The organism is Acetobacter vaccinii, assembly GCF_008365315.1.
GTDB classification, from domain to species: Bacteria; Pseudomonadota; Alphaproteobacteria; order Acetobacterales; family Acetobacteraceae; genus Acetobacter; species Acetobacter vaccinii.
The window spans coordinates 344573-459915 of sequence record NZ_CP043506.1; the positions used below are offsets into that span (position 1 = coordinate 344573).

Annotated in this window: 108 protein-coding genes, 2 tRNA genes and 1 pseudogene (2 of these 111 running past the window's edge); 40 read left to right on the plus strand and 71 right to left on the minus strand. The window is 60.9% G+C overall.

Going from position 1 to position 115343, the window contains the following annotated elements; translation table 11 throughout:
* From hrpB to FLP30_RS01505, 3 genes are all read left to right on the plus strand, one after another.
* Positions 1-1965 carry the 3' portion of an ATP-dependent helicase HrpB gene (gene hrpB / locus FLP30_RS01495; protein ID WP_149278033.1) on the plus strand. Its footprint begins 600 nt before the window's first position, so the window shows 1965 of its 2565 coding nt (coding positions 601-2565); its start codon lies beyond the left edge, outside the window; it ends in the stop codon at positions 1963-1965.
* Positions 1966-2124: 159 nt separating this feature from the next.
* Positions 2125-3240 carry a S1C family serine protease gene (locus FLP30_RS01500; protein WP_149278034.1) on the plus strand — a complete coding sequence of 372 codons (1116 nt, stop codon included), beginning with the start codon at positions 2125-2127 and terminating at the stop codon, positions 3238-3240.
* Between the two features lie 216 nt (positions 3241-3456).
* Positions 3457-3903, plus strand: a complete 447-nt coding sequence (locus FLP30_RS01505; RefSeq protein ID WP_149278035.1) for a DNA polymerase III subunit chi — start codon at positions 3457-3459, stop codon at positions 3901-3903.
* A 51-nt stretch (positions 3904-3954) separates the two neighbouring features.
* Here FLP30_RS01505 and FLP30_RS01510 read toward each other — a convergent pair whose 3' ends face one another.
* Positions 3955-5427, minus strand: coding sequence for a leucyl aminopeptidase (locus FLP30_RS01510; RefSeq protein ID WP_149280149.1), 1473 nt, complete (start codon positions 5425-5427; stop codon positions 3955-3957).
* A gap of 117 nt (positions 5428-5544) precedes the next feature.
* On the opposite strand from FLP30_RS01510, the gene cysQ reads away from it, so the two are divergent.
* From cysQ to FLP30_RS01530, 4 genes are all read left to right on the plus strand, one after another.
* Positions 5545-6315, plus strand: coding sequence for a 3'(2'),5'-bisphosphate nucleotidase CysQ (gene cysQ, locus FLP30_RS01515; RefSeq protein ID WP_149278036.1), 771 nt, complete (start codon positions 5545-5547; stop codon positions 6313-6315).
* Positions 6316-6399: 84 nt separating this feature from the next.
* Complete coding sequence (locus FLP30_RS01520) at positions 6400-7407, plus strand: L-threonylcarbamoyladenylate synthase (RefSeq protein ID WP_149278037.1); 1008 nt, start codon at positions 6400-6402, stop codon at positions 7405-7407.
* A complete protein-coding gene (locus tag FLP30_RS01525) occupies positions 7404-7955 on the plus strand; it encodes a hypothetical protein (protein WP_149278038.1) in 552 nt (183 codons plus the stop codon). Before FLP30_RS01520 ends, FLP30_RS01525 begins: the two co-directional genes overlap by 4 nt.
* 58 nt (positions 7956-8013) lie before the next feature.
* Positions 8014-9447 carry an FAD-binding oxidoreductase gene (locus tag FLP30_RS01530; RefSeq protein WP_149278039.1) on the plus strand — a complete coding sequence of 478 codons (1434 nt, stop codon included), beginning with the start codon at positions 8014-8016 and terminating at the stop codon, positions 9445-9447.
* A 252-nt stretch (positions 9448-9699) separates the two neighbouring features.
* On the opposite strand, the gene FLP30_RS01535 is transcribed toward FLP30_RS01530, so the two are convergent.
* The 3 genes from FLP30_RS01535 to FLP30_RS01545 form a co-directional block, all read right to left on the minus strand.
* Entirely contained in the window at positions 9700-10167 is a 468-nt protein-coding gene (locus FLP30_RS01535; RefSeq protein WP_149278040.1) for a hypothetical protein, read from the minus strand.
* Between the two features lie 34 nt (positions 10168-10201).
* Positions 10202-10858 (minus strand): coiled-coil domain-containing protein, encoded by a 657-nt coding sequence (locus FLP30_RS01540; RefSeq protein WP_149278041.1) that lies wholly within the window; start codon positions 10856-10858, stop codon positions 10202-10204.
* A gap of 253 nt (positions 10859-11111) precedes the next feature.
* On the minus strand, positions 11112-11693 hold the full coding sequence (locus tag FLP30_RS01545) for a cob(I)yrinic acid a,c-diamide adenosyltransferase (protein WP_149278042.1): 582 nt from the start codon (positions 11691-11693) through the stop codon (positions 11112-11114).
* A gap of 226 nt (positions 11694-11919) precedes the next feature.
* Here FLP30_RS01545 and FLP30_RS01550 point away from each other — a divergent pair, with 226 nt between their 5' ends.
* Both FLP30_RS01550 and FLP30_RS01555 read left to right on the plus strand, forming a co-directional pair.
* Positions 11920-12306 (plus strand): DUF423 domain-containing protein, encoded by a 387-nt coding sequence (locus FLP30_RS01550; RefSeq protein WP_149278043.1) that lies wholly within the window; start codon positions 11920-11922, stop codon positions 12304-12306.
* Positions 12303-13265 (plus strand): SAM-dependent methyltransferase, encoded by a 963-nt coding sequence (locus FLP30_RS01555; RefSeq protein WP_149278044.1) that lies wholly within the window; start codon positions 12303-12305, stop codon positions 13263-13265. Before FLP30_RS01550 ends, FLP30_RS01555 begins: the two co-directional genes overlap by 4 nt.
* Before the next feature lie 139 nt (positions 13266-13404).
* On the opposite strand, the gene FLP30_RS01560 is transcribed toward FLP30_RS01555, so the two are convergent.
* The 3 genes from FLP30_RS01560 to FLP30_RS01570 form a co-directional block, all read right to left on the minus strand.
* Positions 13405-13971, minus strand: coding sequence for a hypothetical protein (locus FLP30_RS01560; protein WP_408834572.1), 567 nt, complete (start codon positions 13969-13971; stop codon positions 13405-13407).
* A gap of 144 nt (positions 13972-14115) precedes the next feature.
* A complete protein-coding gene (acs, locus tag FLP30_RS01565; protein ID WP_149278045.1) occupies positions 14116-16041 on the minus strand; it encodes an acetate--CoA ligase in 1926 nt (641 codons plus the stop codon).
* 226 nt (positions 16042-16267) lie between these two features.
* A complete protein-coding gene (locus tag FLP30_RS01570; RefSeq protein ID WP_149278046.1) occupies positions 16268-16699 on the minus strand; it encodes a DUF2501 domain-containing protein in 432 nt (143 codons plus the stop codon).
* A 552-nt stretch (positions 16700-17251) separates the two neighbouring features.
* On the opposite strand from FLP30_RS01570, the gene FLP30_RS01575 reads away from it, so the two are divergent.
* Positions 17252-17935 (plus strand): YoaK family protein, encoded by a 684-nt coding sequence (locus tag FLP30_RS01575; protein WP_149278047.1) that lies wholly within the window; start codon positions 17252-17254, stop codon positions 17933-17935.
* Positions 17936-18101: 166 nt separating this feature from the next.
* Here FLP30_RS01575 and FLP30_RS01580 read toward each other — a convergent pair whose 3' ends face one another.
* Entirely contained in the window at positions 18102-19178 is a 1077-nt protein-coding gene (locus FLP30_RS01580) for a YeiH family protein (RefSeq protein WP_149278048.1), read from the minus strand.
* 110 nt (positions 19179-19288) lie between these two features.
* Between FLP30_RS01580 and FLP30_RS01585 the strand changes: the two genes are divergently transcribed.
* A complete protein-coding gene (locus tag FLP30_RS01585) occupies positions 19289-20188 on the plus strand; it encodes a LysR family transcriptional regulator (protein WP_149278049.1) in 900 nt (299 codons plus the stop codon).
* 88 nt (positions 20189-20276) lie between these two features.
* Here the strand turns inward: FLP30_RS01585 and FLP30_RS01590 are convergent, their stop codons facing one another.
* The 7 genes from FLP30_RS01590 to radA all read right to left on the minus strand — a co-directional run bounded on the left by FLP30_RS01590 (position 20277) and on the right by radA (position 29584).
* On the minus strand, positions 20277-21335 hold the full coding sequence (locus FLP30_RS01590; protein WP_149278050.1) for a cache domain-containing protein: 1059 nt from the start codon (positions 21333-21335) through the stop codon (positions 20277-20279).
* A 210-nt stretch (positions 21336-21545) separates the two neighbouring features.
* A complete protein-coding gene (locus FLP30_RS01595; protein WP_149278051.1) occupies positions 21546-22994 on the minus strand; it encodes an efflux transporter outer membrane subunit in 1449 nt (482 codons plus the stop codon).
* Positions 22994-24121, minus strand: a complete 1128-nt coding sequence (locus FLP30_RS01600) for an ABC transporter permease (protein WP_149278052.1) — start codon at positions 24119-24121, stop codon at positions 22994-22996. Before FLP30_RS01600 ends, FLP30_RS01595 begins: the two co-directional genes overlap by 1 nt.
* Entirely contained in the window at positions 24118-26847 is a 2730-nt protein-coding gene (gene rbbA, locus FLP30_RS01605; protein WP_149278053.1) for a ribosome-associated ATPase/putative transporter RbbA, read from the minus strand. The genes FLP30_RS01600 and rbbA overlap by 4 nt, the downstream gene beginning before the upstream one ends.
* Positions 26844-27845: an HlyD family secretion protein gene (locus FLP30_RS01610; protein ID WP_210419293.1), complete on the minus strand. Its 1002-nt coding sequence runs from the start codon at positions 27843-27845 to the stop codon at positions 26844-26846. Before FLP30_RS01610 ends, rbbA begins: the two co-directional genes overlap by 4 nt.
* 187 nt (positions 27846-28032) lie before the next feature.
* A tRNA-Gly gene (locus FLP30_RS01615) sits at positions 28033-28106 on the minus strand.
* Between the two features lie 86 nt (positions 28107-28192).
* A complete protein-coding gene (gene radA, locus FLP30_RS01620; RefSeq protein ID WP_149278054.1) occupies positions 28193-29584 on the minus strand; it encodes a DNA repair protein RadA in 1392 nt (463 codons plus the stop codon).
* Positions 29585-29789: 205 nt separating this feature from the next.
* Here radA and FLP30_RS01625 point away from each other — a divergent pair, with 205 nt between their 5' ends.
* From FLP30_RS01625 to FLP30_RS01635, 4 genes are all read left to right on the plus strand, one after another.
* The gene (locus tag FLP30_RS01625) at positions 29790-30575 is read left to right on the plus strand and encodes an MlaE family ABC transporter permease (RefSeq protein ID WP_149278055.1); all 786 of its coding nucleotides are present in this window, start codon (positions 29790-29792) and stop codon (positions 30573-30575) included.
* 18 nt (positions 30576-30593) lie between these two features.
* A complete protein-coding gene (locus FLP30_RS01630; protein ID WP_149278056.1) occupies positions 30594-31370 on the plus strand; it encodes an ABC transporter ATP-binding protein in 777 nt (258 codons plus the stop codon).
* Positions 31371-31539: 169 nt separating this feature from the next.
* Positions 31540-31689 carry a hypothetical protein gene (locus FLP30_RS14050; protein WP_168200030.1) on the plus strand — a complete coding sequence of 50 codons (150 nt, stop codon included), beginning with the start codon at positions 31540-31542 and terminating at the stop codon, positions 31687-31689.
* Between the two features lie 154 nt (positions 31690-31843).
* On the plus strand, positions 31844-34249 hold the full coding sequence (locus tag FLP30_RS01635) for a mechanosensitive ion channel domain-containing protein (protein WP_149278057.1): 2406 nt from the start codon (positions 31844-31846) through the stop codon (positions 34247-34249).
* A gap of 335 nt (positions 34250-34584) precedes the next feature.
* Here FLP30_RS01635 and aspT read toward each other — a convergent pair whose 3' ends face one another.
* A complete protein-coding gene (gene aspT, locus FLP30_RS01640; RefSeq protein ID WP_149278058.1) occupies positions 34585-36273 on the minus strand; it encodes an aspartate-alanine antiporter in 1689 nt (562 codons plus the stop codon).
* A gap of 108 nt (positions 36274-36381) precedes the next feature.
* Positions 36382-37812 (minus strand): glutamate decarboxylase, encoded by a 1431-nt coding sequence (locus FLP30_RS01645; RefSeq protein WP_149278059.1) that lies wholly within the window; start codon positions 37810-37812, stop codon positions 36382-36384.
* An 895-nt stretch (positions 37813-38707) separates the two neighbouring features.
* Between FLP30_RS01645 and FLP30_RS01650 the strand changes: the two are divergent.
* Positions 38708-38803 (plus strand): annotated as a pseudogene (locus FLP30_RS01650) (IS5/IS1182 family transposase); the annotation flags it as partial.
* A 16-nt stretch (positions 38804-38819) separates the two neighbouring features.
* On the opposite strand, the gene FLP30_RS01655 reads toward FLP30_RS01650, so the two are convergent.
* Genes FLP30_RS01655 through gmk form a run of 4 tightly spaced genes read right to left on the minus strand, consistent with a single transcriptional unit; the run spans position 38820 to position 43620 of the window.
* Positions 38820-40316: a replicative DNA helicase gene (locus tag FLP30_RS01655; protein WP_149278060.1), complete on the minus strand. Its 1497-nt coding sequence runs from the start codon at positions 40314-40316 to the stop codon at positions 38820-38822.
* Between the two features lie 42 nt (positions 40317-40358).
* Complete coding sequence (locus FLP30_RS01660) at positions 40359-41531, minus strand: AGE family epimerase/isomerase (RefSeq protein WP_149278061.1); 1173 nt, start codon at positions 41529-41531, stop codon at positions 40359-40361.
* Positions 41528-42961 carry a D-glycero-beta-D-manno-heptose-7-phosphate kinase gene (rfaE1, locus tag FLP30_RS01665; RefSeq protein WP_149278062.1) on the minus strand — a complete coding sequence of 478 codons (1434 nt, stop codon included), beginning with the start codon at positions 42959-42961 and terminating at the stop codon, positions 41528-41530. Before rfaE1 ends, FLP30_RS01660 begins: the two co-directional genes overlap by 4 nt.
* Positions 42962-42969: 8 nt before the next feature.
* Positions 42970-43620 (minus strand): guanylate kinase, encoded by a 651-nt coding sequence (gene gmk, locus FLP30_RS01670; protein WP_149280151.1) that lies wholly within the window; start codon positions 43618-43620, stop codon positions 42970-42972.
* Between the two features lie 101 nt (positions 43621-43721).
* On the opposite strand from gmk, the gene FLP30_RS01675 reads away from it, so the two are divergent.
* Together FLP30_RS01675 and FLP30_RS01680 are read left to right on the plus strand one after the other, a co-directional pair.
* Entirely contained in the window at positions 43722-44540 is an 819-nt protein-coding gene (locus FLP30_RS01675) for an SDR family NAD(P)-dependent oxidoreductase (protein ID WP_149278063.1), read from the plus strand.
* Between the two features lie 51 nt (positions 44541-44591).
* On the plus strand, positions 44592-45935 hold the full coding sequence (locus FLP30_RS01680) for a purine-cytosine permease family protein (protein WP_149278064.1): 1344 nt from the start codon (positions 44592-44594) through the stop codon (positions 45933-45935).
* Here FLP30_RS01680 and rlmB read toward each other — a convergent pair.
* Positions 45899-46717: a 23S rRNA (guanosine(2251)-2'-O)-methyltransferase RlmB gene (rlmB, locus tag FLP30_RS01685; protein ID WP_149278065.1), complete on the minus strand. Its 819-nt coding sequence runs from the start codon at positions 46715-46717 to the stop codon at positions 45899-45901. The two genes, FLP30_RS01680 and rlmB, sit on opposite strands and share 37 nt — an antisense overlap.
* Before the next feature lie 192 nt (positions 46718-46909).
* On the opposite strand from rlmB, the gene FLP30_RS01690 reads away from it, so the two are divergent.
* The 5 genes from FLP30_RS01690 to lptB all read left to right on the plus strand — a co-directional run bounded on the left by FLP30_RS01690 (position 46910) and on the right by lptB (position 51181).
* A complete protein-coding gene (locus tag FLP30_RS01690; protein ID WP_149280152.1) occupies positions 46910-47569 on the plus strand; it encodes a ribonuclease D in 660 nt (219 codons plus the stop codon).
* A gap of 99 nt (positions 47570-47668) precedes the next feature.
* On the plus strand, positions 47669-48673 hold the full coding sequence (locus tag FLP30_RS01695; protein WP_149280153.1) for a KpsF/GutQ family sugar-phosphate isomerase: 1005 nt from the start codon (positions 47669-47671) through the stop codon (positions 48671-48673).
* Positions 48670-49407 (plus strand): LPS export ABC transporter periplasmic protein LptC, encoded by a 738-nt coding sequence (gene lptC, locus FLP30_RS01700; protein ID WP_149278066.1) that lies wholly within the window; start codon positions 48670-48672, stop codon positions 49405-49407. The genes FLP30_RS01695 and lptC overlap by 4 nt, the downstream gene beginning before the upstream one ends.
* A 2-nt stretch (positions 49408-49409) precedes the next feature.
* Complete coding sequence (locus tag FLP30_RS01705) at positions 49410-50366, plus strand: LptA/OstA family protein (RefSeq protein WP_149278067.1); 957 nt, start codon at positions 49410-49412, stop codon at positions 50364-50366.
* Between the two features lie 2 nt (positions 50367-50368).
* Positions 50369-51181, plus strand: a complete 813-nt coding sequence (lptB, locus tag FLP30_RS01710) for an LPS export ABC transporter ATP-binding protein (RefSeq protein WP_246856554.1) — start codon at positions 50369-50371, stop codon at positions 51179-51181.
* Between the two features lie 197 nt (positions 51182-51378).
* On the opposite strand, the gene FLP30_RS01715 is transcribed toward lptB, so the two are convergent.
* Positions 51379-52146, minus strand: a complete 768-nt coding sequence (locus FLP30_RS01715; RefSeq protein WP_149278068.1) for an MOSC N-terminal beta barrel domain-containing protein — start codon at positions 52144-52146, stop codon at positions 51379-51381.
* Positions 52139-52423, minus strand: a complete 285-nt coding sequence (locus tag FLP30_RS01720; protein ID WP_149278069.1) for a hypothetical protein — start codon at positions 52421-52423, stop codon at positions 52139-52141. The genes FLP30_RS01715 and FLP30_RS01720 overlap by 8 nt, the downstream gene beginning before the upstream one ends.
* 380 nt (positions 52424-52803) lie before the next feature.
* Here FLP30_RS01720 and hpf point away from each other — a divergent pair, with 380 nt between their 5' ends.
* Positions 52804-53412 carry a ribosome hibernation-promoting factor, HPF/YfiA family gene (gene hpf, locus FLP30_RS01725; RefSeq protein ID WP_149278070.1) on the plus strand — a complete coding sequence of 203 codons (609 nt, stop codon included), beginning with the start codon at positions 52804-52806 and terminating at the stop codon, positions 53410-53412.
* A 63-nt stretch (positions 53413-53475) separates the two neighbouring features.
* On the opposite strand, the gene FLP30_RS01730 is transcribed toward hpf, so the two are convergent.
* Positions 53476-53748 carry a DUF1150 domain-containing protein gene (locus tag FLP30_RS01730; protein WP_246856555.1) on the minus strand — a complete coding sequence of 91 codons (273 nt, stop codon included), beginning with the start codon at positions 53746-53748 and terminating at the stop codon, positions 53476-53478.
* A gap of 19 nt (positions 53749-53767) precedes the next feature.
* Positions 53768-54265 carry an Hsp20 family protein gene (locus FLP30_RS01735; protein ID WP_246856556.1) on the minus strand — a complete coding sequence of 166 codons (498 nt, stop codon included), beginning with the start codon at positions 54263-54265 and terminating at the stop codon, positions 53768-53770.
* A gap of 239 nt (positions 54266-54504) precedes the next feature.
* Here FLP30_RS01735 and def point away from each other — a divergent pair, with 239 nt between their 5' ends.
* From def to truA, 3 genes are all read left to right on the plus strand, one after another.
* A complete protein-coding gene (def, locus tag FLP30_RS01740; protein ID WP_149278071.1) occupies positions 54505-55065 on the plus strand; it encodes a peptide deformylase in 561 nt (186 codons plus the stop codon).
* Positions 55066-55176: 111 nt separating this feature from the next.
* Entirely contained in the window at positions 55177-56118 is a 942-nt protein-coding gene (gene fmt, locus FLP30_RS01745) for a methionyl-tRNA formyltransferase (protein WP_149280157.1), read from the plus strand.
* Entirely contained in the window at positions 56111-56923 is an 813-nt protein-coding gene (gene truA / locus FLP30_RS01750) for a tRNA pseudouridine(38-40) synthase TruA (protein ID WP_149278072.1), read from the plus strand. The genes fmt and truA overlap by 8 nt, the downstream gene beginning before the upstream one ends.
* Before the next feature lie 223 nt (positions 56924-57146).
* On the opposite strand, the gene FLP30_RS01755 is transcribed toward truA, so the two are convergent.
* The 8 genes from FLP30_RS01755 to rpmH form a co-directional block, all read right to left on the minus strand.
* Positions 57147-57770, minus strand: coding sequence for a hypothetical protein (locus FLP30_RS01755; protein ID WP_149278073.1), 624 nt, complete (start codon positions 57768-57770; stop codon positions 57147-57149).
* Positions 57767-58942: a succinyl-diaminopimelate desuccinylase gene (gene dapE, locus FLP30_RS01760; protein ID WP_210419294.1), complete on the minus strand. Its 1176-nt coding sequence runs from the start codon at positions 58940-58942 to the stop codon at positions 57767-57769. Before dapE ends, FLP30_RS01755 begins: the two co-directional genes overlap by 4 nt.
* A 31-nt stretch (positions 58943-58973) precedes the next feature.
* A complete protein-coding gene (gene dapD, locus FLP30_RS01765) occupies positions 58974-59822 on the minus strand; it encodes a 2,3,4,5-tetrahydropyridine-2,6-dicarboxylate N-succinyltransferase (protein WP_149278074.1) in 849 nt (282 codons plus the stop codon).
* A gap of 138 nt (positions 59823-59960) precedes the next feature.
* Positions 59961-60878 (minus strand): acetylglutamate kinase, encoded by a 918-nt coding sequence (gene argB / locus FLP30_RS01770; protein WP_149278075.1) that lies wholly within the window; start codon positions 60876-60878, stop codon positions 59961-59963.
* A 30-nt stretch (positions 60879-60908) separates the two neighbouring features.
* Positions 60909-61577 carry a ribosome biogenesis GTP-binding protein YihA/YsxC gene (gene yihA / locus FLP30_RS01775; RefSeq protein ID WP_149280159.1) on the minus strand — a complete coding sequence of 223 codons (669 nt, stop codon included), beginning with the start codon at positions 61575-61577 and terminating at the stop codon, positions 60909-60911.
* An 11-nt stretch (positions 61578-61588) separates the two neighbouring features.
* The gene (gene yidC, locus FLP30_RS01780) at positions 61589-63328 is read right to left on the minus strand and encodes a membrane protein insertase YidC (RefSeq protein ID WP_149278076.1); all 1740 of its coding nucleotides are present in this window, start codon (positions 63326-63328) and stop codon (positions 61589-61591) included.
* A gap of 118 nt (positions 63329-63446) precedes the next feature.
* Positions 63447-63836, minus strand: coding sequence for a ribonuclease P protein component (gene rnpA / locus FLP30_RS01785; RefSeq protein WP_149278077.1), 390 nt, complete (start codon positions 63834-63836; stop codon positions 63447-63449).
* A gap of 11 nt (positions 63837-63847) precedes the next feature.
* Positions 63848-63982 (minus strand): 50S ribosomal protein L34, encoded by a 135-nt coding sequence (rpmH, locus tag FLP30_RS01790; RefSeq protein ID WP_149278078.1) that lies wholly within the window; start codon positions 63980-63982, stop codon positions 63848-63850.
* A gap of 170 nt (positions 63983-64152) precedes the next feature.
* Between rpmH and FLP30_RS01795 the strand changes: the two genes are divergently transcribed.
* Positions 64153-64530 (plus strand): SoxR reducing system RseC family protein, encoded by a 378-nt coding sequence (locus FLP30_RS01795; protein WP_149278079.1) that lies wholly within the window; start codon positions 64153-64155, stop codon positions 64528-64530.
* 18 nt (positions 64531-64548) lie between these two features.
* Here FLP30_RS01795 and gloA read toward each other — a convergent pair whose 3' ends face one another.
* From gloA to folK, 20 genes are all read right to left on the minus strand, one after another.
* On the minus strand, positions 64549-64941 hold the full coding sequence (gloA, locus tag FLP30_RS01800; protein ID WP_149278080.1) for a lactoylglutathione lyase: 393 nt from the start codon (positions 64939-64941) through the stop codon (positions 64549-64551).
* A 68-nt stretch (positions 64942-65009) separates the two neighbouring features.
* On the minus strand, positions 65010-65840 hold the full coding sequence (locus FLP30_RS01805) for an LpxI family protein (RefSeq protein ID WP_149280160.1): 831 nt from the start codon (positions 65838-65840) through the stop codon (positions 65010-65012).
* Complete coding sequence (lpxA, locus tag FLP30_RS01810) at positions 65840-66691, minus strand: acyl-ACP--UDP-N-acetylglucosamine O-acyltransferase (protein ID WP_149280161.1); 852 nt, start codon at positions 66689-66691, stop codon at positions 65840-65842. The genes FLP30_RS01805 and lpxA overlap by 1 nt, the downstream gene beginning before the upstream one ends.
* Positions 66692-66815: 124 nt before the next feature.
* The gene (gene fabZ, locus FLP30_RS01815; protein WP_338028491.1) at positions 66816-67253 is read right to left on the minus strand and encodes a 3-hydroxyacyl-ACP dehydratase FabZ; all 438 of its coding nucleotides are present in this window, start codon (positions 67251-67253) and stop codon (positions 66816-66818) included.
* A gap of 84 nt (positions 67254-67337) precedes the next feature.
* Positions 67338-68426, minus strand: a complete 1089-nt coding sequence (gene lpxD / locus FLP30_RS01820; RefSeq protein WP_149278082.1) for a UDP-3-O-(3-hydroxymyristoyl)glucosamine N-acyltransferase — start codon at positions 68424-68426, stop codon at positions 67338-67340.
* A gap of 2 nt (positions 68427-68428) precedes the next feature.
* Positions 68429-69316, minus strand: a complete 888-nt coding sequence (locus tag FLP30_RS01825; RefSeq protein ID WP_149278083.1) for an OmpH family outer membrane protein — start codon at positions 69314-69316, stop codon at positions 68429-68431.
* Positions 69317-69320: 4 nt separating this feature from the next.
* On the minus strand, positions 69321-71789 hold the full coding sequence (gene bamA, locus FLP30_RS01830) for an outer membrane protein assembly factor BamA (RefSeq protein ID WP_210419333.1): 2469 nt from the start codon (positions 71787-71789) through the stop codon (positions 69321-69323).
* An 84-nt stretch (positions 71790-71873) separates the two neighbouring features.
* Complete coding sequence (locus tag FLP30_RS01835) at positions 71874-72986, minus strand: M50 family metallopeptidase (protein WP_149278085.1); 1113 nt, start codon at positions 72984-72986, stop codon at positions 71874-71876.
* 31 nt (positions 72987-73017) lie between these two features.
* Positions 73018-74175, minus strand: a complete 1158-nt coding sequence (dxr, locus tag FLP30_RS01840) for a 1-deoxy-D-xylulose-5-phosphate reductoisomerase (RefSeq protein ID WP_149278086.1) — start codon at positions 74173-74175, stop codon at positions 73018-73020.
* Positions 74176-74245: 70 nt separating this feature from the next.
* Positions 74246-75076 (minus strand): phosphatidate cytidylyltransferase, encoded by an 831-nt coding sequence (locus FLP30_RS01845; RefSeq protein WP_149278087.1) that lies wholly within the window; start codon positions 75074-75076, stop codon positions 74246-74248.
* Positions 75073-75813: a polyprenyl diphosphate synthase gene (gene uppS, locus FLP30_RS01850; protein ID WP_149278088.1), complete on the minus strand. Its 741-nt coding sequence runs from the start codon at positions 75811-75813 to the stop codon at positions 75073-75075. The genes FLP30_RS01845 and uppS overlap by 4 nt, the downstream gene beginning before the upstream one ends.
* A gap of 50 nt (positions 75814-75863) precedes the next feature.
* A complete protein-coding gene (gene frr / locus FLP30_RS01855; RefSeq protein ID WP_149278089.1) occupies positions 75864-76427 on the minus strand; it encodes a ribosome recycling factor in 564 nt (187 codons plus the stop codon).
* Between the two features lie 90 nt (positions 76428-76517).
* Positions 76518-77255 carry a UMP kinase gene (pyrH, locus tag FLP30_RS01860; protein WP_149278090.1) on the minus strand — a complete coding sequence of 246 codons (738 nt, stop codon included), beginning with the start codon at positions 77253-77255 and terminating at the stop codon, positions 76518-76520.
* A 121-nt stretch (positions 77256-77376) separates the two neighbouring features.
* Positions 77377-78267, minus strand: a complete 891-nt coding sequence (gene era, locus FLP30_RS01865; RefSeq protein WP_149278091.1) for a GTPase Era — start codon at positions 78265-78267, stop codon at positions 77377-77379.
* A gap of 26 nt (positions 78268-78293) precedes the next feature.
* Positions 78294-79019, minus strand: a complete 726-nt coding sequence (rnc, locus tag FLP30_RS01870; protein WP_149278092.1) for a ribonuclease III — start codon at positions 79017-79019, stop codon at positions 78294-78296.
* 2 nt (positions 79020-79021) lie between these two features.
* A complete protein-coding gene (gene lepB / locus FLP30_RS01875; protein ID WP_149278093.1) occupies positions 79022-79825 on the minus strand; it encodes a signal peptidase I in 804 nt (267 codons plus the stop codon).
* Positions 79826-79896: 71 nt separating this feature from the next.
* The gene (acpS, locus tag FLP30_RS01880; RefSeq protein ID WP_149278094.1) at positions 79897-80304 is read right to left on the minus strand and encodes a holo-ACP synthase; all 408 of its coding nucleotides are present in this window, start codon (positions 80302-80304) and stop codon (positions 79897-79899) included.
* Positions 80301-82574: a RelA/SpoT family protein gene (locus FLP30_RS01885; RefSeq protein ID WP_149278095.1), complete on the minus strand. Its 2274-nt coding sequence runs from the start codon at positions 82572-82574 to the stop codon at positions 80301-80303. Before FLP30_RS01885 ends, acpS begins: the two co-directional genes overlap by 4 nt.
* Before the next feature lie 76 nt (positions 82575-82650).
* Entirely contained in the window at positions 82651-83022 is a 372-nt protein-coding gene (gene rpoZ / locus FLP30_RS01890; RefSeq protein WP_149278096.1) for a DNA-directed RNA polymerase subunit omega, read from the minus strand.
* A 90-nt stretch (positions 83023-83112) separates the two neighbouring features.
* Positions 83113-83634: a 2-amino-4-hydroxy-6-hydroxymethyldihydropteridine diphosphokinase gene (gene folK / locus FLP30_RS01895; RefSeq protein WP_246856557.1), complete on the minus strand. Its 522-nt coding sequence runs from the start codon at positions 83632-83634 to the stop codon at positions 83113-83115.
* Positions 83635-83828: 194 nt separating this feature from the next.
* Between folK and FLP30_RS01900 the strand changes: the two genes are divergently transcribed.
* From FLP30_RS01900 to FLP30_RS01910, 3 genes are all read left to right on the plus strand, one after another.
* A complete protein-coding gene (locus FLP30_RS01900) occupies positions 83829-84446 on the plus strand; it encodes a LabA-like NYN domain-containing protein (RefSeq protein WP_149278097.1) in 618 nt (205 codons plus the stop codon).
* 129 nt (positions 84447-84575) lie between these two features.
* Positions 84576-85262, plus strand: coding sequence for a carbonic anhydrase (locus FLP30_RS01905; protein WP_149280163.1), 687 nt, complete (start codon positions 84576-84578; stop codon positions 85260-85262).
* A 37-nt stretch (positions 85263-85299) separates the two neighbouring features.
* The gene (locus FLP30_RS01910; protein WP_246856558.1) at positions 85300-86154 is read left to right on the plus strand and encodes an endonuclease/exonuclease/phosphatase family protein; all 855 of its coding nucleotides are present in this window, start codon (positions 85300-85302) and stop codon (positions 86152-86154) included.
* Between the two features lie 51 nt (positions 86155-86205).
* On the opposite strand, the gene FLP30_RS01915 is transcribed toward FLP30_RS01910, so the two are convergent.
* The 8 genes from FLP30_RS01915 to FLP30_RS01950 all read right to left on the minus strand — a co-directional run bounded on the left by FLP30_RS01915 (position 86206) and on the right by FLP30_RS01950 (position 94696).
* Entirely contained in the window at positions 86206-87507 is a 1302-nt protein-coding gene (locus FLP30_RS01915) for a DEAD/DEAH box helicase (protein WP_149278099.1), read from the minus strand.
* A 440-nt stretch (positions 87508-87947) separates the two neighbouring features.
* Complete coding sequence (metW, locus tag FLP30_RS01920) at positions 87948-88553, minus strand: methionine biosynthesis protein MetW (RefSeq protein ID WP_149278100.1); 606 nt, start codon at positions 88551-88553, stop codon at positions 87948-87950.
* Positions 88553-89728 carry a homoserine O-acetyltransferase MetX gene (gene metX, locus FLP30_RS01925; RefSeq protein ID WP_149278101.1) on the minus strand — a complete coding sequence of 392 codons (1176 nt, stop codon included), beginning with the start codon at positions 89726-89728 and terminating at the stop codon, positions 88553-88555. Before metX ends, metW begins: the two co-directional genes overlap by 1 nt.
* A gap of 111 nt (positions 89729-89839) precedes the next feature.
* Entirely contained in the window at positions 89840-91645 is a 1806-nt protein-coding gene (gene lepA / locus FLP30_RS01930) for a translation elongation factor 4 (protein WP_149278102.1), read from the minus strand.
* 120 nt (positions 91646-91765) lie between these two features.
* Entirely contained in the window at positions 91766-92422 is a 657-nt protein-coding gene (locus tag FLP30_RS01935) for a helix-turn-helix transcriptional regulator (RefSeq protein WP_149278103.1), read from the minus strand.
* On the minus strand, positions 92419-92655 hold the full coding sequence (locus FLP30_RS01940; protein ID WP_149280164.1) for a hypothetical protein: 237 nt from the start codon (positions 92653-92655) through the stop codon (positions 92419-92421). The genes FLP30_RS01935 and FLP30_RS01940 overlap by 4 nt, the downstream gene beginning before the upstream one ends.
* 155 nt (positions 92656-92810) lie before the next feature.
* Positions 92811-94256, minus strand: coding sequence for a type I glutamate--ammonia ligase (glnA, locus tag FLP30_RS01945; protein ID WP_149278104.1), 1446 nt, complete (start codon positions 94254-94256; stop codon positions 92811-92813).
* Positions 94257-94357: 101 nt separating this feature from the next.
* Positions 94358-94696 (minus strand): P-II family nitrogen regulator, encoded by a 339-nt coding sequence (locus tag FLP30_RS01950; protein ID WP_149278105.1) that lies wholly within the window; start codon positions 94694-94696, stop codon positions 94358-94360.
* A gap of 243 nt (positions 94697-94939) precedes the next feature.
* Here FLP30_RS01950 and FLP30_RS01955 point away from each other — a divergent pair, with 243 nt between their 5' ends.
* The 4 genes from FLP30_RS01955 to FLP30_RS01970 all read left to right on the plus strand — a co-directional run bounded on the left by FLP30_RS01955 (position 94940) and on the right by FLP30_RS01970 (position 98934).
* Complete coding sequence (locus FLP30_RS01955) at positions 94940-96115, plus strand: aminotransferase (RefSeq protein ID WP_149278106.1); 1176 nt, start codon at positions 94940-94942, stop codon at positions 96113-96115.
* 75 nt (positions 96116-96190) lie between these two features.
* Positions 96191-96266, plus strand: a tRNA-His gene (locus tag FLP30_RS01960).
* Positions 96267-96540: 274 nt separating this feature from the next.
* A complete protein-coding gene (locus tag FLP30_RS01965; protein ID WP_149278107.1) occupies positions 96541-97761 on the plus strand; it encodes an NADP-dependent isocitrate dehydrogenase in 1221 nt (406 codons plus the stop codon).
* 153 nt (positions 97762-97914) lie between these two features.
* Positions 97915-98934 carry an NAD(P)/FAD-dependent oxidoreductase gene (locus FLP30_RS01970; protein ID WP_149278108.1) on the plus strand — a complete coding sequence of 340 codons (1020 nt, stop codon included), beginning with the start codon at positions 97915-97917 and terminating at the stop codon, positions 98932-98934.
* Positions 98935-99088: 154 nt separating this feature from the next.
* On the opposite strand, the gene FLP30_RS01975 is transcribed toward FLP30_RS01970, so the two are convergent.
* The 3 genes from FLP30_RS01975 to FLP30_RS01985 are packed head-to-tail and all read right to left on the minus strand — an operon-like array spanning position 99089 to position 101456.
* A complete protein-coding gene (locus tag FLP30_RS01975) occupies positions 99089-99316 on the minus strand; it encodes a DUF6587 family protein (RefSeq protein WP_149278109.1) in 228 nt (75 codons plus the stop codon).
* A gap of 14 nt (positions 99317-99330) precedes the next feature.
* Positions 99331-101196: a ferrous iron transport protein B gene (feoB, locus tag FLP30_RS01980; RefSeq protein WP_149278110.1), complete on the minus strand. Its 1866-nt coding sequence runs from the start codon at positions 101194-101196 to the stop codon at positions 99331-99333.
* The gene (locus FLP30_RS01985; protein ID WP_149278111.1) at positions 101193-101456 is read right to left on the minus strand and encodes a FeoA family protein; all 264 of its coding nucleotides are present in this window, start codon (positions 101454-101456) and stop codon (positions 101193-101195) included. The genes feoB and FLP30_RS01985 overlap by 4 nt, the downstream gene beginning before the upstream one ends.
* Positions 101457-101775: 319 nt before the next feature.
* Between FLP30_RS01985 and typA the strand changes: the two genes are divergently transcribed.
* Together typA and FLP30_RS01995 are read left to right on the plus strand one after the other, a co-directional pair.
* Positions 101776-103593, plus strand: coding sequence for a translational GTPase TypA (gene typA / locus FLP30_RS01990; protein WP_149278112.1), 1818 nt, complete (start codon positions 101776-101778; stop codon positions 103591-103593).
* 386 nt (positions 103594-103979) lie between these two features.
* A complete protein-coding gene (locus tag FLP30_RS01995) occupies positions 103980-104243 on the plus strand; it encodes a hypothetical protein (RefSeq protein ID WP_168200032.1) in 264 nt (87 codons plus the stop codon).
* A gap of 110 nt (positions 104244-104353) precedes the next feature.
* Here FLP30_RS01995 and FLP30_RS02000 read toward each other — a convergent pair whose 3' ends face one another.
* The 4 genes from FLP30_RS02000 to FLP30_RS02015 form a co-directional block, all read right to left on the minus strand.
* Positions 104354-105571 (minus strand): SMP-30/gluconolactonase/LRE family protein, encoded by a 1218-nt coding sequence (locus FLP30_RS02000; protein ID WP_149278114.1) that lies wholly within the window; start codon positions 105569-105571, stop codon positions 104354-104356.
* 127 nt (positions 105572-105698) lie between these two features.
* The gene (locus FLP30_RS02005) at positions 105699-106700 is read right to left on the minus strand and encodes an SH3 domain-containing protein (RefSeq protein WP_149278115.1); all 1002 of its coding nucleotides are present in this window, start codon (positions 106698-106700) and stop codon (positions 105699-105701) included.
* Positions 106701-106833: 133 nt separating this feature from the next.
* Positions 106834-107235, minus strand: coding sequence for a DsrE family protein (locus FLP30_RS02010; protein WP_149278116.1), 402 nt, complete (start codon positions 107233-107235; stop codon positions 106834-106836).
* A complete protein-coding gene (locus tag FLP30_RS02015) occupies positions 107228-108013 on the minus strand; it encodes a HesA/MoeB/ThiF family protein (protein ID WP_149278117.1) in 786 nt (261 codons plus the stop codon). The genes FLP30_RS02010 and FLP30_RS02015 overlap by 8 nt, the downstream gene beginning before the upstream one ends.
* A 199-nt stretch (positions 108014-108212) precedes the next feature.
* Here FLP30_RS02015 and FLP30_RS02020 point away from each other — a divergent pair, with 199 nt between their 5' ends.
* On the plus strand, positions 108213-108836 hold the full coding sequence (locus FLP30_RS02020; RefSeq protein ID WP_149278118.1) for a DUF2939 domain-containing protein: 624 nt from the start codon (positions 108213-108215) through the stop codon (positions 108834-108836).
* A 59-nt stretch (positions 108837-108895) separates the two neighbouring features.
* Here the strand turns inward: FLP30_RS02020 and FLP30_RS02025 are convergent, their stop codons facing one another.
* On the minus strand, positions 108896-109126 hold the full coding sequence (locus FLP30_RS02025; protein WP_149278119.1) for a DUF3126 family protein: 231 nt from the start codon (positions 109124-109126) through the stop codon (positions 108896-108898).
* A 651-nt stretch (positions 109127-109777) separates the two neighbouring features.
* Between FLP30_RS02025 and FLP30_RS02030 the strand changes: the two genes are divergently transcribed.
* Both FLP30_RS02030 and FLP30_RS02035 read left to right on the plus strand, forming a co-directional pair.
* A complete protein-coding gene (locus FLP30_RS02030) occupies positions 109778-111619 on the plus strand; it encodes an alginate export family protein (protein ID WP_246856559.1) in 1842 nt (613 codons plus the stop codon).
* Positions 111620-111731: 112 nt separating this feature from the next.
* A complete protein-coding gene (locus tag FLP30_RS02035; protein ID WP_149278121.1) occupies positions 111732-113672 on the plus strand; it encodes an OPT family oligopeptide transporter in 1941 nt (646 codons plus the stop codon).
* Here FLP30_RS02035 and FLP30_RS02040 read toward each other — a convergent pair.
* On the minus strand, positions 113638-115343 hold the 3' portion of the coding sequence (locus FLP30_RS02040; RefSeq protein ID WP_246856560.1) for a hypothetical protein. It continues 634 nt past the right edge of the window; the window shows 1706 of its 2340 coding nt (coding positions 635-2340); the start codon falls outside the window, past its right edge — the gene reads right to left on this strand; it ends in the stop codon at positions 113638-113640. The two genes, FLP30_RS02035 and FLP30_RS02040, sit on opposite strands and share 35 nt — an antisense overlap.

The following is a 115343-nucleotide window of genomic DNA, read 5'->3' on the forward strand; positions in this document are numbered from 1 at the left end:
GACCTGCAGGTTCACCACGCCAAAAAAGATATTCCCTCCGTGCGCGACATCCCCGCCGCCACGGCCGCAGGAGTGCGGCAGGCACTGGCGGAAACTCAGGGTGACATCCTCGTCTTTGTGCCGGGCACGGGAGAAATCCGCCGCACAGCACAGTTGCTGGAGGGTATTCCCGCCACGGTCCTGCCGCTGCATGGAGAACTGCACCCCGCCGAGCAGGCACGTGTTCTGCGCCCCGGTGCGGCAGGGGAGCGCAGGGTTATTCTGGCCACCTCCATTGCCGAAACATCGCTAACCGTGCCCGGTGTGCGGGTTGTGGTGGATTGTGGCTTCCGCCGCGCACCCCGTTTTGATGCCGGGGCCGGACTGTCCCGGCTGGAAACACTGCGCATTTCCAAAGCTGCCGCCCGCCAGCGGGCAGGCCGCGCCGGGCGCGAGGCACCGGGCACAGCCTATTGCCTGTGGTCCCCCCATACCGAACGTGCCATGCCCCAGCATGACAGGCCCGAAATTCTGGAAGCGGACCTGTCCGACTTTGTGCTGGCAACAGCCGCCTGGGCCGAGGTACTGGGCGGCGGGGACACTCCTTTGCCCCTGCCTGACCAGCCCCCCGGCAGCGCAGTCGCCGCAGCGCGGGAACTGCTGGGCCTGCTTGGCGCGCTGGATGAGGCTGGCCGACTGACCAAGCTGGGCCGTGCCATGGCGGGCCTTGGCACCCACCCCCGCCTTGCCGCCATGCTACTGGCCGCACGCACGCGGGAGGAGGCATCGCTGGCAGCAGACCTTGCCGCCCTGTTGGAGGAGCGCGACCCCCTGCGCCCCCGCGCTACCGGTGGCGGGCCACCACCCGTGCCCCCGGCAGATATCAGCCTGCGGCTGGACCTGATTGCGGGGGAGGATCATCCACAGGCCGACAGGGCCGCACTTGCCCGTATCCGGCAGGCTGCCAGCCGGTTCCGTATCCGCCTCGGCCTGCCCGCGCGCCTGCCCGCCAAGGGCGATGCCGCAGCCCTGCTGGCCGCAGGCTTTCCCGACCGTATTGCCCTGTGCCGGGGCGAGGCAGGCAGTTTCCGCCTGGCCAACGGAGGCAACGCCCGGCTGAGGCGGGATGACGGGCTGAGCAAACACCGCCTGCTGGCCGTTGCCAGCCTGCACCTCCGCACCGCAGCAGAAATCCGGCTGGCGGCCCCGCTAGACCCCGACGCCCTGCCGTCCACCGTGCTGGAACGCACACGCGAACAGGTGGAAACCACACTGGACCCCAGCAGCGGCAATATTCTTGCCCGCAGGCGCACCCGTATTGGCTGCCTTGTGCTGCGCGACCGCACGGAAAAAGTGAAGGCGGAGGATGCAGCCTCACTCCTCGTCGCCCATGCCCGCGACAGCCTGGAAACCACGCTGGACTGGTCAGAGACAGTCCGTCAGTTGCAAGCCCGAGTGGAACTGGCACGCGCCCTGGCCGCCAGCACGCAGGATACAACGCTCGACTGGCCTGATTTTTCAACGCCCGCCCTGGCCAGACAGATCGACCTGTGGCTGACCTCCGCCTTGCAGGACTGCGGCTCCATCACCGCGGCAAAAACGCTCGATACCACGGGCCTGCTACGCTCATACCTTGGCTATGCCCAATGCCAGTGGCTGGACAAGGAACTGCCAACAGCCCTGACCTTTCCGGGTGGCCGCGCACAGGTGGACTATACCCAGCCCGTGCCCGTGGCCTCGGCCAGGGCGCAAGTTTTTTATGGCACGGCCGAAACACCACGGCTGGCCGGGGGGCGTATCCCCTTACGCCTTGCCCTGCTGTCCCCCGCAGGCAGGCCGCAGGCCATTACCGCCAATCTGGCCGATTTCTGGCAAGGCGGCTGGGCGGACATGCGCCGGGACATGCGCGGGCGCTACCCTCGCCATGACTGGCCCGAAAACCCGGCCCTTGCCCCAGCCAAACCAACACCCCGCCGCAGTAGCTGAAAAAACGGGCCGCCTTTGCCTCCGGAAATACCACCGCTCCAAGGCGGGCTGGGCGGCCATTCTGCGATGAAATTGGCACTCCATAGCGGGATCGTGGTTGCATAATCCGTACAAACATGCCCAAAAAGCCTGTATGTGCGGACATGGCCCCAGCTCTGTATGATCCCCCCCCGGCGGAACCTCCACACCCTGGCCGCGACCAGCCTTGCCTGCATGGTCGGTAGCAGTACGGCACATGCACAGGTGGCCAGCCTGCCTATCTTTGCCCCTGCGGTGCCCCTTGTGGGCGGTGGCCCCTCCAGCTTTGCGCCACTTGTCCGCAAGGTTGTGCCTGCTGTGGTCAATATTGCCGTCACGCGTGATTCTGAAGCTGGCACACGCCGCCGACTGCCCTCCTCCGTGCGGGATACGCCACTGGAACGCCGCTACCGCGAGCGCATGCGCCGCCACCGCAACGAACTGCTGGAGGCCGGGTCGGGCTTTATTATTGATGCCTCTGGCCTGATCGTCACCAACGGACATGTGGTGGCCGATGCTGATAAAATTACCGTCTCACTCGCCAACGGGCAGGAATATACAGCCGCTCTTGTGGGGCTGGACCCGCTGACGGACATTGCCGTTATCCGCATTACCAGCCATGACCCCCTGCCCCATGTGGAATGGGGCGACAGCCGCCTTGTGCAGGTGGGGGACTGGATTATGGCCGCAGGCAACCCGTTTGGCCTTGGCTCTTCTGTCACCGCGGGTATTGTCTCGGCCCGTGGGCGGGATATCGGGGCCGGGCCGTTTGATGACTTCCTGCAACTTGATGCCCCGATCAACCCCGGCAATTCCGGCGGACCGACTTTTAATCTGGCCGGGCAGGTTGTGGCCGTTAATACTGCCATCGTCTCCCCCACAGGCGGGTCGGTCGGCCTTGGCTTTTCCATCCCCTCCGAACTGGTGATCCCGATTGTCGAAACCCTGAGCCAGACGGGCCATATTGACCGGGGCTGGCTGGGGGCCACGCTGGAAGACATCAGCAGCCGCACCGGTGCGCGCGTGACAGAGGTTGACCAGAACAGCCCCGCCAACCACGGTGGCCTGCAACATGGCGATATTGTCACCACCCTGAATGGGGAGCGCGTGGACACTGCCCGCTTTATGATCCGCGCCATTGCCGCGACAAAACCGGGCAGTGATGTGCAACTGACAGTGCTGCGGAACGCCCGTAGCCTGCCGCTGGTTGTCCATGTCGGCCACCGCCCCCTGTCCGAGGACAGCGATCTGCACTGACCCGGCTTGGGCACTGGTTTCAAAAAATACAAAGTTTTCAGGTGTTCTCTTTTCCAGTGGGGCAATAGTCTTTGGTTCGTCTTGAAAGACAGCGTCACCTAGAACTTTTACTATTGTGCAGACTTATGGGCACCACCCTCAAAGGGAGTTTGCAAAAACAGCCCTATGCCCACAGACGCAGGCTTCTGCCCCCCGGCAGGGCTGCTATAAGAAGGCATGACCCAGATCGGCTTTTACCACCTGACACGGACAAGCGTGCCCGATGCCCTACCCCCGCTGCTGTCCCGCACGCTGGCCGCAGGGCAGAAAGCCGCCGTATGGTGTAGCAGCACACCGCTTGTGGAAACGCTCGACAAAGCCTTGTGGCAGGTGTCCTCCCCCACATGGCTGCCGCATGGGCGGGCGGGTATTCTCTGCCCCGATCTGCAACCGATCTGGCTGACAACAGAGGAAGACTGCCCTAACGAGGCGCGTTTTCTCTTTCTGCTCGAAGGGCGGCAATGCCCCGATCCAGCACGGTTTGAACGTGTTTTTGATCTGTTTGACGGTCATGATGACACCGCCGTTGCCGCAGCGCGGGAGCGCTGGACGGCCGCAAAGACAGCAGGCCATGCGCTGACCTACTGGCGGCAGGAAGAACAGGGCTGGAAGCGCGCCCGCTGACCTGCCGCCATCTGCCTGCCCCATAGTCCATGAGGCAGGCAGGATCGGGTATTAGTCCTGTTCGAAACCAGTCCGCACAAAGCGATCCAGCAGGCGGACGCCAAAGCCCGTGGCCCCCTTGGGCTGGCCATGGCGTGCCTTGGTGGCCCATGTCACACCGGCAATATCCAGATGTGCCCAGGGCGTTTCCCCCACAAACCGCTGGAGGAACTGCGCCGCCGTAATGGAACCAGCCCCACGACCACCGCTGATGTTCTTCATATCCGCGATGTCGGACTTCAGCAGGGCGTCGTATTCCTTGCCCAGCGGCATGCGCCACAGCTTTTCACCCGTAAATGCACCCGCATCGGCCAGACCGCTGGCCAGAGCTTCATCATTGGAGAAAAGCCCTGCGTATTCATTACCAAGCCCGATAATGATCGCGCCGGTCAGGGTCGCCAGATCAACCATCAGCTTGGGTGCAAAACGCTCACGCGCGTACCACAGCACATCGGCCAGAACCAGACGGCCCTCGGCGTCGGTGTTCAGCACCTCAATGGTCTTGCCCGAGGCGCTGCGCACAACATCGCCGGGCCGCTGGGCTGTGCCGGACACCATGTTTTCCACCAGCCCGACAAGGCCAACGGCATTAACCTGCGCCTTACGCAAGGCCAGCGTGGTCATGAGCCCGGCCACAATGCCTGCGCCTGCCATGTCCCACTTCATGTCTTCCATGCCTGCGGCGGGCTTGATGGAAATGCCGCCCGAATCAAACGTGACACCCTTGCCCACAAAGGCCAGCGGAGCCTCGCCTTCCTTGCCGCCGTTCCAGCGCAGGACCACCATGCGGGGCTCGTTCGCGCTCCCCTGGGCAACACCCAGCAGCGCACCAAAGCCCAGGGCTTCCAGCGCATCGCGGTCAAACACGTCCACATCCAGCCCATGGGCCCGCAGGGTGGCCGCCCGCTCGGCAAACTCAACCGGGGTCAGGACATTGGCAGGCTCGCTCACCAGATCGCGCGTCAGCACAACACCCTGCGCGACGGCAGAGAGCGAGGGCCACAATGCCTCAGCTTCCGCCACACCGTCAGTCAGGACCGACAGGGCTGCCAGCTTGTGGTTTTTAAGAGCTTCGGGCGCGCCATGATACAGGCTGAAATGATACGCACCCAGCACCGCGCCAAGAGCAACATGGGCTGCCAGAGCGCCCGATAGCTCCCCGGTGGCGACGGAGGCTGCCTCTTCCCGGCCCAGCAGTGCCGCGGCATAGCCACCGGCTTTTTCTGCGGCCCAGGCATCCAGCGCCGCGGCCTTGCCAAGCCCGACCAGCACAATGCGCGACACATCCGGCAAAGGGGCCAGGATCACACAGCTGGTACCGTCCTTGCCGCTAAACCCCTCGGCCACAGCCGCACGGGTCAGGGCGCCGCCTGTGGCCTCGTCCAGCGTTTTAAAAACTGCGGGGCGGGCATCGCCTTCGGGCAGCAGAATGGCAAGAGCACCCTTGTCGGGGCGGGTTTGTGCGGAAAATGAAATCTGAAGCATGTTTTTCACCGTTCATCCTGTGGCACAACTAATCCTTCATGGGTACGTCCCACCCAACAGCTTGGCAATAGGCGACAGGGACATGACGGCCAGTGCAAGCTGGCGTATGCTGGGTGCATGACCCATCACACCGACACAGACCTGCTTGCCCTGGCCGCCCGACTGGCGGAAGAAGCGGCAGAAATTATCCGCACCATCCGCGCCCGTGGTTTTGAAACTCTGACCAAGACCGACTCCTCCCCCGTGACGGAAGCGGACCAGAAGGCCGAAGCCCATATCCTGCGCGGGCTGCGCGCTGCTGTGCCCGACATCCCCGTCATCGCGGAGGAAGAAGTGGCTGCGGGCCTGCGCGCCTTTGCCACCCCGGCCTACTGGCTGGTGGACCCGCTGGACGGCACGCGGGAATTTGCCGCCGGGCGGGACGACTTTACCGTCAACATCGGCCTTGTGCGTGATGGCCGCGCCGTGCTGGGGGCCATGGCCCTGCCCGCCTACCACCAGCTTTACACCGGCGGGGTCGGTCTGGGGGCCTGGCGCCGGGATACCGAGGGCCTGCACGCCATCCATGTGCGTCAGGCTCCGGCGGAAGGGCTGAATGTTCTGGCGTCCCGCCACCATGCTGACGACCAGCGTCTGGCCCAGTATCTGGCCGGTCGGCCGATTGCAACACTGGGCAATATCGGGTCTGCCGTAAAGTTTGCCCGCGTGGCCGAAGGGCTGGTGGATCTGTACCCCCGCCTTGGCCCTACGATGGAATGGGACACAGCCGCCCCGCAGGCCATTGTGGAAGCCGCAGGGGGGCAGGTGACACTTCTGGACGGTTCCCCGCTGCTGTACGGCAAAACGGACTGGAAAAATCCGCCGTTTGTCTGTACCGGAACGCTATGATCCCGCAGTTGACCCCGTTCCCTTCGTGACGCCCCAAAAGCGGAACGAAAGTCCCGGTGCCGCAAGCCGCTCCACGGAAGAAACATGACCAGACGTCTGGACAGTAGCGCATCTGGCCTTGCTGCCGCCGCCAGCATCCTGCAAGCTGGCGGACTGGTGGCTTTTGGCACCGAAACAGTTTACGGGCTGGGGGCAGACGCCACCCAGCCAGAAGCCGTGGCCCGCATTTTTGCCGCCAAAAATCGCCCCCGCTTTAACCCGCTCATCAGCCATTTTCCGACCGCTGCGGCAGCGTTTACCCATGTCGTGGCCTGCCCGCTGGCGCATGCCCTGGCCGACCGCTTCTGGCCCGGCCCGCTGACCCTTGTCCTGCCCCGCGCGCCCGGCAGCACCATCAGCGATCTGGCGGCCGACGGGCTGGCCACTCTGGCGGTGCGTGTGCCCCGTGGCGATACGGTTGCCCAGTTGCTGACACTGGCAGGCTGCCCTGTTGCTGCGCCATCGGCCAATCGCTCAGGCCGTATCAGCCCGTCTGACGCCACCCATGTTCTGGCGGAACTGGATGGCAGGATTGACGCCGTACTGGACACCGGCCCCTGCCCTGTAGGGCTGGAAAGCACAGTGCTGGACCTGTCCATCCCTTCCGCCCCATGCCTTTTACGCCCCGGTGGTGTCACGCTGGAGGAACTGGAGGCCATATGCGGCCCCATCCGCCTGCCTGACACCCAGAGCGACGCGGCCCCCCTGTCCCCCGGGCGGATGCTGTCCCACTATGCCCCACACCTGCCTGTGCGGCTGAACGCCACCGCCATTGCCCCAGACGAGGCTGTGCTGGCCTTTGGCCCCCAGCAAACCCCGACACAGTCGGCAAGCTGGAACCTGAGTGAAAGCGGTAACCTGCAGGAAGCCGCCGCCCGCCTGTTTGCAGGCCTCCGCGCCCTCGACCTGGAAGGCCAGCGCCTGCATCTGCGTGGCATAGCCGTGCAGCCCATCCCTAACACCGGCCTGGGCGTGGCCATAAACGACCGCCTGAACCGGGCCGCAGCCCCACGACCAGACAGTGCCCTGGCACCAGGCAGCACCCTGCCATGACCACGATGGACCCCAAGGAAATCAAAATCCTCTCGGACATCCTGGCCTTGGTGCTGGAGGATCATCCGGGTCAGTCCAGCACAGCGCTGGAAACCCTGCGCAGGCGTGCCCAGCGCAACAGCACCACCGGTGGCGCGCTGAAAAACCTCTTTCAGGTTCTGGCCGCAGAGCCACCCAAAGCGCGGGAGGCCCAACGCCCGCCTCCACGCTCCAGCAGCACACGTGCCCGGCAGGAAACGCCAGACACCTATCGCAACCAGTTGCGGGAAATGACAGAAAGTCTGACCCGTCTGGACCGCAACCTGAAGACAGTGACCGCCCAGAATGAAGCCCTGAAGGCTGAACTCTACCTAACCCAGCAATCCCGCGCAGAGCTTCAGTCCCACATTGCCACCTCACGGCTGGCAGGGCGGAACAAGCAGCGGCTGACGGTTGTGGCCGCCATTCTGGCCGGGCTGCTGACCGGCATTGCCGGGGCGGAGGTCTTCCACGCCATTGACCCGGTCGTAACACCCCATATGGTCGACCGGCGACACACCATGGACTGACCCGCTGACCCTTTGCTTCGCCTTATATTACGGTTTTTTGCAGGAATACGACACCGCCATGTCCGAAACATCTCTCCCCCAGCCCCTTCATGACGCCCTGCTTGACGTGCTTGGCGCCACCGGTCTGCTGACAGACACAACGGATACGGACCCTTTCTGCACCGACTGGCGCGCCCTTTACCACGGTCGCTGTGCTGCCGTGCTGCGCCCTGCCAGCACCGAGGAATGTGCAAAGGCTGTCGCCCTGTGCCATGCCCATGGGGTGCCCATGGTCCCCCAGGGGGGCAACACCAGCATGGTTGGTGGTGCAACGCCTGACACCAGCGGGGCTGCGGTCGTTATTTCCACCACCCGCATGAACCGGGTGCATGCCATTGATCACGCCGACCTGACCATGACGGTGGAAGCAGGGGTAACGCTCAAAGCCGCGCAGGATGCTGCCGCCGCACAGGGGCTGCTGCTGCCGCTGTCCATCTCCTCCGAAGGGTCGGCGGATATCGGGGGCGTGCTGGCCACCAATGCAGGGGGCAACAATACCGTGCGCTACGGCAACGCGCGGGAACTGGCACTGGGGCTGGAAGCCGTTCTGCCTGACGGCAGTGTGCTGGATGTCATGCGTAAGCTGCGCAAGGACAACACCGGCTATGCCCTGCGGCAGTTGCTGATCGGCGCAGAGGGGACACTAGGCATTATCACCCGCGCGGTTATCCAGCTACAGCCCGCCCCCCGTTCGCGCGAGACCGCCTTGTGCGCTGTTGGCGGGGCAGCACAGGCGCTGGAACTCTTTGCGGCCTTCCGCAAGCAGGACCCCTCAGCCATTCATGCATTTGAATTCATGTCCGGCACCAGCATGGGGCTGGTCAATACGCTGATTGATGGTGCAACCCTCCCGCTGGAAGAACCTGCCCCGGCCTATGTGCTGGTGGAACTGGCAAGCCCCCGCGCCGATGACAGCCTGCGGACCCTGATGGAAACTGTCCTGGGTGAAGCCTTGGAAAGCGGACTGGTGACAGACGCCGTGCTGGCCGAGAGCGAAAGCCAGCGTCAGGCACTATGGGTGCTGCGGGAAGAACACGCCGAAGCCCAGAAACGGGCGGGCGCATCGGTCAAGAACGATGTCTCAGTCCCACTGGCGGCCATCCCGGCGCTGATCGCTCAGGCGACCGAGGCGTGTGAAGCCCTGGTGCCCGGTCTGCGGGTCGCCCCTTTCGGCCATATTGGCGATGGCAATATCCACTTCAACCTTGTGCAGCCTGAAGGCGCGGACCCGAAAGCTTTTCTGGCGCAGGACCATGCCATTATGGATGCGGTGGCGGATATTGTGCGAGGGCTTGGTGGCTCGTTCTCGGCCGAGCATGGGGTAGGCCAGCTTAAAGCCTATATGATGCCTGCATGGCGTGGCGGTGCTGAACTGGAAACCATGCGCCGGATCAAGGCTGCGATTGACCCTGCAAACCTGATGAACCCCGGCAAAATTTTCCCTGCCGCCTAACAAACCGCTGCCACGGCTGGTCTTGCTCCTGAGTGTGAGCATGGCCAGCGTAGGTCTTTGTCGGCCACCTCAGGCTCTTTCAGCTTTTGGCTACTGCACTTCAAAAGTGTTTCTGGGAGCACCCTTTTTTAAAATGGGATACTCTTTGAAGCTTTTTGAAAAAAGCTTCACCAAAAACTTTCAAAATTTTTCTATGTGTTTCGCAAGCTAGCAGACGGACGTTCACCAGAGCAGTTCCGTCGCCTTCTGCCTTCAGGCTCTACGCCCCGGCAACTGCATGGTGGGATAACGCAACGCGTACATCTGCAAAGCCAGAGCAGGCAACAGGATCAATCCCGGGTCCCACCCCACCAACAGCAATGCAGCAAGCGTCATAACCGGCGCTGCAATACGCTCTGTCCATGCGCCTTCTGGCACGTTGCAGGCTGTTACCGAACAGACGACCGAAAATGCCAGCAGGCCAGCCGCCCCAATCGCTCGGAACGGATGCCGCAGAGAATCAGGCATAAACCCTGTCCCGCCACCTGCCACGGAGGACAGGTCGGTTGACCAGCCCGCCAGACCGAACAGAAAGCTGAAGGGCAGAATAAGCACGCCCAACACATCCCTGAGCAACGACAGAAAGCCCATGACCACAGGGGGCAACAGGGTGCAGGCCACCCCCAACGCAAGATTAAGCACCAGCACCACAAGTGCTGGCGTGACGGTGCGGTTTTTCATACCCACGCCTCTGGCCTACGGTGCAGAATGGTGGTCAGTCCTTCCACCATTTAACGGGGGCGGGTTCGTTCTTCCCGGCTTCTTCCTGCGCCAGCACGTAGCTTTTGGCAGGTTTGCGGGGGCGTGGTGTTTCCTGTGCTTCTAGCCGGGCTTCCAGCTTCTGCACTTCGTTTTCCTGCGTGCGCAGGGCATCTGTCACCGTATGGAGTTTCTGTTCCATCTGGGCCAGTTGATTTTCCCGCTCGGCCAGTTGCCCTTTCAGTTGCAGCACCTGTGCGTCTGCAAGGCTGATCCGGGTCATCAGGTCGCTCTGGGTGTTGCGCAGGCCCGCCATCTGGCGTTCGGCTTCTTCCGCACGGAGTTTTTCTTCCGCGACATGGCGGCGCAGGCGGCTGAGTTCGCCATTGTCTTCATCGGAAAAATGCACGGAGCGTGCGGCTGCACCTGTGCGGGGGGAGGACACCGTGCGAGGGGCCGCAACCCGTGCCAGGGTATGCTTTTCGACCGGCACCTCTCCATCGCGCACAAAGCGACGGCGCTTGCCCGCACTGTCAGGCGCTGGGCGCGGGTTGGAACGGGCTGGCGGGGCATGACCAAGGCGCTCCAGCGCATTGCGCATGCTTGCCTCTTCTAGCCCTTCTTCCTGATCCGTCCCCGACGTGGATGATGACCGAAAAAATGATGTATTCATGAATCTGGATGTCACATTCGAAATAGTCTGTAATCGGGCGCAAGCCAGCCGGGAGGTGGCCTGATCTCATGGGCAGACAACAGGCAAGGTGTCATTACACCCTGTTTCTATCATTGAGCATACTGGATGCTTGGATATGCGCGCCACACCCGATTACAGGCGCGTGGCACATTATCCGCCCTTGGAGGGCATAGTAGCATGCCCTTTTACATTCGCCAACGATCATCCTGTTTTTTCACGCCCATACGGGCAATCACCCTTTGGGTGCTGGCGCAGGACGCCACAGAACATCGGTTTTTCCGTCCTGATTGAAGTATCTGGCAAGAACAAAAAAGTAATCAGATAGTCTGTTAAGAATTTTTACAAGGACAGGATTGATCTGCTCCTGCGCGGCAAGAGCCACCAGCCGACGCTCCGCCACCCGCGTCTGCGTCCGCGCCATATGGGCCCAGGCTGCCGCCAGAGTGCCACCGGGCAGCACAAACCCATTCAACGGCTGCTGCCGCACACGTAGCCGCTCCACCCACTCTTCTATCCGCACCAGCACATCACCTTCCATCCGGCTGGCCCTGTGCGCCTTTGGCCCTTCCGGCTGGCAGAGGTCGGCCCCCATATCAAACAGCAGGTTCTGCACGGCCGCCAGTTCGGCATCCACCGTGCCATCCGTATCCTGGTCAGCATGGGCGCGCACCAGACCGATGACAGCGTTGACCTCATCCAGCGCCCCCAATGCCTCTACCCGCGCGCTGTCCTTGCCAACCCGTGACCCATCCCCCAGGGACGTCTGCCCACCGTCCCCCCCACGGGTTACAACCTTGTCGATGCGTATGCTCATGCTCTCTTTCCCCAACACCGCAGTGCCATGATTACTGTGTGTCTGACAGCCTGCATGACAGGCCGTTTTCTCAACACGATTGGTCGAGTGCCCGGCTTCTCAGCCATGCACCTCCTCCACCCTATCCACGCAGCGGGCCAGTGCCAGCCCTAACAGACAAATCAGCCGTGCTGACAGGGTCATTCAGCCCTTTCTGTTCCCTCTTTCTTTCTATACAGCATGGGGCATGCTCACATCCTCTGCACTTCCACGCTTATGGCGTGTCTGTGGCGCGCTGGCTGTTGCCACGGCCACCATGATGGGCGCCATGGCCGCCCACCTTCCCGACAGCAGCTTTGCCGCCGGGGGCCGCGCCATGGCCCATAGCGCTGTGGACATGCAGATGTGGCAGGGCATTGCCCTGACCGTCCTGGGCCTGACACTGCGCGACTGCCGCACACGCCTGCTGTTAGCCGGGGGCTGTGGGTTGCTGCTGGGTATGCTGCTGTTCTGCGGCGGGGTCTATTACACGGCCTTTACTGGCCACCATGCCGCCCACATAGCCCCCACAGGAGGCAGCCTGCTGATCCTGTCGTGGCTGGCATTGGCCGCTGGATGGGCCTTTCGGGCATGAGTATCGACATCAAAGGCGCATGGCTGGCCCCTGAAGGGCTGGAAACCGTCATGACGGAGGATCTGCAACGCCGTGGCGTCAGCATTGCCCACTGGCATGGCAGGCTGGCCCTCTCCACCCAGCCAGCAACATACTGCCCCTGGGCGCTGGATGGCTGGGCCACGCCTGAAATGGTGGAGATTACCTCCATCCGCCATGCCTCGGACACCCTGCGCGCCCAGCAACGCAACTGGGGCCTGTATACAGCCGATTTTTTCCGCCGGACGCAGTTAATTCAGGAGCGGTTACCCTCCATCAAGGCGGCTCCTCTGGTGTTCCCCACCCCGGCACCGACAAGCCCGCTGGGGGCATGGACCCTGCTGGCACCGTCCACCCTGCTGTTTTCTACCCGCAAGACCAGCCCTTTTATCAACGGGGCTCCCCGCTTTGTTGAAAACCGTACAGGCCCGCCCTCCCGCGCCTATCTGAAGCTCTGGGAAGCCTGCACCCTGTTGCGGGCCTGGCCCAAAGCGGGAGAGCATTGCTACGATCTGGGGGCCACACCTGGCGGTTGGACATGGGCGCTGGCCAGCCTTGGGGCCACTGTAACGGCCTTTGACAGAGCCCCGCTGGACCCGGCCGTTGCCGCCATGCCGGGTGTGAGCTTTCAGCAGGCCAGCGCCTTTGGGCTGGACCCCGCTGACCTGCCACCTGTGGACTGGGTGTTTTCCGACATTATTGCCTACCCCCAGCGCCTGCTGCGACTGGCACAAAACTGGATTGCGTCCGGCCGTACGGCCAATATGATCCTGACAGTCAAATTCCAGGGCAGCACCGACCACGAGACCGTGGCGGCGTTTGAAGCCATACCCGGCGGCGCACTGGCACATCTTGCCCATAACAAGCATGAGCTGACATTTTTCTGGACGCGGGAAGCCGCAAACCGTTCAGCCTCGCCCTTGGACATGCCCGCAGACTGACCAGATGATTAGCAAAGCTGAGCAAAGAGCCGGGCGACCTGCCCGGCATGATGAGCGGCTACGGTTTTACTACAATAACTGAGCAATGGCTGGGCCCTGTATTAGGCAACAGGGGCCAGCCACCCGCTATTGCAGGCTGTCAGGGGCTATTTCCATGCTTGCTGCGGTGCATGGCGGCCTGATGTTTCTTGATGGATTCTTTCAGCCCCGGCAAATCCTGCGCCACCAGCGTATCGGCATAGGTTGTACCCTTCCAGACCCAGCGGTCAGAGCCGTCAACCAGAATGTCCTTCATCCCGCCGTGGGTGGTGGGCAGCAGGACAATCGGGCCACTGATGGAATCGAGTATCTTGTGCCAATGCCCTCCACGTTTGAGGTACACATCGGTCGAACACCCGGCAGACCCGCACAGGCTGGCGGACTGCACCTGCACAAACAGGGCCATGTTGGCATCCCCACTGGACAGAGGGGCCGAGCCGATCAGCACCAGCGGCTTTTCTCCATGTCGGGCCGCAGCGGCAAGGTCATCCGCGTTCAATGTGCGGGCGACAGCATCCAGCGCACTGCCCGGCTGCCTGCGCAGCACAACGGGCGCACCCGAGGCACCCTTTGCCGGAGCGGCCTCTGTCTGAGCATGCCGGGCATGGTGGTGCCCAGTGGCACACAACGCCGGGCTGACCCATACAAAGCCACAGAACAGGGCCAAAGCCCCCTTCAGCAACGCCCGAAACGGGGTGGAATGATTCGGCACGACAGGTCTCCTCATTCTCGGCACGGACATGCCGTGGCTCTGACAGGGGTGGTGCCTATCCCTGTCAGACTGTTGCCTCTACGGCCTTGGTCGGCTGCGTCAGCCGTTCTGCTCCGCCACCTGGCGGATCAGCGCCTGCACGCATTCCGGGTCTGACAGGGTAGACAGGTCTCCCAGGTTGTCCAGCTCATCCGCCGCTATCTTGCGCAGCAGACGGCGGACAATCTTGCCAGAGCGTGTCTTGGGCAGGTCTTTGACGATGTAGATTTTCTCAGGCACCGCATAACGGCCCACGCCTTCGCCCACGGCACGCGCCACGCGGGCCGGGTCCAGCCGCCCTTCCTCCCTTGCAACCACGTACACCACAAGCCCCTGACCCTTGAGGTCATGGGGGATGCCAACAGCCGCACTTTCCACCACTTCGGGGTCAGTCGCTACGGCATCCTCGATTTCTGCCGTGCCGATACGGTGGCCAGAAACATTGACCACATCATCCACCCGGCCGGTAATCCAGATATACCCATCCTTTTCCCGCCGGGCGCCATCGCCCGTAAAGTAGTATCCGGGGCAGGTGGAAAAATAGGTCTGGCGGAAACGGTCATGGTCCTGCCACAGGGTCATGGCCTGTCCGGGCCAGGAGCGCGACAGGCACAGCAAGCCCTCGCCCTCCCCATCCACAGTGGTATGGCCCTGCGTGCCCAGCAGGGCGATTTCGACCCCAGGCAGGGGCAGGCCTGCGGCCCCCGGTCGGCCCGGCACCTGCCCGGCACAGGCGGTAATGAGCACCCCCCCGCTTTCCGTCTGCCACCAGGTGTCCACCACGGGGCACTGGCCACGACCAACTTCCTCAGAAAACCATGTCCATGCCTCGGGGCTGATCGGCTCGCCCACCGTGCCCAGCACACGCAGGCTGGCCAGCGAGCGCGCGCGGACTACGGCTTCATCTTCACGCATTGCGGCGCGGACAACGGTGGGCGAGGTGTAAAAAACCGTTACCTTGTTCCGATCTATGACATCCCACCACTGGCCCGGCTCCGGCCATGAGGGCAGACCTTCGTAAATCAGGACCGTCGCACCATTCACCAACGGGCCGTAAACCACATAGGTGTGCCCCGTAATCCAGCTTGTATCGGCCGTACACCAGAAAATATCGTCGGGCTGGGCATCAAACGCCAGCTCATGCGTCAGCCCCGCCCAGACCAGATAGCCGCCAGAGCTATGGACCACCCCTTTGGGCCGCCCGGTGCTGCCAGATGTATAGAGCAGGAACAGCGGGTCACAGGCGTTCATGACTTCAGGCGTGCAGTCTGCCTCTTCCTGCGCCACCTCGGCTTCGTAGGACAGGTCGCGGCCTTCCTGCATGGGCACATCGACCCCGCTGACAGAAACAACCAGCACATGCCGCACAGACCCGCCAGAGGCACAGAGTGCCAGAGCCTTGTCCATGGTCGTTTTGCTGGGGATCAGCTTTGCGCCACGGCGCGCCACATCGGCGGTAATCACCACCCCGGCACTGCTGTCCTGAATACGCTCGGCCAGACCTTCGGCCGAAAAGCCACCAAACAGCACAACATGAATGGCCCCGATACGCGCACAGGCCAGCATGGCCACAACACCCTCGGCCACCGCAGGCAGGTGGATGGCAACGCGCTCCCCCTTGCGGACCCCAAGACGGCGCAGCACATTGGCCAGACGGCAGACCCGTGCGTGCAGATCGCGGTAGGTCAGGACTTCCCTCTGGCCTTTTTCCTGCCCTTCCCAGATCAGCGCGGCCTTGTCGGGCTGGGTCAGAACATGGCGGTCCAGGCAGTTTTCGGACACGTTAAGCTGGCCATCGGCGTACCAGGAAATCTGCACATCGCCCGTAAAATAGGAGCGTGACGCAGCACTGGGCGGAGTATGCCATGCAAGCCTGCCCGCCTGCGCCAGCCAGAAAGCTTCCGGGTCATGCTGTGCGTCACGCACGCGCGCCCGATATTGATCAGCAACAACGGCCCCGGCCGGAAGGGAAAACCTGTCTGCCACGCTTTCTGGTCCTTTATTATTGATTCGTGCCTGCCTTAAACGACGCAGTATCGCGCTTTGACCATATTGACGCGGGACAGGTAAAGACACTCCCGAAACAAAATCGGCAGAAAAATCATCCCCATGTAGGAAAAGGCCGCTCCCCTGAGGGAAGCAGCCTTTCTTATAATGCCGTAACCTTGCCGGTATTGCAGCGGCGGGCCTACGCCCGCCACCCTAGCCTGCCTTAGAGGGCAGCCTTGGCACGCGCGTAAACAGCAGCGCAGGTCTTCTGGCGCACGGGCAGGACTGCCAGAGCGATGGAATAGGTATGGCCGTTAGCCTGAAGCTGCCCGGCTGTGCCCACGGCGTAAGCGGGGTTGCCTTCGTTGCCTGCGGGCACGGCGTTGGTCTTCTTCACATACGCCTGCAGGGTGCGGAATGCTTCGTCATATGGGACGTATTCATTCTGCACGCAGTAGTTCAGCAGGCCTGCGTTTTCAGCCGGGGCGATGGAATCGACAAAACCGGAAGGATCAACCGTTGTCAGGCGTGATGTGTCACCAGCGCGGGTCACCGGGGCACCGGTGTCTTCTGCATGGGCCTGCGCGGGCACAAAAGCCAGCATGGAAGCAGTGATGGCAAGCGCCGACATGGCACGTACGGCAATCAGTTTCATTGAGAATCTCCACAACCGAATATGCGCCAAACTGCCCCGTAACCTCCTAAAAGATCAAGCAGCCCACCGCGCACAATCCACATGGCAGACCACAGCCCAGCCCTGGCGGCAGGCCGCACCACACCGCGCCAATCCCACCCACAGGGGGCATACCCCCCAGCCACGTGCTTTTATGCGGGCTGGCAGAGCTTACCCGACCCTGCCCAGCCCATCCCTCAGGATTGGAAAATTGTTTCATTTTCCATCATGTTTGGAAAAACCAAAAATATCGCCCTCACCGTCCACCCTGCCATGCTCCTTCAAGCACTTTATGCAGGCCAGACCTGACAGAGCCGCCGGGCTGCGCGTCATAACACCCCTTGCAGAGCGCATCACGTTCTGGTGATGATATGATCATGGACACCCAGTGCCACAAACCGACCCGAAACCCGCATACATGGCATGCCTCCCCCTCATTCCATACAATTCCTGATGGAAAAGCAGGGTGCTAGAAACAATGCCCTTTTCTTTCACACTCACAGGCATCACGCCTTAACCCACCCCGGAGCCACCATGACACCCCCCAAGGGCCATGACGCCAGACTTGTCATCGCCATCCTGTTTGTCACCACTGCCATGGGCATGCTCGACGCCATCTCACTCCTGCATCTTAAAATGTTTGCAGGTTATCTAACGGCCAGCATCATTCTGATGGCTATCAATGTTGCCACATCGCAGGCCATTGTCTTTTCCGGACTGGAAGCAATCGGCCTGTTCTATCTGGGGGCGCTGGCCGGGGGGCGGCTGGTGCGCCGCAATACAAGCATGCGCCTGATTGTGGGGGATATTCTGCTCGGGGTCAGCGCCCTTATGGGGCTGACAGCCTGGATGTGGTCGTGCCACCTGCCCGGCGGCACCTATATTACGCTGGGTCTGCTGTCTGTCACCATGGGGTTGCAGACTTCCGCCACCCGCCACGCCAGACTGCCCGACATGGCTTTGCCCGCTGCCACGATTGTCCTGCACGGGCTGGCCCACCACAGTACGGTGGCCGGGGGCGACAACATGGGCAACAGCCGCAGGATTGCGGCTATTATTGCCCTGTTCATCGGTGCGGTTCTGGGCTCTCTGGTGCCAGAGCGCAATGTGGCCATGGGCATTGCGGGGGCTGGCGGCATTATTCTTGCGGCCTCCCTGCTGTTACGTGCCCAGCGCCTGCCCCTGCTGGTGCAACTGGACAAGCTGCATATTACCTGAAAACCGCCTGATAGCAGGTTTTGAGAGCAGTATAAAAGTTTCTGGCTGCCGCCTTTTTAAAAAGTGCGACAGCCTTTAACACTTTGGCCCACTTGCAGAATATTACGCCAGTTGACTACTGCATGACTACTTTGAAGCAACAGCGTCCAAGCTAACCCAGCCTGCCTTATGCCGCCCCCAGCATATGCAACAGCAGCAGGCTCAAGCCCATCAAGCCCAGTAGCGCCAACAAGGCTGCCACCGTCGCCCTGCCGCCTGCCCGCAGAACAGTCCCAAACTCCACCCCCAACCCTAGCCCCGCCATGCCGATAATTGTCAGAACAGAAGCCGCCTCGGCCAAGGGCTGAACCATCCACACCGGCACCAGCCCCATACTCCGGCAGGCCAGCAACCCGACAAACCCCATGACAAACCACGGCGCATAATCCAGCACACGCCGGGGCCGATATGGCCCGCGCGGCTGGCCAGCAGGCGGTGGCAGGTACCGTGGCCCCAGCACGCCCAAACACAGGCACACAGGACCAAGCAGCAACACCCGTCCCAGTTTGACCAATGTGCCCATTTGCACAGCCACCGTACCAAAGGGGGCAGCCGCCGCCACAACCTGCGGCACGGCATAGACCGTCAACCCGGCAAAAGCCCCGTAGGCGGCAACACTCAGCCCCAGCATGCTCCCCAGCACAGGCAGGCCAAGCACCATCACGACACCGAGGAGCGCCGTAAAAGCGACAGCAGCTGCAACATCGTCCTCATCCGCCTTGATCACCGGAGCGACCGCAACAATGGCGGAGTTACCGCAAATGGAGGTTCCACAGGCCACCAGCAAAGCCATATGGGCATTTAACCCAAGGCAACGCCCAATGCCGTACCCCAGCATGATGGCACAAGCGACAACACCCACAAGACCAAACAGCAAAGGCAGACCAACCCGCAGCAGCATCGTCGCGCTGACCGACGCCCCCAGCAACATGACCCCGACCTCCAACGGGTAGCGGGCGCTCCAGTCGATCCCCGGCCGCAGATGGCAAATGGAAGAGCGCAGGCAAACCCGCAGCCCCATGCCCAGCAGAATGGCCAGCACCAGAGCCTCTAGCCAGACCCGCCCCAGCAGTTGTCCTTCCACCCACGCCAGCATGCTGGCTCCGAGCGCAACGCCCACGCACGCGACAATGCCGGGCAGGACAGACCATAATGCCAGCCTGAACTGAGCGTTATTTTGAACCTGAAGGGGAGCGACAAGCATGGCGATAGTCCTTTCGCCTTTTGCTGTAGCCCCTCCCTTATTGATCACTCCAACGCATATTTTGTGTTATTCTGATCTCTAATTCTGATTGATTGGAGCGCGAGACTGCCATGACGCTTGAGCAACTTCGCATCTTCATTGCCGTGGCCGAGCGCGAACACATGACGGCCGCCGCCAAAGCATTGCATATTACGCAATCAGCGGCCTCGGCCGCCATTGCCGCGCTGGAAAACCACCATGGGGTCAGGCTGTTCCACCGTGTTGGCCGCGGCATTATGCTCAGCGACGCAGGCAGGCTTTTTCTGGAGGAAGCCCGGCAGGTGCTGGCACGGGCCGCAGCCGCACAGGCCACGCTGGATGACTTGGGTGACCTGCGACGCGGCACCCTGCGGCTTGTGGCCAGTCAGACCATAGCCGCCTACTGGCTGCCCCCTTTTCTGGCCCTATTTCAGGCCCGCCACCCCGGTCTTGCGGTAGAACTGGTCATGCACAATACCCACCAGGCTGCGGCACTGGTCTGCGATGGCAGTGTGGAACTGGGGTTTGTGGAAGGCTGGGTGGACACGCCCGCTCTGGCCCGCTGGCAGGTGGGCGGGGACCAGCTCTGCCTTGTCAGCCATCGTCCGTTTCCAGCCCCTGCCCCGACCGCAACCTGGCTGGCGCAGGCCCGCTGGGTCATGCGGGAGACGGGGTCTGGAACACGCTCGGCGCTGGATGCAGCCTTGCAGGCCATGGGCATAGACCCGCTGACCCTCCAGACCGCGCTTGTCCTGCCATCCAATGAAAGTGTCCGCACCGCAGCCGAAGCCGGGGCTGGTGTTGCGGCCCTCTCATCCCTTGTCGTAGCGCCCTCCCTTGCGGTTGGAACGCTGTGGGCTGCATCGTCCATTCTGGCTGAGCGCCCGTTTTATGCCCTGCGCCATAAGGAACGCTATCGCAGCAAGGCTGCCGAGGCTTTTCTGACCTTCCTGTCGCAAGAGACCAGACAACAGGACCCAATGCAGCCTTAAGGCAAGCCGGGACAGACTTGCCCTGTGCTACACAACACCGGACAGCAACATGCTCTGAGGGCAAAACTGCTGCCATTAAAAGGTGTTTTTAACGCCGCTTGCCACCCACTACGTGCCGTGCAGCCGTTGAGGGCACATGCGCTATTTCCAGCACGCCGTACCAACCCAACCCCTTATAGGTTTCGTAACCCGGTGTGCGGGCGTAAGCGATCAACTTGTCGCCCTGAATATAAAACCCCTGCGGGCCAGAAACTTTCAGGTCATACTGTTCAACCAGTTGGCCTTTGCCATCGGAGGATGCAATCACCCGTTTCTGGGCGTCCACCAGCATCACACGGGTCCGGCTCCGTTCCGTTTCTGTCAGGCGAGCCCCTTTGACAATGGCATCCGCCTGAGTGCCCCAGTCAAACGCAATGCCCAGCACCCCCAGCACACGCCCATGTGCCGCACCACCCGCGCGCACCGCAGTGCCATAAATGGCGGCCTGGGCATTCTCCAGCGCCGGAACGGTATTAACATCCGCCACGGCGTAATCGTCCCCGCTTTGGGTATTGAGAGCGCGGGTAAACCATTCCTCGCCCGACATGTTGCTGTTGTAGAGCTTGCGGTGCTTATCGGGCCTGCCACAGGCCACCACCTTGCCATCAAGATTGACAAGGAACAGGTCGAGATAAACCGTGTAGGACCGCAGGATTGTTGCAAGCCGGTCAGCGGCAAAATTACAGGCCTCCGGCGTGCCATCGGCCAATGCCCCGACCAGGGCGCTGTCTGTTGCCCACCAGCGCACATCGCAGGAGCGTTCGTACAGGTTACGGTCAATCAGTTCGACCGCATTCAGCGCCAGGTCTGTAAAACGCTCGCCCAGGCTGGTTTGTAACAGCTCGCTCCCGGCCTGTTGCAGGCGGGAGGTGCTGCTGTCGGTTGCGCCACGCAGTTCGGTCGCGACTTCAATAATCCGGGCTGAGATACGGCCCATTTCATCCGCCAGCAGGCCAAAGGCCGCACCTGCCTGTCCCGCCTTGGCGGCTTCGATACGGGTATTGATTGCAAGGAAACGCGCTTCGCGCATAACGGAATCAATAACGTGAATTTTCTCGCGTGTAACACGGGAAAGCTCGTAGGCCAGTTCCAGAATATCGTCCTGCATTCAAATCTCTCTTCCCAGTAATCGGGCATTACCAATACACGGCAGGGCGGCGGCACAAAATATCGTGCTGTCACCTTGGAGGCTGGCATTTCATCATATCCAACTGGCCATGCCTACCCTGCCCGGCCGTGTTACGCCAAACGGAAACAATCGGGCTGGCTCACACAGCAGCCCGGCAAGCCATGACTGGAGGGCAGCAGTCTCTGGCGATCAGTCGCCCCAACCGCCACCCAGTGCGCGGACCAACCCGACAGTGGCAAGCGCCTGCCGGGTTCTGGCTTCCACCACGGCATCCTGCACACGGATCAGCCGCAGCCGGGCTTCGAGCACATCCTGCATGGTCATGCGCCCGCCTTCATACAACCCACGGGCCGCCTGAGCCGCAGCGCTGGTTGAGGCCTCCTGCGCCACAAGGCTTTCAATCCGGCTGTCCAGACTGGAGCGGCTTTCGTAGGCATCTTCCACTTCCGCCAGCGCCGTCAGGAGGGTTTGGTCATACTGGGCCACAGCTTCATCCAACCGGGCATCGGCTGCATGGATCTGGGCGTGCACGCGCCCTGCGGTAAAAACAGGCAGGTAAGTTGTCAAAGCCACCAGCCCGCCGGTGCCTGACAGGCCGGGCAGACCATCAAAGCGCAAACGCCCGTCACCGCCAAAAAACTCCAGCCCGAAATGGGGCAAAAGCTGGTTTCTGGCACTCGTCAGCCGTTCCACATCGGCCTGCACCACCGCCCTACGCAGGCGCACATCGGGCCGCCGGTCCAGCACACTCACCGGCACCTCCCCCACAGGGGCAGGTGGGGTCACATAGGACGCAGGACCATCCAGCTTGGGAGCCTGCTCTGGCGGCAACCCGGCCAGAATGGCCAGCCGGTGCCGACAGGTATCCAGTGTGGCCTGCAATACCGGCAGTTCAGCCTCTATCCCCTGTTTCTGCCCGGTAATACTTTGTACATCAGCACGGGTTGCCTGTCCGGCGTCAAACCGGGCGCGGGCATAGGTTTCAAGCTGGGCCAAGACCGTGACCGAGCGTTCCAGCAAGGCCATGCGCTGCTGCACACCCTTGGCTGTCAGGTAATTGGCCGCCACATCCGCCGCAATGGCCATGTGGACACCCTGCACCATATCCTGCGCGGCCAGCACCATCTGCCCAGCAGCACGACTGTCAGCATGGTGGCTGCCAAATACATCTGGCTCCCACGCAACCCCAACCCCAGCCAGATGGCCGTCTGTGGCAGGGTCCTGAATGTCGGGGGCTACACTGTGCAGCAAGGGGGACACAGGGTGCCGCCAGTTAACACCCCCACCGGCTATATTACCTGTAAGCCCGACTGTTGGGTACAGGGCTGAATCCACAACCGTTGCATAAGCACGCGCCTGTTTGACCCTGTCCTGCGCGGCCCGCAGGTCGAGGTTGGCCGCCAGAGCAGCCTGCACCAGCCTGTCCAGTTCGGGGTCATGCCAGGCCCGCCACCAGACCGGCAGCGCCCACCCTGGAGCCGCAGCCTCACCCACGGCAGGGGCAGCCTCAAACCGTGCAGGCAGCGTCACACTGGACACAGGCTTTGCTGGCGGAAAAGGCGAGCACCCCGCAGCCCCCAGCAGGAACACCACAGTTGCCCCCCCACGGGCAAAAAATCTGGAACGGGACATAAGCATTACCCCTGACTGGCCAGCATGGAGCGGAAACGGGCCAGCGCCATGAGGAAAAACAACGCGGATGACAGGATAATTGCCAGAACGGACGGCCAGATTGTTTCCAGCCCGGCCCCCCGATACAGAATATCCTGCGCCACCCTGACAAACTGCGTCGTGGGCAGCACCCGCACGGCAAGCTGCATGGCCGGGGGCATGCTTTCCACCGGGGTTGCAGCCCCCGACAGCAGATAAGCGACCGCATAGACCGGCACCGCCAGCAGACCAAACTGAGGCATGGCCGGGGCAATGGTTGCCAGCATCATCCCCAGCGATGTGACCGAGAACAAATACAGCGCCAGACAGCCTGCAAACAGCAGCATGGACCCCGCCAGCGGCACCCCCAGCCCCCAATGCACAACACATTCCAGCGACAGCAGGCTGGCGATAAAAATAACCGTGCCATTGGCCACAATCTTGGCCATGGCAATTTCCACCGCTGAGACCGGCAAGACCAGCAGATGCTCGATTGTACCGTGCTCACGCTCGCGGATAACCGCTGCCCCTACCAGAATAATCGACAGCACCGTCGCATCCGTGACCACCTGCATGACGGACGTAAACCAGAAAGACTGGCTATTGGGGTTAAAGCGGATACGGCTGTCCACCCGGAAAGGCAGGCTGGCCTCCCCCCCCGGTGCATGCATCTGCGCAGCGACCTGCTGCACAAAAATCTGCTGGAGATAAACCGCCCCCAGCCCCGCCTGTGTCATGGCGGTTGCGTCTATCTGCTCCTGCACGGTGGGTTTGCGCCCTGCCAGCAGATCGGCCTCAAACCGGGGGGGGATATCAATAACAAAGTTATACGTACCACGGTCCATACCGCTGGAAGCCTGCGCCCGCGCGACAACAACCGGCGTTTTGAAATAGGGAGGCAACACCGCAGCCCGCAACTGGCGGGACAGGGTGGAGTGGTCCTCATCCACAAAGGCGACTGTGGCGTTGGACACATCAATCTTCACCCCATCAGCCACAATGACGACTGCTGCCGAAAATGCAAAAATGATCAGCCCGAACAGAATAAAATCGCGCACAAGGCTATGGAATTCCTTGCGGCAGAGCAGCCCTACGTTGATCAGCCAGCGTCTCATGTATCCTGCTTCCTCAGCAGCATGCAGGCACAGAGCATGTAAAAGGCAGCAAACCCGGCCAGAACACAGTCAACACGCCAGAAAAAGGCAAAGCCCAGCCCCTTGGTAAAACACCCAAGGCTGATAAGCTGGAACCACGCGGTCGGAAACGCCTTGGCAATATAGTAAGGCACCCCGGTCAGTGTGGATACAGGGTACAGCAGGCCGGAAAAATTGACTGCCGGGATCAGGCAGATAATGGCCGTACCAAAAATGGCAGCCACCTGCGAGCGCACGAATGTTGAAATAAACAGCCCGAACCCCGTGCTGGCCAGAATATAGAGCGTGGCCCCGGCCGTCAGCCCCAGTAGAGAACCTTTAAGCGGCACCCCCATGACCAGCACCGTAAGCACCACCAGCACACAGTAGGACAGCATGGCCAGCCCCACATAAGGCAACTGCTTGCCTACAAGATACTGCCCCGATGACGCGGGCGAGGCATAGAGGTTCATGATCGAGCCAATTTCCTTCTCCCGCACCACGCCAAGGGCTGTCAGCATGGTGGGGACAAGAATGAGCGCCAGCATGATCATGCCCGGCGTAATGGCGTAAATACTGCGGAATTCCTGATTATACACAAAGCGCGGCACAACGCTGAACGGCAGCCCCCCCATGCCCCGTGGGGTTGGCACACCACGACCAAGAAAGGCCGCCTCCTGCAGCATGATAGCGTCGGAATAAGCCCGCACATTAGCGCTGAGGAAAGGCATGGAGCCATCAATAATTAACGCAACATCCGGCTTGCGGCCTGCCAGAACATCGCGCCCGAAATGGGGAGGAATATCAAGCCCCAAGGCAGCCTGGCCATGCCGGAGCCGGGCTTCCAACGCTGGCCTGTCACGCACCGGAGCCATTTCCTTGAAATAGGAGGAGCCACGAAACTGCTCGATCAGGCCACGACTTATCTGGCTCTGGTCGCGGTCCAGCACAGTAAAGCGCACGACATTGACATCAAACGACACGCTATAGGCCGCAATCAGCAGCAGCACGATCGGGCCCAGGATCGCAAAGGCCAGACGGAGCCTGTCACGCATCAGCTCCACAGCCTCACGCCGGGCAAAGGCCCAGCAGCGCGCAAACCACAGGACCACAGGCGACACCCGCCCCGCAGCCTGCCCGATGGAGGCCAGACCGGCTGAAGCAATGGCAGTGCTGTTGCCTGCGCGCTCCAGCACCGCCACGAAGGCATCTTCCAGCGTGGCCGCATGTTCCTGCGCGGTAATGGCCGCCGGGGTGTCCATGGCCAGCACGCGCCCCTTGTCCATAAGGGAGATACGGTCACACCGTGCAGCCTCGTTCATAAAATGGGTGGAGACAAAAATAGTCACCCCCTGATCACGCGAGAGGTGGACAAGATGTTTCCAGAACATATCCCGCGCGGCGGGGTCCACGCCTGATGTGGGCTCGTCAAGAATAAGAATATCAGGCGCGTTGATACAGGCCGCCGCCAGTTGCAGCCGCTGCCTGTAGCCCAACGGCAACCCCATGGGCCTGCTCTGCGCCACATCGGCCAGCGCGAACTCCTGCAAGGCGGCATCGACCCTCCGGTCGGCCTCCTTCGCGGAAAACTGGAAAAGCCGCGCCTGCAAAACAAGATTCTGCCGGACTGTCAGTTCCTCATACAGGGAAAACGCCTGCGACATGTAGCCAATCCGCATACGGGTGGCCATGTCCCCCGCTGTAACGGGGTGGCCAAAAAGCATGGCCTTGCCACTGCTAATGTCCAACAGCCCGGTCAGCATTTTCATGGTTGTGGACTTGCCACACCCGTTGGACCCCAGAAACCCGAAGATTTCCCCCCGGTGAATACGAAAGCTGACGGAATCAACCGCAACAAAGCTGCCAAACCGGCGTGTCAGGTCCTCAGCCTCGATCACAGGCGGGCTGCCATCATCCTTAAAAGGCGGGATGGCAAAATTGCCTGCCCCCTGACGCTCCTCCTCCGGCAGCAGGGCAATATAGGCCTCCTCCACCGTCGTGGCCCCTGTTCTGGCCTTGATGGCCTGTATGGTGTCACAGGCCATTACCTTGCCGTCGTTCATCGCGACCAGCCAGGAAAAGCGCTCGGCCTCGTCCATATAAGCGGTTGAGACAATGACCGTCATGGATGGGCGGGAAGCCTGCATCTGCTCCACCAGCGCCCAGAACTGCCGCCGCGACAGCGGGTCCACCCCTGTTGTCGGCTCATCCAGAATCAGCAGGTCGGGGTCATGCACAAGGGCACAACACAGGCTGACCTTCTGCTTCATCCCACCCGACAGTCGCCCGGCGGGGCGGTCGGGAAAAGGGGCAAGGCCCGTGGCGTCCAGCAGATGGTCTATGCGCGCTTTGCGGGTAGCTTCATCCAGTGCGAAAAGACGGCCGAAAAAATCAATATTTTCCCGCACGGACAGGGTTGGATACAGGTTTTTGCCCAACCCCTGGGGCATAAAGGCAATACGTGGCAAAAACTGCTCACGCGCGCGGCGGTCGGCCAGGTCCACGCCCAGAGTGTTGATACGCCCCTGCTGAAGCCGCCGAACCCCCGCAATCAGCCCCAGCAGGGTGGACTTGCCCACCCCATCCGGCCCGACAAAGGCTATGCTTTGCCCCGCAGGCAGGTTGAAGGCAATGTCATGCAGCACCTCGCGCCCATCGTAGCCATGGCGCACCCCCTCAACAGTGATCCCACCTGTGTTGGCTGTCATTGCACCATGCCGTGGCGGGTCAGACCATCGGGCCAGCCTGCCGTGGGGCTGGTACGCACATACCCCTCGCCCGTCATTCCCGCCTTGAGCATTCCACCCAAAGCCCGCTGGGCGGCTGGGGTCACGCACAGTTTCACACGATAGACGAGCTGCTCACGCTCGCTCGCGGTTTCAACATATTTGGGAGTAAACTGGGCCTCGTCATCCACAAAGCAGAGCCGTGCGGGAATGCTGCGCTCCATACCATCAAGCGCGATCACCGCATCATCCCCCACCTTCAGGCGGCTGACGGCGGCTGTGGGCAAAAAGATGGTCATATACGGGTCCACCGGGTCCAGCATGGCAAAAATACGCCCTCCGGGGGGCAGCACACTGCCTGTTTCCACCACACGATATTCGATCCGGCCTGCCACCGGGGCCACAATGGTCATGTCGTGAATGATGGAACGCACCTGCGCCATCTTGGCCTGCACCGCAGCTTCGGCCGCCCGGGCCTCATCCACCGCACGGCTGGCAGCGGTCACAGCCGCACTCGCTGCATCGACCGCTGTGCTGCGCTGTTTAACCTCCATATCCGACACAAGTGCTTGTGCGCGCATGGTCCGGGCGTGGCGCAGTTCATCACGCGTCAGATCAAGGGCGGCCTGACGGGCCTGACGCTCGGCTTCCGCCCGGCCTACGGCCCCTGCGGCACGGGCCTGCTCGGCCTGCGCCTGAGCGTACTGGGCATCCACCGTTGTGGTATCCTGCTGGGCCAGCACCTGCCCTGCGGTGACGTTATCCCCCTCGCGCGCCATCAAACGTATGACACGGCCCGGATACTGCACCGCCACGTCAATCCGGGTCAGTTCCAGCCGCCCGTTTCCGGCCAGCACACCGTCGGGCAGGCGTGACGCCAGACGGTAATGGTTCCACACCAGCCCCCCCGCCACCAGCATGAGGACAAACACCACAAGGAGGGCAAGACGCACAAAACGCTTCACGGACAGTCGCACCATGGGGCTGGAAGGAACATAACAGAGGCCCGGCGCCCAGAACCGGACATGCCTGCACAGCATATTCGGATCAAATTGCACCATGCAACACGTTGTCACCTTTCGGTAACAAAGCACGACACATCAGCCCCCAACACCAAAGGTATCAATGGCACGCATGCTGTTAACAAATTGTATGGAAAAGGAAATCTGGAGCGGATGAGGGGAATCGAACCCCCGTATGCAGCTTGGGAAGCTGCCGTTCTACCATTGAACTACATCCGCGTTCACAGGTGGCTTTCTATAACGCCACCCGCACGGGCTTGCAAGACCCTTGCTGTGATCAAAACGCAGGGAGCCTCAAGAGCCTGTTATTCGGCCTCTACCTCCGGCCCCACCAGGTCGGAAATATGCCCCAGTTCCCGCAGGCTCAACCCTTCTGGCGGGCGGGCCCTCGCATTGCCACGGGCAATCCGCCTTGGCAGCACAGCCTGCGTAAAGCCAAGCTTTGCGGCCTCCTTCAGCCTGGCATCGGCCTGCGCGACCTGCCGGATTTCCCCCGACAGACCGACCTCTCCAAAATAAACCTCACCGGGGCTTGTCGACACACCTGTCGCGGCTGACACGAGCGCTGCCGCAACGGCCAGATCGGCTGCGGGTTCCACCACGCGCAAGCCCCCTGCAACGTTGAGATACACATCCATCCCCGACAGTTTAAGGCCGCAGCGGGTTTCCAGCACCGCCAGCAGCATGGCCAGCCTGCCACTGTCCCACCCCACGACCGCCCGGCGGGGTGACCCATCCCCCCCTTTGGGGGCCAGCAGGGCCTGTACCTCCAGCAGCACGGGCCGAGAGCCTTCCAGACCGGCAAAGACTGCTGACCCGGCAATATTGCCCCGCCGCTCTGCCAGAAAAAGGGCCGAGGGGTTGCTGACTTCCTCCAGCCCCCGGTCGGTCATGGCAAACACGCCAATTTCATCCGTAGCGCCATAACGGTTCTTTGCGGCCCGCAGGATACGGAACTGATGTCCACGGTCGCCCTCAAAATACATGACGGCATCGACCATGTGTTCCAGCACACGCGGCCCGGCCAAGGCACCTTCCTTGGTGACATGCCCCACCAGCACAAGGGCAAAGCCCCGCCGCTTGGCCGCGCGAATCAGCTCAAACGCACAGGCCCGCACCTGCGAGACCGTGCCGGGGGCACTTTCCACTGTTTCCAGCCACATGGTCTGGATGGAATCGATAACCACCATCCGCACGTCTTTCTCGGCGTCCAGCGTAGCCACGATATCAGCAACATTGATGGAGGCTGCCAGTTCCAGCCGGGCCTGTGTGACCACGCCAAGGCGCTGGGCCCGCAAGCGGATCTGGTCGGCGGCCTCTTCCCCCGAGATATACAAAACCCGCTCGCCCTGCCCGGCCAGCCTGCTGGCGGCCTGTAACAGCAGGGTGGACTTGCCAATGCCGGGGTCCCCCCCCAGCAGCACAACAGAGGCAGGCACAAAACCACCCCCCAGCGCCCGGTCCAGTTCCGCAATGCCAGAACCAATACGCGGCGGGGGCTGCACCTTGCCTTCCAGCTCTTCCAGCCGGATACGCCGCCCCCCACTTGCGCGGGATGCAGAGGACGACGCCAAAGGCTCTGGTGCCATTTCCTCCAACGTATTCCATTCCTGGCAGGCATCGCACTGGCCTGCCCATTTGGCATGCACCGCGCCGCAGGACCGGCACACATACTGACGCGATGCTTTTTTAGCCACAGCCCATTCCCTCTCCCAAAAGCGGCGCAGCCCTGCGCCGCAGCCCCTCATGATCTGGGGTAAAACGAGAACAAACTCAAGCCCACAAACGCCACCCCACCGCTTATGCGCTGCCTCAGGCTTTGACGAACCCTGCCCGGACAGGCTACGGCTGCGACACGCAATACACCCGACCACCGGCAGCCGGAGCGAACAACGCACACCCATGGACACCGTGCTAGACCTCATAGCCGGCATTGGCCGCGCCACCCTCTCCCTCATCCGGGCGGCCGGGGCCCTGACGCTGTTTGCCCTGGTCGGGCTTTCCCACATCGTGCGTCCCCCGTTCCACGCGCGGGTGTTCTGGGACAGTTTTCTTGAAACCGGGTTTTTCTCGCTCCCTGTTGTCGCGCTGACAGCCCTGTTTTCCGGCGGGGTTATTGCCCTGCAATCCTATACCGGTTTTGCCCAGTACCACGCCCAGGGCGCCATTGCGGGCATTGTGGTACTGGCTGTCACGCGCGAACTGGGACCTGTGCTGGCTGGCCTTATGGTGGCAGGGCGTGTGGGGGCTGCCATGGCAGCCCAGATTGGCACCATGCGCGTGACCGACCAGATTGATGCGCTCAGCACCCTGTCCACCAACCCCATGAAATACCTGGTCGCCCCCCGCCTGCTGGCCGGGCTGATCGCCCTGCCGCTGTTGGTGCTGGTGGCCGACGTGCTGGGTGTTGCAGGCGGCTTTATGGTGGCCGTGCTCAAGCTCGACTTCTCACCCACAGGGTACATCACCGCAACGCTGAATAGCCTGAAAGCGATGGATGTGATTGTCGGGTTGGTCAAAGCCTCTCTTTTCGGGTTTCTGATCGCTCTGATGGGCTGCTACCAAGGCTATACCAGCAAGGGCGGGGCTGCGGGCGTTGGCTCGGCCACCACCGCTGCCGTGGTTGCGGCCTCCATCGCGCTGCTGGCGTTTGACTACCTGATTACGGACCTGTTCTTCTCGCACTAGCTGCTGCGGATACCTTGCATGACCTTACCCCATCCCAAAATCCGCATCCGCAACCTGCACAAATCCTTCGGGGCTAAAACCGTGCTCGACGGTATCTCGCTGGATGTGGCGCAGGGCACGTCCTTTGTCATCATCGGTGGTTCGGGCAGTGGCAAATCTGTGCTGCTGCGCTGCATGCTGGGGCTGATGGCCCCGGACTCCGGCACGATTGAAATTGATGGCGAGGATATTCTGACAACCTCTGCCCGCCGCCGCGAGGAACTCTGCGGCAGCATCGGCATGCTGTTCCAGAATGGTGCGCTGTTTGACAGCCTGCCCGTGTGGGAAAACGTGACCTTCGGCCTGCTGGCCCGCAAGCTTGTCAGCCGCCGGGACGCCCGCGTGCAGGCCGGGAGTATTCTGGCCCAGGTCGGGCTGGACCCGTCAGTGGGGGAGCTTTACCCCGCCGAGTTGTCAGGCGGCATGCAAAAACGTGTAGGCCTGGCCCGCGCCATTGCTGCCCAGCCCGATATTCTGTTTTTTGATGAACCCACAACCGGGCTGGACCCCATTATGGGGGCCGTGATTGATGGGCTGATTGTGGACTGCGTCAAAAAGCTAGGGTCCACCGCCATTGCCATTACCCACGACATGGCCTCCGCCCAGCGGATCGGGGACGAGGCCGCCATGCTCTACAAGGGCCAGCTTGTCTGGCAGGGGCCTGCTGCGTCCCTGATGGACAGCGGCAACGCCTATGTGGATCAGTTTACCCATGGCCGCCGCGAAGGCCCCATAACCATGGAACTGCGCCGCTAGGGTGCTGGTGCCCAACCACCCCGACCAGAATGAAAAACCAGCAGCCTGATCACACTCTTGTCTTGCCCACGCCCCACACGGGTGAGATAGGTTGACAGGCTGACCCCAGAAAACCCTGCGCCAGGCCTTGGCAACCGTCCCTGACCTGCAATGTGGAGAAAGATAGACTATGACCCGTGCGGTTCTGCTTTTGGCATGCGCGTTCGGCCTTTCCGCCTGCGGATGGTTCCACCACGAACCGCGCCACATGACATCCCCCACCCAGTGGGAAAAATACGGCTACCGCGCCCACCTGCAAAATAGCAGCAACGGCGACTAGCCCGAGGGCCAGCCTGACAGAGGCGGCCACAGCCGGGGCATGACAACAGGGCCCTGCGCGGACACAGACACACACCGTGCATGAACCTTTTGCCACCTCGCGCGATTGAATCCCTGCTCGTTTTTTTTTCGTGTCCCTGGCGTAAGGTAGCCTGATGCCCCGTTCCCTGTTGCGTGCCTGTTTGGTTTTCTGCCTGTTTCTTCTGCCTGCCCTGACACTGGGCACCCATCATGGGCTGGCAGCCACGACACAGCCCGGCACGGCAGCACAGACAGGGGCCAATGCCCCTTTCTTCATCACGGATGTGACGGAAAGTGTGTCCGACAAGACACTCAACGACATGGGCTCAGCCCTGCGTGATATTTACAGCAGCAACCTGCTGAGCAACCCAGGTAGCCAGAGTGCGGACAACCTGACCAAGCTGTTGCAGCGGGCCTCTGCCCTTGTGACGCAGAGCGATGCGCTGATCGCGCGCATTAAACCCTATCAGGCGGTTTATCAGAATTTTCTGGATATTCTTGGCCCCCTGCCCGCCAAGGATGCCGTGCCCGAAGCCCCTGCCATTGCCGAGCAGCGTGCCCTGCTGACCCGGCAACAGCAGGATATTTCCGCCCGGATTACCCGGCTGAAACTATACCAGGTGGAAGCGCAGCAACTTGTCAGCGAGTTGCGCCAGCATGGCAGCGCCATCAAGCAGGCCACGCTATGGCAGCGCTTTCCCGCCCCGCTGGGCATGAATTTCTGGTCCGGGCTGGCAGCCTCCTTCCCGCAGGACAGCGCACGGATGCACACGCTGGCCCGACAGGCCGTGGCTCTGGCCAGTGTCGCGCTGACTGGCAAGCGGGTTTTTATTACCCTTGGCGGGTTTGTTGTGGCCTGCATCATGCTGGCACTGTGGTTTGCCAGCCACCGGCCTGTGCGCCGTCTGGCCCTGCGCTTTCTGCCCGATGGCCCGATCCGCCCCATTGCTGCCACCACGCTGCGCGTCAGCATCGCCACGCTGGCCTGTGCCCTGTCCTTTCAGGCGGTCTGGGCCGTCCTGTCCTTTGACAACCCCGCCGCCGAGGGCGACCTGGCAGTGTTGGCTGACATGGTGTCCACCCAGTTCCCTCTCTGTGGTTTTGTGATTGAGCTCGGGCTGTGTCTGCTGAGCAGCCGGAGCGAATGGCGCATTATCCCCATGGAGGACGAAACAGCCCGCAGGCTACGGCTGTTTCCCACATGGCTGGCTTTTGCCATGATTGCCCGTGGCTGCCTGCGCTACATGGACACCCACAGCGGCCTGTCCCTGCTGTGTGTCCAGTTTTTTGATGGGCTTTATACGCTTGCCGTAAGCCCGCTGCTGTTTGCCATTCCCCGCCAGTTGCATCTGGCCAGCGGGGAGGACAGCAACTACCCGCCCCTGGCCCTGTTCCTGCGGAATACCGCCATGGGAGTGGCCATTGCATGCTGGGTGGCGGTACTGTCTGGCTATATTCCGCTGGCCTACAGTGTCATTTCATGGCTGGCGATCATGAGCATAAGCCTGAGCGGGCTTGTTCTCTTCTCGCTGCTGACCAGCACAATGGGCCATGCGCTGTTTCCCGCACGGGCACCGCTGGGCCGCAAACTGCTGGCTCTGGGCCTGCCTGCCCGGTTGATCAATCAGGCCTGTGTCGTCATTCCGGGGCTGGTCAACATTCTGTTGCTGGTCGTGGCCTGTGCTGTGGCAACCAGTGGCGTCAACTTTGACCCCACCCAGATTTTGGCCCAGCTGCACTTCTTCTTCCATGGCCAGAATGATTCAGATGGCTCGGGTTTTTCCCTCGACGCCGTGCTGCTGTGCATTGGTATCCCGATTGTGGGCTATTATGCCATCAAGGTTATCAAAGCCTGGTTTAGCGAAAAATTCTTCCCCACCACCCGGCTGGACACGGGGGCGCAAGCCTCGGTTCTGGGTATTCTGGGCTATACGGCGTGGATTCTAATCGGGCTTGGCATGCTCTCGGTGCTGGGCGTTACAGTCCAGAGCATGACCTGGGTTGTCAGCGCCCTGTCGGTCGGGATCGGCTTTGGTCTGCAATCCATTGTGCAGAACTTTGTTTCGGGCATTATCCTGCTGGCCGAGCGCCCTGTCTCCGTGGGGGATGTTGTCACCATTGCGGGCATTACGGGCAAGGTTGAGCGGATCAGTGTGCGTTCAACCGACATCAAGCTGGATGACAAATCCACCATGATTGTCCCCAATTCCCAGTTCATCACCTCTGCGGTCAAGAATGCGACACTGGCACAAAAGCCTGGGGTTTTTACGGTGGAATTCGCACTGCCTTTTGCCTCTGACATCCACAAGGCCATGGCGGTCATGACCAGCACTCTGGATACCTGCGACGCGGTCAACGCTAACGTGACCCCGACAGTCAGCATGACAGCGGTCTCAGACGGCTCCGCCATTCTGACAGGCACCGCGACGGCGTGTGAGGGGCTGGATATCAAAATTGCCCGCAACGCAGCTCTGTTTGCCCTCTGGCAGGCATTTCAGGACAACAACATCACCATTACTGTCAAACAGACCATTAGTTAAGAGCAGGCTCTGACGGCGTGAAGGCCCTTATCTTCTGGCTTGATAAGAAGCGTGACGGTAAGTGGCCTGTTTGCATGAATGCGAACGGATACGTGGCTTGAGCTGTTTTTTGCAGAGCCGCCTGTCAGGCACCTGTCAATAACGCTTGGTCGCGTAACACCAACGGCAATGGCTTTGCGTAGCACCAGACATCCGCATGGACGCATGTGGTCTGAAATTGTGATCCCGGAAAAGGATCAAAAAAATCGCTGCCTTGTTCACAGGGGCAAGCACCCTCACCCCTGTGAGCATCAGGCACGGGGGCTTTCGCCCCTCTCTTAAAAGCGGAAAACTGCTTATGTCATAAGCAGAATAATCACCATACCCCAAATGGTCAGGAGCGTGTTCCCAACGGCGTATGTCACTGTATAGCCCAGAGTAGGCACCTGGCTGTGGGCTATCTCGTTGATCATGCCCAACGCAGCGGTTGTTGTTCTGGCACCCGCGCACGCACCCAGCAGAATGGCCGGATGGAAGCGGAACAGATACTTGCCAATAAAGATCGAGAGTACCAGCGGCAATGTGGTTGCAAACACACCCCACAGGAAGATACCAGCCCCCAGATGCTCCAACCCGGCGACAAAGGTTGGACCCGATGCAATGCCAACACCCGCGATAAAGACATTCAGCCCAACCGAATTCATAAACCAGACGGTTGATGTGGGAATATAGCCGAAAGTCGGATGAATAGACCTGATCCACCCCGTGATCAGCCCGGCAATCAGCGCGCCACCAGCCGTTGAGAGTGTGAGCGGGATAGAGCCGATATGGATGGTGATGGCTCCGATCAGGCACCCGATCGTAATAGCCAGCGCCAGCGTCATGACATCGGTGATGCTGCCAGGACGGTCAACACGCCCCCAGGCCTTTGCTGCGATTGTCGTATCAGCCGTACGCCCGCTGACCGAAAGAACGTCACCCCGCTGTACAACTGTTTTGGGCAGGAGGGGAATTTCCTCTCCGGTCAGACCACGGGATATTTTGCACAGAAAAACACCGTGTGCTTCAGGCATTTTGGAAATTTGTGCAATCGTCTTGCCCGCAATGGCCTTGCTGGTCACAAAGACATCAATCCCTTCCATCGGAACAGACAGCAACTCGCGGTCATCAACTTCCTTGGCGTGTGCGCCAATAACGTCAATCAACACATGGCGCGGCCCTGTGATGGCCAGAATATCCCCTGTTTTGACAACGGCATCACTTTTTGCCGCCAGTATCTCCGTTCCTCGCCGGAGGCGTTCGATAAAAACACCACCATGAGGAAAAAGATGTTCAATCTCCGAGACCGTCTGGCCGTTGACAGCGGTGGTCTCCCCTACCTGGAAAGCCCGGATTTCGTAAGGATGCCATGCCAGATCACCACTCTGGGCGTGGTTCATGCCGCCCATGCTGCTCTCGTAGTCCGCGCATTCCTTGACAATATCAATACGCAGGAGCTTAGGCCCAAGCAGGGCAAGGATAATGGCCGAGCCAACCGTGCCGAACAGATAGGTGACCGCATAGGCAACCGGCATTTCATTCAGCAGGCTCTGTTTTTGCGCCCCTGAGATGGAAAGCTGATTAATGCTGTCAGTCGCCAGCCCCATTGAGGCAGACAGAGTTTGCGATCCCGCAAAAAGACCCGCAGCAGTGCCTGCATTATACCCGGCCAAACGTGCCGCAAGCCAGGTGGAACCAAGGCACAGCAGACAGACAACAACCGCAAAAAGCGCCTGTTTTAAGCCATCTTTTGCAAGGCCCCGTACAAACTGCGGCCCGACGCCGTATCCGACTGCAAACAGAAAGAGCAGGAAGAAGAAGGACCCAACCATGGGCGAGATCGGGATATTGAGCTGCCCGATGGCCACTGCGGCAATCAGCGTGGAGGTAACAGCCCCCAGGCCAAGGCCACGATAATTAAATTTTCCGAACCAGTAACCGAAGGCCAGAGCAATGAAGACTGCAATCGGGGGGTAGGTTCTCAGTACGGTTTCGATCCATGCCATGGCAGGAACTGCTCCGGGGAAAGTTCGGGGTGAAGAAATGAAAAAACTGCCACGATCATTTCAAGAACGTGGCAGTTTTTTCAATGGTCAATTCTGTAAAAAGGCGTGTTACGGCGCTTTTGCTGGCAGGGCACCTTTGGACAGAGCATGGTGCGGTGTCTGCTGGCTTTCCTTACCCAGAGGAGTTGCGGGCTTGTGCGTCTCCAGATACTCGATGGAGCGCTTGACGTCCTCAAGGAAGAGGTCTGCCATATCACGGGTAAAGCCGTGACGGACAAGCACGCGCATGACAACAACGTCCGTGATGTTTGGCAGCATGGTGTAGGCCGCAGCCTGCCAGCCACGTGTGCGCAAACGGTCAGAGAGGTCAAAGAGCGACCAGCTCGGAGCGCCATCCTGCTTGAGCATCCACGAAACGCCGGGGATGCCCTTTTTGCTGTCCCCGTCAAAGAACAGGTGGAACGGCCCGATCTTGACGATCTCTTGTGCAATATGGGCTGCCGTATCGTACATATTGTCGAGCAGGCGACGATACCCATCCCGGCCAAGGCGCAGGAAGAGGTAATACTGCGCGATAATCTGCCCACCGGGACGGGAGAAGTTGAGCGCAAATGTCGGCATGTTGCCGCCCAGATAGTTGACCCAGAAAATCAGGTCGTCGGGCAGGTCAGACTTGTCACGCCACACAACCCAGCCCACACCGAGCGGGGCAAGACCATATTTGTGGCCAGAGGCGTTGATGGAGGCGACACGCGGGATACGAAAATCCCATGCCATGTCAGGCTCTTTGAACGGTGCGGTAAACCCGCCGGATGCGGCGTCAACATGGATGGGAATATCCAGCCCTGTTTCGGCCTGCAGTTTGTCCAGCGCTGCGGCAATTTCGGCAACGGGCTCGTACTGGCAGGTAAAGGTCACGCCAAAAGTCGGCATAACCGCAATCGTGTTTTCGTCCACCCGCTTCAGCACTTCTTCAGCATTCATGCTGATCCGGTCGCGCTCAAGCGGAATTTCGCGGATTTCAACATCGAAGTAACGGGCAAACTTATGCCAACACACCTGCACAGGGCCGGTTACAATGTTGGGACGGTCTGTCGGACGACCAGCAGCCTTGGCTTTTTCGCGCCAGCGCCATTTCAGCGCCAAACCACCAAGCATGGCGGCTTCGCTGGAGCCAATGGTGGCACAGCCGATGGAGTTTTTAAGCTCTGGTGCATTCCACAGATCAGCAAGGATGCTGACACAGCGGCGCTCAATTTCTGCTGTTGCGGGATACTCGTCCTTATCGATCATATTTTTATCGATAGCGAGATCCATCAGCCGGTGAATTTCCGGCTCCATCCAGGTCTGGCCAAAGGTTGCCAGGTTCTGGCGGGCGTTCCCGTCAAGAAACAGCTCATCACGGATGAGAGCCTCGGCAACATCAGGACGCATTTCGCCTTTGGGAAAACGAAACTTGGGAACGGTTATGTCCGCAGACCGGGTTGCATAAAGATCAGCGTCCGCCTCGGACGAGGTCGGCTTTTCCTGAATCGGCATTAAGGTAGCCTTTCATGCTTGTGCTGTTAACCGTAGGCAAGGGCGATAACATGCTTTGCAATAACAGAAATTGACAAAGATCAATTTAACAATCCGAAAAAAGAAAACAATACAAATATTCATTCCGAATATGGAATATAAAGAAAAAATTCATCAGATCAATATTCTATTATTAGTATATTACTAAATGATAGCTCTACGAAATGACTTTCCACTTTGAAATGTGACTGTTCTTAATCCCACACGCTATTGTCCTGTTGTTGACAGAAAACGCTTTACTTAGTGTCCATTAGAATAATGACTAATGACTTGATGGAAAAAAAGACGCTTTGTTCAATATAGACTTCTAGATATGAAAGTATGAACGTACCAATCGGGTAGCGTCGTCAGTCTTTGCACTTTTTATACAGATGTCAGTTGCAAGGCGGCTCTAATTTCAGGTATTTTATGTGGAATACAGGCAATCAGATGAAAACGAACAGGACACTCTTGGCTTGTCGCCGGCATGGAGTTTTGAATTCAGTCCACCTTTTACACGTCCAATAACCTGGCGGAGAAAAACTCCTTTTTGAACAGTCTGCCTGTATCGGTCAGCACGCCTGTAAATCACAGGGCATTATTCAATCCAATCAATGAATAGGCCCCAAGCCTATCGAAGGCATTTCAAAATTAACGACAAAAAGATAATTGCCTGCTGTATTCTCTATGAGATAGACGATGTTAGGATACATATGGAGGGTTCGAAAACCCCTCCTTAAGCACTTTTAGTGCATAGCAATATCAATGGCTTATAATTCTGCATCCAGCGGAAAAGAGGGTTTTTCGAACCTTCCAGGTTGCCTTATGCAAAAGCACATACTTATGACGCTGACGATAAGGCCGTTAACCCCAACGAGTGAAGGATTACGAACAACAGATCGACGTGGCAGAGGTCATGGTCCACATTGCCATGGAAGAAAGCCTCATCCTACGCCGATCCGCTCATCCGTGAGTTCCCAAAAGGGCTCTCAGGGTTCGTGAATGGTATCCAGGTCCGCAAAGCGTGTGTATTCACCTTCGAAGAACAGATTGATGGTGCCTGTGGGACCATGACGCTGCTTTTCAAGGATCAGTTCGGCCTTGTTATGGACCAACCCCATTTTACGCTGCCAGTCGTCCATCGCGGCTGAATATTTGTCCATGGAATCAAAAGCTGTTTCCTTGGGCATGCGCTGTTGCAGATAATATTCGTCACGATAAACAAACATCACGGCGTCGGCGTCCTGCTCGATCGAACCGGATTCACGCAGGTCCGACAGCATGGGGCGCTTGTCTTCCCGGCTTTCCACCTGTCGGGAAAGCTGGGACAGCGCCAGCACCGGCACTTCCAGTTCCTTGGCGATGGCTTTGAGCCCCTGCGTAATCATGGAAATTTCCAGCACGCGGCTTTCCGGCCTGCTGCCGACCGACGGGCGCATAAGCTGCAAATAGTCCACCACCACAAGGCTAAGACCCTGCGTGCGCTTTAGCCTGCGGCAACGTGTCCGCATGGCGGAGAGGGAAATTGCCGGAGTGTCATCAATCACCAGCGGCAGGGATGCCAGTTCGTGGCTGACACGCACAAAACGGTCAAACTCCTTCTGCCCGATATCACCCCGCCGTATACGCTCGCCCGACACTTCCGCCTGTTCGGACAGAATACGGGTAGCCAACTGCTCGGCCGACATTTCGAGCGAGAAAATGGCCACACTCCCTTTGGGGCGCTCCCCCTTTTCCTCGGCAGCCCGCAGGAGAGAGCGGGCGGCAGAGAAGGCCATTTTTGTTGCCAGCGCGGTCTTGCCCATGGCGGGGCGTCCGGCCAGAATCAACAAATCGGATGGGTGCAGGCCACCGGTTTTCTTGTCCATGTCCCGCAGGCCCGATGTCAGCCCCGTAACATGCCCGGCACTCTGGAATGCCTGCGCCGCGACCTCGATCGCACCTGCCAGTGCCTTGTTGAAAGGCACAAAGTCGCCATCCTTACCTTTTTCAGTCGCCAGTTTGAAAAGCGCTTCTTCCCCGGCTTCAATCTGGTCCTGACCAGACAGACCGCTGGAAACACCAAAGGCGTTGTTAACAACGTTTTCGCCAATATCAATCAACTGACGGCGCAGCCAAGCGTCGTGGATGGCGCGCCCGTAATCCCCCGCGTTGATAATGCCGACCATCGAGGTCAGCAACTGGCCCATGTAAGCCATGCCACCAACAGAATCGAGAATACCCGAGTGTTCCAGCTCCGCCCGCATGGTCACGGGGTCGGCCAGTTGCCCGCCCTCAATCCGGCGGGCCAGAGCCTCATAGATACGGCCGTTCACACGGCTGGAAAAATGCTCGCCCGCCAGAAAGTCTGAAACCCGGTCATAGGCTCTGTTATTGGTCAGCAGCGCGCCAAGCAGCGCCTGCTCCGCCTCGACATTGGCTGGGGGCTGCCGCAGGCCAACAGCCAGCAAAGCGCCATTTGAGTTGTTCTCTTGGGTGTCCGTCATACCCGTGCCTGTAGCAGGTTTAGCCCCCGTGCCGGAAGGGCATCACCCTCCACCCGTCGCACCGTGTCCCACGGCCTGATCGAGGCTCTCATACGCCGTGACGATATGGTACAGCGAACTGGTAGGAATACGATCCGCCACACCACGGCCCTGCCCATCCAACTGGTCGATCCATGTGCCCGGAGGACAGTTGATAAAATAACGATCAAGCAGATTGGTCGCAACAGTCACAGCCAGCGCGGCATCCTGCTCTGGGGCATGGCTTAAAAGACCCCGCAAGGCTTCCCCCTGCACCCATAGGCGAAAACCGTCCTTGATAACCGTGCCGTGACGATCCAGTGCATCATGCACCAGCCCTGTTGCGGCAGCCACACCATGCTGGCGGGCAAAGCTGTAAAGTGCGTGCGCCTGTCTTGTGGTATCTACCCCTGTCAGACCCCGGTAGGCATGTAGCAGCCAGACCCATTCAAAATGGTGCCCCGGCTCCACCCATTGCCCGGCCGCCCCGGCTGCGGGCTGCCAATCGGGGCCAAAATATTCCCCCAGCGTGCCAGTCTCTGCATCCTGAAAACGGGTGCTGAAAAGCGCGTAAATAGCGTGCGCCAGAGCGAGGTCTTTCTCGTCCCCCGTGGTCTGGTAAAGGGCCAGAACAGCCTCGAATAGATGCATATGGGGGTTTTGCTGCCGGTCCTCCCCCGCATCAGGCAGGCAGTTGAGGAAACCGCCATCAGGCAGGCTCATGGCCTGTACAATCCAGCCCAGCGTGGCCCGTGCAGACTGCACGGCCTGGCCAGAGGACCCCTCCAACCGGCCATACCAAGCCAGGGCAAACACCACGAAGGCAAGGTCATACAAATCCGCCGTGGGGTCCAGCACCGCCCCCGTGCGTGACAGCCTGCGCGCCCAGCCGCCATCGGCCTGCCGGGCGTGCAACAGAAACCTGAAAATGCCCTCCGCCCGCGCCGCACCCTCCGGCCAGCCCCGCAAAGCCGCCCAGGAAAACACAAAAAGCTGCCGTGCCTGCACGCGCACCCGTTTGAAACCGGGAAATGCAGGCTCACCAGCCAGTGTCAGACATTCCTGTGCCCCCAACAGGGCGGGGGCAGTCTTGTCCCCGTCACACCCGACACTGGCCCAGACTGGCAGCGCCTGCCCGAACAACCAGTGGGCAAACCGTTCCCTGGCTGCCCCAAGACTGCTGGCGGGGGCTGTCATGCGCCGCGCGCCCGCCCGATAATGGCTGTTGTGGAATGCCCGGCCCGCAAATCGGCCAATAACAAGCGCCCTCCGGCAGCCTGCACAATATCCGCCCCCACGACATCCTCCGGCCGGTAGTCTGCCCCTTTGACCAGCACATCAGGCATAAGGGCGCGGATGGTTTCCAGCGGTGTGTCGTCATCAAACGCCACAACAGCATCCACATGGCGGATGGCCGCAATAACCGTGGCACGGGCTTGCAGGGTATTGACCGGGCGCTCCGGCCCCTTCAGCCGCCGGATGCTCGCATCGGTATTCAGCGCCACAACCAGCCTGTCGCAGGCGGCCCGGGCCTGAGCCAGCAGGCTGACATGACCGGGGTGGAGAATGTCAAAACAGCCGTTGGTAAAACCGACCTTAAGCCCCCGTGCCTGCCAGCGGGCAACCTGCGCCTGCGCTGCGGGAAACGAGAGCAGATGCGCCACAGCCTCTGGCCCGCCCTGCTCATCCAGCTCATTCAGCACTTCCTGAATATCGGCAGTGGCGGTGCCAAGCTTGCCCACAACAACCCCGGCTGCGGCATTGGCCACCCGCATGGCCTGCTCCAACGGCATGCCCGCGCCAGAGGCCAGCGCCATGGAGGCAATAACCGTATCCCCCGCCCCCGAGACATCAAACACCTCCCGCGCATGGGCGGGTATGGACAGGGCCGGGCCATCGTGCCGGACCAGCATCATGCCTTTTTCCGACCGGGTTGCCAGAATGGCACCCGCCTGGGTCTGCGCCATAATGCTGCGGGCGGCGGCCTCAACCTGCGCTTCGGTGTCCACCGGCATGGCCGAGGCCTGCGCCAGTTCACGCGCATTGGGCGTAATACAGGCCGCTCCCTTGTAGCGGGTATAATCGGTGCCTTTGGGGTCCACAAAAAAGGGAATCCCGTGGCAGCGGGCCTGCTCCGCCAGATGCGCCACCACATCAGGGGCGCAGACACCCTTGCCATAATCCGACACGACAATGGCCTGCACGGAGGCAATATGCGCATCAATAGCCGCACATAGGGCCGCGGCCTCGTGGGGTTGCAAGGGGGCGTGGCTTTCCTCATCCACGCGCACCACCTGCTGGTGGGCCGCGATAAAGCGGGTTTTGCAGATTGTGGGCCGGTCCGCGCTGGGAGCTGTTGCGTCCCGCAGGCCGGGTTGCCGCGCCAGAGCGGCACGCAGGGTTACCCCGGCATCATCCTGCCCGGTCAGCCCCACCAGAATGGCCTGCCCGCCGAGGGACAGGATATTGCTGGCCACATTGCCAGCACCACCTGGCATTTCCCGCCTGGAATCGAGCAAAAGCACCGGCACCGGTGCCTCGGGCGAAATCCGTTCCATACGACCGTATAAAAACCGGTCGAGCATGATATCACCCACGCACAGGACCGTTATGGCGGAAAAATCCATACTGTTCCTCAGACCCCGAATGTGCCCACAAACTGCCCCAACCCCGTCTGGCGGGCAACTGCCAGCCGGGCTGCCAGCAGCACGGCCCGGGCCTGATCTATGGCGCGGTCCAACTCCATGTTGATGATAGCGTAGTCAAATTCTTTCCAATGGGAAATTTCGTCCCGCGCGGCGGCCATCCTGCGGGCAATTTCATCAGGGTGGTCCGAGGCACGGCCATGCAGGCGGCGCTCCAGTTCCTCCAGAGACGGAGGCAGCACAAACAGGCTGACAACATCATGCGGCAAGGCATGACGGATCTGCTGGTGGCCCTGCCAGTCAATGTCAAACACCATGTCGTGCCCGGCAGCCAGGGCGGCTTCCACCGGGGCGCGGGGAGTGCCGTAGCCACGCCCGAACACCGTCGCCCATTCCAGCAGTTCCCCCGCTGCGGCCATGGCTTCAAACTGCTCCATAGTGCGGAAATGGTAGTGCGTGCCCTCTTTTTCACCCGGTCTGGGCTGGCGGGTCGTGACCGAGACAGAATGCCGCAAGCGATTGTCCGACGCCCGCAAGGCGTTGGCTATGGTGGATTTACCCGCCCCCGATGGGGCTGAAATGACAAGGCACACCCCCCGTCGCGTTGCCGTTGCCCCGTGTCCTACACCTGTATGCACCATGCCGTATCCCGCATATTCCCAGTTCCAGTATTGCCCCTTCATGCCAGAAGCCGCCATGCTGCGCCACAGGCTGCAACAGGACGCGGGAAACCAACACGCTGATGAAATACGCCTCTGTCCTTATTACCGGAGCATCATCTGGCATCGGCCAGGGTCTTGCCCTTATGCTCGCACGCCCAGGCCGCAGGCTGCTGCTGGGTGGGCGTAACACCCCCCGGCTGGAGGAAACCGCACGCCAGTGCATAGCGCGCGGTGCCGATGCGCGCATACAGGCCACCGATGTGACCAATCAGGCAGCCATGACAGACTGGGTCAGCAGCGCAGGCCCACTCAACCTCGTGCTCGCCTGTGCGGGCATTACCGGCGGCACCCGCCTGACAGAACAACCAGACCCCGCCCCCTATGAACCCGACACCCAAATACGCCGTATTTTTGAAACTGACCTGACAGGCGTGCTGAACACGGTGTTGCCTGCCCTTGCCCTCATGCGGGGGCAGCCCCGCAGTGTGGAGGGCATACGCGGGCGCATTTGTGCCATTGCATCGGTTGCGGGGTTTGTTTCCTTCCCCGGCACACCCGCCTATTCGGCAGCAAAGGCGGCGGTCGATCGTTTTATGGTCGCCAGCGGTGCCAATGCCCGGCGCGAGGGCATTATGCTCAGTTCCGTCGTCTGCGGGTTTGTGGATACCCCTATGGTCGCGCGCAACCGCTTTGCCATGCCGGGTCTGACCGATACACACTCGGCCTGCCGTCGTATCCTGCGCGGGGTCGGGCGTAACGAGCGCCGGATTATCTTCCCCCGCTGGCTGGTCGCCGGGTCCCGCTTTATGGACCTGCTGCCAATCCGTCTGGCAGAAGCCTATTACACCCGCCAGCCTGCCGCCGCCCCTGATGGCATGCCCGCAGCCGACCTGTCCTGAAAAGGCTGGCTGCGTTCCTTTTCCACCCCCAGTTTCAGGACACCTACCCCCATGACCGGGAATACTCCCTCCCCCCACAGCCTGATGGAAGACCTGTCGGCTGCTGCCGTGCGTGAACCTGTGCCGCTGGACAGGCGCACCATGAAAATGGACCGGGTATTCTGGAGCCACTTTTCCCCCAACCTCGGTCCGGGCGGATGGGTCACAGGGGCGTTGCTGACCAGCATGGGGCTGGACTTTCGCACAGGGGTGGCCGCCGTGCTGCTGGGCAACCTGATCGGCGCCCTGCCTGTGGCCCTTGCAGCCGCCATCGGCCCTGCCACCGGACTGACCCAGATGGAGGCATCACGCCGGGCGCTGGGGCAGACCGGGGTGCGTGTGCCAGCGTTCCTCAACTGGATTTACTGTGTGGGGTGGGACGCGGTCAACAACGTGCCCGCCGCAACCGCGTTGATGACCCTGCTGCTGACTGTAGGGCTGGCAGCCCCGTTCTGGCTGGCGCTGGCCATATTAGCCGGGGTGCAGATGGTGGCCTCCATCTACGGCCACCATGTCGTGCAGGCGTTGCAGAAATACCTTGGTGCGGTCCTGCTTGTGGTCTTTGCCGTCATGGGCGTTGTGTTTGCCCTGCGGGGGCAAGCGCCGCTGGCAGCACACCATGCCACAAGCCTGGGCACCTTTTTGCTGGCTGTGGGTATTCTCGTCAGCTTCAATCTCTCGTGGGCGTCATATTCCTCTGACTACACCCGTTATCTGCCTGCCGGATCAAACCCCAAAAAAGTGGTCCTGCTGGCTCTGGCAGGGCTGCTGGGTTCAGCGATTCCGTTTCAGATTCTGGGGCTTGTCTGCGCTGGCAGCATGGCCGATGCCTCGCCCATTACTGTCATTGCCTCGCTCCGACAGGCCATGGGGCCGTTGGGCTCAGTGGCGCTGGCCGCCATTGCGCTGTCGTCCATTACCGGCAACTCCTTCAACGACAACACAGCCAGCTACAGCCTGATTTCGGCCGGGCTGCATGTGCCCCGTGTAGCGGCTGCCATCCTGACCGCAGCCTTGGGCTACGGGCTGGCCGTGGCAGGGGCCGGACGCTATGCCAGCCTGTATACCGATTACCTGCTTGTCACGATGTACTGGATTGCGCCGTGGATCGGCATTGTGCTGGCGGACTGGTATTGCGGCGATCGCAGGCTGCATCCCGCCCCTGCGGACTGGACACGGGGGGCTACGATTTTTGCCGTAACCTCCGTGCTGACCATTGCCCTATTTTCCACCAGCAGCCTGTATACCGGCCCCGTTGCCCGGTGGTTGGGCGGGGCCGATATTGGCTATTACATTGGCTTTTTTGGTGCGGCCCTGTGTTATGCGCTGGGCATGCCAAGGCGTGTGAGTTCATAAAGCCCCACCGCTGCCGCCACGGACACATTCAGGCTTTCCATCTCGCCTGGCATGTACAGGCCTGCGATTTCGTCACACCGCTCCCGCGTAAGGCGGCGCAGGCCACGCCCCTCGGCCCCCAGCACCAGTGCAACGCGCCGCCCCTCGAACGTGCGGCCGTTCAGCACCGAACCCCCGGCATCCAGCCCGACGGTCCAGCAGCCTGCTTTTTGCAATATTTCCAGCGCACGGGACAGGTTGACCTCCCGCACGATCGGCACGCTTTCCAGCGCGCCGGAGGCCGCCTTGGCCAGCACGGCTGTCTCTTCCGGCGCGTTCCGGTCCTGCACGACAAGACAGGCTGCACCAAAGGCCGCAGCCGAGCGCAGAATAGCCCCGACATTCCGCGGGTCTGTCACCTGGTCCAGCACCAGCACGGGGCCGGGGCGTTCCAGCGCATCTTCCAAGGCGGGAGAGACCAGTTGCCGCGCCAGCAGCGCCACGCCCTGGTGCACAGCATCTGGGCCCAGCATGTCGTCCAGCCTGCTGCGGGGCACGATTTCGGCCTCCACATGCAGTACGGCCCCAGCCTGCACGGCTTCCTGCACAGCCGGATGTTCGGCCTCGGTCACCCACAGGCGTTCACACTGGCGTTCCGGATTGGCCAGGGCCGCTGCAACGGCGTGGGTGCCAAACAGCCAGCAGCTTCCTGCCGGGGCCGAAGCCCCACTGTCGCGCCCGCCCGAACCCTGACCACTGGAGCGGGGGCGGCGGGCGGGGCGGCCATTACGGAGTGAACGCATGGGGGCGGGTTTCCTGACGTGCTGAATGAGTGATCCTGTCCCTCCCCTAGCGCAACACCCCGGCCTCCGCCTATCCCCCCGATGCTGCGTCCGTGCGCTGACATGCGGGCGGGAATGGACATTCAACGCACGCGGCTGTATCGGTCAGTTGCAAAGCACCACGCATGCAGCATGCACATTCATGGAGCGGTCATGACCTCTGCCCCGACCTCTTCCGAAGGCGCCATCACCCTCCACCGCGATGACCTGCCCGACGGCCTGACCTTTAACGGCTCCGTTGCCGTCGACACCGAGACCATGGGCCTGAACCCGCACCGCGACAGGCTGTGCCTTGTCCAGCTTTCCGCCGGGGATGGCACGGCCCATCTGGTCCAGCTCAGGCCCGTCAGCCTGGGTGGGCGGGGGTATGACTGCCCCAACCTCAAGAGCGTTCTGGCAGACCCCGGCCTGACCAAAATCATGCACTTCGCGCGCTTTGATGTCGCCATTTTGCAACATGCGCTGGGCATTACGGTGCAGCCCGTGGTATGCACCAAAATAGCGGCACGCCTTGTACGCACTTTTACCGACCGCCACGGTCTGGCGGCCCTGTGCCGCGACTTGCTGGGGGTGGAACTGAGCAAGCAGCAACAGACATCGGACTGGGGGGCAGAAAACCTCAAGCCTGAGCAACTGGCCTATGCGGCCTCAGACGTCCTGTACCTGCATGCGCTCTGGGCAAAAATGGATAGCCTGCTGGAACGCGAAGACCGGCGCGCTCTGGCACAGGCCTGTTTTGACTTTCTGCCCGCCCGCGCACGTCTGGACCTGATGGGATACGAGGACCCGGATATTTTTGCCCACAGGGCCTGAACCGCCCGTACCGACTGGCTGCGGTCCTCATGCGCCAGCCATAGTTCCTTCCCGCATCGGAATTTTCCAGCCATGACCATGCCCCAGGCTTCCAGCACAATGCACCGCGCGCAGAACACCGGCATCTGGTCCGATGGCCACACGGCTGTCCGCACCATCCGCATCGAACGTGCGGGTCTGGATGCCCTGGCCACAGCGTTTGAGGACATGAACGGCCTTGGCGGCGCGTTCCACCGGGCGCTGGATATTCTGATCACCCTTCCTGGCCGCATCGTTGTCACTGGTATTGGCAAATCGGGGCATATTGCGCGCAAGGTGCAGGCAACTCTGGCGTCAACCGGCACGCCAAGCCTGTTCGTGCACCCGGCCGAGGCCTCCCACGGGGACCTGGGTATGATCCAGAAGGACGATGCCATTCTGGCCTTTTCCAACTCTGGTGAGACCACAGAACTGGGCGATATTGCCACGCATGCCTGTAGCAGCGGTATGCCCCTGCTGGCAGTAACAAGCCATGCGGACTCCACCCTGGCCTGTGCTGCCACCGTCGCGCTGACCCTGCCCGCCATGCCCGAGGCCTGCCCCATGGGGCTGGCCCCCACCACCAGCACCCTGATGCAGCTTGCCTTTGGTGATGCTCTGGCCGTTACCCTGCTGCGCCTGCGTGGCTTTACCGCCACCGATTTTGGCGCGTTCCACCCCGGTGGGCACCTTGGCGCGCGCCTGCGCACGGTGCGCCAGCTTATGCGCACAGGCGCAGCCCTGCCCCTGGCCCACCCGACAACCCCCATGCGCGATGTCATTGTGGAAATGACCCAGAAAGCCCTGGGCTGCGTTGGCATTGTTGACGACAATGGTGAACTGGCAGGCCTGATTACAGACGGCGACCTGCGCCGCGCTCTGGACCACGACCTGACAACCACGCTGGCGAAAGATGTCATGAACCTTTCCCCGCTGACCACCAGGCCCGACCTTTTTGCCTCTGAAGCCCTGCGTGTCATGAACGAGCGCTCAAGGCCCATTACATCCCTGTTCGTGCTCAACTCCCAGCAGCAGCCCATTGGGGTTGTTCATGTGCACGACCTGATCCGAGCCGGAGTCGGATGAACACCCCACCAGACAACCACCCCCAGCGCGACGATTTTTCCCGCCCGGAAGAAACAACCCGGCTGCGCCGCGCCATTCTGGCCACGGCCACCGCACGCCGCGCACCGCCCGACGCCAGCCATCTGGCCCGTCGCAGCGCCCTGCTGCGACGGGCCAAATGGATCCTGCCTGCCCTGGCCTTGGCCCTGCTGGCCAGCATTGCCATCTGGCCGGAAATGGACAGGCTGATCAACGCCAACAAGACCACCCTGAAGGAACTGGCGAAGGTCAAGATCGAAAGCGGCAATCTGGTCGGCGTGACCTACCGAGGCGTGGATGAACACAACCGCCCCTTCATGATTACCGCCGACAATGTCCGCCAGGGGCACGACAGCAAGCTGAACCTGACCAACCCGCAGGCGGATATTCTGACCAGTGGCGGCACTTGGCTGCTGGCCCATGCCCAGCATGGCATTTACATGCAGCACGCCCAGATCCTTGATCTGACAGGGGATGTCACCCTCTACCGTAACGACGGGTTGATGATGCTCAGCCCCGTGGCGGATATTGACATCCGCCGCGGCATTATTGTCTCCAACACATGGGTACGGGCAGAAGGGCCGTTTGGCACGCTGGACGCCAGCGGCTACCTGCTGTCCCAGCATGACGGCATTGCCCAGTTCCGTGGCCCGGGCAGGCTTATCCTCAACGACGATCGCAACAGCCAGCACGCCCAGAACGAAAAGGCCCCCTGATCATGCATGACTGCTTCCGGCTTTCACGGCTGACACGCACAGGTGCCGTGCTGGGTCTTCTGGCCAGCCTGCCCACAGCAGCCGCTCAGGCTCAGGCCATCGACCTCTCCCACGGTGGGCAGATTGCCATTACTGCTGCCGGTGGGTTTGACTGGGACCAGAACCAGAAAAAGGTCACCGCCTACGATCAGGCCAAGGCTGTACGGGGTGATGTGACCGTCACCGCTGACAAGCTGATTGCCTATTACCGCAAAAAACCCACCGGTACGCCCCAACCGCAGGCGGAAACAGCCCCCCCGGCCAGCCCCGCCAAAACCGCGACTGAGGAAGGGCAGGATTCCGGCGCGAACGAAATCTACCGACTGGAAGCCGTGGGGCATGTCCATATTTTCACCCCCACCGATCAGGCTTGGGGGGAAAAAGCCGTTTACGACATGGACAACGCCGTGCTGGTCATGACCGGCGGCAACCTGCGCCTGGCCACACCGCAGGATGTGCTGACCGCACGGGACTCCATGGAGTATTATACCCAAAAACACATGTCCATCGGCCGGGGCAACGCCACTGTCACCACCAATGACCACCGCCAGATCCGGGCGGATGTGCTGGTGGGTTACAGCGGCCCGGCTGGCGATTCTGCTGCCAAAAAGCAGAAGGACACAGGTGGCAACCCGCTTGGGGCTGCATCGGGCAAGCTGGAAAAGGTCAACGCCTTTGGCCATGTCTGGGTGCGTACACAGACCGAGATCGTTACCGGCGACCGGGGCGTATATGTGCCTGACAGCGGTATCGCCCGGATTGTCGGCAACGTGCACATCACCCGTGGGCCCAACCAGATTCAGGGGGCGGCTGCCGTTATCAACCTGAAGACCGGCATCGCCACCATGACGGAACACCCCGGCGGTCGTGTCAGCGGTGTTGTCCTGCCCAACAATAATGACACATCGGACAGGAAATAGGCATGACCGGCACAAGCCCGATAGGGGAGGATCGTGTCCTGGACGACACCACAGCCCTGTACCCCCTGCCCGTAGATGATGTCGGCAACCCCAACCGGGGGCTTCTGGCACGTGGCATTGGCAAGTCTTACAAAAAGCGCGAAGTCGTGCGCGATGTCTCCATATCGGTTCATCGTGGGGAGGCTGTGGGCCTGCTCGGCCCCAATGGTGCGGGCAAGACCACCAGCTTTTACATGATTGTCGGTCTGGTTCAGCCCGACACCGGCAGCATCATGCTCGATGGGGCTGATATTACCCAGTTGCCCATGTACCGCAGGGCACGCCTGGGCATTGGCTACCTGCCGCAGGAGGCCAGCATTTTCCGTGGCCTGAATGTCGAGCAGAACATTATGGCCGCACTGGAAGTGGTGGAGGACGACCCGGAGCAGCGCCAGATCATGCTGGACAGCCTGCTGGGCGAATTTGGTATTTCCCACCTGCGCCGGTCGCCCTCTCTCGCCCTGTCCGGCGGGGAACGGCGGCGGCTGGAAATTGCCCGCGCCCTTGCCAGCCAACCCAACTACATTCTGCTTGATGAACCGCTGGCCGGGATTGACCCCATCGCGGTTGGCGAAATCCGTGATCTGGTCTCCCATCTGAAAGACCGGGGGATCGGGGTGCTGATTACCGACCACAACGTGCGCGAAACGCTGGAAGTGATTGACCGCGCCTATATCATGCATAGTGGCCAGGTGCTGATGCAGGGCGTGCCGGAAGAAATTGTCGCTAATGAGGACGTGCGCCGGGTGTATCTGGGGGAGAGCTTCTCGCTCTAAGCGGGTATTTTACAAATATCGAAAAGACCGTCGCCTTTTCCCAAAAAGGCGACACCCAAAAATTTCTATTCTTTTTGTCTACGTGTTGTTCTGGCGCGGGATTTAAACCTGTAAGTTGCTGTAGCCCTGATCAGTGCGAATTATTCCAGCAGCTCGACGCTACCGATCCGTTCACCCGCAAGTGCTCAACCCCAGACCTATTGCTGGGTTCGTAGCGGACTATCTGCCAGCACAGACCCGCCGGCATGACGACCCGGCACCTTGCCGGATTCGCGTTGAATAACCCGGCTCCCCACCCACACCATACCTGCTTTTTCGACCTGCACCCTGTAGCGCCGGGGGGAAGCGCTTTCGGCCTGCGCTGCGCCTCCACCACTCCTGTTGATCTGAGCAGAAAGCCGGACAACAGCAGAACCCAGAGCAAACGGCTGGCCATGGTCCAGCATGCTCTTATCCGCACCGGCAAGCACAATCCCCCCACCAGAAAGATGGACAAGATCGGTCGAAACCCAGGTCGGAAATGTCTCGGCCAATGTCTGTGCAAAATGCGTGGAACCAGCAAAATACGTGCACACAAGCTCTGGCGCAGGCAGCCAGTACAGGCGGCAGGCAATACCCACAGCCCTGCGGAGCCAGCGGGCGGCATCATCCCCCACATCACGCATCATAATACGCGCCCCCCGCTGACGGAGGCATTGCATGGGCACACCCCGGCGGGGCGGGCGGGCATGATAGGGCCGCAATCCGGCACACCCCAGCAGCACACCATGGCCCGCAACCCGGACAGACAGGCGCGCCAGAGCGGGGCACGTTCGGGTATCCAGCACATGGCCGCTGGTATCAGCAATCATCCAGCGGCTGTCCCCCTCCAGCCCCCAGGGCCTCAAGAGCACAGCCTGAAGCGGCAGTGGCTTAAGGCCGCGCACAGGGCAAAGGCGCAGGCTGGTAACGTGGGCTTCAGCCATGGCGCAGGTGCAGGTCCGGCGGGGGGAAGACAGGGACCGGCGGCAGCACGATCTCTATCGGTGGCACAGGCGGCGGTGGCGCTGGCGGCACACGCACAAGCGAGACCGGAATGTCCATGCTGACAGGCCGGGGCGTAATGTGCTGCTGGGTCATGTGCCACACAAACCCACCATACAAGACCGCCAGCACGACCACACAGCCAAGCTTGATCCGCCAGGACTGCCAGCCCCCCGGCATACGCGGCATATTGTTGGAAAACGTGGTCCGTAATGACATGGCGCTTTAACCCGGAATACCCAGAAAACTGCTGTTGCTATACGCCCTGCCCCCGGTGACGGGCAAACCATCCCTGATGGTGACAGGGCCAAATCTTATAGAGTGCAGGCAGCGCAAAACACCTGCAAACGCCCCACCCTCCTGTGGCAGCCTGAAGGGCTGTCTGGGCGGCGGCTTTCCCCTCATGCTGTCTTTATCATGTAACAAAGGAATGGACATCCCCCCGCGACCGTGTCCAAATATCCAGGCAAGCGGTGCAGGCCGCGCCTGCGCCGCAGACGGACAAACCACCTGTGCCCTGACAGACAGGCACCCTTTGCGGGCTGTCAGGTTTTTCAGGGTTCATGGTCTGGTTGTCAGCAGCAAGGAGCCCATGTCTCATGCATATTCAGGTTTCTGGTAAACAGGTTGACCTTTCCGATGCCCTGAAACACCGGGTGAACACCCATCTTGGCACTCTTGCAGACCGTTACTTCGACAAAGGGCTGGAGGCGCAGGTGACGTTCAGCCGCGCTCGCTCGTTCTTTACCTGCGATATCAACGTCCGCGCCGGACGCGGGCTGATCCTGCGTGGCGAGGGCGAGGCCTCGGACGCCAACGCCGCCTTTGATGATGCCGCCGAACATATTGCCAAACGCCTGCGCCGTTACCACCGGCGTGTGACCTCCCATTCCCGCGCCACAACCCGGCAGGAAATCCCACAGCTTGCACGCTCCTACGTGTTGCAGCCGTTTGATGAAAGCCACGACGACACACCGCAGACACCGGCTACGACCGAGGACACAGCCTTCGCCACCATTATTGCCGAACAGCCTACGGATATTCCTGTCATGGTGGTGGGCGAGGCCGTGATGCGGCTGGACCTTGCGGGCAGTTCCTTCCTGCTGTTTCGTAACGCTGCCAACAGGCAGATCAGCCTTGTCTACCGCCGCGACGACGGCAACATCGGCTGGGTGGACACCGCCCCGATCCAGGCTGACGCCTCCTGACCCACCCGCAACAAAAAAAGGACCGGCACTGCCGGTCCTTTTCCCGTACCCGCCACTCCAGGCTTACTGGAGCGAGGCAGGCACCATATCGTTTTGCATAATGGCACCCCAGGCGGTTTCCGGGTCATCCACCACCGCCAGCACGGAGCCATCAGCCGCGCAGATGGCGCAGCCGTCCTCCCCATCATCCGTCAGCGCAGGCCGCATGTAAGCCACCTTGCGCAACCCGAGAGAGCGGAACTGCACATCCGAAAGCTGGCGCACATCGGCCAGTTTTTCAGACCCCGGCAGACCAGACGGAACACCACCGCTCATAAGCGTGCTTTTCATGGTCATGGCCTTCATTCCTCCCTGTTCAGCTACGGCTGACATCCGTAACCGGATGTAACATACGCGGGGGTGCACGGTTTTTAAGCGGAGCACTCTCCGCAGCCCGTTTCTGCCCCCCCTGCATGATCTCGATCTGCTTGACCCGCACCTCCGGCTGGGGGCGGAACAGGTCAATATGCAGCAGGCCATTGTCCAGCCAGGCCCCACCAATTTCTATACCTTCAGCCAGCACAAAGGCTTTCTGAAACTGGCGTGAGGCAATACCCCGGTGCAGGTATACCCGCTCCTCCCCGTCTTCCATCTGGCGGCCCCGGACCACAAGCTGGTTATCTTCCTGCGTGATCTGGAGGTCTTCCATCCGGAACCCGGCAACAGCCAGGGTAATACGCAGGCCGTTCGGGGCAATCTGTTCAATATTGTAAGGTGGATACCCGTCACCGGTCCCCTTGCTGGCGCGTTCGAGCATCTGCTCAAGATGGTCGAACCCCAAAAACATGGGCGAACCGAAAAGCCTGCCTGACATTCCCTGAAGCCTCCTCCTTTCTGAGCGAGACGTTAAGAACGGACCCTTCATGGCGTCCGTAATTATTAACGATATGGTATACACTGCACCACACGCAACCCTCACCCCCGGCAGCAGTGGAGCAGGCGGGGTATAGTGGCCACGCCCTGTTGCCCCAAGGTAACAGGTTTTTGGCCTGTCGGGCGCTGACATCGCTTTTCTTCTGGCATCCGGCGGAGGGGAAGGCTAAATCCCCCAGCATGACACACAGCGCCCATACCGATGCCGCCTACGCCGCAGCAGCAGACACGGCCAGCCCCCTCGAGATCCTGACACCGCCGCACCCCGTGCTGCGCCAGAAAGCGCGCCTGGTCCGCCCGGAAGACATGGACGGCATCCGTGCCGCGCTGCCTGGCATGTTTGCCGCCATGTATATGGCACCCGGCATTGGTCTGGCAGCCCCGCAGGTTGGCATCAGCCTGCGCTTCCTGCTGGTGGACCTGGGCGAAAAAGACGCACGTGAGCCGATCGTGATGATCAACCCCGAAGTGATCCAGGCCACGGACGACATGGAAGCGCGGGAAGAAGGCTGCCTGTCCCTGCCCAACCAGTATGCCGAGGTTGTGCGGCCTTCGGCCATCCGTGTCCGCTGGACCAGTGTTGCGGGGGAAATCATGGAGCGCGAGGCCGATGGCCTGCTGGCCACCTGCATCCAGCACGAAATCGACCATCTGGATGGCGTGCTGTTTGTTGACCACCTGTCCAACCTGCGCCGCAACATGATCCTGCGGCGGCTGGCCAAAGACCTCAAGCGGCACTGACCTGCCCCAGCCCCCGGCCCTGCCCATGGGTGGGGGCGCACAGCATCAACCACGCCCGCGCTTTTCCACGCCCCCGGCATGCGGACAGCACGGCAGGCGGGAGCCATGACCATGCGCCTTGTCTTTATGGGAACACCCGATTTTTCCGTCCCCGCCCTGCACGCGCTGCACGAGGCCGGACATGAGATTGTGGCCGTTTACTCCCAACCCCCCCGCCCGGCCGGACGTGGCAAAGCACTGCGGCCCTCGCCTGTGCAGCAGGCCGCCGAGGCCCTGGGCCTGTGTGTCCGCCATCCTGTCTCGCTCCGCAACAAGCCGGAGGAATGGCAGGCTTTTGCCGACCTTAATGCCGATGTCGCCATTGTGGCCGCGTATGGGCTGATCCTGCCCCAGCCCATGCTGGATGCCCCCCGGCTTGGCTGCCTGAACATCCACGCCAGCCTGTTGCCGCGCTGGCGCGGAGCATCCCCCGTCCAGAGCGCCATTCTTGCCGGAGATACCCAAAGTGGTGTCACCATCATGCAGATGGAAGCCGGGCTGGACACCGGCCCCATGCTGCTGCGCGAGGCCGTACCACTGACACCGCAGACAACAGCCAGCACCCTGCACGACACACTCAGCGCCCTTGGGGCATCCATGGTGGTGCGTATTCTGGCGCACACCCCTGCGCGCTTGCCCACACCCCACCCGCAGCCAGAGGATGGCGTGACCTACGCCCCCCGCCTGACCCGCGATGATGGCCGCATTGACTGGCAGCAAAGTGCCGATGCGATAGACCGCCGCATACGCGCCCTGACCCCGTGGCCCGGCACATTCACCACTCTGGCAGATGGCACCGTGCTGAAAATAGGGGCCGCCCAGCCTGACCCGGACATGCCTGCCAGTGCAGACCCCGGCACCATTGTGGATGACAGGCTAAGCGTTGCCTGTGGTGATGGCACCATCCGCCTGACCCGCCTGCAACGCCCCGGCAAAGGCATGATGGAGGCCGAGGCTTTTCTGCGTGGCCAGCCCCTGCCTGCAGGCACCCATCTGGGCACCCCGCATGACTGATCCCGCCCCCTGCCAGCGCTGGGCTGTCAAAATTGAATACGATGGCAACGGACTGGTTGGTTGGCAGAGTCAGGCCAGCGGCCTGTCCGTGCAGGGGCTTTTGGAACAGGCTGCCGCCCGGCTGGCGGGTGGACGACCTGTCAGCAGTATTACCGCAGGTCGCACAGATGCCGGAGTGCATGCTCTAGCCCAGGTCGCGCATCTGGATTTTCCTGTCGACAGTTTTTTTACAGCCCATAGCATGCGCGAAGGGCTTGGCTTTCACCTCAAGCCCCATGCCGTGGTCGTGCTGGATGCAGCCCCCGTCAGTCTGGACTGGAGTGCCCGGTTTTCCGCCACGTGGCGGTCTTACCGCTACCGTATTCTCAACCGCCGGGCACGCCCCGCCCTTGCGGCTGGCCATGTGTGGCATGTCCGCTCCCCGCTGGATATTGCCCGCATGCAGGACGCTGCCGCGCACCTGATTGGCCTGCACGACTTTACATCATTCCGGGCGGTGGCCTGTCAGGCCCGCAGCCCAATGCGTACGTTGGATGTGCTGGACATAACCCGGCAGGATGATGAAGTGCTTATTACCGCCAAGGCACGCTCCTTCCTGCACCATCAGGTCCGCAACATGGTTGGCACGCTCAAGCAGGTGGGTACGGGCCAGTGGGAACCAGACCGCGTGGCCGCCGCCCTGGCAGCCTGTAACCGCAGTGCCGCAGGCCCGACCGCCCCGCCTGAAGGGCTCTACCTGAGCGGCGTAGGTTACGACCCCGACCCTTTTTGCAAGACAGAGCCGACAGCAAACATCCAAGGCTGACGCTGGATATGAGACAAAATAGCCTTGGTGCAAAGGCTATGACGACTGGCATCCGGGGCAACAGACCGCTGATACCAACGGTCGTGGCTCTGCCACCTTTGCCCAGAGCCCGAGCCACAGCCCCCTGCCCTGAGCAACATCATTTGTGAAAGCTGGGTGCCGCCCAAGGCTAAAGCATAGTGGTGAAGAAACAGGGCACTCAATGGCCCTGCCTGACAGCAGTTCAGCTATTCTTGAGCGCAATCATGGGCTGGAGAATATCCCCCAGCACCATATAATGCGGGGGTAGCAACGCGGCTGCTCCATACAGCAGCAGGCTTACCAGCAGCACCGTGACATACAGCAGAGCAGCCCGGCCACCACTGATAGCCAGCCCCGAACGCGCCACAAACCACTGCAACCACATTTCATACACGGCGGCGGCAAACACGATGGCCCCCATAAAACCGGGCTGGCTGACAAGGGCTGGGAACAGCAGGGATGCCAGAAGCGTGCAGAACAGCGAAACCAGCACCACGATCCAGTTACACCAGGTTGCCGCCGTGATGTACCGCAACCACAAGGCACCCCGCCCCCAGCGGGCGGCATAAAACTGGGACACAACAGCAGGCAGCAGCATCACGCAGAAGGACAAAAGCAGCTTGACCGCAGCCACCACCTTGCCTGGCTGAAGGAAAAGCTGAATCCCCTCCACCAACAAAAACGCCAGTTGCGGGGCCAGTGCCGCACCAAAGGCGTCTGTCGAGCTTTCAAAGCAGGCCAGCCCTTCGCGGCGGCCAGCAGCCAGTAACAGCATACCTTGCAAAATACGCCGTGCGGCGTTCGGCCTGCCTGTATCGGGAATCACACGCCCACCCCTTTCAGAAAGGTTTCGTAAATCCGCGCCAGATCTTCCAGATCCGTCAGGGCAACATGCTCATCGACCTGATGAATACTGGCACCAACCAGCCCAAATTCGGAAACCGGGCAATACTGGGCAATAAACCGGGCATCCGATGTGCCACCGCCCGTGTCCAGGCAAGGCTCACGCCCGGTCACCTGTTTGATGGCCTGCACAAGCTGGTGTGTTTCCTCACCCGGTGCGGTCAGGAAGGATTCCCCACTCACCTGCACCTCCACCCGCGCGCGGGGGGCATGCTGGCGGCAGACCGTTTCCAGCCAGCCTTGCAGGGCGGCACCTGTATGCAGGTCATTAAAACGAATATTCAGGCGGGCTTCCGCCTGGGCGGGAATGACATTGGTCGCGCCGTTACCGACATCCAGACTGGTCACCTGTAGGCTGGAAGGTTCAAAATACTGCGTGCCATTATCCAATGGTGTTGCCCGCAGGGCTTCCAGCACAGTCAGCAGCCGGTGGACGGGATTGTCAGCCCGGTGGGGATAGGCCACATGGCCCTGCGTCCCCTGCACGATAATTCTGGCATTCAGGCTGCCACGGCGGCCAACCTTGACCATGTCACCCAGAACCTTGGGGTTTGTGGGTTCCCCCACCAGACAGTAGTCTGGCACCTGGTCTTGTGCCTGCATCCATTCCAGCACCTTGCGGGTGCCGTAGGTCGCTGGGCCTTCCTCATCCCCTGTGATCAGGAAGCTGATGGACCCATCCAGCGCAGCGCCCTGCGCCACGCGCCGGGCCACGGCAGCCACAAAGGCGGCAATGCCACCTTTCATGTCGCAGGCACCCCGGCCATACAGCACGCCATCCACACACTCGGCCGCATAGGGGGGGAAGCGCCAGTCTTCCTCCGCGCCGGGGGGCACAACGTCGGTATGGCCCGCGTAGCAGATATGGGGGCCCTGCCCACCAAGACGGGCAAACAGGTTGGGGGTGCGCTCTGCCCCTTCCCCAAATGGCAGATGCGTTACCGCAAAGCCAAGCTGTGCTAGCATATCCCCCAGCAGCTGCTGGCAGCCGCCGGGGTCAGGTGTTACCGAAGGCTGGCGGATAAGCGCACGCGCAACCGCCACCGGGTCTGTCAGGGTCTGCATGACCGGCTTACCGGTGGACGTGGTGCCCATGGTCTTTCTCCGCCTGCTCTGCCGCGTATGATCAGTCGCGCAGCAGTTCGTTGATGGAGGTCTTGGAGCGGGTGCGCTCGTCAACCCGCTTCACGATGACGGCGCAGGCCAGTGCGGGGTTGGGGCGGCCATCCGGGCCAACCGGGTTGGAAGACGGCAGCGTGCCGGGCACGACCACCGAATACGCAGGCACGCGGCCCATGTAGATCTCGCCCGTTGCACGGTCCACGATCTTGGTGGAAGCCCCAAGGAACACACCCATGGACAGCACGGACCCGCGCTCCACAATCACACCTTCCGCCACTTCGGAACGCGCACCGATAAAGCAGTCGTCCTCGATAATAACCGGGGCAGCCTGCAACGGCTCCAGCACGCCACCAATGCCTGCACCACCGCTGATATGGCAGTTGCGGCCGATCTGGGCGCAGCTACCCACCGTGGCCCAGGTATCCACCATGGTGCCGCTGCCCACATGGGCGCCTACGTTGACAAAGCTGGGCATCAGCACCGCGCCGGACGCAATAAAGGCCGAGCGACGGACAACAGCACCCGGCACAACCCGAAAACCAGCGGCATCAAAGCGGGCCTGATCCCAGCCTTCAAACTTCAGCGGCACCTTGTCATACGCCGGAGCGCCCGCAGCGCCACCGGGCATGACAATGCTGTCATTCAGACGGAAGGACAGCAGAACCGCCTTTTTCAGCCATTCGTGCACAACCCAGCCGCCATCCTGCGGGGCGGCCACGCGCAGGCGGCCTGCGTCCAGCGCTGCCAGCGCATTTTCAATCGCATCGCGGTCTGCGCCGGTCGTGGCGGAGGAAATGCGATCGCGGCTTTCCCAGAGGGTTTCGATATGAGCGCGAAGAGTTTCGTCTGTCATGAATACACCGTCAGCAAGCATGAACGCAGCGGCTGGCTCTGACAGGGCCACCCGGCTGCATGAAAAAGGAAGCGAGGATGCGGACAGACTCCCAGCCTGTCAACGCACCCACACCACCACCCCCGTTGCAGGGGCGGCTTATTCCGCGCGGATAAGAGTGCCGGAGCCAGATGTGGTAAACAGTTCCAGCAGGCAGGCGTGGGGGATACGGCCATCAATAATCACCGCTGCCCGCGCCCCGGCCTGTACCGCTTCAATACAAGTTTCAACCTTGGGGATCATCCCCCCGGTAATGACACCATCAGCAATGGCCTGCCGGGCCTGGGAGGCTGTCAGCTCGGAGATGAGCTCCCCGTTGGCATCCAGCACACCGGGCACATCAGTCAGCATCAGCAGACGTGTGGCATGCACCGCGCCTGCGACTGCACCCGCGGCTGTATCGGCATTGATGTTATAGGTCGCGCCGTCCTCACCCAGACCAACCGGGGCGATGACCGGGATCAGCCCGGAGCCCGAAAGCGCATAGATGACGCGCGGGTCCACCTTGACGGGTTCGCCCACAAAGCCCAGGTCCAGCACGCGCTCGATCTGGCTGTCCGTATCACGCACCGTGCGGCGGACCTTGCGTGCGGTGATCATCTGGCCGTCCTTGCCAGAAATACCAACCGCCAGCGCCCCGGCCTGATTAATGAGCTCTGCCACTTCCTTGTTGACGGACCCGGCCAGCACCATCTCGATCACGTCCACCATATCGGCGTCAGTCACGCGCAGGCCATCAACAAAGGTTGAGGGAATATCCAGCCGCTTGAGCATCTGGTTGATCTGCGGCCCACCGCCGTGCACGACAACGGGGTTGATGCCAACCAGCTTCAGCAGCGCAATGTCGCGCCCGAAGGTTTTGGCCAGGCTGGCATTGCCCATGGCGTGTCCGCCATACTTGACCACAATGGTGTCGCCCGCATAGCGCCGCAGATAGGGCAGAGCACCCGCAAGAACGGCGGCTTCCTGCGCCGCATCAAGATGAAGGCCTGAAGACGCCCCACGTGTTTCTGTCATGCTCGGCTTGATCCTGCTCTGTTCTGTCCGTCACACTGCCCGTGGCTGGGCAAATTCCGCAAGGTCTGCGCGCAGGGCTTCAATCCCCAGTCCTGTCTGGCTGCTGGTCAGCGACAGATGGGGGTAGGCTGCGGGGTGGGTGCGGATTTCCGCCTCGACCTCAGCCTGTTTGCGCGCAAGTTTGGTGGGGGCGACATCATCACACTTGGTCAGCACCACCTGAAAACTGACAGCCGCACGATCCAGAAGTTCCATAACCTCCTTGTCATGCGCTTTCAGTTCGATACGGGCGTCTAGCAGAACAACCACCCGGCGCAGAACTGGGCGCCCACGCAGGTAGTCAAACATCATGTCCTGCCAGTCTTCCTTAACGCTTCTGGCAACCCGGGCGTAGCCATAGCCGGGCATGTCCACCAGCATGAGCCTGTTCGCCAGGTTGAAAAAGTTAAGCTGGCGTGTGCGCCCCGGCTCGGAGGAGGCCCGCGCCAGTGTCCGCCGCCCCGTCAGGGCATTGACCAGACTGGACTTGCCGACGTTGGAGCGCCCGGCAAAAGCAATTTCGGGCAGCGTCTGGGGGGGAAGCTGACCCAGTTTCTGCGCGCCGAAAATAAATTCGCACTCACCGGCAAAAAGCCGCCGCCCTTCCTCCAGGGCGGCGGCGATTTCGGCTTCATCCTTCAGGTCGCGAAAGACTTCCATAGGGGTGCCCGTCATACTTTTTTGACCAGTTGCGGCTTGGCGTCAGCCGCTTTCAGGCGGCCGATAATCAGCACCTGTTGCAGAGCGGTCAGGATGTTGCTCCAGCAGTAGTAGATCACCAGACCCACCGGCTGATGCGCCATGAAGAAGGTGAACAACAGCGGAATAAACGCCATGACCTTCTGCTGCGCGGGGTCCATGTTGGTGGAGCTAGCGCTGATCTTCTGCATCAGGAACAGGGTTGCACCGTAAATGATGGGCCATGCCCCCAGCGCCAGGAACGGCAGAACATGCGCGGGGTCAAACGGGATCAGACCAAACAGGTTGAACACGTTGGTCGGGTCAGGCGCCGACAGATCCTTGATCCAGCCAATGAACGGGGCATGCCGCATTTCAATGGTGACATACAGGTCCTTGTAGAGACACCAGAAGACCGGAGCCTGGATCAGCAACGGCAGGAAGCCGCCAAACATACTGACCTTCTCGTTACGGTACAGGGCCATGATCTGCTGCTGCATGACCATGGGATTGTCCTTGTGCCGTGCCCGCAGCGTGTCGACCTGCGGCTTCAGGCGCGCCATCTTCCACGTCATGCGCATCTGCTTGATGGTCAGCGGCAGGAAGAGCACCTTCACGATCACGGTAAAGGTCAGCAGGGCCAGACCAAAGCTGCCCAGCTTTTCGTTCAGCCAGTCCAGCACAAAAAACACAGGACGGGTCAGGAAGGACAGCCAGCCGAAGTCCACCGCTTTCCAGAACATGGGAATATGCAGGGTCTGCTCGTAATGGTCGAGCAGGCGGACTTCCTTCGCACCGGCAAACACATGAGCCTCGGTGCTCTGGGTCTGGCCAGCATCAACCTGCAAAGGGGAAGCTGCGGTAAAGCCGACCTGATAGACACCGTGCGCAGGCTCCCACGAATAGGCCCCTACGACAGAACTGGACTGATCGGGCACAACCGCCATCAGCCAGTATTTGTCGGTAATACCGGCCCAGCCACCTTTGCCCTGATGGCTCCAGGACACATCCTCCGGCGGCACGCCGCTGGTGCGCATGGCTTTGTATGAGCCTTCGTTCAGGCGGTCGTCCACGACGGAAATCGGGCCTTCATGCACCAGCATGCCGCCTGTTTCCTCCGGGGTGTAGCCCCGGTTAACCCGATAGAACGGATACAGCACCACCGGCTGGCCTGTGGCATTGTGCACCTGCTGCGTGACGGTGAACATGAAGTCATCATCCACCGCAAGGCGCAGTTCAAACGTCAGACCCTGTCCGTTGTCCCAGTTCAGTGTCAGCGGGTGGCCAACATCAAGCGTTGTGCCTGTGGCTGTCCACAGTGTCTGGGCATCAGGCAGGCGCACCTGCGTGCCTGCGGCGGCGCGCCAGCCAAAATCAACATAATCGGGGTGGGGGGTGCCTGCCGGGCTGAGCACGCGCACATCCGGGCTGTTGGGCTGCACGGTCTCACGGTAGTGCTTGAGCACCAGATCATCCAGCCGGGCACCACGCAGGTTGATGGTCCCCTGCACGGAAGGCGCATTAATGGCCAGGCGGGCTTCTGGCCCATCCACCACAGGTGCAGGCCCGACCGGGGCAGCCGCCGCAGGGCCTGCTGCCGGGGCAGGATTGGTTTGCGCACTCAGGCTGGCCTGGGGCGTGGGCGAAGGCTGGCTCTGCGGGAAAAAATAGTCAAACCCGATCAGCACAAATGCGGACAGCACCGTTGCCAGTATTACACGTCTTATATCCATAAGCCCTGGCCTGTCGGCCCCCTGCACACTCTAGAATGGAATACTCGCGCCACCATACCCGGCATCACCTCCCGGCCCCAGTACCTCCCGCTGTGGGAAAGACCATGGCCGCAACAGGTCAGGATGGTCGGGCATCCTTCTGGCACAGCTTCAGCGCTTTACGGAAATCAGCCACGAGCGCTGCAAAGGAGCGCTCCCGAGTGGCAGCACGGCCTATAAGGACAAGGTCCAGGCCGTTAAGCGATGTATCGGCTTCAACACTGCGGACAACTTCGCGCAGTCTGCGCCGCACGCGGTTCCGCACCACGGCATTCCCAACTTTCTTGGTAACCGTGAAACCGACCCGCGCGACATCCATGTCCTGCCGCTGGACAAGCTGAAGGACAAGCCCCGGAACCGGCGCTTTCCGACCCTTGGATGCAAGAAAGAGAAATTCCTTCCTCTTCTTTATCCGCTGGGACCGGACAGGCGCGCTGGCACCTTGCTCCTGACCTTCAGAGCCGTCCATCAGACGCTGACTCAGGCGGACAGACGCTTGCGGCCCTTGGCGCGACGGTTGCCCAGAATACGGCGACCGCCGACTGTGGCCATACGGCTGCGGAAGCCGTGACGACGCTTGCGGACCAGCCGGGACGGTTGATAAGTGCGCTTCATTGTGCGCTCCCTTCAGTTTTGAATATGCTTCGCCAGTGGCCACCTGCGCGCCACTCTCTTGAAGAAGCGGCTTATAGAGTTCAGATAAGGGAACGTCAATGCACGGTGCAGAGTCGCAAAACCCGGACTCCACGCCATGCTGGAAACCACAGACACTGAAAGCACTATCCATGCCCCTGCGCGCAGTCCTGGTTCTTTTCTGCCTGCCGCTGGCCGGAGCCATTCTGGCAGGCCTGCTGGGCCTGACCTTCCCCACCGCCCTGCTGCCACTGGCCGTGGCAACGGCACTGGGCCTGTGGCTGGGCCTGCGTGGCACCACACAGGCAACATCCGCCCCACTAGAGACCCCGCAGTTGCCTCCCGCAAACCAGGAAGACAAAAAACTGCGGCATGATATCCGTGGGATTATCTCCCCCGCCATGCTGGTGGCAGATCAACTGGCTACAAACCCGGACCCGGATGTGCGCCGGGCGGCGGAGACCATTAACAACACGCTGGACAGGCTGACTGACAGGCTGAAACAGAAACCCGCACAAACCACCCCGTAAGCGGTGGGGCGGGCTGTATCAGTCCGCCCGTTCGATCAGTTCCACCTTGTAGCCATCGGGGTCTTCCACAAACGCGATCACGGTTGTCCCGAACTGTACAGGCCCAGCCTCCCGCGTGACCTTGCCACCACCAGCCCGCACGCGCTCGACCACAGCCGCCACGTCTGGCACCCCAAATGCAAAATGGCCAAAGCCGGTGCCGACCTCGTAGCCATCATCCTGCCCCCAGTTATAGGTCAGTTCGATTTCAGCCTGCCCGGCAGCATTGTCAGCAAACCCGATAAACACCAGCGTATAGCGTCCGGCAGGCACTTCACGCCGGCGGAGTTCACGCAGGCCCAGCAGGCTGTAGAAAGCCAGACTCTGCTCAAGGTTTTTCACACGGACCATAGTGTGCAGAAAAGAAGACATCTCTGAGCCTCTCCATGGCTGAAGGTTAATGGGTTATTCAGGCACAAAGCTGACAACCCAGCCAGCCTTTACGGATCAGGTGTAACCGCAATCAGGAACAGGCCCAGCCTGTCAGCAGCGGCAACGCAGGCTGCCCTGTCCGTTAACAGCGTGTGGCCTGCCTCAAACGCTATGCCCCGCAACCCTGCGGCGGCTGCGGTTTCAACCGTCATTGGCCCGATTGTTGGCATGTCGGCCCGCTTTTCCTGCCCTGGCTTGAGCAGCTTGACCAACACCCCGCCCTCACCCGGCTGGCGGCATTGCCCCGCGCGGGCAAGCATCTGGTCTGTGCCTTCCATGGCTTCCACAGCCAGCACCACACCGTTCTGCACCACACAGCCCTGACCGATGTCCAAAGCCCCCAGGGCCCGCACAACCCTGGCCCCGTGGCTTATATCTGCCGTAGCCTGGGCATCAGGCGCGTAACGCCCCAGCAGCCCCGGCCCGACAACCGATTGCTGCAAAAATTCATGCGCCCCGCGTACCTGAAACCCTTCCTCGCCCAGAATACGGACAAGGCTGGCCAGCAACCCGTCATCCCCCGCAAACAGGGAACGGCCAAGACGGGCCAGAATACGAGCACCTTCGGCATCGGGACATAAACTACGCAAGGAGGGGCGACGCACCGGGCCTATCAGCACAAGGTCCGTGCAACCATGGGCGCGCAACAGCGCCAGAATACGCCCCGCAGCCCCCAGCCGCACCAGATCATGAGGCCAGGGGGCGATCACGTCAGGCTCCGCAAAGCCTTCAAAACCAAGAATATACACCGGCCGACCAGCGGCGTGAGCGGCCTCCGCCACACGAGCAGGCAGAATACCCCCGCCTGCCAGAATGCCGACAGCCCCTGCCGGAGCCATCACGCGCCCTCGGTATCCGCCCAGTCCGCGCCGCACCGTGCTGGGCGGACAAGACCGCGACGGCTCGGGGCGTCAATAAACCGCAGGATTTCACGCACCCGCTCGTCATCAAAAGTCTGCCGCACGGTTTCAAGCCGGGCAGCAAATGGCGCATCCCCCCCATCCTTGGGATAAAGGGTCAGGAACGCCTTGCGCATACGGTGGATTTCATCCGACTGCACACCATTACGACGCAGCCAGATCCAATGCAGGCCAATCAGCCGCGCCCGGTTGCCCAGCACGCTGCCATAGGGAATGACATCGGCCTCAACCCCGGCAACACCGCCAACCAGTGCGGCATGCCCAATCCGGACAAACTGGTGGATGGCGGCCGAACCCATGATCCGCGCATCGTCCCCGATGTTGACATGCCCGCCCATGACCACATTGTTCACAATAATCACCCGGTCGCCCAAGGTGCAGTCATGCGCAACATGGGCGTTGGCCATGATCAGCCCATCTGCCCCGACGTGGGTCACACCGGCACCTGTGGCCGTGCCACGATGGATGGTGACATGCTCACGCACAACAGTGCGTGGCCCGATCTCACACGATGTGGCCTCGCCCTTGTACTTCAGGTCCTGAGGGGCCATGCCGACAGTGCAGAAGGGAAAATACCGCGACGCCGCGCCAAGCCTTGTGCGCCCGTCCACCACAACGTGGGAAATCAGTTCGACATTATCTTCAATGACAACATCCGGCCCGACCGAACACCAGGGCCCGATGCGCACACCCTGGCCAATGCTGGCACCGGGGGCAACAAGTGCCGTGGGGTGGATGACCGTTGGCCCGGGTTTGTCTACCGCATGCACCACGTACGTTCCCTTATACCGCTGCTTGCCTGCCAGGCACACTGGCGCTGTTGCCGCATGGCGTTGCACCCTGTCGGGCTGCCTTGCGGCGACAAGGGATGGTTGCACCCACCCCCAGCGCTTGTCAGCCCATGATCATGGCGCTGAAGGAGGCTTCCGCCACCACGACGCCGTCAACATGCGCTTCGCCACGGAATTTCCAGACATTCGAGCGATGCCGTTCCTTGACAACACGAATGCGCAACTGGTCGCCCGGCTCAACCGGACGGCGGAATTTCGCGCCTTCGATGGTCATGAAATAGACCAGCTTGCCTTCAAACGCCTCACCCAGGGTCAGCACGACCAGAGTTGCGGCCGTCTGTGCCATGGCTTCCACAATCAGCACGCCCGGCATAACCGGCCGCCCCGGGAAATGCCCCGGAAAGAACGGTTCGTTGACCGAGACATTCTTGATACCGGTTGCTTCTTCACCCAGGACGATATGTTCCATCCTGTCGATCAGCAAAAAAGGATACCGGTGCGGAATCGCCTGCATGATACGGGTGATGTCAATCCGGTCGATCGTCTGAACATCCCGCTGCGATTCTTGTTTTGTCTCCACGTCCCCTAGACCACCTTCTACGCCAGACTGAAATCCGGCCTGTGTTCACGCCTTGCCTGAATCATCCTGAGCCGACCCAGACCCTTTTTTCGACAGCTTGCGCAAGACCGCCACGTTACGGAAAAACTCCCGAAACGGCATGGCGGGGCTGCCAATAACATCCGCACCACTTTCAACATCCGACATAACACCACACTGCGCGCCAATGCGCGCCTTGGTGCCAATACGGATATGGCCTATAAGACCAGCCTGCGCGGCAACTGTCACATAGTCTTCCAGCACGGTAGAGCCAGAAATACCAGCCTGTGACACCACAATGCAGCAGCGCCCCAGCCGGGCGTTATGACCGATCTGGACCAGATTATCGAGCCGCGACCCGGCACCGATCACCGTATCATTCACCGACCCACGATCAATCGTGCTGTTGGCCCCGATCTCGACATCGTCTTCCAGCAGGACACGTCCAAGCTGGGGCACCGATTCAAAACCCGCAGGCCCGACAGCAAAACCAAATCCATCCTGCCCGATACGCGCACCGGGCAGAATGGTCACGCGGTCCCCAACAAGAGCATGGGTGATGCTGACATGGCTGCCAATACGGCAGTCCTGACCCAGAACCACGCCATCACCTATAACGGTATGGGCATCCACAAGGCTACCCGCCCCGATTTCCGCCCGATCCCCCACCACCACGAATGCACCGATCTGTGCGGTGGCATCAACCTTGGCTGTGGGGGCTATGCTGGCGGTCGGGTGTACTCCCGGCTGAGCCGCAGGCCGGGGGTGGAACAGCCGCGCCACGCGTGACCACGCCAGATAAGGTGTAGCGGTGACGAGTGCCGCACAGTGGGAAGGAACACGCGCAACAAAAGCCGGGGCCACAATAACCAGCCCCGCACGCGTGTCGTCCAGCAGCGGCGCATAACGGCGGTTGTCAAGAAAGCTGACATCCGTTCCACCAGCAGCCTGCAATGGTGCGATACTCGTGTAACCACCCTGGGGGGCTACGCCCCCATCCTTGCGGTCCAGCAGTTCCGCACCTGCCGCACTGGCAAGGGCGGCACCGTCAAACGGACCCGCGCATGTAAAAAAGCGCGGATCTGCTGCCGTGGACGTACCCTTCCCTGGCGTCATGCCTATTTCTGCCCGCCAGCAGCTGCGGGGGCCACAGCAGGTGCCGGGCCAGTGCGGGGCAACTGCGGGTCGACATCAGCTGTGGTCGGCATCTTGCCGGACTTGGCCAGTTCCTCAGGGTCAACATTGGCCTCGGGAATGAAGACCGACGGCAGGGTCTTGTTGAGCTGGGTTGCCACTTCGTTGGTGATGTCCTGACCATCAACATGCAGGGCAACCTGCTCGCTGTGCAGAACCAGATTCATGCCATGGGCGGTGGCCACTTTCTGCAGCACCATCACCAGTTCACGCTCGATCTGACCCAGCGAAACCTGTGCGGCTTCCTGAATGATCCGGTTACGGTTACGGAAGTCGCGCTGGGCCTTCATGACACGGGCCTGCAGGCTGCGCTCACGCCCCTGAATCTGGTCCGATGTCAGGGACTTGGCCTGTGCCTGCAGCTTCTGCTGCTCATCCCGCCAGGAGGCCTGTTCCTTCTGGACATCCTGCGCCAGTTCGTCACGACGGCTGCCCAGAACGCGCTCGACCTGCATCGCAGCGGAGGACTGGCGCATGACGCCACCCACGCTAATCACACCGATCACCGATGCGGGGGGCGGAGCCTCCTTGGCAATATCGGGTGCGCCGGGGATCGGCGGCAGCGGCAGAACCGGCTGCGCCTGTTCGCCTTCCTGCCCTTCGGCCGACTGAGCGGGCATAGGCACTGCAGCGGGCACCGCGTGGCGGGCTGCCGCATGGCCAGCCGGAGCCGAAGCCGCCTGAGGCTGTGCCGCCTTGGGCACAAACCAGCCACCGCCGCCATTTTCCGCGTGGGCGGTGGACAGGCTGGCACCAGAAACAGAAAGGAAAACCGCCCCAAACAGGGCTGCCTTTGAGCACAAACGCATCATTACCTCAGAATTGCTGACCGAAACCAAAGCGAAGAAGCTGCGTGCGGTCATTACGACTGCGCATAATCGGCACACCCAGATCGATATTCAGCAGCCCAAATGGGCTTTTCCAGGACACACCGGCACCGGCACTCCAGCGCGGAGTCAGCGAGTCGCCGGTGACAGGGGTGTAGCGGCTGCCTGCTGTTGCGGCATCGGTATACAGGCGCTTGACGCGCAGACCGGCAAGGCTACCCATATCCGAGAAGACACGCCCGGCCACACCCATATCGGTCAGGAATGGCAGCGGGAAGTTCAACTGGACAGACGCGTTATACATGAACCGGCCACCGATAAGATCTTCGGAGGAATGGTCTGTCACACCCACGGTACGGGGGCCTGCACCACCGTCAAGGAAGCCGCGCAGGTTGTTACCACCGAGATAGAAGTTATCGATGATATCGTGCCGCCCGTTGCCCCAGTCACCCAGGTAACCCGCACCACCGCGGAAGGCCAATGTCCAGTTATGGCTGTTTGTCAGATCATCCAGCGGCACATAGTACGCACCGTTGATCTTGCCGCGCACATATTTTTCGTCCCCGCCAAGCCCGGCGAAGTCAACACCAGCGGACACATAGTAACCCTTGCGTGGGGCCATGCGGTTGTCACGCCGGTCATACATAAGCGTCGTACCAATCTGGGACAGCAGGGACTTGCCCTTCTGGTCCAGCACGTACCACGACGATTCGCTCCAGGTGTCACCCACCCAGCGGCGAGCCAGGTTGTAGTTCCAAGACTGGGACAGATAGCGGTTATAGGAATACCCCATACGCAGGGTAATACCGTAACGACCTTCCGAGTAGTTCTGGTACGTCTGGTAATTGTTCTCGATATAGAAAATATCGGCACCGACCACCAGGTTCCGGCCCATGAAGGCCGGGTCCGTGACGGAAATATCGGCCTGCTTCTGCCACAGCGACACCGTGCCGGAAATACCGGCATCGACCCCGGTGCCCAGCAGGTTGTGCTGTTTAAGACCAACGTTACCGATAACGCCCACGTCAGTCGAATACCCGCCACCAAGCGAGAATTCACCCGTAGGCTTTTCCACCACGCCCACAGCCACGTTCATCCTGTCCGGTGCGGAACCGGGGGTGTCCGTAACATCCACGCTCTTGAAGAAGCCAAGGTCCTGCACGTTTTCCTTGGAATACTTCTTGTAGCTAGGTGTGTAGGGGTCGCCTTCAGCAAAAGGAAGCTGGCGGCGGATCACCTTGTCCTGGGTAATGGTGTTCCCGTTGATATCAATGCGCTCAATGTAATGGCGCGGGCCTTCGCTGACATCGAACAGCAGATTGACAATGTGCTTTTCCGGGTTGCGGGCAATAGTCGGGCGCACCTGAGCAAAGGGGTGACCATCGGACTGCAACTGCTCTTCCATATCCGTGGCGTTATCCTGCACGGCCTTGCCGTCGTACCACTGATGGGGGAACAGCTCGACATACTTACGCAGCGACTTGGCGGGCACGTGGCGCAGGCTGGAGCGGATATCCACCTTGCCCAGACGGTAGCGTATGCCCTCGTCAATCGTAAACGTCACGTAGAAGGACTTGCGATCGGGGGAGAGTTCGCCCTTCACATCCTTGATCTGGAAGTCCACATACCCGTTACGCAGGTAATAGCGGCGCAGCAGTTCGGCGTCATATTTGATACGATCAGGGCTATACTGATCCGACGACGACATGAAGTGGTACCAGGCCGATTCCTTGGAGGAAATCACGCCTGCCAGAGCCGCCTCGGTATAGGCCTTGTTGCCCACAAACGCGATTTTGCGGATCTTGGTTTCAGGCCCTTCGTTGACCTTGAAGATCACATCAACACGGTTATGCGCCAGCCTGACGATCTGCGGCGTGACCACAGCCGAGAAGCGGGCCTTCTGGGCGTAGGCGTCCAGAATACGCTGCCGGTCATCCCCTGTGATTTCAGCCGAGAACACGGCACGGGGCTTGAGGGCAAGCACCTTGCGCAGGTCATCATCCTTGAGGGCATGATTGCCTTCAAAAACGATGCGGTTGACGATCGGGTTTTCCTGCAACCTGACAATCAGGTCTCGCCCTTCGCGCCGCAGCGTGACGTCCTTGAACAGGCCCGTGGCATACAGGGTCTTGAGCGACCGATCGAGATCATCCTGGGTAAACGGGTCACCCGGCCGTACGACCATATAGGACAGCACGGTATTGGTCTCGATCCGGGTATTTCCCATGACCCGGATGTTTTCAATAATGCCTTCGGGCTGAATCTGCACTGCCGCTGCATTGGCGGTTCTGGCCGGTGCTGGTGAATGAACCCTTGCCGCCCTGCCCGGAGCGGCCTGCGCCTTCTCTCCCGCAACCACAACAAAAGGTAGCATACAGACAGAAACGAATAGGGCTGAACGCTTACCCCTCAAGATCTGCCTCCCTCCATCAGGGTCGCTCTCAGCATGGAAGCCAATCTCCCGCACCTGTCTCGCCCGCAAGGGACGTATCCGAAATTACCCTTGTCACGCAAGCTCTTCCCCTTCTGCCGCAGTCAGTTTTCAACCTGCCAGTGCAGCAATCCATTTGAACAGGCCAAAACCGGACAGATCATTGAATGTCGAGAACAGAAAAAGCCCAGCCAGAACTGCAAAACCAGCCTGGAAACTGACCTCCTGCACCCGCTTTGAAACCGGACGTCCTCTTATTGCCTCTATGGCATAAAAAACCAGACGTCCACCATCAAGAAGCGGAACAGGGAAGAGATTGATCAGACCAAGATTAACCGACAGCAGCGCCATGAAGGACAGCAGGCTGGCAAAACCATACTGCGCAACCTGCCCGGACAGCTGGGCGATCTTGAGAGGCCCGCCCAGATCGCGGGCGGAATGCTGGCCACTGACAATCTGCCACACCCCGGCCAGGGTCTGTGTTGTAGCGTGCCATGTGGCCTTGCCCCCTGCCACCACCGCCTTGGGCAGGGACAGCGGACGGGCGGCCTCCACAGCAAATGTAACGCCAAGCTGCCCCCGGTGGGCATGGGTGTCCGAATCCGCCGCAGCCCCGAGGGTGACAGGCAACACCACAGCCTGACCGCCCCGCTCGACCGTCAGCGTCGTCTTGGCACCGGCCTGCCCTGCCAGATCATCCAACAGGCCTTCAACCGTTGCCACATCATGCGGGCCAATCCGTCGGATGATATCCCCCGGCAGCACACCCGCCTGCGCTGCGGCACTGCCGGGCATGACGGCGGCTACCTCATCACGCACATGCGGCTCTCCCGCTGTGGCAAACAGCAGTGTAAAAAGCGCAAAGGCAAGAATGAAGTTAAAGACAGGGCCTGCCAGAATAACAATAGCTCTGGAACCCACGGGCTTGTCGTGGAAGGTGCGCCCCTTGATCCAGGAGGCCTTCTGCTCCTCGGTCGCATCCTCCGGGTCTTCAAAGCCATGGGGGCGGACATAGCCGCCCAGCGGCACGGCGCACACGCGCCATTCCGTGCCTACCCGGTCCCGCCATTTGAAGAGGGCCGGGCCAAACCCTATGGAAAACACATCCACATGCACGCCACGCCAGCGCGCTGCCAGATAATGCCCCAGTTCATGGATGGTAACGAGAACCCCCAGCACGAAGGCGAAGGAGATGAGTGTCCGCAGATAATCGTGTATCATCATTCTTCCGATATCGGGCCGAGGGCTGTGTTTCTCAAGCGACGCAGGTGGAAATCTGCTCCCGCGCAACGCGGCGGGCCTGGGCATCCCAATGCAGCACAGCGTCCAGCGTATCCGCCGTCTGGGCACCCAGAGCGGTCATTACATCTTCCACCAGCCGCGCAATGTCCAGAAAGCCGATCTGTTCCTTCAGGAAAGCCTCAACCGCGATTTCATTGGCAGCAGACAGAATGGCAGGGGCAGCCCCCCCGTCCCGCAGCGCCTGACGGGCAAGGCGCAGGGCCGGAAAACGCACCATGTCGGGTGCCGTAAATTCCAGCGTGCCAAACGCCGCCAGATCCAACTGGGACGATGTCGTCGCCATACGGCGCGGCCAGGCCAAGGCGTGCGCGATGGGAATACGCATATCTGCCGAACCCATCTGGGCAATCAGGCTGCCGTCCGTGTACTGCACAAGCCCATGCACAACGGACTGCGGGTGCACCAGCACGTCAATACGGTCTTCCGTCAGACCGAAAATCCGTGCGGCCTCGATCACTTCCAGCCCTTTATTGAACATGGTGGCGGAATCGATGCTGATCTTGGCCCCCATGCTCCATGTCGGGTGCTTGAGCGCCTGCGCCGGAGTAGCCGCACGCATGGCCTCCAGCGAAGCATTGCGGAAAGGGCCGCCCGATGCGGTTAGAATAATTTTGGCAACCTGATCCGCCTGCCGGTCCGCCATGGCCTGGAAAACCGCGTTATGTTCGGAATCAACCGGCAACAGGGTTGCTCCGGCCTCCTGCACAGCCCGCAGCATGACATCACCCGCACAGACAAGGGCTTCCTTGTTAGCCAGGGCAATGCTGCCACCATTCCGCACCGACGCCAGCGTAGGCTCAAGCCCCGCAGCCCCGGTAATGGCGGCCATGGTCCAGTCCGCTGGCAGGGCAGCGGCGTCGATAACCGCCTGTCGGCCACCTGCAACCTCAATCCCGGTGCCTGCCAGCAAGGTGCGTAATTCCGCCTCCGCACTTTCATCAGCCAGCACGGCCAGTTCGGCCTTGAGGCTGCGGGCCTGCTCCGCCAGACGGGTTGCATTGGTGCCACCCACCAGCGCACGCACCCGATACTGGTCACGCGCCTGTTCCAGCAGATCCACGGTCGAGCAGCCGATACTGCCGGTACTTCCCAGAACGGTTACGGTTCTCATGGTCTTTATTTTCACACCCGCAAAACAAGAATGCGCCAGCCGGAATGGCCCCGAGCCTGCGCCAGAAACACTAGCCGGGCAACACCCTGACCAGAGAAGAGACAATGTCGCCCAGGCTGATCGCCCAGAAAGGCTGCCCCGCTACGGCACATATGGACAGGGCCGCAGCCACAGGGGCCGCCACCACAAGCCCGTCAAAACGGTCAAGCAAGCCACCATGCCCAGGCAGCAGAGTGCCGGAATCCTTCACACCCAAGGCGCGCTTCATCGCACTTTCGGCCAGATCGCCGGACTGGGAAGCAACACCCAGCACCATGGCCCACAGGGCTGCACCAGACAGCCCCCCTAGCCCCGACAGAGCAGCAACACCCAGCCCTGCCAGCATAGCGCCCAAAAGGCCACCAACAGCGCCAGAGCGCGTTTTGCCCGGAGAAATACGAGGAGCAAGCTTAGGCCCACCCACCAGCCGCCCCGTCACATAGGCAGCACTGTCGGAGGCCACGACAACAGCCACCACAAACACAACGGGCCATGCCCCGGTCTGATGCAGCCACAGCAAGGCAGTGCCCGCCAGCACGATCACGCACATGATGGCCCATAAGGCCGGGCCAAATACAAAGGCGCTGAAACAGAATGCAGGAAAATACGCCCAATGGCCGCTGGCAGCCGACAGACCGGCACACACGCCCCACAGGCAATACAGAACACCCCGCCAGCGACGCAGCGACAGGTCGAACAGGGTTGCGGCCTCGGACGCCATACCCCCCATGGCGGCAAGCACCAGAGCAGCATAAGGCAGCCCCCCGGCACCAATGCACACAGCCGCCACGCTGATCAGCACGACGGCGGAAATCAGACGGGGGCGCAGGTCACGCCAGGCAGACTGCCCATCAGCACTCATGCCGAGGCCACCGGCCTTGCTCCAAAGCGCCGCTCACGCCGCGCATACAGGTCCAGCACTGTTGCAAAATGTCCTTCGTTAAAATCCGGCCAGAAAACGTCCAGAAACACCAGTTCGGCGTATGCACTCTGCCAGAGCAGGAAATTGGACAGCCTGCATTCCCCACTGGTACGCACGATCACGTCCGGGTCTGGAATACCGGCTGTCCACAAATGCGCTGCAAAATCGGCTTCGGTAATCTGGTCAGGGTCGATGGTGCCATCCCGGCTGGCGCGTGCCAGGCGCTGTACGGCCTGCACAATATCGCCCCGGCCGCCATAGGACAGCGCCAGCAGCAACACCAGACGGCTGTTGCCCGCTGTCAGCTCCTCGGCCCGCGTCAGTTCCGCACGCAGTCCTGCGTCAAACCGGCTCAGATCACCGATAAAGCGGATCTGCACACCTTCTGCATGCAGTTCACGCACCTTGTGCCGCAGGTAGTAGCGCAGCAGACCTGTCAGGTCTGCGACCTCCTGCGGTCCCCGTGACCAGTTTTCGGAAGAAAACGCATACAGGGTCAGATACGTCACGCCCCGCTGCATGGCCGCCCGCAGGCAGCGGGCCACTGCATCGGCCCCCGCACGGTGCCCCGCAAGGCGTGGCAAGCCCCGTGCGCCAGCCCAACGCCCGTTGCCATCCATGATAATGGCAACATGCGCCGGAACGGCTACCTTCTTTCCGACCAGATCAGGAGACATTGGTTGACTAAACCCATTCGTCCGGTTCAGGCGCAGCAGGCCGGACATACTCAGACCTGTTTGATTTCCTTGTCTTTTTCGGCAAGCATGTCTTCAATTTTTTTGACATACTGGTCCGTCAGCTTCTGGATGGCGTCAGACCATGTCTTGACGTCGTCCTGGCTGATATCGCCCTTCTTTTCAAAGCTCTTGGACTTGTCCATGCCGTCGCGCCGCACGCCACGTACGGCTATCTTGGCCCCTTCCGCATAGCGGGCGGCGGCCTTGGCCAGCTCGTTACGGCGTTCTTCCGTCAACTGCGGGATCGGCACGCGGATGCTCTGCCCTTCGGACGCGGGGTTCAGGCCCAGCCCGGCATCACGAATCGCACGTTCCACCGCACCAGCCAGAGCACGGTCCCATACCTGCACGGTAATCATCCGGGCTTCAGGCACGGCAATGGAGGCAACCTGGGTCAGCGGCACTTCCCCGCCGTATGCTTCCACCCGCACCGGCTCCAGCAGGGCCGGGCTGGCCCGACCCGAACGCAGGCCGGAGAAGTCACGGCGCAGGCTGTCCAGCGCACTTTCCATGCGGCGTTTCAGATCATCCAGCAGAGCATTCAAGTCAGACATGGCGGTTTCTCCCGTTCGTCAGGAAAGGCAGCCCCCTTCCCTGTTTCCAGTTCTCACCCCGCAAGCCGCCCGTGGGCGGCTCCGGCTTTATCAGGCAGTTTCGATAATGCGGGTATAGGGGCCTTCTCCGCGCATAACGCGCCCGAAGGACCCTTCTTCACCGATATTGAAAACGATGATGGGCAGCTTGTTCTCACGCGCAAGGCTGATTGCTGCCGCATCCATCACGTTCAGCTGGTTGGCCAGCACGGTCATGTAGGTCAGTTCATCATAGCGGGTGGCCGAGGGATCCTGCTTGGGGTCGGCGGAATAGACACCATCAACCTGCGTGCCTTTAAGCAGCATGTCGCATTCCATTTCCGCCGCGCGCAGGGCAGCCGCCGTATCGGTCGTAAAGAAGGGGTTGCCTGTGCCCGCAGCAAAAATGACCACGCGCCCTTTTTCCATATGCCGCACGGCGCGACGGCGGATATAGGGCTCCGCTACGGAAGACATGTGGATAGCGGACATCACCCGTGTGGGGATTTCCTGCTCTTCCAGCGCGTTCTGAAGCAGCAGGGCGTTGATGACCGTGGCCAGCATGCCAGCATAGTCACCCTGGGCACGGTCCATGCCCTTGGCCGCTGCCGCCAGGCCGCGAAAAATATTACCACCGCCCACAACAAGGCAGACCTCGACACCGCCACGCACCACTTCGCTGACATCGCGCGCAATGCGTTGCACCGTCTTCTGCTCGACCCCGAAGGCCCCGTCACCCATCAGGGCTTCCCCGGACACCTTGAGCAGAACACGTTTACGGTTAGGCGTTTCACCGACAGAAGCAGTCATGGGCCCTCAATCACGCAAGCAGTCCGTACCAAACCCTGCCGGGCGCAAGCGCCGCCGCAGGGTTGCCCTCTCTTATCCTTCATGGCCCAGCGCCACAAGCGGGCATACGCCCGCCTGGGTGTCATGGCACATCATCAAGGCCGATTGCGCGCAGTCTGGCCCGTTCCTCATCCCAGCCTGAGCGTTCCTTAACATTCAGGAAAAGATGGCAGGGCCGTTCCAGCAAACCGGCAAGCTGCTTGCGGGCACGCTCGCCTATCTGACGGATTTTCTGCCCACCATTACCGATCAGGATAGCCTTGTGGCCTGCGCGTGCGACATAGATGGTCACATCAATCCGCACGGAGCCGTCGGGACGCTCCTTGTAGCTCTCGGTTTCTGCCGTGGCACCGTAGGGCACTTCCTCATGCGTCTGCATGAAAATCTGCTCACGCACCAGTTCGGCCGCCAGCAGGCGGTCGGGCAGATCGGTCAGGTCGTCCTCGGGGTAAAGATACGGCCCCTCGGGCAGGGTAGCCGCCAGACGGTCGAGCAGATCCCCCACGCCGTTGCCGGTGCGGGCACTGACCATGAAGACATGCTCCACTGTCAGCTTTTCCGTAATAGCAACCGTCAGAGGCAGCAACGCCCCTGCGGCAACAAGGTCAGTCTTGTTCAGCACCAGCCAGACCCTGCGGCCAGCCTGTGCCAGACGGGCAATGATTTCCTCCACCGCCTCTGTCAGCCCGGAGCGGGCATCCACCAGCAGCAGGGTGATGTCGGCATCTTCCGCCCCGGTCCAGGCAGCGGCGACCATGGCCCTGTCGAGCTTGCGGCGCGGCTTGAAAATACCGGGGGTGTCAACCAGCAGAATCTGGCTTTCCCCCCGCATGAGAATACCCAGGACCCGAAAGCGCGTTGTCTGCGCCTTGGGAGAAACGATGGAAAGCTTGGCGCCTGCCATCTGGTTCAGCAAAGTGGATTTACCCGCGTTCGGGGCGCCCACCAATGCTGCAAAACCGCAACGTGTCATGTCAACTCTGTCCTGATCTTTGTGCTTCAGCCTTTTGGGCTGCCATCCAGTCTGCCCAGCAATGCCGCTGCCGCTGCGCTTTCGGCAGCGCGCTTGTTGCCTGCACGTCCCTCTTCCGACTGGCCACCCGCAGTTACCCGCACCACAAACAGGGGGGCGTGGGACGGGCCATCGGCTCCCACTGTTTCATAGGCTGGCAAACCCAGCGCACGGGCCAGCACCCATTCCTGCAAGGCTGTCTTGGGGTCCTTGGGGGGCAGAGCCTGCGCGTCCAGCACCGCCTTCCAGAAGGCACGTACGATCTTGCGGGCGGGATCAAGCCCGCCATCCAGAAAAACAGCCCCCAGCACAGCTTCCAGCGCATCCGACACCACATTGGCGGTGGTCTGCACCCCGGCCCTTGCCTCGTGCGCGGCAACAGCCAGCACATCGGGCAGACCTAGCTGTTCGGCAATAACCGCCAGTGTCGCGCGGGATACCAGATGCGCCAGGCGGGAGCCCAGAGCACCTTCCTGCTCGCCCGGATAGCGTTCCAGTAGCCATTCCGCCATCAGCAACCCCAGCACACGGTCACCCATGAACTCCAGTCGCTCGTTAGACCCGACACCCTTGGCCTTGTGCCGCTTGCGCGCCCCCGCACGCTGGTGCGCGGCGGAGCGATGGGTCAGTGCCTCCTGCAACAAGGCCGGGGTGGTAAATGTGTAGCCAAGCCGTTCCTGCAGGGCGACAACGCTGGCGGAGGGTGTTTCCATGCTCACTGCACGCTCCGCAGCAGGCGGGGCCAGCGGATTTCCGCAGGCCAGTACCAGACCTGCCAGCCAGGATGCTCATCCGCGATGGAAAAGAAAATCCGCTGCGCTTTACCTACAAGGTTTTCAAACGGCACAAACCCGAGGTCCTTGGGGCCATCCCCCATGAAGCGGCTGTCCGCGCTGTCGTCCCGGTTATCGCCCATTGCAAAGAAATGCCCGGGCGGCACCACATATTCAGGGGTGTTATTCTGCGCGCCATCGTCGGTCAGCTTCAAGATTTCATGCCGCACAGTCGCTGCTCCGTCACTGCCGGGCAGCTCCTCGGTGCAGGCTTCCCCCTCCATATCCATATGGCTTTCATCCCGCGCAACATAGGGGTGAGCATCCACGCAGGGCACAGCCTGACCGTTGAGGTACAGGTGGCCATTGGTGACCTGAACATGGTCCCCAGGCAGGCCAATAATGCGTTTGACGTAATCGACCGAGGTATCCTTGGTAAAACGGAACACCACGACATCACCCCGGTGCGGCTGAGCGCCCCAGATCCGCCCTGAAAACAGGTCGGGCGAGAACGGGAAGGAATAGCGGGAGTAGCCGTAGGTGTATTTGGAGACCCAGATATAGTCCCCCACCTGCAAGGTCGGGATCATGGAGCCTGAAGGAATGACGAACGATTCAAACAGGAATGTCCGCACCACAACAACCACGAGCACGACAGAAACCAGTGTCCGCAGATACTCCAGTGCTGTTTGCCCTGCGGAGGCGGGGCGCCCTGCTCCTGCGGGAATATGGTCCACTGTATTCATGCCTGCGCCTCGCCCGCTACTGTTCCGGAAAATGAAAACCCGCGGGATCAAGCCGTGCGGGCGGTATGATGTCAACCCGGACGGGCCGAGATAAACACCTGCGCGAACGCATACGGCACCTCGTCCGTCAGGCTTAGCAGCACCTGGGCCACACAACCGGCCGGTGTCATGCCTTGCAGCACCTGCGCGGCCTGACCTGTCAACCGCAGTTGCGGCGCGCCGGACGCCAGGTTCTCCACCTCGATCTGGCTATGCGTGACCCCTTGGGCAAACCCTGTGCCCAGCGCCTTGGCACAGGCCTCCTTGGCCGCCCAGCGCTTGGCATAGGTACCGATACGGGCCTGACCTGAACGCGCATTGGCGTAGCGGCGTTCCCCCGGGGTAAAAACACGATCGACAAAGCGGGGGCCAAAACGCTCCATGACCCGCTCTATCCGCCGCATGTCGCACAGGTCCACCCCAGTGGCGAGCAGGGTCACGAACGCGCCCTGTCAGCCTGCGTAATACCGGAAACCGCCCGCAACCCGGCGATAACGGATGACAGATGGCGCAAATCACGCACCTCTACATCCACAATGATTTCCATGTATTCGAGCTGTCGGTTGACGATCTTGAGATTGACCATGGGTGCGTCGCAGCGGGAAATGGCGTTGGTAATACCCGCCAGCACCGAGGCATCGTTTTCCGCCACAACACTGATCCGCCCGACACGGACAGCGCCCCCATCCCCCGTACGGGCCATGGCGTCGTAATCCCAGTCAACATCCAGAAACCGCTCAGGCGTTGCCGCAAAGCTTTCCAGTGTCTGACAGTTGCGGGTGTGAATGGTCACACCTTTGCCCGTCGCCACAACGCCGACAATCCTGTCGCCAGGCAAAGGGTGACAGCAGGCGGCGTAATGCACGGCAACGCCTGAGCCCAGCCCCACCAGCGGCACAGCCCGTGCTGAAGGCTTGCGCCCCAGAGCGTTGCCACCACCTGCGTGCAGGCGCGGCCCAGCGGTACCCAGCACCCCCGGCAGCCCGGCCAACATCCGGGGCACACGCTGCACCCGCCGTAGCTCGGGGTAAGCCGCATGCACAACATCACGCGCTGTCAGAGCGTTGGAGCCAACCGCCACATACAGATCGGACAGGGAACTCTGTTTGAGAGCCTTGAGCGTGGTTTCAATAACCTTTTCCGCCCCATCCACACCTTCCTGGCGGAAGGCCTTGGCCAAGGCGACACGGCCACTGTCCAGCGCGGCCTGGCGCTGCTGCTGCGTGACGTAACGCCGGATACGGGCGCGCGCCTTGCCGGTAACAACAAAACGCTCCCACGATGGCGACGGTGCGCCACCGCGCGCGGTCATAATTTCGACCTGGTCGCCGTTTTCCAGCTCATGCCGCAGGGGCATCAGACGGCCATTGATTTTGGCCCCGACGCAGGTGTCACCAATCTGGCTATGCACCGCGTAGGCAAAATCAACCGGAGTAGCGCCCCGCGGCAACGAGATCAGCTGGCCTTTGGGGGTGAAGCAGAAAACCTGATCCTGATAGAGTTCCAGTTTGGTATTTTCGAGGAACTCATCCGGTGCGGAAGAGGCTTCAAGAATTTCCAGCAGGTCCTGCACCCAGCGGGGGCGGCGCAGCCCGCCATAGCCACCTTCCTGCACGCCGGTGCCTTCCTTGTAGGCCCAGTGTGCAGCCACGCCGTTTTCCGCCACGTCATGCATGGGGCGTGTGCGGATCTGCACCTCAATCTTCTGGTTGCGGGGCGACCGGAGCGTGACCCCTGTGTGCAGGCTTTGATAGCCGTTGGCCTTGGGGGTGGAGATGTAATCCTTAAACCGCCCTGCAATCATCGGGTACGCCGCATGCACAGCACCCAGGGCCGCGTAACAGCTCTCCCGCGTGTCCACCACGACACGGAAGGCCATGATGTCGGACAACTGCTCAAACGCCACATTCCGGCGCTGCATTTTTTCCCAGATTGAGTAGGGCGATTTTTCCCGCCCTGAAACCTGCACGTCCTTCAGCCCGGCCTCATGGCACAGGCGCAGCAGTTCACACCGCACATCCTCGATCACGTCCGCCCCCTGCCCCCGCAGGTAATTCAGGCGTGTACGAATGGTGCTGTCGGCTTCGGGCTCAAGCTGGGCAAAGGACAGGTTTTGCAGTTCGGTCTTCACCCGGTCCATGCCGATACGTTCGGCAAGGGGGGCGTAAATATCCAGTGTTTCACGCGCAATGCGCTGCCTACGGTCGGTACGTTCGACAAAATGCAGGGTGCGCATGTTGTGCAGGCGGTCGGCCAGTTTGACCAGCAGGACGCGAATGTCCTTGGACATGGCCAGCACGAGCTTGCGGAAATTTTCGGCCTGCTTGGTGCGGTCCGACTGGAGTTCCAGCCGGGTCAGCTTGGTCACACCATCGACCAGATCGGCAACAGTCGCACCAAACTGGCGCTTGAGGTCATCGTGGCTAACGCCTGTGTCCTCAATCGTGTCGTGCAGCAGCGCGGTGCAGATCGACTGCGCATCCAGCCGGAAACGGGCCAGAATCATGGCCACGGCCAGCGGGTGCGTTATGTAGGGGTCGCCGTTATCACGGCTTTGCTCAGCATGGGCCTTGAAGGCAACATCAAAGGCCCGACGGATCAGGCCTTCATCGTCCTGAGACCCGTAAGTGAGAAAGCGGGCAACCAGCTTCTCACAGGAGATGTCCCCTTTACCCTCGGACTCCTGATCCGGGGCGGGCGACGACACCATGGAACGACCGCCCCCGTCGCGGAGGCCAGACGATTCAGACACTGGGGTGTCGCCGCCGGGATGCGCCATCCGGCTGTTACCGCCGGGCGCGACCGGTCAGGGCTGCCTCGATGGCGCGTGCGTCATCGGCTTCCTCCTCCTCGGCGGAGACTTCCTGAAGGCCGAAGATATTCTGTTCCGTCGGGACCAGATCCTGCACTTCTTCTTCCACCGGCTCGGGCTCGGGCTCACGCGCCTGAGAACGGATCAGATCGCTACGCAGAGCCTTGATCTGAACCGTCTCGTCCGCGATTTCGCGCAGGGCAACAACGGGGTTCTTGTCGTTGTCACGATCAATGGTCAGTTCCTCACCCCGGGAGATGTTGCGGGCACGCTGTGCCGCATACACCACCAGCTCAAAGCGGTTGGGAACCTTTTCTACGCAGTCTTCGACGGTGACGCGGGCCATTGGAAATGAGCCTCCAGACAGTTCAGCTTAACGAATACAGACAATAAACAGAACAGTCATAATACCGCATCGCCCCCTTACAGGGAAGGACTATTCCCCGGCGCGCTGAATTTCCTGCCCCTGCACGGCGGCAAGCATGTCCGCCATGCCATATCCAAGGCGCGGATGCACCCATGTTGGGCAGACATCATGCAGGGGTTGCAGCACAAAGGCCCGCTCATGCGCGCGCGGGTGGGGCAGCACCAGATCGGGTGTCTGGAGGCACTCATCCCCGCAGGCTATCAGGTCCAGGTCGAGCGTTCGAGCCGCATTGGGGACGGAACGAACACGCCCGCAGGACGTTTCGATTGTTTGCAGCGCAGCAAGCAGCTCGAAAGGATCAAGCTCCGTGTCACAGAGCACCACGCCATTCACATACGGCGGCTGGCCGGATGGCGGCATCGGCGCGGTTTCATACCAGTGCGAAACAGCCAGCACGCGCAGGCCAGGCACGACCTGCAAAGCCGCCACCGCCTGCTCGCAGGTTACGCGGGCGTTCTGCCCCCCGTAGGGCAGGTTGGCACCCACCGCGACAAGGGCGTGCCGGGAGTTTCCTATGGCTTTGTTCATCATTCCTCTCTAAGACTGAAGGGGGGATACCCACAAGGGCCACTCCCCCACGCGCCCCTGGCCATTACCGGGGAGCACCCTCCCGCGCCACTGTCTGTCAACGCAGCATCTTGGAACTTCGGCGCAAATATTGCCATTTCATTAACGCATGCCCAAAAAGACGACATTATCCGATCATCCATAGAGGACAGAAAATCATGAATCTCAGAAAAGAAGAAAAGGTCTGCCTTTTTATTGATGGATCAAGCCTTTACTCAACATCACGCAGTCTCGGCTTTGATGTTGATTATAAAAAACTGCTCGATTTCTTTACCGCTAGAACCAACGTTGTTCGAGCGTATTATTATGCGGCCATATTGGATACGGAAGATTACTCCCCCCTCAAGCCATTGACCGACTGGCTGTCCTATAATGGCTATTTCCTTGTCACCAAGCCTGCGCGCGAATTTATCGATTCTACCGGCAAACGCCGCGTCAAAGGCAACATGGATATCGAAATCGCCGTCGATATGCTGGAAATGGCCCCCCATATCGACCACGCCATCCTCTTCAGCGGGGATTCCGATTTCCGCCGCGTTGTGGAGGCCGTGCAGCGCCAGGGCACGCGCGTGTCCGTGGCCTCGTCCATGAAATCCACCCCCCTGCTGATCGGGGATGATCTGCGCCGTCAGGCAGACCAGTTTCTAGAACTGGCCACCATAGGCGCGCATTTTACACGCAGGCAGATGGACCCGGCACGGCCACGCCAGAACCCCGCTCCGGTCCGCCACCCGGCCGACCAGATGAGCGAACACGATGATGACCCGCTAGCCTGAAACCTTAAGCCCTAAAGAAACGTTACATCTCTACGCAAGCGGTGCGGATCGATCCCGCGCCTCTTGCCAAAAGACAACCGTGACACAATCATTTGCCCCATTCTCCCTAAAACTTTCCGGAGTTAGATGATGCCTACTTGTTCCGAAGCCCGAAGCAGCCTGTTAACCCTGCTGCGCGGGGTCGAGCATTTCAATACGGAAGTTTTCCCGGCAAAAGAGAAGCTGTTCGCCAACCTTGCCACCGGCCAGGCTCCGCAGGCATTGTTCATTGCCTGCGCCGACAGCCGCATTAACCCGAACCTGATCACCCAGACCGAGCCGGGCGACCTGTTCATTCTGCGTAACATCGGCAACCTGGTACCCGCTTATGGGGAAATGCTGGGTGGTGTGTCCTCGGCTGTGGAATACGCCGTCATGGGGCTTGGGGTTTCGACCATTATTGTCTGCGGTCATTCGGACTGCGGGGCCATGAAGGCGCTGCTGGATCCCGAAAAAGCCGGTCTGGACTCCATGCCCACCGTGCGCTCCTGGCTGCGTAATGCGGAAGCCGCACGGGCAACGGCCCTGAGCACCCTCAAGGCGGAAGATGCTGGCCCGGCAACCGTGCGTTGCCTGGCCGAGCAGAATGTCATTCTCCAGCTTGCACATCTGCGTACGCACCCAGCTGTGGCGGCTGGCCTTGCCTCTGGCACGCTGTTCCTGCAAGGCTGGTTTTATGACATCGGCAGCGGCGAAATTACGATCCTGGACGAACAGACCCGCAAAAGCACTTCCGTCAACGACATCATCAAGACTCTGGAAAAAGAACCCGCCTAAGGGTTTACCCCGCCACAGCCAGCGCAGTTTGCTGGTTGTGGCACTTATTTTCTTTCTCCCTACAGCCTCCACCAGCGCCGCCAGCACACCGCTGCGCCTGAGCACATGGAATGTGGAATGGCTGCTGGATGAAACATCCCCCACAACCAGCACCGCCCCCGCCGACCGCCCTTATCGTGGCCCGCAGGACTATGCCGCCATGGCCGAATATGCGGCGCGCCTGAAGGCTGATGTTATCGGCATGCAGGAAGTGGATAGTCCCGCCACTCTGGGCAGGCTTTTTCCACCCAGCCGCTATCAGCTTCTATTCTCGGACGACAGTATTCTCCAACGCACCGCCCTTGTTGTACGCAAGGGGCTGGCACTACGCCGCAATCCGGACATCACAGCCTTAAACACAAACCCGCCGGGGGCTGTTCATGCCCTGCGTAGCGGGCTGGATGTCAGTCTGTTTGTAAACGGCACGGAACTGCGGCTTTTGATCGTCCACCTTAAAACCGGCTGTTGGGACAACCCACCGGCTGAGCGCCACCATGCATGCCCGACCCTGTTACAGCAGTTTGATGTTCTCAAACGCTGGATCAGCGCCAGAGCAGCGGAAGGGAGCGCCTTTGCAATCATGGGTGACTTCAACCGCCGCATGACCCCTCAGGACCCTCTGTTTCTAACCCTGACCCAGGCAGCCCCGCTGGACCTGACCACCGCACACACTGCCAGCCCCTGCCAGGGAGGAGGCTATTTTATTGACCACATTCTACTCGGCGGGGCGGCTATGGGCTGGAAGGAAGCAGGCTCTTTGCACGTCATGCTCATTCCACAGGGGGAGAGCCCCGTCTTGAGCGACCACTGCCCCGTCTCCATTACCCTGAACATTCCAACCAAAACCCCATAAAAAAAGCCGCAACACAGTGTGCTGCGGCTTTGAAACCAAGAGCTTGCGCCCTCAGGCAGGCGTTGCAGCCCGGTGCCCATGGCGACGCGGTGCGCCACCCTGACCACCGCGCGGAGCACCACGGCCACCGCCGCCGCCACCTGGACGCTGGCCACCACGGCCACGGCCACCACCACCCAGAACAGGCGGACGCTGGGTTGAAAACTCAGCTTCCTCAGAATGCCAAGGGTGGTCACGCACCACGGGAATGGACTTGCCGATTGTCTGCTCAATATCCTTCAGCCATGCCCGCTGCTCGGCATCGCAGAAGGAGACCGCCCAACCATCACGTCCGGCACGCGCCGTACGGCCAATGCGGTGGACGTAGCTTTCCGGCACGTTCGGCAGGTCATAGTTGAAAACATGGCTGACATCATCAACGTCAATCCCACGGGCGGCAATGTCGGTCGCAACCAGCACCTTGACCGCACCGGAGCGGAAGCCACGCATAGCGCGCTCACGCGCACCCTGAGACTTGTTGCCATGGATCGCTTCGGCCACAACGCTGTTACGGTTCAGGAACTCCGCAACCTTGTTGGCTTCATGCTTCATGAGGGTAAACACAACAGCCCGCACGACCTTGTCGGATTCCACCATGGTCAGCAACGCGTCCCGCTTGTCGGAGGCTCCGTTGACAAACATGATGGCCTGCTGGATGCGGTCAACCGTGCTGGAGGGCGGCGCAACCTCAACCCGAGCTGGGTCATTGAGCAAAGAAGCTGCCAGTTCCTCAATGCTCCGCGGCATGGTCGCCGAGAACAGCACAGTCTGGCGCTGCGGGGGCACAAAGGTCATGATCCGGCGGATATCGCGCACAAACCCCATGTCCAGCATGCGATCAGCTTCATCCAGTACCAGAATTTCCAACGCGGACAGGTCAATATAGCCCTGCCCGATCAGGTCCAGCAGACGGCCGGGGGCTGCAACCAGCACGTCAACGCCACGACGCATGGCTTCGACCTGACGGCCCTGCCCCACGCCACCGAACACGACGGCCTGGGTAAAGCGCATGTGGCGGGCATATGCCTTGAAGCTGTCGCTGATCTGGGCAACCAGTTCACGCGTTGGGGCCAGCACCAGCACACGGGCCTGCTTGGGGCCTGCCGCACGGGGGTTTTTAATCAGATGTTCCAGAATGGGCAGCGCGAAAGACGCGGTCTTGCCTGTGCCTGTCTGGGCAAGGCCAAGCAGATCCCGCCCTTCAAGCAGATGGGGAATAGACCCTGCCTGAATGGGGGTAGGTGTGTCATAACCCTGCTCGGTCAGAGCCTTCAGCAGGGGCTCGGCAAGTTTCAGATCCGAAAAAGTAGTCATCAAGGCCAACCTTTTTGTGCAGCCTGAAAATGAGACACAGCCACTTTTTCAGTTATGCACCATATAGTCACAACGACCGCACACCGGGCGACTTGTTCCATTAGCAATGAAAGGGACGTGTCATTTCCGACATACTGCGGTACAAGACAGTAGTTTTCGAAAGGTTATAAAACGCCTTCGCTGTCTGTGTTTTTCTATATAAGGAGGCTTCCCACAGTCGGCAAGCCTTCAGGACCATATTGGTCCACAAATATCCAAGTGGAAAAACAGCCTCACAGAGCCCGCATACTCATGCAAAAAATGTTTTAACCGTGGATTGGATTGGCATTCTTTCTATAAATATAAACGGCTTTCGGCACAGCCAACCTACGGCCAGAGGGACGCAGGCTGCACCCGACGGCACTTTTTACGCTTCTAACTTTACAAAAAATTTATACTTCTCAGGTGTCTCGACGCCGTAGCAGGAACAGCGCCTGCTCCCCAAACAGATTGGCAAGCCGAATGGAACGCCGCCACGGCGCGCGCTCGCCCTCTTCATCCACGGCCATCCATTTTTCAACAATATAGCCATCCTGGCGACAGAGTTCGAGAAAGTCACGGATTGTGCAGGGGTGGATATTGGGCGTTTCGTACCACGGCGTATGCCACACCGCTGTCATGGGCATGCGGCCATTCAGCAGCAGTTTCAGCCGCAACTGCCAGTGCCCGAAATTAGGGAAGGACACAATGGCGTGCCGCCCGATACGCAGCATCTGGCGCAGCACTTCACGCGGGTGTTCCACGGCCTGAAGAGTCCGCTGGAGGACCACGTAGTCAAAGGCATGGTCGGGATAATGCGCCAGATCGTGGTCAGCATCCCCATGCATCACGGGCAGGCCATGCGCGACCGAGCGCGTGACCAGCTTCATGTTCAGCTCGATCCCACGGGCATCACACCCCCGGTGGCGGAAAAGATGGTCAATCAGCGCGCCATCGCCACTGCCAATATCCAGCACACGGGTGCCAGGTTCGATCATTTCAGCAATCAGCTTCTGGTCAAGGCGCATTAGTGCAGTCCCGCATGTTCAGCTACCCCGCACAGGAAACCCCGTACTGTTCTGTCAAAATCGGGTTCATCCAGCAAAAAGGCATCGTGGCCCTTGTCTGTCTCGATTTCCACAAAGGAGACATTTGCCGCGGCCTGGTTAAGCGCACGCACCAATGCCCGGGAGGTGGACGTCGGGAACAGCCAGTCTGACGAAAAAGAAACCACACAGAAGCGCACCGGCGTGCCTGCAAAGGCTGCTGTCAGTTCGCCTTCATGGTCGGCGGCAATATCAAACCAGTCCATCGCCCGCGTGATGCTAAGGTAGGAGTTGGCATCAAACCGCCGCACAAAGCTGGAACCCTGATAACGCAAGTAGGATTCCACCTCAAAAATATCACCAAACAGGGAAACCGGACCTTCCGGCCTTGGAGCACCCGCTGGCCCCTGCCGCACCCGACGGCCGAACTTGCGGGTCAGCGCCTCTTCCGAAAGATAGGTGATGTGCGCCATCATGCGTGCAACAGCCAGACCGCGCGCAGGCACAACCCCTTCACGCCAGTAACAGCCTGCATGCCAGTCCGGATCGGCGATAATGGCCTGGCGCCCGACCTCGTTAAACGCGATGTTCTGAGCAGAATGGAATGGGGCCGTGGCAATGGGCATGGCTGCCAGCATCATGTGCGGGTATGTCACGGTCCATTCCAGCACCTGCATGCCCCCCATGGACCCGCCGACAACAGCAAACAGGCGGTCGATCCCAAGGCTGCGCACCAGTTTGTACTGCGCACGCACCATGTCGCGGATAGTAATAGGGGGGAAGTCGGTGCCCCACGGATCCTGCCCATGGGCCTGTGCGTCCTCACGGACAGAGCGCGGGCCTGTGCTGCCCATGCAGCCACCCAGCACGTTGGAGCAGATGACAAAAAATCTGTCAGTATCAATCGGCTTTCCCGGCCCGACCATACGTTCCCACCAGCCGGGCTTGCCTGTCAGCGGGTGTTTTTCCGCCACATACTGGTCGCCCGTAAAAGCGTGGCAGAGCAGGATCGCATTGTCACACCGTTCGGAAAGCTGGCCATAGGTGCAATAGGCCACATCCACCGGCGCCAGTGTGACACCACAGTCCAGTTCCAGCCCTTCGGCAAAACGGGCATGCCGGTGTTCGCCAACGGCAAGGGGTGTTGTACTGTTCATAAAGACGCTGCTTTCTTCTGACAGGCCAAGAAAGTGATACCGCCCGCCCTGCCCGACCCCGCGCACCTGTGCCGGGGCAAGGCAGCCGGGCAGGAAACGCCTGCCTGGGGCCTAGTGTTCCATTTTAAGAGCGGCCAGGAAGGCGCTCTGCGGAATTTCAACCTTACCAAACTGGCGCATGCGCTTTTTACCTTCCTTCTGCTTTTCCAGCAGTTTGCGCTTACGCGAGATATCACCACCATAACACTTGGCTGTCACGTCCTTGGACAGGGCACCAATGGTTTCACGGGCGATAACCCGGCTGCCGATGGCAGCCTGAATGGCGATCTTGAACAACTGGCGGGGGATCAGGTCCTTCAGCCGCGCGCAGATGGAGCGACCGCGTGTTTCCGCCGCTGACCGATGCGCAATAAACGACAGCGCATCCACCGGCTCCTGGTTGACCAGAATGGAAATACGCACAAGGTCGCTCTCCAGATAGCCATCCATCTGATAGTCAAAGCTGGCGTAACCACGGGTCAGAGACTTCAGACGGTCATAGAAGTCAAACACGACCTCGTTCAGCGGCAATCGGTAAACTGCCATGGCGCGGCTGCCAACGTAGGTCAGGTCAATCTGGGTTCCGCGCCGTTCCGTACACAGGGTCAGCACTGCGCCCAGATATTCGTCCGGCACCATGATGGTGGCCTTGATCCATGGTTCCTCGATTTTTTCAATCAGGGACGGATCAGGCATATCAGCTGGGTTATGCAGTTCCTCGGTTTCACCATTGGTGCGTTCGATCTTGTAAACCACGGACGGTGCGGTCGCGATCAGGTCCAGATCGAATTCCCGCGACAGGCGTTCCTGAATGATTTCAAGGTGCAGGAGACCCAGAAAACCGCAGCGGAACCCAAAGCCCAGTGCGGCTGATGTTTCTGCTTCGTAGTGGAAAGACGCATCGTTCAGGCGCAGCTTGGCAAGGCTATCGCGCAGTTTTTCAAAGTCATCAGCAACGATCGGGTACAGCCCACACCACACCACGGGAATGGAGGGCTTGAAGCCCGCCAGCGGAGTCTGCGCCGGGCGGCGATCGTCGGTGATGGTGTCACCCACGTTACAGTCAGCCACGGTCTTGATGGCGGCGTTGATATAGCCCATCTCACCCGGCCCGAGGCTTTCCACAGCCGTCATCCGCGGGGAAAATACGCCGACCTGATCCACCTGATGCACCGCACCGGAGGACATCATGCGGATTTTCATGCCCTTCTTCAGGCGGCCTTCCTTAATCCGCACCAGCACGATCACGCCCAAGTAGGCATCGTACCAGCTATCCACCAGCATGGCCTGCAAGGGTTTTTCCGCATCACCCTGCGGGGCAGGCAGGCGGGTGACAATGGCTTCCAGCACGCCTTCAATATTCAGGCCGGTCTTGGCGGAAATTTCCACCGCGTCATCAGCCGGAATGCCAATCACTTCTTCAATCTGGGCTTTGACACGCTCAGGCTCGGCGGCAGGCAGGTCCACCTTGTTCAGCACAGGCACGATGTCGTGGTTGGCGTCGATCGCCTGGTACACGTTGGCCAGCGTCTGCGCTTCCACCCCCTGCGAGGCGTCAACCACCAGCAATGACCCTTCGCACGCCGCCAGCGACCGGCTGACTTCATAGGCAAAGTCAACATGTCCGGGGGTGTCCATCAGGTTCAGGACATAGGTATTGCCATCCTTGGCCGGATAGGTCAGGCGCACGGTCTGCGCTTTGATGGTGATGCCACGCTCACGCTCAAGGTCCATGTTATCAAGGACCTGATTGGTCATCTCACGGGCGGTCAGAGCGCCGCAGGCCTGAATCAGGCGGTCCGCCAGCGTGGATTTCCCATGATCGATATGTGCGATGATGGAAAAGTTGCGAATGAGCGAAAGGGGTGTGTCGGTCATGCTGCTCCCTTTACGGGAAATAAAGGAAAAAGTCAGCCGCTTCCTGCGGGGCGAACCGACCTGAATGCGTTTTTTCGTACACCGACTGCGCGCACACCGCCAGAGGCCGCCTGCCCATGCCTACAGTGTTGTCATGACAATGCGGTGCAGCCAGACATTCTCTGCCGTATTCCACAACAAAGGCACCCCACCCGCAGCAGCCGAAAGGGGCGCAAGGCGCGGTGGAGCGCCCGCCAGCAATACACCCGCCACAGCCTCCTGCCCCGGTTGCAACAACAACACGCGGTCCCGCGCCCTGGCCTCCAGCACCGGCAGGACAACGGCCGAAGCACCTTCCCGCAGGACAGGCTCCAGGCAGGCGGTATCAATCCGCACGACATAGGCGGGGGCTGTAAAACCAAACGGGGCTTCCACATCTTCCCACGCTGCCCCTGTCGGGCAGCCACCCTTGTCAAACAGACCTGCCTGCCCAAGGTGGGACAGCGGCAGGCTGGGCAACAGGGGGCTGGGAGATACCCCCTCTGCTTGTGGGATGAGAGGGCTCACACCCCCCGGCAGTTGCGCTGCAAATGTTGCAAGATGCACACCCAGCACATCCAGTGCACGCAACAACGACCCCATGGACGGCCAGCGCAGTGCCCCGTCCAGTCCCGCGCGACGGGAAGGATTGAAGGTCGTGGCATCCAGCCCCGCCGCCTTGGCCAGACCAGACGGAGTTAACCCCTGCTCCCGCGCCAGACTGTCCAGCCTACTCCAGACATCCTCTGGCGTGATCATCGGCTAGAATGACGTGACGCACATCGGCCCATAACTTCCGAGGCATGGCGCTCCACCCCGGCTTCGGTCACGACAAAGCGGCCCTCTGCACTCTGGCACACCAGCCCCATGCGTTCCATGCGCGCCAGGCAGGGGTCATCCGCCAAGCCTGCGGGACGGCCGCTTTCTCCCGCAAGGCAAAGCCTGTGCAGGGCCGAGCGGCAGCATGTTTCAAGATAGGGCTCATTCCACATACCCGGCAGGATTGCCGATCCCACGCCTGCCCGCAAGCACTATCCCACCCGCAACACGCCTGGCACCAAAACGCAAAAAAACGCGGCCCCCGAGGAGACCGCGTTTTTCCACTTCTCTTCCCGCCGGATAAAAACCCGGCGGAAACTGCCTGATATCAGACGGAGTAGTACAGTTCGAACTCGACCGGGTGCGGCGTGTGTTCAAAACGGTACACATCGTCCCACTTCAGGGTGATGTAGCTTTCGATCTGGTCCTTGGTGAACACGCCACCAGCCAGCAGGAACTCGTGGTCCTCAGCAAGGGCTTCAAGCGCTTCACGCAGGGAGCCAGCAACCGTCGGGATCTGCTTCAGCTCTTCGGGCGGCAGGTCGTACAGGTCCTTGTCCATGGCGTCGCCAGGGTGGATCTTGTTCTTGATGCCGTCCAGGCCAGCCATCAGCATGGCGGAGAACGCCAGGTAGGGGTTGGCTGTGGGATCGGGGAAGCGGACTTCAACGCGCTTGGCTTTGGGGCTTGTCGCATACGGGATACGACAGGAAGCGGAGCGGTTGCGGGCAGAGTATGCCAGCAGCACAGGCGCTTCAAAGCCCGGGATCAGGCGCTTGTAGGAGTTGGTAGACGGGTTGGTGAAGGCGTTCAGCGCCTTGGCGTGCTTGATGATACCGCCGATGTAGTACAGCGCCGTATCGGACAGGTCAGCATAGCCATTGCCAGCAAAGGTCGGCTTGCCGTCTTTCCAGATGGACTGGTGGACGTGCATGCCCGAGCCGTTGTCGCCATAAATTGGCTTGGGCATGAAGGTTGCCGTCTTGCCGTAGGAATGGGCGACGTTGTGCACGCAGTATTTGTAGATCTGCATGAAGTCGGCAGCGCGGACCAGCGTTTCGAACTTGGTGCCCAGTTCGTGCTGGGACTGCGCCACTTCGTGGTGGTGCTTTTCGATCGCCAGACCCATTTCGCCCATGGTGGCCAGCATTTCAGCGCGCAGGTCGCTTTCGCTGTCAACCGGAGCAACCGGGAAGTAGCCGCCCTTTACGCCGGGGCGGTGGCCCATGTTGCCTTCAGCATATTCCTTAAGGGAAGCGCCGGGGCCTTCGATGCTGTCGAGCTGGAACTTGCCGTAGTTGGGGCCTGTGCCGAACTGGACGTTGTCGAAGATGAAGAATTCAGCTTCCGGGCCGAAGAAAGCCGTGTCACCCAGGCCGGAGGCCTTCAGGTACTGCTCGGCCAGCTTGGCGGTGGAGCGCGGGTCGCGGTTATAGGGCTGCCCGGTGGACGGCTCGATAATGTCGCAGAACAGGATAAGCTGCGGACGGGCCGAGAACGGGTCCAGCACGGCGGACGTTGCGTCGGGCAGCAGGACCATGTCGCTTTCGTTGATGGCTTTCCAACCGCCGATGGAGGAACCATCGAACATGAAGCCGTCGGTGAAGCTGTCTTCCTCGATGGTGCTGACATGCTGGCACGTATGATGCCACTTGCCCTTCGGGTCCGTGAAACGCAGGTCTACGAGTTCAACGGAGTGTTCCTGAATAAGGTCAAAAACCTTGGCAATCGCGGCAGCCTTGCTGTCGCCGGCCGAAGCTGTTTTCTTTACCATGCTCTCTTCACCTACCAAGCCTGATTGCGCGCCGCGCCTTTGCGGTCACGCACTGGATGTCTGTCAGTCGTATAAAAAAGCGGCGCCACCCCGGCGGGGTGTCAGATCGCGTCTTCTCCCCGCTCTCCCGTGCGGATTCGCACCACGTCGTCCACCGGGATTACGAAAATCTTGCCGTCACCGATCCGGCCTGTGCGGGCAGCGGCGGAAATGGCTTCCACCGCGCGTTCAACCACCGATGCAGGACAGACCACCTCGATCTTCATCTTGGGCAAAAAATCAACAATATATTCCGCGCCACGATAAAGTTCCGTATGACCTTTCTGCCGCCCGAAGCCTTTGGCCTCGATGACGGTAATCCCTTGAAGCCCGAGTTCGTGAAGGGCTTCCTTCACTTCATCGAGTTTGAACGGCTTGATAATGGCCTCGATTTTCTTCATGTCGCGTCGTCAGTATACCATTGCTGCACCCGCCGCTGCGGGCCTGTCCTTCCGTGGCCGCGCCTTGTCGCACAGGGCACCGCATTTGGAGACATTACACTCGCACGCCTTGCCCCCTTGGGCAATCGGGTAGATTGCAAAATTGTATCGATCGGGAATCAAAACCACTCCTCCCCCACCCAGCAGGCACGGGCCTGCCGCGCGCCCCATCCTTGCGCCCGCCTCAATTTCAAGGACCCAGCCATGACCAGAGCACTCAACAGACATCTTGCCAGCCAGCCTGTCACCATCTTCACGGTCATGTCCGAACTGGCACGCCAGCATGACGCCATTAACCTCGGCCAGGGTTTTCCCGATACCGAAGGCCCGCAGGACATGGTGCAGGTCGCCGCCAATGCCCTGCTGGACGGGCGCAACCAGTACGCCCCGCTGACAGGCCTGCCCGAACTGCGCCAGGCCGTGGCCGACGCCAGCCTGCGCTTTCAGGGCATTGCCGTCTCTGCCGACTCGGAAGTTGTGGTGACATCCGGCGCGACGGAAGCCCTTGCGGCTTCCTTCATGGCGTTGCTGGAGCCGGGGGACGAGGTGGTGCTGATGGAACCCCTCTACGACACCTACCTACCCATTATCCGCCAGCTTGGCGCTGTCCCCCAGCTTGTACGGCTGGAGGCCCCGGACTGGGCGCTGCCCCGTCAGGCGCTGGAGGCCGCCTTTGGCCCCCGCACCAAGGCCATTGTCCTCAACACCCCCATGAACCCCACAGGCAAGGTGTTCACGGCTGAAGAGCTGGACTTTATTGCCAGCCTGCTCCGCCGCCACGATGCCTATGCCATCTGTGACGAGGTGTATGAGCACCTTGTATTCGGCCAGACCCATGTCTCGCTCATGACCCTGCCCGACATGCGCGAGCGCTGCATCCGTATTGGCAGCGCAGGCAAAAGCTTCTCACTGACCGGCTGGAAGGTCGGCTACGTCACAGCCTGCGCGGCACTGGCATCGGTCATCGCCAAGGCGCACCAGAACCTTGTGTTTGCCACAGCCCCCAACCTGCAACGCGCTGTGGCTTTTGGTCTTGCAAAAGATCAGGCGTATTTTGGGGCTCTGGCCACCGACATGGCCCGCAAGAAAGACATTCTGTCCAACGGCCTGACTCGCGCAGGCTTTGGTGTGCTGCCCTGCAATGGCAGCTACTTTGTCATGGCCGACATCTCGGCCCTGGCCAACGGACTGGATGATGTCGCCTTTGCCCGCCAGTTAACCGAACAGGCGCGCGTAACCCCCATTCCCGCTTCGGCTTTTTATGACAGCCAGAGCGGCACCCCGCCCAAAAACCTTGTGCGCTTTGCCTTTTGCAAGCGGGAGGAAGTGCTGATTGAGGCGGTCAGCCGCATTGAACGCTGGAAAAATGACCGGGAATGAATTTTTCATCCATAAACTGTCACGTTACGCATTGACGGGGCAGGCATTCCTCTCTAAAAGTCCGCTTGCTGTGCGGCGGACGTAGCTCAGCTGGTAGAGCGCCGGTTTGTGGTACCGGTGGTCGCGGGTTCAAGTCCCGTCGTTCGCCCCAGCAGTTTCATGACAATAAAATGTTATTACAGACAGCCTGACCTCAGGCTGTCATGCTTTTTTGGCAGTCTACGTAGGCGATTGCCCCCTCCCCCCACAAAATTTGTAAGCATTCTCACACTCTTGTGGCCTTGGCCGCAGGTCGCCTGTCCGGAATGTGAACTGCCTGCGCGCCCAACTCCCCCTATGGTGGCTTCATCCACATAACGTATGACTGCCCCTGGCACCCATACGCGATGTGAAGGAAAAACACTCGTCGGAAACGGATATGCGACATGGCTAAAATAAAGGTCAAAAACCCGGTTGTGGAGATGGACGGGGATGAAATGACCCGCATCATATGGCACTTCATCCGTGAGCGCCTGATTCTCCCATACCTGGATATTGACCTGAAATACTACGACCTCGGCATCGAACACCGCGACGCCACGGACGATCAGGTAACCGTTGACGCAGCCGAGGCCACCAAGCGCTATGGCGTGGCCGTAAAATGCGCCACCATCACCCCCGATGAAGCCCGCGTGACGGAATTCGGGCTGAAGAAGATGTGGCGTTCGCCCAACGGCACCATCCGCAACATTCTCGATGGCACCATCTTCCGCGAGCCCATCATCTGCTCCAACGTGCCGCGCCTTGTGCCGCACTGGACCAAGCCCATCGTGATCGGCCGCCATGCCTATGGTGACATCTACCGCGCGACGGAAACCAAGATTGCTGGCCCCGGCAAGCTGACGCTGAACTTTGTCCCCGCCGATGGCGGTGAAGCCATCACGCTTGACGTGCATGACTTCAAAGGCCCCGGCGTTGCGCTGGGCATGCACAATACCCGCGCCTCGATCGAAGGGTTTGCCCGCGCATCGCTGTCCTACGGGCGTGACCGCAAGCTGCCGGTGTATCTGTCCACCAAGAACACGATTCTGAAAGCCTATGACGGCATGTTCAAGGACGTGTTCCAGGAGGTGTACGAAAAGGAATTCAAGGCCGAATTCGACAAGCTGGGCCTGACCTACGAACACCGCCTGATCGACGACATGGTGGCCTGTGCCCTCAAGTGGCCCGGCGGGTATGTCTGGGCCTGCAAGAACTACGATGGCGACGTGGAAAGCGACATTGTGGCCCAGGGCTTTGGCAGCCTTGGCCTGATGACATCCGTGCTGCTGAGCCCCACAGGTGATGTGGTGGAAGCCGAGGCCGCCCACGGCACGGTGACACGCCACTACCGCGAACACCAGAAGGGCAAGCCCACCAGCACCAACCCGATTGCCTCCATCTTCGCATGGACACGCGGGCTGGCCTACCGTGGCCGCTTCGACAACACGCCTGACGTGGTCGAATTTGCGACGACGCTGGAAAAAATCTGCGTTGAAACCGTCGAAGGCGGGCAGATGACCAAGGACTTGGCAATGCTGGTCGGTAAGGACACAAAATGGCTGGATACCCAGGCATTCCTTGACGTGCTCGACACCCGCCTGAAGGCGGCTCTGGCCAAGGCCTGACCCTTAGCCCCCGGTGCAGGACCGCACCGGGGGCACCCTGCCCGCACTCCCTTTGCCCCTGTTGCGGCACACACCGTAGCAAGCACCCTTGCGCTCAAAGCGGTCTTGGTTTTATCCCCACAAGGCTAGTCAGGGGAACAGGATCTCAAGCGCATGACCGACACGCCCTCCGAAACCGATGTGGCCATTATTGGCGCAGGCCCGACCGGGCTGTTTGCCGCCTTCCAGTGCGCCATGCTGCGCCTGCACTGCGTGCTGATTGACGTGCTGCCCGAAACGGGTGGCCAGTGCGCCGCCCTTTATCCCGAAAAACCGATTTACGACATTCCTGCCTGCCCGGCTGTGGAAGGCGCCCAGCTTATTGCCAATCTGGAACGCCAGATTGCGCCCTTCTCCATCCCCCGCATGCTGCGCCACAGGGTAGAAAGCCTGTCCGGCCAGCGCGGTGACTTTGTGCTGGGCACCGACAAGGGGGCAACCCTGCGGGCCAAAGCTGTCATTATTGCCGCAGGAGCCGGGGCATTTGGCCCCAACCGCCCCCCACTGGAAGGGCTGGAAGCTTATGAGGACAGCGGCGCAGTGCAGTATTATGTCCGCCGCAAAGCTGACTTCCAGGGCCGCAGCATTGTCATTGCCGGTGGTGGCGACTCCGCTCTGGACTGGGCGCTGACCCTCAAGGACATTGCTGCCAAAATCTACCTACTGCACCGCCGCGACCGTTTCCGCGGTGCGCCGGAAAGCCTGCGTCAGCTTGAGGAAGCCGTGGCTGCAGGTCAGGTCGAAAAGGTCGTGCCCTACCAGTTGCACGCTCTCCAGGGCGAGAACGGGGCACTACGCGGGGTGGATGTTATTGATATGGACGGTGGTATCCGCACGCTGGAGGCTGATACGCTACTGCCCTTCTTCGGTCTTGCAACCGACCTTGGCCCTGTGGCGCGCTGGGGCATGGATACGGCCCGTTCGACCATTCCCGTCACCCCGTCCAATTGCGAGACCAGCCTGCCCGGCGTTTTCGCCATTGGCGATGTGGCCAGTTACCCCGGCAAGCTCAAGCTGATCCTTCAGGGCTTTAGCGAGGCCGCAATGGCAGCCCACGCCATTCACCCCATTGTTTACCCGGAGCAGGCCCTGCACTTCGAATACTCGACCAGCAAGGGTGTGCCCGCCGCCTGACGCCCTACCAGCACAGGCCAGAGACACAAACACCGGCATGCCAATACGGCAGTGCCGGTGTTTTTTTATGCTTGCCTGACAAGACCCAAGAATGGACGGCTACCGTGGCCGCACGCGACCACCCGACAGCCTCCAGAATGACAGAGCCAGAGGCTTAATGGCAGCCGCCACCTCTGTCCTTGCAGCCAGCACAGCCGCCACCGCACCCGGTCGGTGGAGCCTGCCGTTCCAGTCGGCTCCGCAGGCCGGGCAGCACGCCCCAGCGGCCCAGCGTGGCAGCCCCAGCCCCACAGACCGAAACATAAGCCCCAGGTGCCAGCTTTCTGAACCAGAACAGCACACACACCAGCAGGACAACGCCTATAACCAGCCCCTGCACCATGTCAGCCTCCTTTGTCAGCCGGTCATCCACCGTGTGGCGTGGTACGTCACAAACGCCGCCACGTAGGCAAGACCGAACAGATACCCCATGGTTATCAGCACCATCCGCCACGATGCAGTTTCCCGCCGGATAACAGCCAGTGTGGAAAAGCACTGCGGCGCATAAACATACCATGCCAGAAGTGACAGAGCCGTTGCCAGACTCCATTGCGACGACAGCAGCGGGGTCAGACTGGCTGCGGCATCACTTTCCGACGCGGTAATGGCATAGACTGTGCCCAGCGCGCTCACCGCAACCTCACGCGCGGCAAGACCGGGGATAAGGGCAACGCAGATCTGCCAGTTAAACCCAATGGGCTGGAACAGCGGCAACATCAGGTGCCCGATTCGACCAGCCAGACTCCAGTCAATCGCGGCCCCCTGGGCCCCCGGCGGCGGAGCAGGAAAACTGGATAGCGCCCATAGGATAACACTGAGTGTAACAATAATGGTGCCAACCCTGGACAGGAAAATCCGTGCCCTCTGCCACAGTTCCAGCCCGAGGTTACGCAGGCTGGGCCAGCGATAATCGGGCAGTTCCATCAGCAGGGGGTGTTCTTCCTCATTCCCGCCTTTCTTCAGCACCCAGGCCACCACCAGTGCGCTGAGAATACCCACGGCATACAGAACGAAGAGCACCACCCCCTGTAGGTTGAAAATCCCCAGCACAGGCTGATGGGGCACAAATGCGCCGATCAACAGGGCATAAATGGGCAGGCGGGCCGAGCAGGTCATCAACGGCGCGATCAGGATGGTTACCATCCGGTCACGCGGGTTCTGGATTGTGCGGGTGGCCATAATGCCCGGCACCGCACAGGCAAAGCTGGACAGTAGCGGAATAAAGGAGCGCCCGCTCAATCCTGCCGCCGCCATGAACCGATCCAGCAGAAAAGCAGCCCGAGGCAGATAACCGGATTCCTCCAGTGTCAGAATCCACAGGAACAGGATCAGGATCTGCGGCAGAAAGACCACCACCGTGCCTGCGCCACCAATAATACCATCCACCACCAAACCATGCAGCGGACCGTCTGGCAGCACGGTGCCCACCAGCGCACCCAGCCTGTTCATGCCGTCCTGCAACGCATCCATGAACGGCTGCGCCCAGGAAAACACAGCCTGAAACATAATAAACAGCAAGACCAGCAGAATAAGCATGCCCCAAACCGGGTGCAGCACCCAACGGTCCAGCGTGTCTTCCAGCTTCTGGCCCACGGGGTGTTCCCGGGTAATGCACAGCCCCAGCAGGCGATGCACCTGGGCATGCACATCCCCCATATCCTCCCACGGGACAGGGGCCGGGGGCATGGGGCCGTCAAGCGCATCGACCAGGTTTTTGGCCCCACCACGCTGGACACCCACTGTCGTCACCACAGGCACACCCAGCTCGGCCTGCAAGCGGGGCACATCGGCCTGCAGCCCCTGCTTGTGCAGGGCGTCCATCATGTTCAGCACCACCAGCATGGGCCGCCCCAACTGCCGCAGCTCCAGCAGAAAGCGCAGGTGCAGGCGCAGGTTGGTGGCCGCTACAACGCAGATCAGCAGGTCCGGCGCGGGCTCTCCCTTGTACCGGCCCATGCACACATCCCGCGTGACGGCCTCGTCAGGGCTTGTAGCCTCCAGACTGTAGGTGCCGGGCAGGTCCAGCACCTGCACCTTGCGCCCGGCGGCTGTCACCAGTTGTCCGCTTTTACGTTCGACCGTAACCCCGGCGTAGTTGGCCACTTTCTGCCTACTGCCGGTCAACTGGTTGAACAGGGCTGTCTTGCCACAGTTGGGGTTGCCAACCAGCGCAATACGCAGGGCGGCTGGCGCATTGTCTGGCGTGGTGGTGGCGGCACTCATTGACCTGCGCTGCCCTGCTCGCGCTCATGCGGACACAGCACGACGCGCCGCGCCTCTGACCCGCGCAGGGCAAAACGGGTAAACCCGACCTCGACCGCGACAGGGTCTTTCCCGACCGGCCCGTACGCCACGACCCGCACCGGCTCACCCGGCACAAACCCCAGTTCACCCAGTCTGCGGGCAATGGGATCGTGGGGCGAAAACGCCTCTACATGGTCGATGACGCCGCTTTGATACAGCGGAAGGTCGTTAAGCAGCATGGCTGTCTGTCCTGCCCTGGCACGGCCCGTAGCCAGGCTGCGCCAATGGCGGACAGGCGTGGCCAGGACCCCGATATTTGAGAATGATCCTTAATTCCATAAGTGCGGCTTGTCCAATGCTCTGCCCATAGGTGGCCTTTGCACAGCAGGCACAGCCATGCGGTGCGGAAGGGCTGTTCTGTCATGACATGCGAATTTTACGTGCATTCCTGCGCGGGGGCGGCTATCTGTGCGACCACGCAAACACCACAGCGCTCCTCCGCCGCCCCTTCAGACAGAAGGAGGTGGCCCGGCGCGCAGGAAAAAATCAGGCCGATTCATGGATATCCGCAATATCGCCATTATCGCCCACGTTGACCACGGCAAAACAACGCTGGTTGACGAACTGCTCAAACAGTCTGGCTCCTTCCGCGAAAACCAGGCCGTTGCCGAGCGGGCAATGGACAGCAACGACCTCGAACGTGAACGTGGCATTACCATTCTTGCCAAGTGCACCTCGGTTGTCTGGCAGAACACCCGCATCAACATCATCGACACGCCCGGACACGCCGACTTCGGCGGGGAAGTGGAGCGTATTCTGAGCATGGTGGACGGTGCGATCGTGCTGGTCGACTCAGCCGAAGGCGCGCTGCCCCAGACCAAGTTTGTTGTGGGCAAGGCACTGGCACGCGGCCTGAAGCCGATCGTGGTGGTCAACAAGATCGACCGTGGCGACGCCCGCCCCGACGAAGTGCATAACGAAATTTTCGATCTGTTCGCAGCCCTTGGGGCCAATGACGAACAGCTCGACTTCCCCATGCTGTACGCATCGGGCCGGCAGGGCTGGGCGGATGAAACGCTTGACGGCGCCCGCAAGGACCTGAACCCGATGTTCGAGCTTATCCTGCGCCATGTGCCCGCCCCGGCACTGGACAAGGACAAGCCCTTTGCCATGACGGCCACCATTCTTGAGAGCGACAACTTCCTGGGCCGCGTGCTGACTGGCCGTGTTGAGCAGGGTAGTGCCCGTGTCAACATGCCGGTGAAGGTACTGCGCGCCGATGGGTCCGTTGTGGAAACGGGCCGTCTGACCAAGCTGCTGTCCTTCCGTGGCCTGGAACGCGTGGCTGTTGAGGAAGTTCAGGCAGGTGACATTGTTGCCGTGGCTGGTCTGTCCCAGGCGACCATTCCTGACACCATTGCCTCCCCCGAGCAGGATGGCCCGCTGCAGGCTATTCCGGTCGATCCGCCGACACTGTCCATGACCTTCCGCCTCAACGACGGCCCTCTGGGCGGCCGCGAAGGCAAGAAGGTGACATCGCGCCAGATCCGTGACCGCCTGTTCAAGGAAACGGAAAGCAACATTGCCATCCGCGTGACCGACAGCCCCGAAAGCGAAGCTTTTGAAGTGGCAGGCCGTGGGGAACTGCAGCTTGGCGTGCTGATCGAAACCATGCGCCGCGAAGGGTTTGAGCTGACCATCGGCCGCCCGCGCGTGCTGTTCCGCGCCAATGAAGAAACCGGCGACCGTGAAGAGCCTTACGAGGAAGTCACGATCGACGTGGACGAACCCTACTCGGGCGTGGTCGTGGAAAAGATGTCCATGCGTAAGGGCCAGATGCAGGATATGCGTCCGTCCGGCGGGGACAAGGTGCGTCTGCTGTTTACAATCCCGTCCCGCGGGCTGATCGGCTACCATGGTGAATTCCTGACCGACACGCGCGGCACAGGCATCATGAACCGCCTGTTCTCCCACTATGGGCCTTATGCTGGCACCATCGAAGGCCGCCGCAACGGGTCCCTGATCTCGGCGGAAGATGGCACGACAACGCAGTACTCGCTGTTCTCCCTGCAGGATCGCGGCACGCTGTTTGTTGACGCGGGTGAAACGGTTTACCAGGGCATGATCATCGGGGAGCACTCCCGCGAGAACGACCTGGAAGTGAACCCCATCCGTGAAAAGAAGCTGACCAACATGCGCGCTTCCGGCAAGGACGAAGCCCTGCTGCTGGTTCCGCCGCGCCGCATGTCGCTTGAGCAGGCAATTGCTTACATTGAAGACGATGAACTGGTTGAGGTCACACCCTCTGCCATCCGCCTTCGCAAGCGTTACCTCGACTCAAACGAACGCAAGAAGCGCTCCAAGAGCGTAGGCTAAAGCCAGCGACCGGCCCCACACTGTGGGGCCACCCCCGGAGTGCCCTGCACTTCGGGGCGGGCTGCGGCAAGACCATGGCAGTATCATTTATTTTTGACGATACAGCCTTGGCGGCCCTTAATTACAGGCCCGAAAAACTGCGGAAAACCGCCATATTCCAGTGAAAATTCCGGTGCATTTTCCCGCTTTGCGGCAAAAATGTGGCAAAGCCCTATCAAAGCCGTGATATTCACGATTCTCTACAAAATTTTAGATCAAGACGACCTCCAGATGTCGTGGTATGCATAATCCATGAACCGGCATGAGCTTTCGTACGGCAGACAAAACCTATTTGCATAACGAAGTATCAGACAAAAACCGGGTCTTTAAATTTGGAGAATTTAGATATGGCTTCTCGTAACCTGCTCGCGGCTCTGTCCACCGTTGCCCTGCTGGGCGCTGCTGTTCCGTCCTTCGCTCAGGAAGCTGCTCCGGCTGCTCCGGCTGCTGCTGCTCCCGCCGCTGCTGCTCCGGCTGCTGAAGCCGCTGCTCCGGCCGCTGCTGACAAGGCTGAAAAGAAGGCCTCCAAGCACCACGGCAAGCACCACGGCAAGCACCACAAGAAGGGTGCCGAAGGTGAAGCTGCTCCGGCTGCTGAATCCGCTCAGTAATCCGCTTAGGGTGGGTCATGCTTAGCTGACCCACCCGTAAGGATTACGCTACAGCGTAGCACTGCAAAAAGGCTGAGACAGCACCTGCTGCCTCAGCCTTTTTGTTATTATCAGGCTGGTCCTGCCCCCTGGGTGCTGACCTGTAGCCGGTACAGGTTGCCACCGGCGCACATATACAGCCAGTCCCGCTTGGGGCCAGCGAATGTCAGGCTGGACACACCCTGCGGCAACCTGATGCGGCCAATCAGTTGCCCTTCCGGGCTGAATACAAAGACACCGCACAGCCCTAACGGCCCGCTGACACCACACCAGATGTTGCCATAGACATCTGCCCGCACCCCAGCAGGCACCATCTGCTCGCCCTCAAAGCGCATGTTTGCAAACAGGCGCAGGTTGGACAGCGGCAGCGTGTCCTTATGCAAGGTGCAGACATGGATGGCGCAGTCACCCTCATGCCCATGCCCACCCGCCTGTCGTGCGGAGGAGACAACATACAGGCGCGAAAAATCAGGCGAGAAGCACAGCCCACGCGGATTGGGCAGTTGCTCCTGCTTCAGCACGACCTCTATCCGCCCCGAAGGGTCCACGCGGAAGGTATGGTCAGGCTGACGCCGCACCCCCCCAACCGCCCCGATCAGTTCCTCACCCACCTGCCAGCGCAGATGGCCATCGGGGTTGGATTCCCCACCGGGAATATCCGCATGGCCTTCTTCCAGCACCGTGCCGTAGCCAGGGTCGGTAAACCAGATGCTACCATCGGGGTGGGCTATGACATCCTCTGGCCCGTTCAGCGGGTGGCCTTCATAATGTTCAGCCACGACATGGGCCGAACCATCATGCTCCCACCGCACAACCCGGCGCAGAAAATGCTCGCAGGAAATCTGCCGCCCCTGATAATCAAAGGTATTACCAGAGGAATTATAGGACTGGGGACGAAAGACACTGACCCCGCCTGTCTCCCACAGGTACCGATACTGGCGGCTGCCTACGGTGTCGCTTAACAGCAGGTAACGCCCCTCGGACGACCAGGCCGGGCCTTCCAGCCACGTTCCCCCACGCCAGACCAGTTCCAGCACAGCGTTAGGGGCAACCAGATTGCGAAAAAGCTGGTCGAGAACGATCACATCCGGGTCGGGCGTATAGGCCGGAGGGGCATCTGGCCCCCATTGCCGGGGCGGCATGCTGGTCACATCAGGTGGATGCACAGGCTCTGGCACCCCAAGGGGGCCAGCATTCCCACGCCCTGACAGCAACAGCCCGACCGACAGGCCGGACACGCCCCCCAGCAGGCTCCGCCTGCCCAGTCTGCTACCGCGCTCCATCGTCATTGCCTGTCCTGTTCCTCTGCGCGCTTGCCCATGGGGCATGGCTCCTGCCGTCCCCATAATTAAGCCACTTCACTGTCAGACCATTCCCCACCCGCGGTGCTGGCAACAGGAGCGTCGTCCCGCAGCCTCAGGACGGGCTGATAACCTCGCCCTCGTCCACACCCCAGATTTCCTTGCGAGAAACCCAGCCATTGTAATGGTGGACAGATACCTTGCACCAGTTGGTGCCCGCAGCACATTCCTTAATGCTGCCAACAGTGCCGGGCCGCAGCACGGCCACGATCGGAGCCGTGTCGTTGCCGCTACTCCGCATCAGCACCGCCCCATGAATGGCAAGGGCATCGGCCTGATTGAAGACATAGCCCATCTCGCGGCTGTCCATGTGGCCAGCAGTGGAATGCCCACCTTCCTGCCCGGACTGCGTGGGAATAGGGGCTTCATCACCCGGGGGTTCACCGGGGACCAGAAAATAACGACCACCCGACAGGGTTGCCTGCTGGACCCAGCCTTTCTGGCCGCTTTGGTCCTCGACAAGACGCCAGACATCGAACTCGCGCTCGATCCGCACCGGCAGCCCCTGGCGATGATAGACCCACAGAATGGGGAAACGCCGCCCAGGACCGGCCCGCATGTTCACTTCATCAGACCGCAGGGCAGCATAACGCGGCAGGGGCAGACCGCTGACAGACCCTTTGGTCATATCCGCGCCAGTAGCCATATCGGGCAGAGCCGCAGGCGTGCCCGCTGCGGGGGGGGCAGCAGTAGCCGGAGTTGCTGCCGCAACAGCCGCAGCGCCGACAGCAGCCCCGGCTGTAGCCGCAACAAGCGGATGCCGCCGGTGCCGCTTGGCAGTTCCCGCACTGGCGTGGCCATGCCCACCATGCTCCGCAGCATCAGCATGAGCGTGCCCATGGGCCGCTTTGCCTTTGGATTTTTTTGTCTTTCCACCCTGCGGGGAAGTCTCCGCCGTGTGGGTGGCCGCGGCATGCGCGTGGTGGTGATGGTGCGACGACGATGCAGCCCCCGCCTTGGCGGCATGGGCCAGAGAGACCTGCGCCGACACCCCAAGGAACACCGCCACACAGGACAGCAGCCTGAACCGATACAAAGAAGAATGAACAGACATCATGGCTGCATCCCTGCCAAGACTACGCCGTAGGAGCAAGAGGAACAATAAAACCTGCGCCTCCTGCCCGTATGCGCCCCTAAACCCGAAAGACGGAAAACCCGAACAAAACCGGCCATATCACCCTCCCCGTTTTTCAGAACACCAGTTGGCGGCATGGCCCCGCGTGGTCCAGAAAACTGGGCAACCCAAGGCTTTTGACCCCATCCAGCAAAGCCGTTTCGGCCAGCCCCATAGCCCGCAGGCCGGAGTCGCATACCATCAACTCCCCCCCCATCTCCACAACGGCTGCCCGCAGTTCTTCCAGCCCTGCCACACCCGCCTGCTGCCGCCTGGCTTCCTCCTCCACAAAGGCAGGAACACCGGCCCAGTCGGAGTGAAAGGCCGCAACACCGGCCCCCATGCCAAAGACCGTAACCTGCCGCCCCAAAGCAGCAACTGTGGCGGCCATCATAAAAGCAGCGTGCAGGCGCTCGTACCCTGCATCCACCACAATCAGGGCCAGGCCGTTACTGCTTGCCGGGATGGAGTCATGCATGGTGGAGCAGGTCCGGCTGCTGGTTGCCACAGACAGCGCAGGTAGGGTCGGCCCCCACGGGCATTTCAGAAAAACGCATACTCAGCGCGTCCCACAACAACAGTCGCCCAACAAGCGACATACCAATGCCTGCCAGTTCTTTAATGGCTTCTGTGGCCTGCAAAGTCCCTATCACCCCAGTAACAGCCCCCAATACGCCCGCCTGCGCGCAGGTTGGGGCATCGGGCGCTGTGTGGTCCTGCGGGTAAAGGCAGTGATAACAGCCAGAATGCTGCCCAGGCCGGAACCCCGTAAGCTGGCCGCCAAACCCCTGTGCCGCCGCCACAATCAACGGCTTGCGCGCCCGCACACAGGCTGCGTTGACAGCGTAGCGGGTTTCAAAATTATCGGACCCGTCACACACAAGGTCATAACGGCTGACAAGGTCGTGGGTTGATGTAGCATCCAGCCGCCTGTCCCATGTTTCCACTCGAATTTCTGGGTTAAGGGCGGCCAACCTGCTGGCGGCGGACAGGACCTTTTTCTGCCCCACGGACGCCGTGTCATGCAGCACCTGCCTTTGCAGGTTGGAAAGCTCCACCACATCGTCATCCACCAACCCGATTCGGCCAACACCGGCTGCGGCAAGGTACAGCGCTGTGGGGCACCCAAGCCCGCCAGCCCCCACCACAAGAACAGACGCATTTTTAAGCGCCATCTGCCCTACTCCGCCCAGTTCGTGCAGAAGAATGTGGCGGGAATAGCGCTGAATTTCGGCCTCTGAAAAATCAATCTCCATTGCCATCCCCTTTCCACCCATGGTCCAGCCAACACCGGGGGATACAGAAAAACCTTATAGTCCAGCAGGTTGATGGTTTTTTTCTGGCCATCATCATTCTGTCATACCGCTGCGTGCCTGATGTTGTTACTATTCATGGGAGGTATGCGTCTGTTATATAGGTGCTATCGTATCTCGTATATTCATAGGGGCTGCTTTCATGGCAACCACAACCCGCTTCGGGCTTATGGCCCGAACAGCCAGTCTGCCCCGGCGCCAGACCGCGCGCCGGGTGTGTGTCTGCTCCGGCCTGCTGGCTCTGGGGCTTTATCTGGCCTCTCCCTTTGTCACGCTTGCCTTTATGGCGGTCGATCTGCGCGACCACGACATGGCCGCACTGGGCCAGCTTATAAACTGGCGCGCGCTGGATAACTCCATCAAGAGACAGGCACTGACCGGGCTGCACCTTGCTGCTGCCCCACCTGCGGACGAACTGCCTGAGTTTGGCTCATCCTTTGCCAGCACAGCGGTGTCCAACGCAGTGGATACCGCTGTGACCAACGCCAACCTTGGCACGCTGGTCGATATGGCCTTGCCTGAACAGCATGAACGCGCACACCAGCCTGCCCCGTCGCTTGCGGCGCTGGTGGGCAATGCGGCCGTCCATTTTGCACGGCTTGACCATTTTACGTTGGAAGTGCCCCTGCCAGGGCATGAGCGGGAAACACCCCTGCGTATTGACATGCACATTCAGGGCTGGCGCTGGAAAATCACCAATGTCGAACTGCCCGTAGCCCGGGCTCCTGTCATGCAAGCCCATGCAGGTTTTAGCCACCCGGCCTAACGCGTAACATGGTGCGGTTCTGCCCCCGTCCAGGCAGGGGCAGAACCGCACGATAGCTGTTACTGCGCGGGGGGCAGGTCTTCTTCCAGCACCACCATGTTGATGGCGTAGCTGACGTCCCCATCTTCATCATCACGATGCACGGTGCCAATCACCTCGCCGTTGACTGCCAGTTCAACCGACATGCCAGCGCGGGGCGCGGGGTTGACCGTCAGGCCCTTGGCGTCAAGCAGACGGCGCAGTGCCGCCTGCAAACGGGCGATTTCCGACGGGGACATGTGACCGCTCATATAATCCATTCCTTGCAAAGCCAACGACATGATATCGGGGGGTAGCGTGGCCCGGCACAGGCCGCCACCGCCATAATCAGACGCACGACAAGCCCTGGACCATGGCCACAGTCCGATCCGTGCCGCCCGCTATAGGCCATCTGCCCGGACCGCCGCAACCTTTGCGCGCCCGCCCTTGCAGGGCGCTGGCCCTGCTCTGCCAGCCATTACCTTACAGCCTGATTGCCTCTGCATACCCCTGCCATGGGGGACGGCAAACCACCCCCATGCCCCACAGTTGGGCAAATGCTCCTGATCTTGACGAATCATCAAAGTTTTACGGGCAGGAAGGAGGTTCAGGGCACATCATCACGGTCACAGAACCAGACAGGCGAGCAGGCACCCGATATGCGGCATTTTTCAAAAAAGCGCGTCCGCAACCGCTTTGCCTCTAGGGAAAACCTAGCGGACCACCACGCTGGGAAAAGCCAACGCAGGTGAGATGACAAAAATTTTAAAGCCCATGCAATGCGCTACACGCAAATGCGATATGACCTGAGCGCATTTTGTGCATTTAAATGGATATAAGTCATTCATATAATGAATTGATTACCTTCATACAAAATAATAATAAATCAGGAGGTCTCAGAGTTCATGCACACCGGATCGCCTATGGCACGGAAAGCGCGCCTGCTTTCTTCCTCCCCGCCCAGCCCGTCCCGTTCCTCTGTTTTCTGGTGTCGCAGCCAGCCTGCGGTCTGCCACGCCATACTGGCCGCCCCTGTTGCCATGGCGTGCCTGCTGGGCACTGCCGCCCATGCCGAAACCGCACCCAACGCCGCCCATCTGAATTATCCGCACACCCCACCGCAGCAGGAGGCCCCCGCTGCGGCAGCACCACGCGTTAACCCCACACCGCCATCGCCTGCTGTTGTCACGGTGGAGCAGCCCCCGGCTGCAAAATCCGGCTTCTGGAACTCCATGCGCCTGCTGCCCCCGCTGACCAGCCGCCCGGAAGCCTACGGGCAGCCGCAGACGCTGGAACTCAACCCCCTGCCCACTTCCCTGCTGCATCAAGGTCCATGGGGGGTCTTTAACGCCAATACGGGGGCTGCCGCAGGGTTTGGTACTGTGGGGTACTATGCCGTCTCCCGCTGGGCGGAGGACTGGTCGAACCTGAAAGACAAGCGCAACCGCATTGATGCCATGGATGCGCTCAAATACATCCCCTTCAACGACAAGGGGGATTACTATCTTTCCCTCAGCGGTAACTTCCGCCAGCACAATTTTTACGACCAGCGGGCCGGATTTGGCAGCACCAAAAAAAGCCCCGCCTATCGTAACAACTTCCGCTGGAACCTTGGGGCAGACCTGCATCTGGGCGAGCACGTCCGCCTGTATGGGGAACTGATGAGCGGCCAGGCAGGCGGCATCAACTACTACGGTTATGCCGGCGGCCGGTGGCGCAGCAAGCTGGATGCCCAACAGGCCTTTGTGGAAGTACGCGGCCATGCGCTGGGTGCCACCATGGGCGGCATGGTTGGCCGCATGACGTTCCTGGATGCACCACCCTATGTGACGGCGGGCAGTGTCTATCCGTCCATTCCGTATTCATGGAACGGGCTGCGCGGCTACGCCTTTTGGAAAAACTTCCGCATCGACGGGTTCTACCTGACCCTGACCGACACAAGCCCGCGCATTGCCTTCCACAACGAAGTCGGGTGGGACACGCGGCTGTTCGGGCTCTATACGTCCTATGCGGTGCCGAAGTTCACCTTCCTGAACCGTAATAGCCAGATTTTTGTCGATACATTCTATCTGGGCTACATCCTGTCCCGTACATCCTTGCCGACACTCGCCGCCAATACCTCTGTTGCGGGGTCAACCCACCGCGACACGCCGGGCATGCGTGTGTGGGGCAATGCCGGGCCGCTGGAATTTTCCGTCGGGGCCATGTGGCAGGGGGGCACTTTCAACCCCGCCAATAATGCCGGGCCCAGCCGCCCGGTATCCGCCTATGCGATCGACGCCACCCTGTCCTGGCGCTTTGCCAAATGGCCCGGTCACCCGGCCATTGGTATCCAGGTGGATGATGTATCGGGCGGCAACATGAACAAAAGCAAGTCCTCAAGCTGGGGTGGCTTTCTGTCTCCCTTCGTGCCTAGCGCCTACTATCTGGACCTGAGCACCTATATCGGCCAGTCCAACATTATCGACGTAGGGCCTATTGCCACGGTGTCCCCCACACCCAACACCACACTGCTGATGAAGGTGCCTGCCATCTGGCGCAACAGCCGCTCGGACGCGGTCTATCCCAACGGGGTTAACCCTTATGGTTTCCGGCCGCGCGGGTCTTATACAGCCACCATGCCGCAGGCCAGCTTTACCTGGCGTGCCACACGGCACATTACCCTCAGTATCGACGGCGAGTATATTTTTGCCTCCAAGACCATGATCAAGGCCGGAGCGTCCTCCGGGGCGTTTGTGCAAAGCAACCTTGAGCTGACATTCTAAGCCCATCCACTAAAGACAAATTGTCCCGCCTGGCGTAATGCGCGACGATACGCCAAGGCGGGGCGCAGCAGGCAGGCTCCCCCGCTGCCATAACCGCTGGGGAGCCTCACGCATGACCTCTTGCCCCGCCCGCCGGGAACTGACACTGCGTGGCCTGATCCTGGGCGCGGTCATTACCGTTATCTTCACCGCCTCCAATGTCTATCTGGGCCTGCGGATCGGGTTGACCTTTGCCTCGTCCATTCCCGCCGCTGTCATTTCCATGGCTGTTCTGCGCATGCTGGGCGGCGGCACGCTGCTTGAGAACACCATGGTGCAAAGCCAAGCCTCGGCAGCGGGAACGTTATCCTGCGTTTTTGCCACATTCCCGGGGCTGATCCTGTGCGGCTTCTGGCAGGAATTTCCCTTCTGGCAGACTGCCGGACTGTCACTGGCCGGAGGAGTGCTTGGGGTGCTGTTCACCATCCCCCTGCGCCACGCCCTGGTCACCCGCAGTAGCCTGCCCTACCCTGAAGGTGTCGCCGCGGCCGAAATCCTGCGGGCCGGAGCCGATACCACAGACAGCCGCAACCTGCGCGCACTGGTGGCAGGGGGGGTCATGTCCACCCTGTTTTCCCTTGGGTCTGGCACGGTACGGATTTTCTCCGACACTCTGACCCTGACCGCCAGTGCCGGACAGGCTGTGTTCCAGCTTCAGGCCGGGTTATCCCCCGCCCTGATCGGGGCAGGCTACCTGGTTGGCATTTCCGGCGGGTTGGCCATGCTGGCGGGCTGCGCTCTGGCCTGGGGTGTTGCCGTGCCATGGTTGACAGCCTACCTGCCCAACCCCGACCACCTTGCCCCGGCCGCTTTCGCCCACGCCCTGTGGCTGCACAAAGTGCGCTTTGCCGGGGCGGGAGCCATTGCTGTTGCCGCGTTATGGACCTTGGTGGAGCTGCTGCCCCCTGTTGTGGCAGGGCTGCGCACAGTGCTGCAACGCCCAGAGCATGACGTGCTGCATGACCGGGAAAGAGACCTCTCCCCCCGCGCCATGATTGTGTTGCTGCTGCTGTCCACCGCCATGCTCGGCTGGTTTTTTGCCGCGTTTCTGGCCCCGTTCCTGCCTGATGGCGGGTGGCCTCTGGTGGGTGCCGCGGTTGGGTTCTGCGTTATTTTTGGCTTCATCATGGCGGCAGCCTGTGGGTATATGGCGGGGCTTGTCGGGTCATCATCCTCCCCCATTTCCGGCATTATCATTGTGGGGGCCGTCCTTGCGGCCCTGATGCTGCTGGGGCTGGAAGCCCTGAATATGATCCCTCCGGCCCTGATGGCCGACAGGCAGCGCCTGGCAACCGCTTTTACCATTCTGGTGCTCTCTGCCATTACGGCCACCATCGCGATTTCCAACGACAATCTACAGGACCTTAAGACCGGCCAGCTTGTCGGGGCTTCTCCCTGGAAGCAGGAGGCAGCGCTTGTCGCAGGATGTATTGCAGGGGCTGCCGTTATCCCACCCGTGCTTAATCTGCTGTACCAGGCTTACGGGTTTACGGACGCCCTGCCACACCCCGGCATGGACCCCACCCGCGCTCTGGCAGCCCCCCAGCCTGCACTGATTATGATGATTGTGCATGGTATTTTCACCCATGCGCTGGACTGGAGCATGCTGGGCACAGGGGCCGCCCTGGGTGTGGGGCTGATTGGCCTGGACCTGCTGTTACGCCGCAAGGCGCTGGCCCTGCCACCACTGGGTGTAGCCGTGGGGCTATACTTGCCTGCCTCCGTCAGCCTGACCCTTGCTGCCGGGGCCGTTCTGGGCTGGGCCATCAAACGCAATCGGCAGAACCCTGCTCAGCCCGACACAACCGGCACAATGGTCGCGTCAGGCTTTATTGTCGGGGAAAGTCTGACCGGGGTCGCCCAAGCGGCCCTTTCCGGCCTGGCAGGGCAGGACAATGTCCTGTCACTGGCGGGTGTGCTGCCGGCATTCCTACCGCCATTACTGGGTGGGATCTGCTTTACTGCCCTGTGCTGGTGGTTTACCCGGCAGGCCCGTACACCCCAGCCAACGTAAGAGCGGACCGGCCATCTGCCCTGTGCGGCCTAAAACCAAAGGCCAGTAGCAATAGGCCCGCACAAAACCCAAACCAGCCCCAGCACAACCCTGGTGGGGTAAAGGCAAAATGAACCTCCACCTGCCCCGCAGGTAAGGACAGACGCTGGAACAGCCCGTCCTGCATGCCGGGCACGACCTGCCGTCCGTTAATGCTGGCCGTCCAACCCGGCAGCATGAGTTCCCGCCGGATCAGGGTTGCTGGGCGGGCACACAACACCCGCGCAGTATCACGCCCGACACTGGTCACCTTGCAGTCTGGCCCACCATCAAAATACGGAGCAGGATGCGCCAGCCTGTACAGGTCGTTCGCTCCGCTGCTGTAGATCAGGACTGGCCTGTCCTGCACGGGCAATGCCTGCCAGCCCTCCGCCACAGTCCCATGAGGCACGACAGCAAGAGCCACCCCCAACTGCTCCAACCGTGCCGGGTGCGCCAACGCATTGGCCAGAAAGGTATGGCCCTGCCGGGTGGAGGTTATGCCATCAAACGTTACAGGGTCCAGGTCAGCGCCAAAGTCCCGCTGCAAACGCGCAATCCAGGCCGCAGGCATGGGTACACCATTGTGGTTGATCGAGGCCAGCCCGTAATACGCCCCATAATTTGGCGGCAAGACCCCGAGCGAGACAAAGCGGTTAAGGCCAATCTCTCGCTGCAGAGTTGTCAGTAAAACCGTATCGACCGGCAAAGCCGGGCGTAGCGACAGCAAGGGGATACAAAACAGCACAAGGGATTCCCCAACCACACTGCCCCCCGCCAGGAGCATACGCCCGCGAGCCCCCACGCCCGGCACCACAAACGCCAGCACACACCCCAGCAGAGCCACCACCCCAATCAGGACAGACAGCACCCGATACCCCATAGATGACAGCAGCCCGTGGCTATACCCGTCCAGAATGGTACGCACCGGCGCATCCCACCACCAAAGCACCCCGCACACACACCCAAGACACAGCAAAACAAGTGCCAGACCGGACAGGCGGCCCCGCGTCCACCAAGGCTTTTCCACCCCCTGCACCGGCAGACGGCACAGATCATCCAGCGTGAAGGTCGCCAGCACAATCATGGCCAGTTCCTCCGCCGGATAACACAGACGGTGGAAATAGGTGCGCCCGATACCCGGCACCATATCCAGCAGGGCTGTCACACCGGGCATGTTGGCCTGCTTGGCCACACAGGCCAGCACATACCCTACAAGCAGCCCCCGTGCAGGCCGATCCCTCTGGCCCCATATGGCCATTAGCGCCAGAAAGGGCAGTGTCAGCCCCCAGTATCCCCCCATGCCCCACCAGGCCGCATACAGCGTGGCGGGGCCATAAAACGCCAGACCATGCATGTAGGGGAAAAGGCTCATAATCCAACTAGGCATGGGGTGGGGGATGTCCATAACCCCGGCATGTGGCCCAATCCAGGCGTGGGAAAGATAGTCAAAAAACACGACAAGCTGGGGCAAGGCCAGCAGCAGGGCAACGCAACCACCCGCCAACACGCGCAAGGCAAATCCCAGCCGGGTTCCGTAAGGTTGCTGAACACAGCGCATGACCGCCCAGCAGAACACCAGCGTGCCAAGCAGAAATGCAGTCTCGGGAAAGCCCGCCAGCAGCAGCCAGCCAAGCCCCAGAGCCAGGCATC

Excerpts from the sequence above, each read along its gene's own strand:
- FLP30_RS01500 (WP_149278034.1), top strand. The coding sequence starts at position 2,125 with ATGATCCCCCCCCGGCGGAACCTCCACACCCTGGCCGCGACCAGCCTT.
- FLP30_RS01505 (WP_149278035.1), top strand. The coding sequence starts at position 3,457 with ATGACCCAGATCGGCTTTTACCACCTGACACGGACAAGCGTGCCCGAT.
- FLP30_RS01510 (WP_149280149.1), bottom strand. The coding sequence starts at position 5,427 with ATGCTTCAGATTTCATTTTCCGCACAAACCCGCCCCGACAAGGGTGCT.
- cysQ (WP_149278036.1), top strand. The coding sequence starts at position 5,545 with ATGACCCATCACACCGACACAGACCTGCTTGCCCTGGCCGCCCGACTG.
- FLP30_RS01520 (WP_149278037.1), top strand. The coding sequence starts at position 6,400 with ATGACCAGACGTCTGGACAGTAGCGCATCTGGCCTTGCTGCCGCCGCC.
- FLP30_RS01525 (WP_149278038.1), top strand. The coding sequence starts at position 7,404 with ATGACCACGATGGACCCCAAGGAAATCAAAATCCTCTCGGACATCCTG.
- FLP30_RS01530 (WP_149278039.1), top strand. The coding sequence starts at position 8,014 with ATGTCCGAAACATCTCTCCCCCAGCCCCTTCATGACGCCCTGCTTGAC.
- FLP30_RS01535 (WP_149278040.1), bottom strand. The coding sequence starts at position 10,167 with ATGAAAAACCGCACCGTCACGCCAGCACTTGTGGTGCTGGTGCTTAAT.
- FLP30_RS01540 (WP_149278041.1), bottom strand. The coding sequence starts at position 10,858 with ATGAATACATCATTTTTTCGGTCATCATCCACGTCGGGGACGGATCAG.
- FLP30_RS01545 (WP_149278042.1), bottom strand. The coding sequence starts at position 11,693 with ATGAGCATACGCATCGACAAGGTTGTAACCCGTGGGGGGGACGGTGGG.
- FLP30_RS01550 (WP_149278043.1), top strand. The coding sequence starts at position 11,920 with ATGCTCACATCCTCTGCACTTCCACGCTTATGGCGTGTCTGTGGCGCG.
- FLP30_RS01555 (WP_149278044.1), top strand. The coding sequence starts at position 12,303 with ATGAGTATCGACATCAAAGGCGCATGGCTGGCCCCTGAAGGGCTGGAA.
- FLP30_RS01570 (WP_149278046.1), bottom strand. The coding sequence starts at position 16,699 with ATGAAACTGATTGCCGTACGTGCCATGTCGGCGCTTGCCATCACTGCT.
- FLP30_RS01575 (WP_149278047.1), top strand. The coding sequence starts at position 17,252 with ATGACACCCCCCAAGGGCCATGACGCCAGACTTGTCATCGCCATCCTG.
- FLP30_RS01580 (WP_149278048.1), bottom strand. The coding sequence starts at position 19,178 with ATGCTTGTCGCTCCCCTTCAGGTTCAAAATAACGCTCAGTTCAGGCTG.
- FLP30_RS01585 (WP_149278049.1), top strand. The coding sequence starts at position 19,289 with ATGACGCTTGAGCAACTTCGCATCTTCATTGCCGTGGCCGAGCGCGAA.
- FLP30_RS01590 (WP_149278050.1), bottom strand. The coding sequence starts at position 21,335 with ATGCAGGACGATATTCTGGAACTGGCCTACGAGCTTTCCCGTGTTACA.
- FLP30_RS01595 (WP_149278051.1), bottom strand. The coding sequence starts at position 22,994 with ATGCTTATGTCCCGTTCCAGATTTTTTGCCCGTGGGGGGGCAACTGTG.
- FLP30_RS01600 (WP_149278052.1), bottom strand. The coding sequence starts at position 24,121 with ATGAGACGCTGGCTGATCAACGTAGGGCTGCTCTGCCGCAAGGAATTC.
- rbbA (WP_149278053.1), bottom strand. The coding sequence starts at position 26,847 with ATGACAGCCAACACAGGTGGGATCACTGTTGAGGGGGTGCGCCATGGC.
- FLP30_RS01610 (WP_210419293.1), bottom strand. The coding sequence starts at position 27,845 with ATGGTGCGACTGTCCGTGAAGCGTTTTGTGCGTCTTGCCCTCCTTGTG.
- FLP30_RS01625 (WP_149278055.1), top strand. The coding sequence starts at position 29,790 with ATGGACACCGTGCTAGACCTCATAGCCGGCATTGGCCGCGCCACCCTC.
- FLP30_RS01630 (WP_149278056.1), top strand. The coding sequence starts at position 30,594 with ATGACCTTACCCCATCCCAAAATCCGCATCCGCAACCTGCACAAATCC.
- FLP30_RS14050 (WP_168200030.1), top strand. The coding sequence starts at position 31,540 with ATGACCCGTGCGGTTCTGCTTTTGGCATGCGCGTTCGGCCTTTCCGCC.
- FLP30_RS01635 (WP_149278057.1), top strand. The coding sequence starts at position 31,844 with ATGCCCCGTTCCCTGTTGCGTGCCTGTTTGGTTTTCTGCCTGTTTCTT.
- aspT (WP_149278058.1), bottom strand. The coding sequence starts at position 36,273 with ATGGCATGGATCGAAACCGTACTGAGAACCTACCCCCCGATTGCAGTC.
- FLP30_RS01645 (WP_149278059.1), bottom strand. The coding sequence starts at position 37,812 with ATGCCGATTCAGGAAAAGCCGACCTCGTCCGAGGCGGACGCTGATCTT.
- FLP30_RS01655 (WP_149278060.1), bottom strand. The coding sequence starts at position 40,316 with ATGACGGACACCCAAGAGAACAACTCAAATGGCGCTTTGCTGGCTGTT.
- FLP30_RS01660 (WP_149278061.1), bottom strand. The coding sequence starts at position 41,531 with ATGACAGCCCCCGCCAGCAGTCTTGGGGCAGCCAGGGAACGGTTTGCC.
- rfaE1 (WP_149278062.1), bottom strand. The coding sequence starts at position 42,961 with ATGGATTTTTCCGCCATAACGGTCCTGTGCGTGGGTGATATCATGCTC.
- gmk (WP_149280151.1), bottom strand. The coding sequence starts at position 43,620 with ATGGTGCATACAGGTGTAGGACACGGGGCAACGGCAACGCGACGGGGG.
- FLP30_RS01675 (WP_149278063.1), top strand. The coding sequence starts at position 43,722 with ATGAAATACGCCTCTGTCCTTATTACCGGAGCATCATCTGGCATCGGC.
- FLP30_RS01680 (WP_149278064.1), top strand. The coding sequence starts at position 44,592 with ATGACCGGGAATACTCCCTCCCCCCACAGCCTGATGGAAGACCTGTCG.
- rlmB (WP_149278065.1), bottom strand. The coding sequence starts at position 46,717 with ATGCGTTCACTCCGTAATGGCCGCCCCGCCCGCCGCCCCCGCTCCAGT.
- FLP30_RS01690 (WP_149280152.1), top strand. The coding sequence starts at position 46,910 with ATGACCTCTGCCCCGACCTCTTCCGAAGGCGCCATCACCCTCCACCGC.
- FLP30_RS01695 (WP_149280153.1), top strand. The coding sequence starts at position 47,669 with ATGCACCGCGCGCAGAACACCGGCATCTGGTCCGATGGCCACACGGCT.
- lptC (WP_149278066.1), top strand. The coding sequence starts at position 48,670 with ATGAACACCCCACCAGACAACCACCCCCAGCGCGACGATTTTTCCCGC.
- FLP30_RS01705 (WP_149278067.1), top strand. The coding sequence starts at position 49,410 with ATGCATGACTGCTTCCGGCTTTCACGGCTGACACGCACAGGTGCCGTG.
- lptB (WP_246856554.1), top strand. The coding sequence starts at position 50,369 with ATGACCGGCACAAGCCCGATAGGGGAGGATCGTGTCCTGGACGACACC.
- FLP30_RS01715 (WP_149278068.1), bottom strand. The coding sequence starts at position 52,146 with ATGGCTGAAGCCCACGTTACCAGCCTGCGCCTTTGCCCTGTGCGCGGC.
- FLP30_RS01720 (WP_149278069.1), bottom strand. The coding sequence starts at position 52,423 with ATGTCATTACGGACCACGTTTTCCAACAATATGCCGCGTATGCCGGGG.
- hpf (WP_149278070.1), top strand. The coding sequence starts at position 52,804 with ATGCATATTCAGGTTTCTGGTAAACAGGTTGACCTTTCCGATGCCCTG.
- FLP30_RS01730 (WP_246856555.1), bottom strand. The coding sequence starts at position 53,748 with ATGACCATGAAAAGCACGCTTATGAGCGGTGGTGTTCCGTCTGGTCTG.
- FLP30_RS01735 (WP_246856556.1), bottom strand. The coding sequence starts at position 54,265 with ATGTCAGGCAGGCTTTTCGGTTCGCCCATGTTTTTGGGGTTCGACCAT.
- def (WP_149278071.1), top strand. The coding sequence starts at position 54,505 with ATGACACACAGCGCCCATACCGATGCCGCCTACGCCGCAGCAGCAGAC.
- fmt (WP_149280157.1), top strand. The coding sequence starts at position 55,177 with ATGCGCCTTGTCTTTATGGGAACACCCGATTTTTCCGTCCCCGCCCTG.
- truA (WP_149278072.1), top strand. The coding sequence starts at position 56,111 with ATGACTGATCCCGCCCCCTGCCAGCGCTGGGCTGTCAAAATTGAATAC.
- dapE (WP_210419294.1), bottom strand. The coding sequence starts at position 58,942 with ATGGGCACCACGTCCACCGGTAAGCCGGTCATGCAGACCCTGACAGAC.
- dapD (WP_149278074.1), bottom strand. The coding sequence starts at position 59,822 with ATGACAGACGAAACTCTTCGCGCTCATATCGAAACCCTCTGGGAAAGC.
- argB (WP_149278075.1), bottom strand. The coding sequence starts at position 60,878 with ATGACAGAAACACGTGGGGCGTCTTCAGGCCTTCATCTTGATGCGGCG.
- yihA (WP_149280159.1), bottom strand. The coding sequence starts at position 61,577 with ATGGAAGTCTTTCGCGACCTGAAGGATGAAGCCGAAATCGCCGCCGCC.
- yidC (WP_149278076.1), bottom strand. The coding sequence starts at position 63,328 with ATGGATATAAGACGTGTAATACTGGCAACGGTGCTGTCCGCATTTGTG.
- rnpA (WP_149278077.1), bottom strand. The coding sequence starts at position 63,836 with ATGGACGGCTCTGAAGGTCAGGAGCAAGGTGCCAGCGCGCCTGTCCGG.
- rpmH (WP_149278078.1), bottom strand. The coding sequence starts at position 63,982 with ATGAAGCGCACTTATCAACCGTCCCGGCTGGTCCGCAAGCGTCGTCAC.
- FLP30_RS01795 (WP_149278079.1), top strand. The coding sequence starts at position 64,153 with ATGCCCCTGCGCGCAGTCCTGGTTCTTTTCTGCCTGCCGCTGGCCGGA.
- gloA (WP_149278080.1), bottom strand. The coding sequence starts at position 64,941 with ATGTCTTCTTTTCTGCACACTATGGTCCGTGTGAAAAACCTTGAGCAG.
- FLP30_RS01805 (WP_149280160.1), bottom strand. The coding sequence starts at position 65,840 with ATGGCTCCGGCAGGGGCTGTCGGCATTCTGGCAGGCGGGGGTATTCTG.
- lpxD (WP_149278082.1), bottom strand. The coding sequence starts at position 68,426 with ATGACGCCAGGGAAGGGTACGTCCACGGCAGCAGATCCGCGCTTTTTT.
- FLP30_RS01825 (WP_149278083.1), bottom strand. The coding sequence starts at position 69,316 with ATGATGCGTTTGTGCTCAAAGGCAGCCCTGTTTGGGGCGGTTTTCCTT.
- FLP30_RS01835 (WP_149278085.1), bottom strand. The coding sequence starts at position 72,986 with ATGATGATACACGATTATCTGCGGACACTCATCTCCTTCGCCTTCGTG.
- dxr (WP_149278086.1), bottom strand. The coding sequence starts at position 74,175 with ATGAGAACCGTAACCGTTCTGGGAAGTACCGGCAGTATCGGCTGCTCG.
- FLP30_RS01845 (WP_149278087.1), bottom strand. The coding sequence starts at position 75,076 with ATGAGTGCTGATGGGCAGTCTGCCTGGCGTGACCTGCGCCCCCGTCTG.
- uppS (WP_149278088.1), bottom strand. The coding sequence starts at position 75,813 with ATGTCTCCTGATCTGGTCGGAAAGAAGGTAGCCGTTCCGGCGCATGTT.
- frr (WP_149278089.1), bottom strand. The coding sequence starts at position 76,427 with ATGTCTGACTTGAATGCTCTGCTGGATGATCTGAAACGCCGCATGGAA.
- pyrH (WP_149278090.1), bottom strand. The coding sequence starts at position 77,255 with ATGACTGCTTCTGTCGGTGAAACGCCTAACCGTAAACGTGTTCTGCTC.
- era (WP_149278091.1), bottom strand. The coding sequence starts at position 78,267 with ATGACACGTTGCGGTTTTGCAGCATTGGTGGGCGCCCCGAACGCGGGT.
- rnc (WP_149278092.1), bottom strand. The coding sequence starts at position 79,019 with ATGGAAACACCCTCCGCCAGCGTTGTCGCCCTGCAGGAACGGCTTGGC.
- lepB (WP_149278093.1), bottom strand. The coding sequence starts at position 79,825 with ATGAATACAGTGGACCATATTCCCGCAGGAGCAGGGCGCCCCGCCTCC.
- FLP30_RS01885 (WP_149278095.1), bottom strand. The coding sequence starts at position 82,574 with ATGGTGTCGTCGCCCGCCCCGGATCAGGAGTCCGAGGGTAAAGGGGAC.
- rpoZ (WP_149278096.1), bottom strand. The coding sequence starts at position 83,022 with ATGGCCCGCGTCACCGTCGAAGACTGCGTAGAAAAGGTTCCCAACCGC.
- folK (WP_246856557.1), bottom strand. The coding sequence starts at position 83,634 with ATGATGAACAAAGCCATAGGAAACTCCCGGCACGCCCTTGTCGCGGTG.
- FLP30_RS01900 (WP_149278097.1), top strand. The coding sequence starts at position 83,829 with ATGAATCTCAGAAAAGAAGAAAAGGTCTGCCTTTTTATTGATGGATCA.
- FLP30_RS01905 (WP_149280163.1), top strand. The coding sequence starts at position 84,576 with ATGCCTACTTGTTCCGAAGCCCGAAGCAGCCTGTTAACCCTGCTGCGC.
- FLP30_RS01915 (WP_149278099.1), bottom strand. The coding sequence starts at position 87,507 with ATGACTACTTTTTCGGATCTGAAACTTGCCGAGCCCCTGCTGAAGGCT.
- metW (WP_149278100.1), bottom strand. The coding sequence starts at position 88,553 with ATGCGCCTTGACCAGAAGCTGATTGCTGAAATGATCGAACCTGGCACC.
- metX (WP_149278101.1), bottom strand. The coding sequence starts at position 89,728 with ATGAACAGTACAACACCCCTTGCCGTTGGCGAACACCGGCATGCCCGT.
- lepA (WP_149278102.1), bottom strand. The coding sequence starts at position 91,645 with ATGACCGACACACCCCTTTCGCTCATTCGCAACTTTTCCATCATCGCA.
- FLP30_RS01935 (WP_149278103.1), bottom strand. The coding sequence starts at position 92,422 with ATGATCACGCCAGAGGATGTCTGGAGTAGGCTGGACAGTCTGGCGCGG.
- FLP30_RS01940 (WP_149280164.1), bottom strand. The coding sequence starts at position 92,655 with ATGTGGAATGAGCCCTATCTTGAAACATGCTGCCGCTCGGCCCTGCAC.
- glnA (WP_149278104.1), bottom strand. The coding sequence starts at position 94,256 with ATGGTAAAGAAAACAGCTTCGGCCGGCGACAGCAAGGCTGCCGCGATT.
- FLP30_RS01950 (WP_149278105.1), bottom strand. The coding sequence starts at position 94,696 with ATGAAGAAAATCGAGGCCATTATCAAGCCGTTCAAACTCGATGAAGTG.
- FLP30_RS01955 (WP_149278106.1), top strand. The coding sequence starts at position 94,940 with ATGACCAGAGCACTCAACAGACATCTTGCCAGCCAGCCTGTCACCATC.
- FLP30_RS01965 (WP_149278107.1), top strand. The coding sequence starts at position 96,541 with ATGGCTAAAATAAAGGTCAAAAACCCGGTTGTGGAGATGGACGGGGAT.
- FLP30_RS01970 (WP_149278108.1), top strand. The coding sequence starts at position 97,915 with ATGACCGACACGCCCTCCGAAACCGATGTGGCCATTATTGGCGCAGGC.
- FLP30_RS01975 (WP_149278109.1), bottom strand. The coding sequence starts at position 99,316 with ATGGTGCAGGGGCTGGTTATAGGCGTTGTCCTGCTGGTGTGTGTGCTG.
- feoB (WP_149278110.1), bottom strand. The coding sequence starts at position 101,196 with ATGAGTGCCGCCACCACCACGCCAGACAATGCGCCAGCCGCCCTGCGT.
- FLP30_RS01985 (WP_149278111.1), bottom strand. The coding sequence starts at position 101,456 with ATGCTGCTTAACGACCTTCCGCTGTATCAAAGCGGCGTCATCGACCAT.
- typA (WP_149278112.1), top strand. The coding sequence starts at position 101,776 with ATGGATATCCGCAATATCGCCATTATCGCCCACGTTGACCACGGCAAA.
- FLP30_RS01995 (WP_168200032.1), top strand. The coding sequence starts at position 103,980 with ATGGCTTCTCGTAACCTGCTCGCGGCTCTGTCCACCGTTGCCCTGCTG.
- FLP30_RS02000 (WP_149278114.1), bottom strand. The coding sequence starts at position 105,571 with ATGACGATGGAGCGCGGTAGCAGACTGGGCAGGCGGAGCCTGCTGGGG.
- FLP30_RS02005 (WP_149278115.1), bottom strand. The coding sequence starts at position 106,700 with ATGATGTCTGTTCATTCTTCTTTGTATCGGTTCAGGCTGCTGTCCTGT.
- FLP30_RS02010 (WP_149278116.1), bottom strand. The coding sequence starts at position 107,235 with ATGCATGACTCCATCCCGGCAAGCAGTAACGGCCTGGCCCTGATTGTG.
- FLP30_RS02015 (WP_149278117.1), bottom strand. The coding sequence starts at position 108,013 with ATGGAGATTGATTTTTCAGAGGCCGAAATTCAGCGCTATTCCCGCCAC.
- FLP30_RS02020 (WP_149278118.1), top strand. The coding sequence starts at position 108,213 with ATGGCAACCACAACCCGCTTCGGGCTTATGGCCCGAACAGCCAGTCTG.
- FLP30_RS02025 (WP_149278119.1), bottom strand. The coding sequence starts at position 109,126 with ATGAGCGGTCACATGTCCCCGTCGGAAATCGCCCGTTTGCAGGCGGCA.
- FLP30_RS02030 (WP_246856559.1), top strand. The coding sequence starts at position 109,778 with ATGGCACGGAAAGCGCGCCTGCTTTCTTCCTCCCCGCCCAGCCCGTCC.
- FLP30_RS02035 (WP_149278121.1), top strand. The coding sequence starts at position 111,732 with ATGACCTCTTGCCCCGCCCGCCGGGAACTGACACTGCGTGGCCTGATC.